Origin of the sequence: Nocardia sp. NPDC049737, from assembly GCF_040674755.1 — a bacterium.
GTDB lineage: Bacteria > Actinomycetota > Actinomycetes > Mycobacteriales > Mycobacteriaceae > Nocardia.
Window position 1 is genome coordinate 1 of record NZ_JBFANH010000029.1, and the last position, 114,336, is coordinate 114,336.

The 114,336-nt window shown below is 64.9% G+C and carries 110 protein-coding genes and 1 pseudogene (1 of these 111 only partly in view); 53 read left to right on the forward strand and 58 right to left on the reverse strand.

Features of this window, described 5'->3' with window-relative positions:
• Positions 1-422 precede the first annotated feature (422 nt).
• Complete coding sequence (locus AB0J47_RS32055; RefSeq protein ID WP_364354605.1) at positions 423-1,469, reverse strand: PPOX class F420-dependent oxidoreductase; 1,047 nt, start codon at positions 1,467-1,469, stop codon at positions 423-425.
• Positions 1,466-2,815, reverse strand: a complete 1,350-nt coding sequence (locus tag AB0J47_RS32060) for a hypothetical protein (RefSeq protein ID WP_364354608.1) — start codon at positions 2,813-2,815, stop codon at positions 1,466-1,468. Before AB0J47_RS32060 ends, AB0J47_RS32055 begins: the two co-directional genes overlap by 4 nt.
• 494 nt (positions 2,816-3,309) lie before the next feature.
• Here AB0J47_RS32060 and AB0J47_RS32065 point away from each other — a divergent pair, with 494 nt between their 5' ends.
• Together AB0J47_RS32065 and AB0J47_RS32070 are read left to right on the forward strand one after the other, a co-directional pair.
• The gene (locus AB0J47_RS32065; RefSeq protein WP_364354611.1) at positions 3,310-3,447 is read left to right on the forward strand and encodes a hypothetical protein; all 138 of its coding nucleotides are present in this window, start codon (positions 3,310-3,312) and stop codon (positions 3,445-3,447) included.
• A 40-nt stretch (positions 3,448-3,487) separates the two neighbouring features.
• Entirely contained in the window at positions 3,488-3,685 is a 198-nt protein-coding gene (locus AB0J47_RS32070; RefSeq protein WP_364354614.1) for a hypothetical protein, read from the forward strand.
• Between the two features lie 138 nt (positions 3,686-3,823).
• Here the strand turns inward: AB0J47_RS32070 and AB0J47_RS32075 are convergent, their stop codons facing one another.
• Both AB0J47_RS32075 and AB0J47_RS32080 read right to left on the reverse strand, forming a co-directional pair.
• Positions 3,824-4,402 carry a GNAT family N-acetyltransferase gene (locus AB0J47_RS32075; protein WP_364354617.1) on the reverse strand — a complete coding sequence of 193 codons (579 nt, stop codon included), beginning with the start codon at positions 4,400-4,402 and terminating at the stop codon, positions 3,824-3,826.
• A gap of 151 nt (positions 4,403-4,553) precedes the next feature.
• Entirely contained in the window at positions 4,554-5,054 is a 501-nt protein-coding gene (locus AB0J47_RS32080; RefSeq protein WP_364354620.1) for a GNAT family N-acetyltransferase, read from the reverse strand.
• 61 nt (positions 5,055-5,115) lie between these two features.
• Between AB0J47_RS32080 and AB0J47_RS32085 the strand changes: the two genes are divergently transcribed.
• Together AB0J47_RS32085 and AB0J47_RS32090 are read left to right on the forward strand one after the other, a co-directional pair.
• Positions 5,116-5,751: a class I SAM-dependent methyltransferase gene (locus AB0J47_RS32085; RefSeq protein ID WP_364354623.1), complete on the forward strand. Its 636-nt coding sequence runs from the start codon at positions 5,116-5,118 to the stop codon at positions 5,749-5,751.
• A 90-nt stretch (positions 5,752-5,841) separates the two neighbouring features.
• Complete coding sequence (locus AB0J47_RS32090) at positions 5,842-6,234, forward strand: hemophore-related protein (protein WP_364354626.1); 393 nt, start codon at positions 5,842-5,844, stop codon at positions 6,232-6,234.
• Positions 6,235-6,251: 17 nt separating this feature from the next.
• Here the strand turns inward: AB0J47_RS32090 and AB0J47_RS32095 are convergent, their stop codons facing one another.
• Both AB0J47_RS32095 and AB0J47_RS32100 read right to left on the reverse strand, forming a co-directional pair.
• The gene (locus tag AB0J47_RS32095; RefSeq protein WP_364354629.1) at positions 6,252-7,436 is read right to left on the reverse strand and encodes an ATP-binding protein; all 1,185 of its coding nucleotides are present in this window, start codon (positions 7,434-7,436) and stop codon (positions 6,252-6,254) included.
• The gene (locus AB0J47_RS32100; RefSeq protein ID WP_364354632.1) at positions 7,433-8,089 is read right to left on the reverse strand and encodes a response regulator transcription factor; all 657 of its coding nucleotides are present in this window, start codon (positions 8,087-8,089) and stop codon (positions 7,433-7,435) included. Before AB0J47_RS32100 ends, AB0J47_RS32095 begins: the two co-directional genes overlap by 4 nt.
• Positions 8,090-8,240: 151 nt before the next feature.
• On the opposite strand from AB0J47_RS32100, the gene cqsA reads away from it, so the two are divergent.
• A complete protein-coding gene (cqsA, locus tag AB0J47_RS32105; RefSeq protein WP_364354634.1) occupies positions 8,241-9,473 on the forward strand; it encodes an alpha-hydroxyketone-type quorum-sensing autoinducer synthase in 1,233 nt (410 codons plus the stop codon).
• 4 nt (positions 9,474-9,477) lie between these two features.
• Here the strand turns inward: cqsA and AB0J47_RS32110 are convergent, their stop codons facing one another.
• Entirely contained in the window at positions 9,478-10,971 is a 1,494-nt protein-coding gene (locus AB0J47_RS32110; RefSeq protein ID WP_364354637.1) for a HAMP domain-containing sensor histidine kinase, read from the reverse strand.
• On the reverse strand, positions 10,968-11,684 hold the full coding sequence (locus AB0J47_RS32115; protein WP_364354640.1) for a response regulator transcription factor: 717 nt from the start codon (positions 11,682-11,684) through the stop codon (positions 10,968-10,970). Before AB0J47_RS32115 ends, AB0J47_RS32110 begins: the two co-directional genes overlap by 4 nt.
• Positions 11,685-11,840: 156 nt before the next feature.
• Here AB0J47_RS32115 and AB0J47_RS32120 point away from each other — a divergent pair, with 156 nt between their 5' ends.
• The 3 genes from AB0J47_RS32120 (at position 11,841) to AB0J47_RS32130 (ending at position 15,813) form a co-directional block, all read left to right on the forward strand.
• Positions 11,841-12,209: a metalloregulator ArsR/SmtB family transcription factor gene (locus AB0J47_RS32120; protein WP_364354643.1), complete on the forward strand. Its 369-nt coding sequence runs from the start codon at positions 11,841-11,843 to the stop codon at positions 12,207-12,209.
• A gap of 92 nt (positions 12,210-12,301) precedes the next feature.
• Positions 12,302-14,137: a phosphoenolpyruvate carboxykinase (GTP) gene (locus AB0J47_RS32125; protein ID WP_364354646.1), complete on the forward strand. Its 1,836-nt coding sequence runs from the start codon at positions 12,302-12,304 to the stop codon at positions 14,135-14,137.
• Positions 14,138-14,139: 2 nt separating this feature from the next.
• Positions 14,140-15,813 carry a SulP family inorganic anion transporter gene (locus tag AB0J47_RS32130; protein ID WP_364354649.1) on the forward strand — a complete coding sequence of 558 codons (1,674 nt, stop codon included), beginning with the start codon at positions 14,140-14,142 and terminating at the stop codon, positions 15,811-15,813.
• Here AB0J47_RS32130 and AB0J47_RS32135 read toward each other — a convergent pair whose 3' ends face one another.
• The 6 genes from AB0J47_RS32135 to AB0J47_RS32160 form a co-directional block, all read right to left on the reverse strand.
• The gene (locus tag AB0J47_RS32135; protein WP_364354652.1) at positions 15,814-17,463 is read right to left on the reverse strand and encodes an NTF2-like N-terminal transpeptidase domain-containing protein; all 1,650 of its coding nucleotides are present in this window, start codon (positions 17,461-17,463) and stop codon (positions 15,814-15,816) included. It lies immediately after the preceding gene.
• 225 nt (positions 17,464-17,688) lie between these two features.
• Positions 17,689-18,066 carry a VOC family protein gene (locus tag AB0J47_RS32140; protein WP_364354655.1) on the reverse strand — a complete coding sequence of 126 codons (378 nt, stop codon included), beginning with the start codon at positions 18,064-18,066 and terminating at the stop codon, positions 17,689-17,691.
• A gap of 97 nt (positions 18,067-18,163) precedes the next feature.
• Positions 18,164-18,862, reverse strand: a complete 699-nt coding sequence (locus tag AB0J47_RS32145) for a WYL domain-containing protein (RefSeq protein WP_364354658.1) — start codon at positions 18,860-18,862, stop codon at positions 18,164-18,166.
• A gap of 149 nt (positions 18,863-19,011) precedes the next feature.
• The gene (locus AB0J47_RS32150) at positions 19,012-19,620 is read right to left on the reverse strand and encodes a hypothetical protein (RefSeq protein ID WP_364354661.1); all 609 of its coding nucleotides are present in this window, start codon (positions 19,618-19,620) and stop codon (positions 19,012-19,014) included.
• 154 nt (positions 19,621-19,774) lie between these two features.
• The gene (locus tag AB0J47_RS32155; RefSeq protein WP_364354664.1) at positions 19,775-20,599 is read right to left on the reverse strand and encodes an alpha/beta fold hydrolase; all 825 of its coding nucleotides are present in this window, start codon (positions 20,597-20,599) and stop codon (positions 19,775-19,777) included.
• An 8-nt stretch (positions 20,600-20,607) separates the two neighbouring features.
• Entirely contained in the window at positions 20,608-22,077 is a 1,470-nt protein-coding gene (locus AB0J47_RS32160; RefSeq protein WP_364354667.1) for a PucR family transcriptional regulator ligand-binding domain-containing protein, read from the reverse strand.
• A gap of 193 nt (positions 22,078-22,270) precedes the next feature.
• Between AB0J47_RS32160 and uraD the strand changes: the two genes are divergently transcribed.
• The 18 genes from uraD (at position 22,271) to AB0J47_RS32250 (ending at position 41,900) form a co-directional block, all read left to right on the forward strand.
• Positions 22,271-22,783, forward strand: a complete 513-nt coding sequence (uraD, locus tag AB0J47_RS32165; RefSeq protein WP_364354670.1) for a 2-oxo-4-hydroxy-4-carboxy-5-ureidoimidazoline decarboxylase — start codon at positions 22,271-22,273, stop codon at positions 22,781-22,783.
• Positions 22,780-23,079: a hydroxyisourate hydrolase gene (gene uraH, locus AB0J47_RS32170; RefSeq protein ID WP_364354673.1), complete on the forward strand. Its 300-nt coding sequence runs from the start codon at positions 22,780-22,782 to the stop codon at positions 23,077-23,079. Before uraD ends, uraH begins: the two co-directional genes overlap by 4 nt.
• A 3-nt stretch (positions 23,080-23,082) precedes the next feature.
• Positions 23,083-23,958 carry a factor-independent urate hydroxylase gene (gene pucL / locus AB0J47_RS32175; protein WP_364354676.1) on the forward strand — a complete coding sequence of 292 codons (876 nt, stop codon included), beginning with the start codon at positions 23,083-23,085 and terminating at the stop codon, positions 23,956-23,958.
• Positions 23,959-23,960: 2 nt separating this feature from the next.
• Complete coding sequence (locus AB0J47_RS32180; RefSeq protein ID WP_364354679.1) at positions 23,961-24,836, forward strand: FAD binding domain-containing protein; 876 nt, start codon at positions 23,961-23,963, stop codon at positions 24,834-24,836.
• Entirely contained in the window at positions 24,836-25,306 is a 471-nt protein-coding gene (locus AB0J47_RS32185; RefSeq protein WP_364354682.1) for a (2Fe-2S)-binding protein, read from the forward strand. The genes AB0J47_RS32180 and AB0J47_RS32185 overlap by 1 nt, the downstream gene beginning before the upstream one ends.
• Complete coding sequence (locus AB0J47_RS32190; RefSeq protein WP_364354685.1) at positions 25,303-26,688, forward strand: 8-oxoguanine deaminase; 1,386 nt, start codon at positions 25,303-25,305, stop codon at positions 26,686-26,688. Before AB0J47_RS32185 ends, AB0J47_RS32190 begins: the two co-directional genes overlap by 4 nt.
• Positions 26,688-29,021: a molybdopterin cofactor-binding domain-containing protein gene (locus tag AB0J47_RS32195; RefSeq protein WP_364354688.1), complete on the forward strand. Its 2,334-nt coding sequence runs from the start codon at positions 26,688-26,690 to the stop codon at positions 29,019-29,021. The genes AB0J47_RS32190 and AB0J47_RS32195 overlap by 1 nt, the downstream gene beginning before the upstream one ends.
• 131 nt (positions 29,022-29,152) lie before the next feature.
• Complete coding sequence (locus AB0J47_RS32200) at positions 29,153-30,595, forward strand: NCS2 family permease (RefSeq protein ID WP_364354691.1); 1,443 nt, start codon at positions 29,153-29,155, stop codon at positions 30,593-30,595.
• Between the two features lie 4 nt (positions 30,596-30,599).
• Positions 30,600-31,667 carry an XdhC family protein gene (locus AB0J47_RS32205; protein ID WP_364354694.1) on the forward strand — a complete coding sequence of 356 codons (1,068 nt, stop codon included), beginning with the start codon at positions 30,600-30,602 and terminating at the stop codon, positions 31,665-31,667.
• A 182-nt stretch (positions 31,668-31,849) separates the two neighbouring features.
• Positions 31,850-32,230, forward strand: coding sequence for a gamma-glutamylcyclotransferase (locus AB0J47_RS32210; RefSeq protein ID WP_364354697.1), 381 nt, complete (start codon positions 31,850-31,852; stop codon positions 32,228-32,230).
• Entirely contained in the window at positions 32,227-33,030 is an 804-nt protein-coding gene (locus tag AB0J47_RS32215; protein WP_364354700.1) for a TIM barrel protein, read from the forward strand. The genes AB0J47_RS32210 and AB0J47_RS32215 overlap by 4 nt, the downstream gene beginning before the upstream one ends.
• A gap of 53 nt (positions 33,031-33,083) precedes the next feature.
• Positions 33,084-33,956: an NAD(P)-binding domain-containing protein gene (locus AB0J47_RS32220; RefSeq protein ID WP_364354988.1), complete on the forward strand. Its 873-nt coding sequence runs from the start codon at positions 33,084-33,086 to the stop codon at positions 33,954-33,956.
• Positions 33,957-33,958: 2 nt separating this feature from the next.
• Positions 33,959-35,734 carry a glyoxylate carboligase gene (gcl, locus tag AB0J47_RS32225; RefSeq protein WP_364354703.1) on the forward strand — a complete coding sequence of 592 codons (1,776 nt, stop codon included), beginning with the start codon at positions 33,959-33,961 and terminating at the stop codon, positions 35,732-35,734.
• Positions 35,735-35,740: 6 nt separating this feature from the next.
• A complete protein-coding gene (locus AB0J47_RS32230; protein ID WP_364354706.1) occupies positions 35,741-37,345 on the forward strand; it encodes a glycerate kinase in 1,605 nt (534 codons plus the stop codon).
• A gap of 19 nt (positions 37,346-37,364) precedes the next feature.
• On the forward strand, positions 37,365-38,744 hold the full coding sequence (allB, locus tag AB0J47_RS32235; protein WP_364354709.1) for an allantoinase AllB: 1,380 nt from the start codon (positions 37,365-37,367) through the stop codon (positions 38,742-38,744).
• Complete coding sequence (alc, locus tag AB0J47_RS32240) at positions 38,741-39,907, forward strand: allantoicase (protein WP_364354712.1); 1,167 nt, start codon at positions 38,741-38,743, stop codon at positions 39,905-39,907. The genes allB and alc overlap by 4 nt, the downstream gene beginning before the upstream one ends.
• A 110-nt stretch (positions 39,908-40,017) precedes the next feature.
• Positions 40,018-40,944: a DMT family transporter gene (locus AB0J47_RS32245; RefSeq protein ID WP_364354715.1), complete on the forward strand. Its 927-nt coding sequence runs from the start codon at positions 40,018-40,020 to the stop codon at positions 40,942-40,944.
• Positions 40,945-41,297: 353 nt separating this feature from the next.
• Complete coding sequence (locus AB0J47_RS32250; protein WP_364354718.1) at positions 41,298-41,900, forward strand: TIGR03086 family metal-binding protein; 603 nt, start codon at positions 41,298-41,300, stop codon at positions 41,898-41,900.
• A gap of 163 nt (positions 41,901-42,063) precedes the next feature.
• Here AB0J47_RS32250 and AB0J47_RS32255 read toward each other — a convergent pair whose 3' ends face one another.
• A complete protein-coding gene (locus AB0J47_RS32255) occupies positions 42,064-43,236 on the reverse strand; it encodes a cytochrome P450 (RefSeq protein WP_364354721.1) in 1,173 nt (390 codons plus the stop codon).
• 109 nt (positions 43,237-43,345) lie between these two features.
• Here AB0J47_RS32255 and AB0J47_RS32260 point away from each other — a divergent pair, with 109 nt between their 5' ends.
• The gene (locus AB0J47_RS32260; protein WP_364354724.1) at positions 43,346-44,881 is read left to right on the forward strand and encodes a DHA2 family efflux MFS transporter permease subunit; all 1,536 of its coding nucleotides are present in this window, start codon (positions 43,346-43,348) and stop codon (positions 44,879-44,881) included.
• 41 nt (positions 44,882-44,922) lie between these two features.
• On the opposite strand, the gene AB0J47_RS32265 is transcribed toward AB0J47_RS32260, so the two are convergent.
• Complete coding sequence (locus tag AB0J47_RS32265) at positions 44,923-45,708, reverse strand: alpha/beta fold hydrolase (protein ID WP_364354727.1); 786 nt, start codon at positions 45,706-45,708, stop codon at positions 44,923-44,925.
• A gap of 10 nt (positions 45,709-45,718) precedes the next feature.
• Positions 45,719-46,150, reverse strand: a complete 432-nt coding sequence (locus AB0J47_RS32270) for an SRPBCC family protein (protein ID WP_364354730.1) — start codon at positions 46,148-46,150, stop codon at positions 45,719-45,721.
• A gap of 354 nt (positions 46,151-46,504) precedes the next feature.
• On the opposite strand from AB0J47_RS32270, the gene AB0J47_RS32275 reads away from it, so the two are divergent.
• The 8 genes from AB0J47_RS32275 to AB0J47_RS32310 all read left to right on the forward strand — a co-directional run bounded on the left by AB0J47_RS32275 (position 46,505) and on the right by AB0J47_RS32310 (position 53,599).
• Positions 46,505-47,935, forward strand: coding sequence for a sensor histidine kinase (locus AB0J47_RS32275; protein WP_364354733.1), 1,431 nt, complete (start codon positions 46,505-46,507; stop codon positions 47,933-47,935).
• Positions 47,935-48,363, forward strand: coding sequence for a roadblock/LC7 domain-containing protein (locus AB0J47_RS32280; protein WP_062987265.1), 429 nt, complete (start codon positions 47,935-47,937; stop codon positions 48,361-48,363). The genes AB0J47_RS32275 and AB0J47_RS32280 overlap by 1 nt, the downstream gene beginning before the upstream one ends.
• The gene (locus tag AB0J47_RS32285; RefSeq protein ID WP_364354738.1) at positions 48,360-48,710 is read left to right on the forward strand and encodes a DUF742 domain-containing protein; all 351 of its coding nucleotides are present in this window, start codon (positions 48,360-48,362) and stop codon (positions 48,708-48,710) included. The genes AB0J47_RS32280 and AB0J47_RS32285 overlap by 4 nt, the downstream gene beginning before the upstream one ends.
• Positions 48,685-49,290: an ATP/GTP-binding protein gene (locus AB0J47_RS32290; RefSeq protein WP_364354741.1), complete on the forward strand. Its 606-nt coding sequence runs from the start codon at positions 48,685-48,687 to the stop codon at positions 49,288-49,290. Before AB0J47_RS32285 ends, AB0J47_RS32290 begins: the two co-directional genes overlap by 26 nt.
• Before the next feature lie 8 nt (positions 49,291-49,298).
• The gene (locus tag AB0J47_RS32295; protein ID WP_364354744.1) at positions 49,299-50,543 is read left to right on the forward strand and encodes a cytochrome P450; all 1,245 of its coding nucleotides are present in this window, start codon (positions 49,299-49,301) and stop codon (positions 50,541-50,543) included.
• An 8-nt stretch (positions 50,544-50,551) separates the two neighbouring features.
• On the forward strand, positions 50,552-51,772 hold the full coding sequence (locus AB0J47_RS32300; RefSeq protein ID WP_364354747.1) for a cytochrome P450: 1,221 nt from the start codon (positions 50,552-50,554) through the stop codon (positions 51,770-51,772).
• Positions 51,773-51,902: 130 nt separating this feature from the next.
• The gene (locus AB0J47_RS32305) at positions 51,903-52,376 is read left to right on the forward strand and encodes a hypothetical protein (protein WP_364354750.1); all 474 of its coding nucleotides are present in this window, start codon (positions 51,903-51,905) and stop codon (positions 52,374-52,376) included.
• A 407-nt stretch (positions 52,377-52,783) separates the two neighbouring features.
• Complete coding sequence (locus AB0J47_RS32310; RefSeq protein ID WP_364354753.1) at positions 52,784-53,599, forward strand: methyltransferase domain-containing protein; 816 nt, start codon at positions 52,784-52,786, stop codon at positions 53,597-53,599.
• Between the two features lie 205 nt (positions 53,600-53,804).
• On the opposite strand, the gene AB0J47_RS32315 is transcribed toward AB0J47_RS32310, so the two are convergent.
• Both AB0J47_RS32315 and AB0J47_RS32320 read right to left on the reverse strand, forming a co-directional pair.
• Positions 53,805-54,980: a DUF3558 family protein gene (locus AB0J47_RS32315; protein WP_364354756.1), complete on the reverse strand. Its 1,176-nt coding sequence runs from the start codon at positions 54,978-54,980 to the stop codon at positions 53,805-53,807.
• A 77-nt stretch (positions 54,981-55,057) separates the two neighbouring features.
• The gene (locus tag AB0J47_RS32320; protein WP_364354759.1) at positions 55,058-55,807 is read right to left on the reverse strand and encodes a TetR family transcriptional regulator; all 750 of its coding nucleotides are present in this window, start codon (positions 55,805-55,807) and stop codon (positions 55,058-55,060) included.
• Between the two features lie 95 nt (positions 55,808-55,902).
• Between AB0J47_RS32320 and AB0J47_RS32325 the strand changes: the two genes are divergently transcribed.
• Positions 55,903-57,114, forward strand: coding sequence for an FAD-dependent monooxygenase (locus AB0J47_RS32325; protein ID WP_364354762.1), 1,212 nt, complete (start codon positions 55,903-55,905; stop codon positions 57,112-57,114).
• Positions 57,115-57,124: 10 nt separating this feature from the next.
• On the forward strand, positions 57,125-57,532 hold the full coding sequence (locus AB0J47_RS32330) for a VOC family protein (protein ID WP_364354765.1): 408 nt from the start codon (positions 57,125-57,127) through the stop codon (positions 57,530-57,532).
• A 2-nt stretch (positions 57,533-57,534) separates the two neighbouring features.
• Here the strand turns inward: AB0J47_RS32330 and AB0J47_RS32335 are convergent, their stop codons facing one another.
• Complete coding sequence (locus AB0J47_RS32335) at positions 57,535-58,386, reverse strand: alpha/beta fold hydrolase (protein WP_364354768.1); 852 nt, start codon at positions 58,384-58,386, stop codon at positions 57,535-57,537.
• A gap of 172 nt (positions 58,387-58,558) precedes the next feature.
• Here AB0J47_RS32335 and AB0J47_RS32340 point away from each other — a divergent pair, with 172 nt between their 5' ends.
• Complete coding sequence (locus tag AB0J47_RS32340; protein WP_364354771.1) at positions 58,559-58,957, forward strand: hypothetical protein; 399 nt, start codon at positions 58,559-58,561, stop codon at positions 58,955-58,957.
• A gap of 46 nt (positions 58,958-59,003) precedes the next feature.
• Here the strand turns inward: AB0J47_RS32340 and AB0J47_RS32345 are convergent, their stop codons facing one another.
• Positions 59,004-59,195 (reverse strand): hypothetical protein, encoded by a 192-nt coding sequence (locus tag AB0J47_RS32345; protein ID WP_364354774.1) that lies wholly within the window; start codon positions 59,193-59,195, stop codon positions 59,004-59,006.
• Positions 59,196-59,458: 263 nt separating this feature from the next.
• Between AB0J47_RS32345 and AB0J47_RS32350 the strand changes: the two genes are divergently transcribed.
• Both AB0J47_RS32350 and AB0J47_RS32355 read left to right on the forward strand, forming a co-directional pair.
• Positions 59,459-60,196, forward strand: coding sequence for a serine/threonine protein phosphatase (locus tag AB0J47_RS32350; protein ID WP_364354777.1), 738 nt, complete (start codon positions 59,459-59,461; stop codon positions 60,194-60,196).
• A gap of 53 nt (positions 60,197-60,249) precedes the next feature.
• Positions 60,250-61,227: a zinc-binding dehydrogenase gene (locus AB0J47_RS32355; protein WP_364354780.1), complete on the forward strand. Its 978-nt coding sequence runs from the start codon at positions 60,250-60,252 to the stop codon at positions 61,225-61,227.
• A gap of 2 nt (positions 61,228-61,229) precedes the next feature.
• Here AB0J47_RS32355 and AB0J47_RS32360 read toward each other — a convergent pair whose 3' ends face one another.
• A complete protein-coding gene (locus AB0J47_RS32360; protein ID WP_364354783.1) occupies positions 61,230-62,531 on the reverse strand; it encodes a carotenoid oxygenase family protein in 1,302 nt (433 codons plus the stop codon).
• A gap of 17 nt (positions 62,532-62,548) precedes the next feature.
• Positions 62,549-63,109: a hypothetical protein gene (locus tag AB0J47_RS32365; RefSeq protein ID WP_364354786.1), complete on the reverse strand. Its 561-nt coding sequence runs from the start codon at positions 63,107-63,109 to the stop codon at positions 62,549-62,551.
• A gap of 90 nt (positions 63,110-63,199) precedes the next feature.
• Here AB0J47_RS32365 and AB0J47_RS32370 point away from each other — a divergent pair, with 90 nt between their 5' ends.
• Together AB0J47_RS32370 and ald are read left to right on the forward strand one after the other, a co-directional pair.
• Complete coding sequence (locus AB0J47_RS32370) at positions 63,200-63,718, forward strand: PadR family transcriptional regulator (protein ID WP_364354789.1); 519 nt, start codon at positions 63,200-63,202, stop codon at positions 63,716-63,718.
• Positions 63,719-63,904: 186 nt separating this feature from the next.
• The gene (ald, locus tag AB0J47_RS32375) at positions 63,905-65,011 is read left to right on the forward strand and encodes an alanine dehydrogenase (protein ID WP_364354792.1); all 1,107 of its coding nucleotides are present in this window, start codon (positions 63,905-63,907) and stop codon (positions 65,009-65,011) included.
• Positions 65,012-65,034: 23 nt separating this feature from the next.
• Here ald and AB0J47_RS32380 read toward each other — a convergent pair whose 3' ends face one another.
• Positions 65,035-65,538, reverse strand: coding sequence for an Lrp/AsnC family transcriptional regulator (locus tag AB0J47_RS32380; RefSeq protein ID WP_364354991.1), 504 nt, complete (start codon positions 65,536-65,538; stop codon positions 65,035-65,037).
• Between the two features lie 245 nt (positions 65,539-65,783).
• On the opposite strand from AB0J47_RS32380, the gene AB0J47_RS32385 reads away from it, so the two are divergent.
• Positions 65,784-66,698 carry an EamA family transporter gene (locus tag AB0J47_RS32385; RefSeq protein ID WP_364354795.1) on the forward strand — a complete coding sequence of 305 codons (915 nt, stop codon included), beginning with the start codon at positions 65,784-65,786 and terminating at the stop codon, positions 66,696-66,698.
• 25 nt (positions 66,699-66,723) lie between these two features.
• On the opposite strand, the gene AB0J47_RS32390 is transcribed toward AB0J47_RS32385, so the two are convergent.
• From AB0J47_RS32390 to AB0J47_RS32425, 8 genes are all read right to left on the reverse strand, one after another.
• Positions 66,724-67,167, reverse strand: coding sequence for an SRPBCC family protein (locus AB0J47_RS32390; RefSeq protein WP_364354798.1), 444 nt, complete (start codon positions 67,165-67,167; stop codon positions 66,724-66,726).
• A 71-nt stretch (positions 67,168-67,238) separates the two neighbouring features.
• Complete coding sequence (locus AB0J47_RS32395) at positions 67,239-67,808, reverse strand: DJ-1/PfpI family protein (protein WP_364354801.1); 570 nt, start codon at positions 67,806-67,808, stop codon at positions 67,239-67,241.
• 61 nt (positions 67,809-67,869) lie between these two features.
• Positions 67,870-69,258: an amidase gene (locus AB0J47_RS32400; protein WP_364354804.1), complete on the reverse strand. Its 1,389-nt coding sequence runs from the start codon at positions 69,256-69,258 to the stop codon at positions 67,870-67,872.
• Between the two features lie 190 nt (positions 69,259-69,448).
• Positions 69,449-69,835: a D-ribose pyranase gene (rbsD, locus tag AB0J47_RS32405; protein ID WP_364354807.1), complete on the reverse strand. Its 387-nt coding sequence runs from the start codon at positions 69,833-69,835 to the stop codon at positions 69,449-69,451.
• Between the two features lie 27 nt (positions 69,836-69,862).
• Positions 69,863-70,807 (reverse strand): ribokinase, encoded by a 945-nt coding sequence (locus tag AB0J47_RS32410; RefSeq protein ID WP_364354810.1) that lies wholly within the window; start codon positions 70,805-70,807, stop codon positions 69,863-69,865.
• Positions 70,804-71,574, reverse strand: a complete 771-nt coding sequence (locus AB0J47_RS32415) for an ATP-binding cassette domain-containing protein (RefSeq protein WP_364354813.1) — start codon at positions 71,572-71,574, stop codon at positions 70,804-70,806. The genes AB0J47_RS32410 and AB0J47_RS32415 overlap by 4 nt, the downstream gene beginning before the upstream one ends.
• 9 nt (positions 71,575-71,583) lie before the next feature.
• On the reverse strand, positions 71,584-72,552 hold the full coding sequence (locus AB0J47_RS32420) for an ABC transporter permease (protein WP_364354816.1): 969 nt from the start codon (positions 72,550-72,552) through the stop codon (positions 71,584-71,586).
• Complete coding sequence (locus AB0J47_RS32425; RefSeq protein ID WP_364354819.1) at positions 72,549-73,544, reverse strand: substrate-binding domain-containing protein; 996 nt, start codon at positions 73,542-73,544, stop codon at positions 72,549-72,551. Before AB0J47_RS32425 ends, AB0J47_RS32420 begins: the two co-directional genes overlap by 4 nt.
• 165 nt (positions 73,545-73,709) lie before the next feature.
• On the opposite strand from AB0J47_RS32425, the gene AB0J47_RS32430 reads away from it, so the two are divergent.
• Positions 73,710-74,714 carry a LacI family DNA-binding transcriptional regulator gene (locus AB0J47_RS32430; protein ID WP_364354822.1) on the forward strand — a complete coding sequence of 335 codons (1,005 nt, stop codon included), beginning with the start codon at positions 73,710-73,712 and terminating at the stop codon, positions 74,712-74,714.
• A 3-nt stretch (positions 74,715-74,717) separates the two neighbouring features.
• On the opposite strand, the gene AB0J47_RS32435 is transcribed toward AB0J47_RS32430, so the two are convergent.
• From AB0J47_RS32435 to AB0J47_RS32470, 8 genes are read right to left on the reverse strand one after another with little or no spacing between them, the layout of a single operon-like run.
• The gene (locus AB0J47_RS32435) at positions 74,718-75,389 is read right to left on the reverse strand and encodes a 4-carboxy-4-hydroxy-2-oxoadipate aldolase/oxaloacetate decarboxylase (RefSeq protein ID WP_364354825.1); all 672 of its coding nucleotides are present in this window, start codon (positions 75,387-75,389) and stop codon (positions 74,718-74,720) included.
• Positions 75,390-75,418: 29 nt separating this feature from the next.
• On the reverse strand, positions 75,419-76,636 hold the full coding sequence (locus tag AB0J47_RS32440; protein ID WP_364354828.1) for an aspartate transaminase: 1,218 nt from the start codon (positions 76,634-76,636) through the stop codon (positions 75,419-75,421).
• Between the two features lie 30 nt (positions 76,637-76,666).
• On the reverse strand, positions 76,667-77,707 hold the full coding sequence (locus AB0J47_RS32445; RefSeq protein ID WP_364354831.1) for an L-idonate 5-dehydrogenase: 1,041 nt from the start codon (positions 77,705-77,707) through the stop codon (positions 76,667-76,669).
• Positions 77,708-77,721: 14 nt separating this feature from the next.
• Complete coding sequence (locus tag AB0J47_RS32450; protein ID WP_364354834.1) at positions 77,722-78,477, reverse strand: SDR family oxidoreductase; 756 nt, start codon at positions 78,475-78,477, stop codon at positions 77,722-77,724.
• Between the two features lie 38 nt (positions 78,478-78,515).
• A complete protein-coding gene (locus AB0J47_RS32455) occupies positions 78,516-79,874 on the reverse strand; it encodes an MFS transporter (protein ID WP_364354837.1) in 1,359 nt (452 codons plus the stop codon).
• On the reverse strand, positions 79,871-80,968 hold the full coding sequence (locus AB0J47_RS32460) for an allophanate hydrolase (RefSeq protein ID WP_364354840.1): 1,098 nt from the start codon (positions 80,966-80,968) through the stop codon (positions 79,871-79,873). Before AB0J47_RS32460 ends, AB0J47_RS32455 begins: the two co-directional genes overlap by 4 nt.
• Positions 80,961-81,671: a carboxyltransferase domain-containing protein gene (locus tag AB0J47_RS32465; protein ID WP_364354843.1), complete on the reverse strand. Its 711-nt coding sequence runs from the start codon at positions 81,669-81,671 to the stop codon at positions 80,961-80,963. The genes AB0J47_RS32460 and AB0J47_RS32465 overlap by 8 nt, the downstream gene beginning before the upstream one ends.
• Positions 81,659-82,465: a 5-oxoprolinase subunit PxpA gene (locus AB0J47_RS32470; protein ID WP_364354846.1), complete on the reverse strand. Its 807-nt coding sequence runs from the start codon at positions 82,463-82,465 to the stop codon at positions 81,659-81,661. Before AB0J47_RS32470 ends, AB0J47_RS32465 begins: the two co-directional genes overlap by 13 nt.
• Before the next feature lie 275 nt (positions 82,466-82,740).
• Between AB0J47_RS32470 and nac the strand changes: the two genes are divergently transcribed.
• Complete coding sequence (nac, locus tag AB0J47_RS32475) at positions 82,741-83,652, forward strand: nitrogen assimilation transcriptional regulator NAC (protein WP_364354849.1); 912 nt, start codon at positions 82,741-82,743, stop codon at positions 83,650-83,652.
• Here nac and AB0J47_RS32480 read toward each other — a convergent pair.
• The 5 genes from AB0J47_RS32480 to AB0J47_RS32500 form a co-directional block, all read right to left on the reverse strand.
• Complete coding sequence (locus AB0J47_RS32480) at positions 83,646-84,572, reverse strand: D-isomer specific 2-hydroxyacid dehydrogenase family protein (RefSeq protein WP_364354852.1); 927 nt, start codon at positions 84,570-84,572, stop codon at positions 83,646-83,648. The two genes, nac and AB0J47_RS32480, sit on opposite strands and share 7 nt — an antisense overlap.
• A gap of 25 nt (positions 84,573-84,597) precedes the next feature.
• The gene (locus AB0J47_RS32485; RefSeq protein ID WP_364354855.1) at positions 84,598-85,371 is read right to left on the reverse strand and encodes a glucose 1-dehydrogenase; all 774 of its coding nucleotides are present in this window, start codon (positions 85,369-85,371) and stop codon (positions 84,598-84,600) included.
• A complete protein-coding gene (locus AB0J47_RS32490; protein WP_364354858.1) occupies positions 85,368-85,883 on the reverse strand; it encodes a gluconokinase in 516 nt (171 codons plus the stop codon). The genes AB0J47_RS32485 and AB0J47_RS32490 overlap by 4 nt, the downstream gene beginning before the upstream one ends.
• A gap of 394 nt (positions 85,884-86,277) precedes the next feature.
• Entirely contained in the window at positions 86,278-86,682 is a 405-nt protein-coding gene (locus AB0J47_RS32495; RefSeq protein WP_364354861.1) for a spore-associated protein A, read from the reverse strand.
• Positions 86,683-86,901: 219 nt separating this feature from the next.
• Positions 86,902-88,347, reverse strand: coding sequence for an MFS transporter (locus AB0J47_RS32500; RefSeq protein WP_364354864.1), 1,446 nt, complete (start codon positions 88,345-88,347; stop codon positions 86,902-86,904).
• Positions 88,348-88,534: 187 nt separating this feature from the next.
• Between AB0J47_RS32500 and AB0J47_RS32505 the strand changes: the two genes are divergently transcribed.
• Positions 88,535-88,981 carry a winged helix-turn-helix transcriptional regulator gene (locus AB0J47_RS32505; protein ID WP_364354867.1) on the forward strand — a complete coding sequence of 149 codons (447 nt, stop codon included), beginning with the start codon at positions 88,535-88,537 and terminating at the stop codon, positions 88,979-88,981.
• A 3-nt stretch (positions 88,982-88,984) separates the two neighbouring features.
• On the opposite strand, the gene AB0J47_RS32510 is transcribed toward AB0J47_RS32505, so the two are convergent.
• Entirely contained in the window at positions 88,985-90,580 is a 1,596-nt protein-coding gene (locus AB0J47_RS32510; RefSeq protein ID WP_364354870.1) for a GMC oxidoreductase, read from the reverse strand.
• A 93-nt stretch (positions 90,581-90,673) separates the two neighbouring features.
• Between AB0J47_RS32510 and AB0J47_RS32515 the strand changes: the two genes are divergently transcribed.
• Positions 90,674-91,231 carry a helix-turn-helix domain-containing protein gene (locus AB0J47_RS32515; RefSeq protein ID WP_364354873.1) on the forward strand — a complete coding sequence of 186 codons (558 nt, stop codon included), beginning with the start codon at positions 90,674-90,676 and terminating at the stop codon, positions 91,229-91,231.
• A 65-nt stretch (positions 91,232-91,296) separates the two neighbouring features.
• Positions 91,297-91,965: a cyclase family protein gene (locus AB0J47_RS32520; RefSeq protein ID WP_364354876.1), complete on the forward strand. Its 669-nt coding sequence runs from the start codon at positions 91,297-91,299 to the stop codon at positions 91,963-91,965.
• Here the strand turns inward: AB0J47_RS32520 and AB0J47_RS32525 are convergent.
• The 9 genes from AB0J47_RS32525 to pruA form a co-directional block, all read right to left on the reverse strand.
• Positions 91,951-93,228, reverse strand: coding sequence for a glucarate dehydratase family protein (locus AB0J47_RS32525; RefSeq protein WP_364354879.1), 1,278 nt, complete (start codon positions 93,226-93,228; stop codon positions 91,951-91,953). The two genes, AB0J47_RS32520 and AB0J47_RS32525, sit on opposite strands and share 15 nt — an antisense overlap.
• Before the next feature lies 1 nt (position 93,229).
• On the reverse strand, positions 93,230-94,672 hold the full coding sequence (locus AB0J47_RS32530) for an aldehyde dehydrogenase (NADP(+)) (protein WP_364354882.1): 1,443 nt from the start codon (positions 94,670-94,672) through the stop codon (positions 93,230-93,232).
• A 32-nt stretch (positions 94,673-94,704) separates the two neighbouring features.
• Positions 94,705-95,613: a LysR family transcriptional regulator gene (locus tag AB0J47_RS32535; protein ID WP_364354885.1), complete on the reverse strand. Its 909-nt coding sequence runs from the start codon at positions 95,611-95,613 to the stop codon at positions 94,705-94,707.
• 124 nt (positions 95,614-95,737) lie between these two features.
• Positions 95,738-96,742 carry a beta-propeller fold lactonase family protein gene (locus AB0J47_RS32540; RefSeq protein ID WP_364354888.1) on the reverse strand — a complete coding sequence of 335 codons (1,005 nt, stop codon included), beginning with the start codon at positions 96,740-96,742 and terminating at the stop codon, positions 95,738-95,740.
• Positions 96,739-98,127: a sugar porter family MFS transporter gene (locus AB0J47_RS32545; RefSeq protein ID WP_364354891.1), complete on the reverse strand. Its 1,389-nt coding sequence runs from the start codon at positions 98,125-98,127 to the stop codon at positions 96,739-96,741. Before AB0J47_RS32545 ends, AB0J47_RS32540 begins: the two co-directional genes overlap by 4 nt.
• Before the next feature lie 116 nt (positions 98,128-98,243).
• The gene (locus AB0J47_RS32550) at positions 98,244-99,044 is read right to left on the reverse strand and encodes an NAD(P)-dependent oxidoreductase (protein WP_364354895.1); all 801 of its coding nucleotides are present in this window, start codon (positions 99,042-99,044) and stop codon (positions 98,244-98,246) included.
• 199 nt (positions 99,045-99,243) lie between these two features.
• On the reverse strand, positions 99,244-100,677 hold the full coding sequence (locus AB0J47_RS32555) for an amino acid permease (RefSeq protein WP_364354898.1): 1,434 nt from the start codon (positions 100,675-100,677) through the stop codon (positions 99,244-99,246).
• 164 nt (positions 100,678-100,841) lie between these two features.
• Positions 100,842-101,801, reverse strand: a complete 960-nt coding sequence (locus AB0J47_RS32560) for a proline dehydrogenase family protein (RefSeq protein ID WP_364354901.1) — start codon at positions 101,799-101,801, stop codon at positions 100,842-100,844.
• Positions 101,801-103,447 carry an L-glutamate gamma-semialdehyde dehydrogenase gene (gene pruA / locus AB0J47_RS32565; RefSeq protein WP_364354904.1) on the reverse strand — a complete coding sequence of 549 codons (1,647 nt, stop codon included), beginning with the start codon at positions 103,445-103,447 and terminating at the stop codon, positions 101,801-101,803. Before pruA ends, AB0J47_RS32560 begins: the two co-directional genes overlap by 1 nt.
• A 168-nt stretch (positions 103,448-103,615) precedes the next feature.
• Here pruA and AB0J47_RS32570 point away from each other — a divergent pair.
• Both AB0J47_RS32570 and AB0J47_RS32575 read left to right on the forward strand, forming a co-directional pair.
• Positions 103,616-104,824, forward strand: a pseudogene (locus tag AB0J47_RS32570) (helix-turn-helix domain-containing protein); the annotation flags it as partial.
• 83 nt (positions 104,825-104,907) lie between these two features.
• Entirely contained in the window at positions 104,908-105,522 is a 615-nt protein-coding gene (locus tag AB0J47_RS32575; RefSeq protein WP_364354907.1) for a dihydrofolate reductase family protein, read from the forward strand.
• 78 nt (positions 105,523-105,600) lie between these two features.
• Here the strand turns inward: AB0J47_RS32575 and AB0J47_RS32580 are convergent, their stop codons facing one another.
• The 3 genes from AB0J47_RS32580 to AB0J47_RS32590 all read right to left on the reverse strand — a co-directional run bounded on the left by AB0J47_RS32580 (position 105,601) and on the right by AB0J47_RS32590 (position 110,813).
• Complete coding sequence (locus tag AB0J47_RS32580) at positions 105,601-106,560, reverse strand: glycoside hydrolase family 19 protein (RefSeq protein WP_364354910.1); 960 nt, start codon at positions 106,558-106,560, stop codon at positions 105,601-105,603.
• A 265-nt stretch (positions 106,561-106,825) separates the two neighbouring features.
• Positions 106,826-109,219, reverse strand: coding sequence for an ATP-binding protein (locus AB0J47_RS32585; protein WP_364354913.1), 2,394 nt, complete (start codon positions 109,217-109,219; stop codon positions 106,826-106,828).
• A 43-nt stretch (positions 109,220-109,262) separates the two neighbouring features.
• Entirely contained in the window at positions 109,263-110,813 is a 1,551-nt protein-coding gene (locus tag AB0J47_RS32590) for an amino acid permease (RefSeq protein WP_364354916.1), read from the reverse strand.
• A 142-nt stretch (positions 110,814-110,955) separates the two neighbouring features.
• On the opposite strand from AB0J47_RS32590, the gene AB0J47_RS32595 reads away from it, so the two are divergent.
• From AB0J47_RS32595 to AB0J47_RS32605, 3 genes are all read left to right on the forward strand, one after another.
• Positions 110,956-112,494 (forward strand): NAD(P)/FAD-dependent oxidoreductase, encoded by a 1,539-nt coding sequence (locus AB0J47_RS32595; protein WP_364354919.1) that lies wholly within the window; start codon positions 110,956-110,958, stop codon positions 112,492-112,494.
• 357 nt (positions 112,495-112,851) lie between these two features.
• The gene (locus AB0J47_RS32600; RefSeq protein WP_364354922.1) at positions 112,852-113,556 is read left to right on the forward strand and encodes a hypothetical protein; all 705 of its coding nucleotides are present in this window, start codon (positions 112,852-112,854) and stop codon (positions 113,554-113,556) included.
• Positions 113,557-113,840: 284 nt separating this feature from the next.
• Positions 113,841-114,336 carry the 5' portion of a LysR family transcriptional regulator gene (locus AB0J47_RS32605; protein WP_364354925.1) on the forward strand. 386 nt of this gene lie beyond the right edge of the window, so the window shows 496 of its 882 coding nt (coding positions 1-496); it begins with the start codon at positions 113,841-113,843; its stop codon lies off the right edge, out of view.

Below are 114,336 nucleotides of genomic sequence, written 5' to 3' on the forward strand. Positions count from 1 at the left end.
GCCGCCTCCCGATGGCGCCGACGCCACCAAACCCGCGTCCGACAAACCAAATACCATCGACAACGACTGTCACACAACGAAATACAACTGTCGTGCTAGCACGACAGTTGTATTTTGTTGTGCTGCAAGAGAGTTGATTTGGGGTAGTTTGTCTCGGGTGCTGGATGATGTTGTGGCCGAGGATCTTTCGGCTTGGCGAGCCGGTTTCGATGGGGTGTTCGCACGGGTAGCGGGGGTGTTCTATCGGGCAGAGCCGCGGCGGTGGGCGCGGCTATCCGACGGGGTTGCTGGCGCCGGCGGAGCGCAAGAATTCCTGGCAGCTGGCCGACGCCGCCAGCGTGGTGGAGCCGGACGGTTTGCAGCATTTCCTGAACCGGTCACGCTGGAGTGCTGTGCCCCCAAGGGGGCACGGTCGTGACCTCTTAGTTGGGCGTGCGACTGGTGAAATCGAAGGAGCCGCTGTCGATGCCCCAGGAGATGATTCGTTCGGGATGGATCCGAATGATCGAGCGTTCCTGGGGAGGGAACGGCGGCTCCTGGTCGTCGAGCGCCTCGGCCGTGCCGCGCACTTCGATGCCGCGAATAACGTACGGGTCCAACGAGACCTGCTGGTCGACGACGAACGAGACCCGACTGCCTGCCTCGACGTTGCGGTACTTACGGCTGTTGCGCATGCGCATACCGCCGATGTCGATGGTGCCGTCGGCGTTCACCCGATAGCTGGTCGGGTTGTTCTGCACGACGCCGTCGGGCGATACCGTGGCCAGCCGCCCGATCCCGGCCTCCGCGAGGAACTGCTGCTCATTCGTAGTGAAAGTCACCGATGAAGCGTAGTTGGAAGCCTCGGCAGCGCCCTCACCTCTTCCCAGAAGTGGTTCATGTCGGGCATTCCCGGTCAGATCGCGGATCAGGACGTCGAATGTGGGTGCGTCTGGCCAACTCGGTTTGGTGATCCCGACGCGGGTCCAACCCCAGCTTCGATACGCTCGGTAGGCGCGGTCGTTCTCCGGTTCGACCAAGAGGGTTGCGCGTTGCTCGGGTCGGTTGTTCAGCAGCTCGTCGTGCAGGGCTCGGGCCAGGCCTTGCCCGGTGTGGTTCGTGCACACCATGATTTCGGATAGTGCGAAGGTGCGGGTGCCGTCTTCGGTGGTGAAGGCGTCGCGGTCGGTGATGGTGCTGTCTGGCCGAAAGTTCTTCCACCATGCCGCATTTGGGCCGAGCGTCCATCCCCATGTTTGTCCGGCTGGTTTCCCGTCCCGGTATGCGATGACCATAGCGAATGCGTGGGCGCGGGTGGGTGAGGTGTAAGTGTCGAAGCGATGCATGAACTGCTCCGGCGAGTCGAACGGGTCGCCGGATGCGATCGCATCCACGTAGGACCGGCTATAGATGTCGGCCACGGTTGCGCGGAGCTCGCGGGCCTGTGCGGCATCGAGGTGCTGGAATACGACTGCGTCGGGCCATTTCATGCGTTGATCGCTGTCTGCGTGAGAGCGTCGAATCGCTGACCGAACTCCGCGCCAATGGACAAAGTGGCTGTTGCGCGCCGGACGGGTACGAGGACCTTGACGGTGCGCGGTGACGAAACCGCATTGCCCAGATGCTGTATCACAGGCATCGCTTCAGCCAGGGCACCCGGGAAGTCCCCGGTCGCAGCCCGCGCCGACGCCAGCCATGCCCGCGCGTTTACTGAATTCCGAACGGACGCTTGGTCACTAACGGCAGCCTCCAGCAAGTCCACCGCCTTTGCGAGGTTGCCAACCCGTCCATATCCGCGCGCTTCGTGGCCGCGTACCTCGGCATGGCCGACGAACCGCAGCCAAGCCGGACATTCTTCGATGGGCTCGTGCTCCACAGCCTGGTCTACCTCACGCCACGCGGTTGCGATGGCACGACCGAACGCGTTGCGATCCCCGAGCAGACCCACAGCCTGCGCCTGCCGGATTGCGATCAAGGCGTGGATCCGTCCAGGAGGTCTGCCCCGCATAAGATCTCGCGCTCGATCGACCAGCTTCAACGCATGGTGTGGGCTTGCCTGTCCCATTTGGGTGAGCGCGATCGATTGATTCGCGGCATATAAGCATGTGTGCGCGGTCAGATCGGGATCATCTGCCTGACTGGCCAGCGCCATCGCATCGGAGAAGCAGCGCCGTGCGAGCGGGTGCATGTCCGCATCGAATGCCAGCCACCCGGTCATTACGGCGAGTTCGCCAGTCGCACTAGCGAATGCGTCGCCCGCCGCCGAATCGAACCCGCATGTTTCCAACTGGTGCTTGGCGCGGGCGAGTCCCTCCACGGCGCAGCTCACCAGCGGTGCCCCACCAGCTCGCTGATCCTCACAGACCAGTTGGTCCACGCGGTCGAGCAGACGCCGCGCATCGGACATGCCGATTCGCTCCCTGTTGAGATCCCACGAGTCCAGGACCATAGCGGCACCGGTTGCCGCAGCTAACTTGCTGAACTCCCGCCGTTTCACGTCACCATCGACTTCCCACGCATAGACACCGAGCGAGCCGCCAGGCCGATCAGACAAGGCGTCGGCCTCATACACGCCAGGATGCACCGAAACTGCCGAACGCGCTTCGGTGACGGCCGCCCAAAATCGTGCGGCCTGGTCGTCGTTCAGTCGCACGAGTTCGCTGTCGAGGTCCTGTGCGGACTTGCCGCGCACTGGACGGTTGTCGAGCGAACGCTCCCATTTCCGCACGGTCACCGGCTGGTAGCCGAGTTGCTCCGCGAACGCTTCCTGCGTGAGTCGCAGAGCGGCAATGCGAAGAGCCTTGACTTCAACACCCGTCCAATTGGTAACGATCATGGCCACCCCTGTTCGCGTCCACAACGCTCGGTATCGAAAGCGTATTACTTGTGTGCGGTTTCGTGGCTGGGATCGAAGTGGCCGGTCGGCGACGCTTTAGGGGCACCCGGGTGTCGGGTGCCTGATCTACAGCTACGGGGAGGGATCACGGTGAATTCGAAACTGCCGCACCGATATCCGTTTGTCGGGCCGCCTGCTGCGTACAGCGGCGCTACGGCCGATGTCGTCGAGCGTTTTGCGGATGCCATCCGCGAGTGGGCTGGGCACAAGGAGCGCCGAGGTACCGAGTCCACGCCAGCCGCACACCGTGAGGGCGCATGATGCGACGAGATCGGTTGCGTACCACGCAGACTCAGGATGGTTGCAAGGTTGCGGTGTGGCGGTTGGTCGAATGTTCGGCTCGGGTCTTGCGTGTCGAGTTCACTTCCGAGTCGTTCGCCGCGTATTGCTTGCCGTCGCGCGCGCCGCTGACGGGGGTGCAACACGGAACGGTCGTGTTCGATCCGTATACCGATTTGGCGGCCGCGCGGGATTTGCTGCCCAAGCACGGTGATCTGTGGGACGCGCTTCGAGACGACTACTGGGCGGCGCTCATGAACTGCAAGGACCTGCCGAATCCATTGGAGGCGTAGGCAGATGTCCGAGAGTTCTCGCGATGAGATCGCTGCGTCGGTGCGCGCGTTGCTGGCTGCTTTTCACGAAGAAACGCATTTCAAGCTCGACCTTGCGCCAGCCGACAGTTTGCCGATCTACGAGCGCGCAGCCGATGGCTGGCTGTGTCGAGTCGGTGAGGACGGCTGGCTCCTGGATGCCGACAAGAGCGACACGATCGGGGACGAGTCGACCAGCGTTCGCAACGCAGAAGCCTGATCGAGCGTTCAACCGTCGTCCGTGCCGCGCCGTGCTGCGTTCGCGATAAACTGGTCTTTTCAACACACGTGACACGGCAGTTGGACACCAGGGAGACCCCAGCCCTGCTCGCTGAACGATGCACGTCAGATCAGACGCTCACAGCTTCCGGTCCTTGATCCAGAACATGCCACGGCCTGATTCCGCAGGCGCGCGCACCTCGCGTGGTTCGATCCGGTCGAGCCGGTATCCGAGTCGGCGGGGTACTGCCGCGCTGCGAATATTGGCTTCGTCACAGTGGATTTCGATATGGCCGATACCAGGTAGGGATGACGCGATTCGCGTCAGTGCGGCGGCGGAGCGCGTGATCACTCCGCGGCCGGTATGCGCGATATGGCACCAGTACCCGATTTCCAGCGTGTGCGGCCCGACGCGGTCGTGGATTCCGATCGCACCGAGTAAGGTCCCCTCGGCGTCGAAGATGCCGTAGTTGCAGCTTCCGTGGGGGCTTGGCCAGCTAGTCGCCATCGTGTCGCCGAAGGCACGATGCTGCTCGAGTGTCATGGGTTCAGCGAGCCAGTCCATCCATGGATGGAGGTGGTCGAAGGAGACGGCGACCGCCTCGAAGCGCAGCATCAGATCCTCGGGCTGCCAACGGCGCAGCAGCAGGTCACCCAGGTCGATCTGCTGAGGCGGCGCAATTCCGGACGCAAGCGCGGCTGGTTGCTCGGTGCCCATCCTGGGATGTTGGCAGCTGATCCGATCTGAGGCAACGCAATAACGGGTTGGTCGGGATTCCCCGGATCGGTAATGCACGCCAGGAGCCTGTTGCGCCGCGACTTACCTGGCGAACCGCAACTCGCCACCTTTCCGCGGAATGGTCAGGCGCCTAGTTCTTCGGCGAGGAACCGACCTGTTTGACGTAGCGGTGAGCAGGAACCGATACGGGCCCATCGGGCCCAGGGGCCTGGTGGCTGAACAGTCCCTCATCGACCCACCCGTTGCGCGTGTAGAAAGCGCGGGCTCGGGTGTTGCCCGGAACTACCGCCAGCCAGGCGCGGGAATGACCGCCAGCACGTATGCGCGCCTCGGCGGCGCCGAGCAAGGAGGCGGCGATTCCGGTTCCGCGGTGGTGGCGGGATAGATAGACCTGGTCGACTTCGTCGTCGAGGGTCATGACGAAACCGGCTACCTGGTCGGCGATGATCGCGACAACGGTGTCGTCGATTCGCTCGGCGGCGCGTACGCCGAACGATTCCTGGGGCCGGACGGCGATGAGTTCGTCGGGGACATTGCCGAGGTGGGCATCGCGCCAGCCTTCGTACCAGATGGCCGCGATGGATTCGGCGTCCTCGGGCCGGGCGAGGCGCAGGTGCGGGGGATCGGTCATCAACGCAATGTAGCCCGGCGAGGGTTGACATGAACCCTGGTTGAGGTTGAAGGCTGGGGGTATGAATCGACCGGCTGAATTCTGGAATGCTGCCTATGACAACGGGTCCGCGCCGTGGGTGATCGGGGAGCCGCAGCCCGCGGTGCTCGAACTGATCGAGCGGGGGTGGATTCGGGGTGCGGTGCTCGATGTTGGGTGTGGTGCCGGTGAGCACACCATTCGGTTGACCGAGCTCGGTTATGACGTGCTCGGACTGGATCTGGCACCGAGTGCGATCGCTTATGCCAGAGAAAATGCACGCGAGCGCGGGGTTGCCGCGCGGTTCGAGGTGGCCGATGCGCTGGATCTCGGGGATGAGCCCCGCTACGACACCATTCTCGACAGTGCGCTCTTCCATGTTTTCGCTCACGACAACGGCGATCCGACCGATTATCTGCGCAGCCTGCACCGGGTCCTGAAGCCCGGCGGGTATCTCCACATCCTCGCGCTCTCCGACGCCGAACCCGGCTTCGGCCCGCGCATCAGCCGCTCCGCGATCACCGACGCGTTCGGTGCGGGCTGGGAGTTGGAGGAACTGGAGGTCGCACGCTATCGGGGACGCGTCAGCGAGGCGGTCGTCGAGGCGGAGGAACTCGGTCTCACGCCGGGCAGCATTGTCGACGAGGCCGCCTGGCTCGCCCGCGTGCGCCATTCCTAGCGCTGTGCAAACACCGACCCTGGTGGACTGTGCATCGGGTCGCGGCACTGCCTGCCGTGATCCGATCGCCAATGGAAAGGGTCATTTGTCATGACATACACCCGTACCGGATTCGTGCGAACAGCTGTTGCGCTCGGCGGTCTGCTGGCGGCGGGGGCGCTACTGGTTCCCGGAACCGCTTCGGCGCAACCGGGCCTCGGCGGCGGACTGATCGAGACGACATGCAGCTTCGCGCAGGTGGATGCGGCCATTCATGCCGAGGCGCCCAAGCTCGCCGAACGCCTGGACAGCCATCCCGATCGCAAGGCGAAGCTGCAGGAATTCCTCGGCCTGCCGGTCGAGCAGCGCAAGCAGCGCGCCCAGCAGTGGCTCGATAACCACCCGAACGCGCGGACCAAGATCGAGGAGAAGCGCAACTCGCCCGAGGGCCAGCAGAAGATCGACAAGCTGCGGCAGATCGCGAACACCTGCCACAACTACTGAGTTGAACGCGGGCGGCGCTATCCGGCGTCGCCCGTTCGGTTCTCGATGGTGACCGTGACAGTGAGTCCGCCTTCGGCCCGCCCGGTCGCCCGGACTTCGCCGCCGTGCGCGTGCGCGACCGATCGCACGATCGACAGCCCCAGCCCCGCGCCCCGGCTGTTCGGTGCATGCGCCGTTTCGGGTTCCCGTTCGCCGGAGGCGAGTCTGCGGAACGGTTCGAAGAGTCCGTCGACTTCGAAGGCAGGCACTACCGGGCCGGTATTCTCCACGACGAGTTGCGCATTGCTGCCTGTGCTAACCGAACTGATTGAAACCCAACCGTTTTCGGCGATGTTATAGCGAATCGCATTGTCCACCAAGTTCTGTGCCAGACGTTCCAGCAGTACCGGATCGCCCGAGACCCGAGCCGACGCTATATCGGTGCGGATCTCGATACCGGCCCGGTCGGCGGCATCGCCCGCGACAGCGACCACCCGACGGACCACCTCGGCCAGATCGACCCGACTGCGCTCGATGAGGCGCTGCTCACTGCTCGCGAGCACCAACAATCCGTCGATGAGTCGCTCGTGCCGGCTATTGACCTCCAAAAGCGTTGCTCCGAGGCGACGCGTCGATTCGGGTGCCTCGGGATCGTCCAGCGCCACCTCGATCAACGTGCGATTGATGGTCAACGGTGTGCGCAGTTCATGTGAGGCATTGGCGACGAAGCGGCGCTGACCGTCGAAGGCGCGATCCAATCGCTCCAGCATGGCGTCGAAAGTGTCTGCGAGATCCTTGATTTCGTCATCGGGTCCGGTCAGCGCGATCCGCTCGTGCAGGCTGCGATCGGCCACCCGTCGCGCGGTCGCGGTTATCTGCTGTAGCGGATGCAGGGCTCGCCCGGCCAGCAGCCAACCCAGTCCGCCCGCGACGATCCCGATCGCACCGAGGGAGACCAGCGACCAAACGAGCATCGCCTCCAAGGTGTCGCGGCGCTCCTTGGCGGCCTGCGCGGTCAGTGCCGCGTACAACTCCTCGGTGACGATCGGCCGGTTCCGCTTGGCCAGGTACTCGCGCACGAGGATCTGGGCACCCATGCCGTGTCGCCGATCCAGCGACCGATCGAGATAGAAATACATCAGCGCAACCAGAATCGCCCCCGCGATGAAGAACGCGCCCGCGTACAGCAGGGTGAGCCGGAGCCGAATGGTGCGGCCCCTCATCGGATGCGATACCCAACGCCCGCCTCGGTCTCGATCACCGGCGGATCGCCCAGCTTCCGCCGCACCATCATGATCGTGTATCGCACCACCCCCGTGAACGGATCGATGTTCTCGTCCCATGCCTTCTCCAATAACTGCTCGGCCGACACCACCCCGCCATCGGCACGCAATAGTTCGTCCAGTACCGCGAACTCCTTGCGCGACAACGAAACCGGCTGCCCGTCGCGGGTGACGGTCAGCCGATGCGGGTCGAGCCGAATCCCGGCCCGCTCCAGCACCAATGGTGTCGCGGGACGCGCGCGCCGCCCCAGCGCCTGAATTCGTGCCACCAATTCGGAGAATGCGAACGGTTTGGTCAGATAGTCGTCGGCACCGAGTCCGAGCCCCGCGACCCGCTCGGCCACCGCGGCGGCAGCCGTCAGCATCAGGATCCTGGCATCGCTGCCCGCCTCGGTGAGCGAGGTGCAGACGGTATCCCCGGATACCTTCGGTAGATCGCGATCCAACACGATCACGTCATAGTCGTTCACCGCGACTCGTTCGAGCGCATCCGCGCCGTCGTGCACCACATCGACCGCCATCGCACGCCGCCGCAGCCCGTGGGCTATCGCATCGGCCAGCAACCGTTCGTCCTCGACCACCAGTACCCGCATTCGACCATCGTGCCTGTTGTCGCTGTTAGGGCGCTGTTAGTGCGACAGAACCCGCGTCGAGTTGGCGATTTCGGCGCATCCGGCGATGCGGAGTGATTCAATCTGCTCGGTGTGCGCTCTGTAGTAGCTGATAGCAGTGAAAGGAGTTCAGATGACAATGTCGGTCGCCGACCGCATATTCTTTCGCGTCAACCGATTCCACAGGGAACGGGTCGCGATCGCATGGGGCGGACGGCATATTCTGCACGGTCGTGAACCGAGGCCGGGTGACGTCGTGCTGACCAGCAACGACTATCTCGCGCTCGCCCACGAGCCGCATATCGTCGGCGCGATGTGCGCGGCATTGCAGTACGCGAGCGGGGGAGCGCCGCCGTCGGGCGTCTTCCTACACGGTTCCGACCATCCGCAGATCGCGCTGGAAAAGACACTTGCCGAACATATGCGGGCGGCGGGCGGAGTTCTGTGTCAGTCGGGCTGGGATGCGAATGCCGGATTGATGCAGTCGATCGCCGATGCGCATACGCCGGTCTATGTCGATCACATTGCGCACATGTCGCTCTGGCATGGCGCGAAAACCGCTGGTGCGCCGGTATATTCGTTCCGACACAATTTTCCGGGCCATCTGCGCGACGAGATCCGCAAAAACGGACCCGGCATCATCGCGGTGGATTCGATCTATGGCACCAACGGGAGCCGCTGTCCGCTCACCCAGATCTGTGATGTCGCCGACGAAACCGGCAGCGTGCTGGTGGTCGATGAATCGCATTCGCTCGGCACCGACGGGCCCTACGGTGCGGGCATGGTGGTCGCGCTCGGCCTCGCCGACCGGGTGCCGTTCCGGATCGCCAGCCTCGCAACGGCTTTCGCGGGCCGTGCGGGATTCGTCGCCGCGAACAATATCGATTTCGTCGACTACTTCAAGATGGAATCCGATCCCGCCGTCTTCTCCGCGACACTGTTGCCGCACGATATCGCCGGTCTGGCCGCGACGCTCGAGGTGATTCGCATCGACGATTGGCGGCGGGTCCGGCTGCGCGAGATATCCGCTGTCGTGCGGCGCGCGCTGTTGGCGTTGGAATTCGATCTGGAGGGTTCGGCCAGCCATATCGTCGCGCTGCAGACCGGTTCGGATGAGCGCACCATCGCGATCCGCGACTTCCTGGAGGCTCGCGGCGTTTTCGGTTCGATCCTGTGCTGGCCCGCCACCGCGCCCGAACACGCGCGCATCCGCTTCTCGCTGCACGCGGGGCTCACCGATATGCAGGTGGAGCGACTGATCCAGGTGTGCGCCGAGGTGCGCAACAACTTCGGCGCGATGGCTCCGGTGCGTCACGAAAGGCCGATGCCCGTACCGCCTGCACCGCAACTCGTGCCGACTCGGTGAGCTATCAGGCGGCCGTCGCACGCGGAAGGATCACCGTGAAGGTCGCGCCGTTGCCCGGCTCGCTGTCCACGCTCACCCGGCCACCGTGCGCCGCCACGAGAGCCTGCACGATCGATAGCCCCAAACCTGTTCCGCCACTGGCCCGGGTGCGCGAGTCGTCGGTGCGATAGAACCGTTCGAAGACTCGGGCGGCGGCATCCGGCGGCAAACCGGGGCCGGTGTCGATGACGTCGATGCGCACATCATCGGCGGATGGGGTGAGCCGCACGGTGATCGCGGCGGTGGCCGGAGTGTGGGCCAGCGCATTGCCGAGCAGATTGGCCAGCACCTGACGCAATCGCGCCTCGTCGCCGGTCACGTCCATGGTGCCGACGCCCGAACGGACCTCCAGGGTGATCGGGCGTTGCGGTTGCTGCCGTGCCGCCATGGCCTGCGCATTGTGCACCCCATCGCCAGCGAGTGTCAGCAGATCGACTTGACTGCGGTCGAGTGGGCGTCTCGCGTCCAAGCGCGCGAGCATGAGCAGGTCCTCGACCAGCAGGCCCATGCGTTCGGCCTCGGCCTCGATGCGGCCGACCACCATGGACGCATCCGTGCTCGCGCCTTGGCGGTAGAGCTCGGCGAAACCGCGAATGGTGGTGAGCGGGGTGCGCAATTCGTGGCTGGCGTCGGCGATGAACTGGCGCATCCGGCGTTCGGAGCGTCGGGCGTCTTCTTCGGAGGCCTCGGTGGCGGCGACGCCGTGCTGAATCTGTGCGAGCATCGCGTTCAATGACCGCGCCAACCGGTCGACCTCGGTATCGACACCACGTACCGGAACGCGCCGGTGTAGGTCGCCGCCCGCGATCGCCGCCGCGGTCTTCTCGACGTTGCGCAGCGGCCGCAGGCTGCGTCGCACGACGAAATATCCGACCACACCCAGCGCGATCAGCGCGGCCGCTCCGGTGCCGAGTTCGAAGTAGATCAATCGCGATACCGTCTCCTGGTTATCGGTGAGCGGCAGCGCGATGGTCGTCGAGCCGTACTGGTTGCTGGTGGTCAGGGCACGCCACCGCACCTCGGAGCCGTCGGTCGAGCCGACGGTCGTGGGGACCGATGCCGATCGCCCATTGGTATCCGGCGTGGTGCCGATGCTGGCGACGGTGACCGAGGTGCCCGGATAGATCTGTCCCTCGGGGCCTTTGTGCAACTCGTAGAAGCGGCGTGGTTGATCGGTGAACAGTCGCGGTGTCGGCGCCTGCGGCAGGTCGGCCGGAACCCATACCGTCGCACCGTCATTCGTGAGGACCTGCTTCATCTCGCGTGGCTGGGCCCACGAGCGTGCGGCATCGTAGAGCTGCTCGTCGGTGCGCGCGGTCAGTGACCGGCTCAAAGCGGAGGTCACCGCGAAACCTGTGGAAACCAGCACCATGGCCGCCAGAAAGACCAGGGCGACAACAAGTCCCACCCGCAGCGGGATGGCCGAGACCCGCCGCGCGAGTGATCGGCGCAGTCTCATATCCGACTCGGCTGCGGTGCGCGCAGCACATAGCCGACGCTGCGCAGGGTGTGGATGAGCTTCGGTTCGGTCGTATCGACCTTGCGCCGAAGATACGACACATACGACTCGACCACCCCCGCATCACCGCCGAAGTCATAGCGCCACACGTGATCCAGGATCTTCGCCTTGCTGAGCACCTTGCCCGAATTCACCATGAAATACCGCAGCAGCGTGAACTCGGTGGGTGACAATGCCACCGGTACACCCGCTTTCCAGACTTCGTGACTGTCTTCGTCGAGTTCGATATCGCCCACCGTGATGCGGGAAGACAGGTCCGCGACGGCATCCCGGCCCGACCGCCGCAGGATCGCACGCAACCGGGCGATCACCTCTTCGAGGCTGAACGGTTTGGTGACGTAATCGTCGGCGCCGAGCGTCAGCCCGGTGAGTTTGTCGTCGACATCGTCGCGAGCGGACAGGAACAGCACCGGCGCATCGACCCCGTCCGCGCGCAGCCGCCGCAACAGCCCGAAACCGTCCATGCCCGGCATCATCACGTCCACGATCAGCGCGTCCGGCCGGAACCGGCGTGCCTTGTCGAGCCCGTCCGTCCCGCTGATCGCGGTGACCACCTCGAACCCCTGGAATCGCAGACTGACCGCAAGGAGCTCGACAATCATCGGCTCATCGTCGACGACGAGAATGCGTGCCTCCGGCTCTGCTCTGCTCATTCCACAAGCGTGACGGGCCGAGCAAGGCCGCAGCTCGAGACAAGCTGGGTGTTGGCTGTGAGCGTGGCGCAGCTGGGCCTACTGTTCCGCTCATATCTCTGTTTGCTAAACTATGAAATCAATGTATTGCTGTCGATACTCGCATCGGACCGGAGGATGGTTCACCAAGTGCCGGGATTGAGCAGGCCGCTCTATCAGATGAAGGCCGACTTCTTCAAAACACTCGGACATCCAGTGCGGATCCGGGTGTTGGAGTTGCTCAGTGAGCGCGAGCATGCGGTGTCGGAGATGCTGCCCGAGGTCGGGGTCGAGGCGGCGAACCTGTCGCAGCAGTTGTCCGTCCTACGCCGCGCCGGGTTGGTGACGGCGCGGCGTGAGGGCCTTTCCGTGACGTACGCGCTGACATCGCCGCGGGTCAAAGAACTGCTGGTCGCGGCTCGTGCCATTCTGACCGGGGTGGTCGCCGGTCAGGCCGAATTACTGGAGAACCCGACTGAGAGCGCGCCGACCGGCGTACACACCTGATCCGAAGTCAGCGCGAACTCGATGGCTAACCCGTGACCGCTGATTGCATATTTTCTAAACTAGATACCTAGATAGTTTCTGAGGAGAGTCACGTGACCGATCGCTCCGCGTCCACCACCCTGGCCCCGCAGGCCCCGACTCGGCATCCGGGCATCATCGCCTGGGTGCAGGAGATCGCCGAGCTGACCGCGCCGGATCGCATCATGTGGTGCGACGGTTCGCGGCAGGAATGGGACCGCCTGACCGCGGAGCTGGTCGACAAGGGCACCTTCGTGCGCCTCGATCGCAAGCCGAATTCGTTCTGGTGCGCGTCGGATCCCGAGGACGTCGCGCGGGTGGAAGACCGCACCTTCATCTGCTCGCAGGAGCAGTCGGATGCGGGCCCGACGAACAATTGGGTGGACCCTGTCGACATGCGCACGGTGATGACCGAACACTACCGCGGCGCGATGTCCGGCCGGACCATGTATGTAATCGCCTACTGCATGGGTCCTTTGGCTGCGGAGGAACCGAAATACGGTGTGCAGATCACGGATTCGGCGTATGTCGCGGCCTCGATGCAGATCATGACCCGCTCCGGCGAGCCGGTGTGGAAATCCCTCTCCGAAGACGCCGAATTCGTCAGATGCCTGCACTCCGTCGGTGCACCGCTGACGCCGGGCCAGCCGGATGTGCCATGGCCGTGCGATAAGACGAAGTACATTGCGCACTTCCCGGAATCGCGCACCGTCTGGAGCTACGGCTCGGGCTACGGCGGCAATGCGCTGCTGGGCAAGAAGTGCTTCGCGCTGCGGATCGCCTCGGTGCTCGGTCGCGATGAGGGGTGGCTCGCTGAGCATATGCTGATCCTGAAACTCACCTCGCCACAAGACAAGACGCACTACATCGCGGCAGCGTTCCCGTCCTCGTGCGGTAAGACCAATCTCGCGATGCTCGAACCGGCGCTGCCCGGCTGGAAGGCCGAAACCGTCGGCGACGATATCGCCTGGATGCGGTTCGGTGCGGACGGTCGCCTGTACGCGGTGAACCCGGAGGCCGGATTCTTCGGCGTCGCACCGGGAACCGGTGTCAAGACCAACCCCAATGCGATCGCCACCATCGATGGTGGCAACTCGATCTTCACCAATACCGCGCTGACCGACGACCGTGACGTGTGGTGGGAGGGCGCGACCGACCAGCCGCCCGCGCACCTCACCGACTGGCGTGGCAAGAGCTGGACACCCGAGTCGGGTACCCCTGCGGCACATCCGAATTCGCGTTATTGCACCCCGATCGAGCAGTGTCCGTCGGTGGCCCCGGAGTGGAACGACCCTATGGGCGTGCCGATTTCGGCGATCTTCTTCGGCGGGCGCCGCGCCAACACGGTGCCGCTGATCGCCGAATCCTTCGACTGGGCCCACGGTGTATTCGTCGCGTCGACGTTGTCGTCGGAGACCACCGCGGCGGCGACGGGCAAGGTCGGTGTGGTCCGACGTGATCCGATGGCGATGCTGCCGTTCCTCGGCTACCACGTCGGGGACTATTTCGCGCACTGGCTGGCGCTCGGCGCTGGCGCGGATGCCACGAAACTGCCGAAGATCTTCCAGGTCAACTGGTTCCGGCGAACCGCCGACGGCAAATTCCTGTGGCCGGGATTCGGTGATAACGCACGGGTGTTGAAGTGGGCGCTGGAACGCATCGAAGGTAGCATCGAGGCGCAATGGACTCCGATCGGTCATGTGCCGACCGCCGACTCGCTCGACCTCACCGGCCTCGACGAGGACTACCGGGGGCTGATCGGTTCGGCGTTGGCGGTCGATACCGAGGAATGGGTGGCCGAGACACGGTTGATCGATGAGTGGTACGCCACCATCGGAGGCAACCGCCTTCCCGAGGTATTACGCGAGCAACTGGCCGCGCTGAAGCTACGCCTACTCGGCAACCGCTGACCGTGCGGGCGCTGCTGCCGACCTGGTCGGAATGGCGACCCGCGTTCCGCGCGCCCGGCGCGGACCTGTTGGCGGGGTTGATCGTGGCGTTGGTGGCTTTGCCGCTGGCACTGGGCTTCGGCATCAGCTCCGGGCTCGGTGCGGCGGCCGGTCTGGCCACGGCCATCGTCGCCGGCGCACTGGCCGCGGTATTCGGCGGTTCGCGCTTCCAAGTGTCGGGACCGACCGGCGCGATGACCGTCGTGCTGGTTCCGATCGTGCATCAGCACGGGGCGAGCGGGGTACTGACCGTGGGGCTGATGGCGGGCCTCGTCCTGGTTGTGCTCGCAGTGGCCGGTGTGGGACGCGCGGTCCGGTATATGCCTGCTCCCGTGCTCGAGGGGTTCACGGCGGGTATCGCGGTTGTTATTGCCCTGCAACAGTTTCCGGCTGCCCTGAGGATTACGCACGCCGAGGGCGACAAGGTGTGGCAGTCGGCCCTCGACGCGGTCTGTCGTTTCATCGAGGACCCGAGTGTGGTGACCCCGGTGACCGCGCTGGTGGTGGCCGCGGTCGTGCTGACCGGCGGTCGCTATCTGCCGAAACTGCCGTTCGCGCTGGTCGCGGTGGCCGCGGCCACCGTGACTGCCGAGCTGTTCGATTTGGATCTCGCGCGGATCGGGACCATTCCGCCCGGATTGCCCGCGCCGTCGGTCGGATTCGTGCACTTCGATCAGCTCGGGTCGTTGCTCGCGCCCGCGTTGGCGGTGGCCGCGCTGGCCGCACTGGAGTCGCTGTTGTCGGCGACTGCGGCCGACTCCATGTGCGTCGGTACCAGGCACAACCCGGATCGCGAACTGTTCGGGCAGGGTCTGGCGAATATCGCGGCGCCACTGTTCGGTGGTGTGCCCGCGACCGGTGCCATTGCCCGCACCGCCGTTAATGTCCGCTCTGGCGGCCGTACTCGGCTGGCCGCGCTGACGCACGCGGCATTGCTCGCCGCGATCATCTACCTTGCCGCGCCACTGGTCGCCGATATCCCGCTGGCCGCGCTTGCCGGTGTGCTGCTGGCGACCACGGTGCGGATGGTGGAGACGGCCTCGCTGCTGGCGATAGCCCGTGCGTCGCGCGGTGACGCGATCATCATGGCGCTCACCTTCGGGGTCACTGTGGCACTCGACCTGGTCACGGCCGTCGCGGTTGGTGTCGCGTTCGCGATCGTGCTCGCCTTGCGTTCGGTTGCGCGCGAGGCGCGGCTCGAGCAGGTGCCGCTCGATGAAAACGACTACTTCGCCGAGGAACACGAGTTGCTGCGCGAGCACATTGTCGCCTATCGCATCGACGGTCCGCTGTTCTTCGCGGCCGCGCATCGCTTTTTGTTGGAGCTGGCCGAGGTCGCCGATGTCAAGGTGGTGATCCTGCGCATGTCGAAGGTGACGGCGCTGGATACGACGGGTGCGTTGGTGCTCAAAGACGCCATCGCCAAACTCGAGCACCGCCATATCAAGGTGCTGCTTTCCGGCCTGCGTGCCGACCACCGGCGGCGACTGACCGCCATCGGTGCGCTCCCTGCCGATAGCGAGCACAGCCTCTTCGCCAACACTCGCGAGGCGATTGATCATGCCCGCCGCTACATGCCGGTTGCCAAAGACTTCAGTGCCGGGCAGTCTGGGGCGAATACCCGCACCCACAGGTGATTACGGGGCAGCGCGGTCCTCGGCAATGTTCGGATGGAAAATGCGTTCGGCCGCGTTGCGCAGGGTGGTGCTGCTGTCCGGATCCTCGACATGCAGCGCGAAGACCAACTCGCCGGTATTCGCGAGCAGCCAGCCCTGCCCGCCAGCGGTGGTGACATATCCGCCGCCGCCGATCAGGGCGCGGAGCTGGTCGACCACCGCGGCGGGCAGCGGGCTCGACTCGGCGGAAGTTGCGGGGCGGCCGATTTCGATCATGGGTGGGGTGATGTGTCCATTGGCGATGGCGGCGGTGAAGATCGCCATACCGTAGGGGCTGGCCTGGATCTCGCTCGCCCGGCCGCCGCGTCGGACCTCTTCGGTGCCCGGAGTCGGGATTCGCGAACTCACCTTGTCCAGACCCGTCAGCTCGAAGTCGACGCCGAGTCCGAGCATGCGGGCGGCCTGGCCGATCTCGTCGAGGGATACGTTCTGTGGCGGTTTGTGCGCGATGGTGGCCGCGGCCGTACGCAGTAGTTCAGTCGTGCCGCCGATCGGGGCGAGCCCGGCGAAGGCCACCGGTTCGTTCGTGCTGGCCGCATTGTTCTCGGCCGCGGCGACAATGGCTCCGGTCGCGGGGCGGATCGCGACGACGGCCGCCGGATTCCCCAGATAATTGACCGCATCCTGGGCGGCGCGTTGCCAGTACGGATCCAGGGTGGCGGGCACATCCGGCGCCGGTGTGCCCTGCTGTCCCGCGATATTGGCGACCGGAAGTCCGTCGGGGCCGGATAGCTGAACCGCCCAGCCCGCAGTTCTGTCCCGATTCTGCTGCCACACCGTGCGCAGCGCGTCGAGCATGGGGGATTGGATGCGGCGGTCGGCGGAGATCAGCCGTGGCTGCGGCTGCACCACCACCCCGGGAATCGGCGTGATGTCCGGTTCGAGAACCGCGAAGTCGTCCTGCCGCAGATTCACAGCGACGACCGGTTGACCTTTGGCAGCGGCGAGTTGCGCGCGCAAGGACTCTCCGGTGATAAGCGGGGCGACCGGTGCGATGGCCTTCGCCAGCGCGTCGGTGGTGGCGATCAGATCGGTGATGCGCGCGGGATCGAGCCGGACCACAGCGATGATCTGCTCGCTCATCAACGTTTGTCCGAGACTGTCCTTCACCACGGGCGGCGGCGTTGGGTAGGCCTTTACCAGGTGGACCTTGCGGGTGTTGTCCAGTTGCGGCATAGCGATCGTGGGTTCCCAGGAGATGCGCCAGCCGGTCGCCAACTTTCGTACCGTGCCCTGCGCGTCATATGTCCAGCTTCGATCGGGTCCGAATGTCCACGCGCCCTGCAGGGCGAAGATGCCCTCCCCGGTATCCAATGCGATGAATTGCGACAGACGGAAGTCCGGAGCACCGGGGCCGAGCCCTTCGAATATCTGTCGCAGCGATGCGGCGGCATTGACTGGTTGGGAGGTCAATTTCGCGGCGTTATCCGCATCCCGCTTGTTCAGCAGCGCGGTGAACTCTTCGACCGCGACCCTCGCGTCATCGGGATACTCCTCGAACGAACAGGCACAGCCGCTCAGTGCCACTGCGAGAATCAGTGCGCCGAGTGCGGCCGACCAACGTGCGCGACTCATGTGCGGCCCGACGCCATGACCCGGGGAAATGCTCATCGGGATCCTCGATTCTCGAGTTCAACCGCGATTGATGGTCGTCAGCATCCGCAGGCGCAGCGCAATGGACTTCGAGGCTAGCCCGCGCATTCGGCAGTCATCCATTCGATAAATCGGATAGCCGCCGAATTGCGATGGACTCGAGATGTGGCCTTATGTTGGCTCCCCGCAACAAAGTTCGAGCCGACCGGGGGACCTCGGCCGATGGTCGAGGTCCCCGTCCGATCACGCCTGCGGCGGTGGGCTGAAGACGCCGAAGTCGTTTCCGGAGGTGTCGCGGATGTGCGCGAAGACGAGACCGTCCTTGCCGGTGACCGGTGGGACCGACACCTTTCCGCCCAGCTTTTCGGCGGCTGTGACCGTGGCCGCCACATCCTGTACGAGTACGAAGAAGGTCGCGTGATTGGCCGAGGCGTCGGGGGTGTGCGAGATCCCGCCGCTGGGTGCCTCGCTCGCGGGGTAGCTGACCAAGTCGTAGCCGTCGGCATTCGGGTCCGCGGCGAAGCTCCAGCCGAACAGTTCGCCGTAGAACTTCTCGACCTCTTGCGGTTTATCGCTGCCGACCTGGAACCAGGCCACCGTATTGAAAGGGGGAGTGCTCACCGTGTCTTCTCCTCGCGATCGGGTATCTGTGCCTTGCCCGATCACGATCACCTGGCGCGGCGACAACCCCCTGTCGGTGTTTACCGCTGATTTCGTATCACAGCGCGACGGTGCGCAGTTCGAGGTCTTTCGGTATATCGGTTGGGGTGAGCGGGCGCGGCGACATCGGTGTATCGGTTATGGTCACCGCGCGGATGCGATCCAGCCGGAAGCACCGCGACTCCGCACGCAACCGGCACCACGCGATGAGATACCAGCCGTGCGATCCATTGAGGAATGCCGTCGGCTCGACCTCCCGCTCGCTGACCGCGCCGAAGCGGTCCGAATAGCTGATGCGCAGCACCCGTCCCGTCTCGATCGACTGGCCGATGACCGACGGAATCGCTGGGACGGGTTGCGCATCAACCGGGTCCAGTAGTCGAACGCGCGCCGCGAGGTCGCGGGCGGCGGCCGCATTGCGCTCCGACATCACTCCCAGAATCTTGCGCAATGCGCTGCGCCCGGCTTGATCGAAGGGTGTCGCCTCGCGGCGTGCCAAGGCCACGGCGAGTGCGACCGCCTCGGCCGCCGTGAAGTTGAGCGGCGGCAGCGACATGCTCTTCTCCAACGCGTACCCACCGCGCCTGCCGACATCCGCGTAGATCGGAATGCTCGCCTGCTGTAATGCCGCGATATCGCGTTCGATCGTCCGAACGCTCACTTCATAACGCTGCGCCAACTCTCGCGCGGTCCGCATCCGCGGCGCCACCGCGCGCAACTCCTCGACGATCGCATACAGCCGATCCGTACGGTTCACGCCGCCACGCTAGCGTCGACCACCGACAGCCACCGCGAACCGAATTGCCCTGGCGGAATTCGGGTATCGGCTGAGGGTGTCGCATAGCCAGTGAACGCCTCGCACGGTGGCCTGTGCGCGGGGGATCACTGGGTATGCGACCGCTCGTGTCAGCGGCCGGGGGAGACCAGCCTCGGTTCGTGTAGGTCGAAGTATTCGACTTCGCCCATGAGTTGGCTTTCCTCCTCGAACAGGGCGCGTAGATCGTCTGGAATCTCCAGCTTTTCGTGGGCGCGGGCCTCGGCTTCGGAGGTGAAGTAGACGGCCTCGACGTAACCGTCGCTGCCATATGTCGCCAAGGTGCCGCCGAGAATTTCGGGGCGCAGTTCGTGGATGCGCTCGGTGCCTTCGGCGAGCAGTTCGCGCATGCGCCGTGGATTGCGGGTGTGGCCCTCCATGACCTGGACGAACCCGGCCTGATCCGAGCCACCGCCCAGCCACTGTGTCACCTCGGGGCAATCCATGAACTGCACCGGTCCGTCGAAGCACTGCTCGGTCTCGGCCCACCACTTGCCCTGCTCCGGACGCTGGTTGTTGCGCCGCGCCGCTTCTTCGGATTCGAACCTCGCCAATGCGATGAACGTCCCGTCATTGCACAACCCGCTCGTCGTCCCGAGATAGCCGACGGCTCCCGGCTGCAAATCCTCGATCCACCGATCCATACACCGACGCAGCCGATCGGCGTCGGCAACCTTTCCTTGAATAACTTGGATGAACATCGAGTCCTCCTAGTGCGGAGGGGATCACTCCGCTCTATAGCGAGGCTGACGCGTCGTGGTCCACCGAGGATGCTCGGACCGCTCGGCCCGCGAACGCGGCCACCGCACAGCTAATGGTTCGCCGTGGTGCAGCCATACGCAAGACCGGTGCGAATCAGCGTGCTCGGGCGCAGTTGGTCAGGAAGGTTTCGACCAACTGATTGACGACCTCCGGGATCTCGGCGGCGGCAAGGTGCGCGGCATCCTCGATAACCGCCAGCTCCGCGCCGGGAATCGACCGAGCCATGGTTTCGAGTTCGGGCACCGGAAAGGTGCGATCTTCGCGGCCGCCGACGACCAGCGTGCGGCAGGTGATCGCGGCGAAGCGGTCGCGTTGATCCGGTCGCTCGATCACTACGGATCGGACGGCGTGCGCAACCGATTTCGGGTCATTGCGGCGGGCGGTTTCCAGGACCCGGCGCACGACATCGGGACGCGTGGCTTCGGTGGTCGGTCCAAGGAAGGCGCGCACTACCGAACGGGTGATCGGCGGGCGGATGCCACGCAGGATTCGGATGAGGACCAGCAGCGCCGCGTACTGCAGTCGCTGGCCGGTCGGGGCCGGTGAGGCCGTGCCGTTCATCAAGATGGCGGATCGGACGCGGTCGGGAAATTCGGCGGCGAAGGTGCCGCCGATCATCGCGCCCCAGGAGTTTCCGATGAAGTGTGTCCGTGGCAGTTCGAGGTGGTCGAGGATGTCGACCACACAGCCCGCGCAGTCGTCGAAGGTGAAGCCGCGGGTGAGTGGAGTGGATTTTCCGTGGCCGGGTGGGTCCACCGCAATGGTCTGGTAGTTCTCGGCGAAGTGGGCGACCTGAGCGTCCCAGAGAGCGGCGTCCATCAGCAGGCTCGGCCACATCATGAGCGGATCGCCGTGCCCGGTTGTGACGACGTGCAGGGTGCCGAGCCGAGTCGGGATGTATAGATCAGTGCTGTCCATGGGTTCCTTCAGCGGAGGGCGAGGGCGAGAAAGAAGTCGACGCGGTCTTCGAGGCGGGACAGATCGCGGCCCGTGAGTTCTTCGATGCGTTGGATACGGTAGCGCAAGGTATTCACGTGAACATGAAGTAGCTCAGCGCATTTGGTCCACGAGCCGGAGACCTGGAGGAAGGTTTCCAAGGTGTGCACGAGATCGGCGCGGTTTTCCTGGTCGTAGCTGCTCAACGGGTCGAGCAGGCGCAGGCGGAACATACGCCGGACTTCGTCGGGAACGCTGGCCAGCAGGAGCATATGGGTGGCCAGTTCGTCGTGGCCGACGACGCTGGTGGGGGCGGGGCGGTCGGCGGCCAGGCGGCGGGCGTAGCGGGCTTCTTCGACAGCACCGCGCAGGCCTTCGCCGTCGACGATGCCGCTGACCCCGATCGATAGGTGAGCGCCGTGTAGTCCGGGCTCCAAAGCGGTTACCGCGCGGTGGATTTCGCTGATTGCCGTGCCGTCCGCGGGAATCAGAGCGATGGCTTCGCCATCAACTACACCTGCGGCAGGCCTTTTGCCGTAGAGGATTTCGCGCAGTAGAACGCGTAATTCCCCGGGGCGCAAGGCATCTGCGCCAGCTGCGACCGCGATATAGGTTTCCGCCGGACCGAGACCGGTCAGTTCCAGGCGGGAAATGATCTCGGCGGGTTTGGCATCGGAGACGATCAGTTCGATGAGTTCTTGGGCGAGCCGGCCCTCGGCGCTCTGGCGATCGTCGAGTCGGGCGCGCTCGAGCGACACCACGGCGGCGAGTTCGCCGGTCAGGGCGCGACGTTCCTCCGGCCAGTCCTTGAAGTCGCCTTCGAAGACCAGCAACCAGTCGGCGGCGCGGGAGGTGCTGTGCTCGTCGACGGCGAACAGCGAGTAGCGCGCCTTGTTCTGGACCAGCACGTGGGGGAGGCGGCGGGCATTCAGGAAGGCGGCCGTGACCTCGACCGGCGGGGGTGCGGCGGGTCCGGCCACCACTCGTCCGGTGGACGCGACGACCCAGCAGCGCATGCCGAGATCGCGTTCGATCAGCTCCAGCACCGAGCCAAGTCCGGTACCCGAGACGAGCTGGCGGTGGCGGTCGAGGATGGCGGTCAGATCGGCGGCGCGTCCGGTGGACAGATTGCGGGTCAATGTCTCGGTGACCTGGGCGAATGCGATGTCCTCCCGGACACGGAACAGCGGTATCCGATGCCGCTGACAGGCCTCGACGACATCGGGCGGCGCGCCACCGTAACGGGCGTCGCCGGCGGCGAGTCCGGCGACGCCGGCCTGGGCCAGCGCCCGCACGAAGGTTTCGCTGTCCGCTGGGGCAAGCCGCCACTGCAGCCCGGTCAGTACCAGTTCGCCGCCGGAGAGGTAACGACTCGGATCGAGCATGTCGGTGGTCACTACCCAGCGCACGAAGCGGTCGAGCTCTTCTTCGCCGGTGACGAGCTCGAGACCGAGATCCATGGTCAGAAGTGATCTAAGTCGCACAGTTGCCGAGGCTAACAGCCCAGCTCGTGCCCACCCGGCGACGCTTTGGATATTCACACAAACGAGCCCGTGTGAACTGTCCCACACTTCGGATTTCTGGTTCCTAGCAGCGCGGATGTGCGGCGGGTGTACTTACTCCCAGCACATAACAAGCTCGATGGGAGATCGGATGTCCGGTGAGATCGGATGGCTCAACTCGCTGCCTCCGGACCAGGCCGAGGCGGAACTGCTGACCTGCTGCGCCTCACACGTCTGGGCACGGAAGGTGGCGGCGCACCGGCCCTATGTGGACAGCACGAGCCTGATGGCCGCCGCGGTCGCCGGGGTAGGTGAGCTGAGTTGGCCCGATATCGAGGAGGCGCTTTCCACGCATCCACGCATCGGCGACCGGGCGAAGGCGGGCACACACGAGCGCGAGGCGAAATGGTCCGCCGGTGAGCAGTCCGGCACGGCGAGCGCCGACCAGCAGACACTCGATGACATCGCCGCCGGCAACCTGGCCTATGAGCAGCGGTTCGGACACGTCTTCCTGATCCGCGCCGCAGGCCGCTGCGCCGAGCAGATCCGCGCCGAACTGCGCAGGCGCTTGGCGAATACCGCCGAAGGTGAACGCATCACGACCCAACGCGAACTCGCCGATATCACCCGGCTGCGACTCCGAAAGCTGTTGGAGGACAGGTGAGTCTGTCCACCCATGTGCTGGATGCGGCGAGCGGTCGTCCGGCGGCGGGGCTGCCGGTGCGGCTCGAGAAGGCGGACGGCACCGTGCTCGCCGAGCGCCGCACCGACGACGACGGGCGCATCAAGGATTTGCCCGCACCCGAATTCGGTATCCACCGTTTGATTTTCGAAACCGGTGACCTCAGTCCGTTCTACCCGACGGTGACCATCGACTTCCGCGTCACCGACCCAGCCGAGCACTACCACGTGCCACTGCTGCTCAGTCCCTATTCCTACTCGACCTACCGAGGTAGCTGAACCATGTCGATCAAGCTCGGGCCGAATAGATACGGCAAAGCGGAAAACCGGGTCGTCCGGGTGCGGAAAACCGGTGGTGTCCACGAGATCCGGGATCTGAACGTCGGTGTGGCGTTATCCGGTGATATGGACGAGGTCCACCTGACCGGTGACAACGCGACGGTCCTGCCGACCGACACCCAGAAAAACACGGTATTCGCCTTCGCCAAGGAATACGGCATCACCTCGCCGGAAGCGTTCGGTCTTTTGCTGGCACGGCATTTCGTAGATTCCCAGCCGCCCATCCACCACGCGCGCGTCTCCCTACAGGAGTACGCCTGGGAGCGCATCGTGGTCGGACCCGGCGACAAGCAGTATTCGTTCGTACGCTCCGGCCAGGAGACGCGCACCTCGCGGGTGCATTACGACGGCGAAAATGCCTGGGTGGTTTCGGGTTTGACGGGTCTGGTGGTACTCAACTCCACCGGTTCGGAATTCCACGGCTACATCAAGGACAAGTACACGACGCTGCAGGAGGCCTACGACCGCGTACTGGCCACCGAGGTCAATGCGCAGTGGCGTTTCGCGACTGAGCCCGGAGACTGGGACAAGGCCTATCGCGAGGTTCGCGGTGCGCTGCTCGAGGCATTCGCCGACACCTACAGCTACTCGCTGCAGCAGACGCTCTATGCCATGGGCGACCGTGTGATCAGCGCGGTCCCGGAGGTCTGCGAGGTCCGGCTGTCGCTGCCCAATAGGCACCACTTCGTCGTGGATCTGTCCGGATTCGGACTGGAGAACGACAACGAGGTGTTCTTCGCCGCCGACCGCCCCTACGGCCTGATCGAGGGCACTGTACTCACCGAGGACGCTCCCGCGCCCGGACCGGCTTGGGAGTGACGATGGATTTCCTACAACCCGATACCTGGGCCGAGGCGCTGGAGCTGAAGGCTGCCAATCCGGAGGCCGAACCCATCCAGGGCGGCACCGATGTCATGGTCGAGATGAACTTCGACCACGGCCGGCCCGCGGCACTGCTCGATCTCAACCGCTGTCGCGATCTGTTCGATTACTCGACCGAGCCCGACGGCTGGATCCGAATCGGCGCGGGTGTCCCGTATGTGCGCATCATCAACCGGCTCAACCAGCAGCTGCCCGGCCTGGCGCAGGCCTCGCGCACGGTCGGTTCGCCGCAGATCCGCAATCGCGGCACCGTCGGCGGCAATCTCGGCGGTGCCTCCCCTGCCGGTGACGCCCACCCCGCACTGCTGGCGGGCAATGCGGTGATCGAGGTGGAGTCGACCGCGCGCGGCACTCGCCTGATCCCGATCGATGACTTCTACGTGTGGGTGAAGCAGAACGCCCTGGAGCCCGACGAGCTGATCCGCGCCATCCGGATCGCGCCCGCGACCGGGCCCCAGTACTTTTCCAAGGTCGGCACGCGCAATGCCATGGTCATCGCGGTCTGCGCATTCTCGATCGCATTGCACCCCGATACCCGCACGGTCGGAACCGGCATCGGATCCGCCGGACCGACGCCGCTGCGCGCGACACCGGCCGAGCAGCTCCTCGCCGATGCGCTGGACTGGGATGACCCGGCCTTGTTGCCATTCGAGCTCGTCCGGGAATTCGGTGAGCTGGTCTCGGCCGCCGCCAAGCCGATTGATGACGTTCGAGGCACCGCGGAATACCGCAAACACGCTCTGACGGTGCTGGCCCGCCGCACCCTGTCCTGGGCGTGGACGGACTACCTAGCAGAAAGAAGGAGGGCAGCCTGATGCGTGTGACCTTCGACGTGAACGGCTCGCAAGAGACCGTCGATGATGTGTGGGAAGGCGAGAGCCTCCTATATATGCTGCGCGAGCGCATGGGCCTGCCCGGCTCCAAGAACGCCTGTGAGCAAGGTGAATGTGGTTCGTGCACAGTCTATTTGGACGGCACTCCGGTGTGTTCCTGCCTGGTTGCCGCAGGCCAGGTGCAGGATCGCTCGGTGCGCACCGTCGAGGGCCTGGCCAACGGCGCGAGACTGGATCCGATGCAGGAGGCTTTCGTCGAGGCCGGTGCGGTTCAATGCGGTTTCTGCACACCGGGTCTCATCGTGCAGGCGCACGATCTCATAGAACGCAATCCCGATCCCTCCGATGTGGAGATCCGCGAGGCGCTCGCCGGAAATCTCTGCCGCTGCACGGGATACGAGAAGATCCTCGACGCGGTGCGCCTGGCCGCGGCACGTAAGGCGGGCCAATGAGTACAGCATCGTGTAGCGATTCCGTGCGGGGTGGCGGTCGGCAGACTGTCATCGAGAACGCCTATATCGCGCCGGTCGTCGGTGTCGAGATCGCGTCCGGATACGTAGTCATCTCCGATGGCCGCATCGAAGCCCTCGGCGCGGGACCGGCACCGATCGTCCCGGGTGCCGAAAAGATCGACGGTACAGGCTGTTTGGTGACACCGGGCCTGGTCAACACCCACCACCATCTCTACCAGTGGGCGAGCCAGGGCCTGTTCCAGGATTCAACGCTGTTCGAATGGCTGACCGGTCTCTATCGCACCTGGGCGCGCATGGACGCCGACGTCGTCTACGGCGCCGCCGCCGCCGGGCTGGGTTGGCTGGCACTGACCGGCTGCACCACCAGCAGCGACCACCACTACATCTTCCCGAAGGGGCGCGGCGATCTCTTCGAGGCCGAGGTACGCGCGGCGAGTGAGATCGGCCTGCGCTTCCACCCGTGCCGCGGTTCCATGGACCGCGGGCAGAAGGACGGTGGTCTGCCGCCGGACGAGGTGGTCGAGAGCCGCGACGAAATCCTATCGCACACTGCGGAAGTCATCGATAAGTACCACGATCCGTCGTTCGACTCGATGCTGCGGGTCGCCGTCGCACCGTGCTCGCCGTTCTCGGTGAGCGAGGGTCTGATGATCGATTCCGCGACGCTGGCGCGCGCCAAAGGTGTTCGGCTGCATACCCATCTCGCCGAAACGCTCGACGAGGAAGAGCACTGCATCGAACAGATGGGCTGCACGCCGGTCGAATACATGGAAAAGCTGGGCTGGCTCGGCGAGGACGTCTGGTTCGCGCACGCGGTGCACCTGCACGACGCCGATATCCGGCGTTTCGCCGAAACCGGTAGCGGCTCGGCACATTGTCCCAGCTCCAACGCCCGACTCGGTGCGGGTATCGCCCGCGTCAGCGATCTGGTGGCCGCCGGTGCGCCGGTCGGTCTCGGCGTCGACGGCGCGGCGTCGAGTGAGCTGACCTCCATGGCGGGCGAAATGCGTCAGGCCATGCTGTTCCAGCGCGCGGTCAACGGCCCGACCGCTTTCACCGCGCGCCAGGCGCTCGAGATCGGCACCTTGGGCGGCGCCCGTAATCTCGGCCGCCACAACGAGATCGGGAGTATCGAACCCGGCAAGCTCGCCGACCTCGCCATCTGGCGGGTCGACGGTTTCCGCTCGGCGATCGAGGATCCGGTCTGCTCCTTGGTTTTCGGACCGACACCGCCACTGGCCCGGCTGCTCGTCGGCGGGCGCACCGTCGTGCAGAACGACGAATTGCGCACCGTCGCACAGGATGTCGTCGGCGGGGCCGGTGTCGCGGCCCGGCAACGGCTAATGCGACAGGAGGCATGATGACTGTCCCACGGATCACTCGCTTTCCGAAAGAGGTTGCCGCACCCGGTAAGGGCGGCATCGGCGAGAGCCCGCTGCGCCCCGATGGCACACTGAAGGTCAAAGGCGAGTTCGCTTATGCCTCCGATCTCTGGATGGACGGCATGCTCTGGGGTGCGACGCTGCGCAGCCCGCATCCGCGCGCGATCATCCGCAGTATCAATATCGCGCCAGCACTGGTCATGACCGGTGTGCACGCCGTACTCACCCATGAGGATGTGCCCGGCCGCAAGATGTACGGCCTCGACCACACCTGGGACCAGCCGGTCCTGGCCATCGGCGAGGTGCGCCACCACGGTGAGCCCATCGCCCTGGTCGCCGCCGACCATCCCGAGATCGCTCGGCGCGCCCTCGACGCCATCGAAATCGATTGGGAGGTACTGGAACCCATTACCGACCCGATGGCGGTGCTCTCGGCCCCGAAGCGGCTCGCGGTGCAGGAGCGCGGCGGTATCGCCCGGCATCAGCCGGTGCGAGTCGGCGATATCACCGTGGGCCGTGCGCTGGCCGCCGTGGTGGTCACCGAGGAATACGAGGTCGGCATTCAGGACCAGGCATTCCTCGGCCCCGAATCCGGCCTGGTGATTCCGGCCGAGGACGGCGGGCTCGACTACTATGTAGCCACCCAGTGGATGCACAACGACCTGTCCCAGATCGGGCCGTGTCTCGGCCTGGCCGAGGATCAGATCCGCATGACCATGGCCGGTGTTGGCGGTGCCTTCGGTGGCCGCGAGGACTTGTCCATGCAGATCCACGCGGGCATGCTGGCCATGCGCACCGGCAAGCCCATCAAAATGATGTACAACCGCGAGGAGTCGTTCTTCGGGCACGTGCACCGGCACCCGGCGAAGATGCTCTACGAATACGGTGCCAATGATGCCGGAAAGCTCACCTACGCAAAGGTTCTCATCGTCCTCGACGGTGGCGCATACACCTCGGCGACGCTGAATGTCACCGGTAACGCGTCCTCGCTCGCGGTGGGGCCGTACGAGATTCCGCACATCGAGATCGACGCCTACGGCGTCTACACCAATAACCCGCCGTGCGGTGCGATGCGCGGATTCGGCGCGGTGCAGGCCTGTTTCGCACACGAGTCGATGATGGACAAGGTCGCCGAGGCGCTGGATCTCGATCCGGTGCACGTGCGCCAGATCAATGCGGTGTCGCAGGGTTCGAAGCTGGCGACCGGTCAGGTGCTGCACGCGCCGACGCCGATGGCCGAAATGCTCGGGCAGCTGCGGGACATGCCGATGCCCCCCGAGCTGGACGCCTCGGATATCCGGAACCTGCCCGGCGGCGCATCGCAGACGACGCACGGCGAAGGTGTGGTGCGTGGTGTCGGTTACGGCGTCGGCATCAAGAACATCTGCTTCTCCGAGGCCTTCGACGACTACTCGACGGCTCGGGTGCGGCTGGAAGTCATTGCCGGAGAACCGGTTGCGCTGGTGCACACCGCGGCCGCCGAGGTCGGTCAGGGACTGGTGACGGTCGAGGCGCAGATCGCGCGCACCGAACTCGGTATCGAGCGGGTCACCATTCACCCGGCTGACAACCAGGTCGGCGACTCGGGTTCGTCGTCCGCCTCCCGGCAGACCTATATGACCGGTGGCGCGGTGAAGGCGGCTTGTGAAGCCGTGCGCCAGCGCGTACTCGCCTTGGCCCAGGCCGAGTTCGGCGCCTCGTCGGGACTGCGACTGGTCGGCGGCAAGGTGGTTTCGCGCACGGGGGAGGTGCTCGCGGCGATCGTCGATGTCCTGGATGAGGGGGTTATCGAAGAGACCCGCGAGTACCACCACCGGCCGACGACGGGCATGGATTCCGTTACGGGACAAGGCAATAGCCACACCCAGCTGGCTCTCTGCGTACACCGCGCGGTGGTGGACGTGGATACAGACCTCGGCCTGGTCAAGGTCGTCTCCCTGGACGCGGTCCAGGACGTTGGCAAGATCATGAACCGCCTGTCCCTGGAGGGCCAGATCCACGGCGGCTCCGTACAGGGGCTCGGGCTGGCGGTCATGGAGGAAATCCAGGTAAAAGACGGTAAGGTGCGCAATCCGTCCTTCACCGACTATCTGATCCCGACGATTCTCGATACGCCGTCACAGCGGCTGGAGATTCTCGAAAATGCCGATCCGCACGCCCCCTACGGGCTGCGCGGCGCCGGAGAGCCGCCCACGCTCTCCTCTACCCCCGCGATCGCCGCGGCGATCCGTGACGCCTGCCGATCGCGGGGTGGAAACGTGCACATCAACCGAGTGCCGGTGCGACCGGAAGACATCATCCGGAGCAGTTGATCAACAGGGGCAGCCGGTTCCAGTGGACCGGACAGACTCCACAACAGCAGTACCCGAACCATGCGGTCCGGCCGGTCCGAAAGGACGGCGGCCGGACCGTAGGTCGGCTACGCCCCGAGGAGGGCACGCCAATGACCCAGATTCAGACCAAGCCCAGCACACCAGAGCCGGTAGCAGGAAGGTCTGCGCTCGACCGGTACTTCCGGCTGAGCGAACGCCGCACCACCGTCTCCCGTGAAATCCGTGGCGGTGTCACCACTTTCGTCGCCATGGCCTACGTCATCCTCTTGGTGCCGTTGATTCTCGGCGGCGTCGCGGATGTCAACGGTGACAAGCTGAGCATCGCCCAACTCACCACGGCCACCGCGTTTTCCGCAGGCCTCAGCACCATCCTGATGGGCGTCGCGGGCAATGTGCCGCTGGCGCTCGCCGCCGGGCTCGGTGTGGTTCCGGTGGTCGCCTTCCAGGCGGCACCGCATATGACTTGGCCGCAGACCATGGGTTTGGTCGTGCTGATGGGCGTGATCATCGTGGTGCTGGCCGCGACCGGACTGCGGACGATGATCATCAATGCCATCCCGCTCGGTCTCAAGAATGCGATCGGCGTCGGGATCGGCATGTTCATCGCGATGATCGGACTGGTCTCGGCCGGGGTCGTCGGGCATGGCGCGCAGACCGGTCCGCCGGTCACCCTCGGCGCCGATGGTCACCTATCCGGTTGGCCCGTAGTGGTTTTCGCGGTCGGGCTGCTGGTGATGCTGGCGCTATTCATCCGCAAGGTGCCCGGTGCGATTCTGATCAGCATCGCCATCTCGACGGTGCTCGCCATTATCGTCAACGCACTGGCGAAGATCGACCCGCAGACCTGGGGGCCGGTGGTGCCGGAGCAGCCGAAGGGATTCTTCGCGGCACCCGATTTCGGGTTGGCGCTGAATATCGACCTCTTCGGCGGTTTCGCTGAGGCGGGCGGGCTGGTCGCGGGAGTCGTGCTGTTCACCCTGGTGCTGACCGGGTTCTTCGATGCCATGGGAACGGTTTTCGGCGTCTGTGACGAGGCCGGACTGCTCGATGAAAAGGGCACCATGCCGGGTATCGGCAAGGTGCTGACCATCGACGGTATCTCCCAGGTCATCGGTGGTGTCAGCGGCGGCGCCGGAAATACCGTGTACGTCGAATCCGCGACGGGTGTCGGTGAGGGCGCCCGCACCGGACTGACCAGCGTGGTAACGGGTGGATTGTTCTGCTTCGCAGTATTTTTCACCCCACTCGCCGCCGTGGTGCCGATCCAGGCCGCCGCACCGGCGCTGGTTATCGTCGGTGCGCTGATGATGACCCAGGCCCGCAAGATCGATTGGAACGATCTCGAGGTGGCGGTGCCCGCCTTCCTGACCATCGTGCTGATGCCGTTCACCTACTCCATCACCAACGGTGTCGGCGCGGGCCTGATCGCGTACGTGGTGATCAAGCTGGCCCGCGGCAAATTCCGTGAAATCCATTGGCTGATCGGGGTGGTGAGCCTGGTGTTCGCCGGTTACTTCGGCATCTCGGCCATCGAACTACTCCTGGGCGGATAGCACCATGCGCGACCTCACGGCAGAACTTCGGAAATGGCATGCGGTGCAGAAGGATTACGCCGTGGCCACCGTCATCGGCGTCACGGGAAGTGCCCCTCGGCCGCCCGGCGCGGCGCTGGCGGTCGACGCCGACGGCAATGTCATCGGAAGCATTTCCGGTGGCTGTGTCGAGGGCGCGATCTACGAACTCTGCCGTGCGGTCCTGCGCACCGGACAACCGGTGCGCGAAATCTTCGGATACAGCGACGATGACGCCTTCGCGGTCGGACTGACCTGCGGCGGCGAACTCGAGGTCTTCGTCCAGCGGATCACCGAGGTCGAACGTGTCGCCATCGAGGCGATCCTGCGCACCGACGAGGCGGTGACACTGGTAAGGGATCTGAAAACCGGTGCGGCCATGGCGATCGGGTCCTGGTGGACCGTCGGCGCCGCCTTCGACGAGGTAGTCGTGGCCGAGGCCATGGCGATGCTCGATACCGGCGCCACCGGTGTGCGTGAGATCGGCTGTGGTACCGGTGAAGTCGCCGTCTTCGTGGAATCGTATGTACCGCCGCCGCGCATGATCGTCTTCGGCGCAATAGATTTCGCGGCCGCCGTAACCAGGATCGGCCGCTTTCTCGGATATCACGTCACCGTCTGCGATGCCCGCCCGGTATTCGCCACGCGCGCGCGTTTTCCGGACGCCGACGAGATCGTCGTGCAGTGGCCGGACCGGTATCTCGCACGCACACAGGTTGATTCGCGCACGGTGCTGTGTGTGCTCACCCATGATGCCAAATTCGATATTCCGTTGTTAGAGGTTGCGCTGCGGCTGCCGGTGGCCTACGTGGGTGCGATGGGGTCCCGTCGCACCCACGGGGACCGCATGGCCGGGCTGCGGGCCGCCGGTATGACGGAATCGCAACTGGCCCGATTGCATTCACCGATCGGGCTGGATCTCGGCGCGCGGACCGCGGAGGAGACGGCGGTATCCATCGCCGCCGAGATCGTCGCGGTGCGCCGCGGCGGCTCGGCCCAACCGCTGACCGCCACCGGCGGACCGATCCACCGGGACCTGCTTCCGGTCTGGTGAGCCGCGCACGCCGCCGTACACCCGGTACGCGGGGCGCGCGCGGTTTCGGCACCGAGTCTGCGGCTGGAGCATCCTACGAAATCGACTTCGGGATATCCGATCGGCTTCGGGCTAATCGCCGCTATTCCGACACTGCGGTCGGCCCACATAATTGACGAAATTGCGAACAAAGGATTCACCGAATGCCGTTGATATTTCTGAATGGCTCCGCCATGCGCGGCGGACCGCTCAATCATCTGCTCGACGGCGCGCCTTTCGCCGGTGCAGCGAAAACGGCGCCGCGCTACCGTTTCTATTCGGTCGGCGATCGGTTCCCGGGCCTGGATCCCGTCGCTGACGGCGGCGATTCGATCTCCGGTGAACTCTTCGACATCTCCATGGAAGTGCTGCGGCGGCGGCTGCTGCCTGCCGAACCACCCGAACTCGAACTCGGCGCGATCGAACTCGCCGACGGCCGTTCGGTGTTGTCGATGCTGCTGCGCCGCGCGCCGACCTCGTATCCGGAGTTGATCGATATCACCGCCATCGGCAGCTGGCAGCAATACCGTCAAGGAGCTGAATGAATAATCAGGCCGGGGGCGTCGCCTTCCCGAAATTCGATGTCAATTGTTCGATCCTGTTCACCGATCTCCCGTTGCTGGAACGCCCCGCCGCGGCAAAGCAGGCCGGATTCGACGCAGTCGAATTCTGGTGGCCGTTCGGCGAGGATCCGACGCCGGGCGATAAGGAGATCGATGTGTTCGTGCGCGCGATCCGCGATGCCGGTGTGGAATTGGTCGGTCTGAACTTCATCGACCTGATCCCGCTGGGCGGGCGTGGTCTGGTCTCGGTTCCGAGTGAGGTCACCCGGTTCCGGGACAATATCGATGTCGCCGTCGGTATCGCCGAGGAGACCGGCTGCCGCGCGCTGAATGCCCTCTACGGCAATCGCGTCGGGGGCGAGAGCCCGCAGAAGCAGGACGAACTCGCACTGGAGAACTTGAGCCTGGCCGCGCAGGCGGCCGATGCGATCGGCGCAACCGTTCTGCTGGAGGCACTGAATGCCTTTGAGTCGCCGCACTATCCGATCGTGAGTGCCGCACACGCCGGGCAGGTCATCGAGCAGACCGGTGAACCCAATGTGCGGTTCCTTTGCGACCTGTACCACCTAGCCCGCATGGGCGAGGGCCTGCACTCCGTGATCCGCACGCACGCGGCGCAGCTGGGCCACGTCCAGATCGCCGACAATCCGGGCCGCGGCCGTCCCGGCACCGGCGAACTCGATTTCGCCGCGCTCTTCGAAACCCTGGCCGAGATCGGCTACGACGGCTGGATCGGCCTCGAATACAAAGACCCCGAGCTGGATTGGAAGTGGATGGCATGAGCGAGCGTAGCGAGCGAATCAAAGACACAGCGCCCCTTGGGCACGGCGAAGCCGTGAACAAGATCGGTTTTGTCGGCCTGGGGATCATGGGCAGCCCGATGGCGGGTCACCTCGTCGCCGCCGGGCACGAGGTGACCGGTTACGACATCGGACCCACCGGACTCGAAAAGCTGAAGGCGGCGGGCGGTTCGGCAGCATCCGGTGTCGCGGAAGCGGTGCGGGAGAAGGACATCGTCATCACGATGCTGCCGCAGGACGAGCATGTCGAGGCGGTCTTCGCCGATGTGCTGGTGCACGCCGCGCCCGGCACGCTGTACATCGACTTCTCCACCATCACGCCCAAGACCGCTCGCTGGACCGCCGAGAAGGGCGCAGAGAAGGGCCTGCGGGTGCTCGACGCTCCGGTCTCCGGCGGTGAGCCGGGCGCGATCAATGCCGCGCTGTCGATCATGGTCGGCGGTAACGAGGCCGACTTCGCCGCGGCCACACCGATTTTCGAGGCGGTCGGCAAGACCTTCGCGCTGGTCGGTCCGAACGGTGCAGGTCAGGTGGTCAAGGCCGCTAACCAGCTCGTCGTTGGTGGCACCTACGCGCTGGTGGCCGAGGCGATCCTGCTGATGGAAAACCTGGGCGCGGATGCCGAGAAGGGCCTCGATGTGCTGGCGGGCGGGCTCGCGGGCAGCAAGATCCTCGACCTCAAGCGCGCCTCCATGCTGAAGCGGGACTTCAAGCCCGGCTTCCGAATCGACCTGCACCACAAGGATATGGGCATCATCCTGCGGGCCGCCCGCGACGCCGAGGTGTCGATCCCGATGGGTGCGCTGACCGCGCAGTTGATCGCCGCAGCCCGCGCGATGGGTCACGGCTCACTGGACCACTCGGGTCTGCTGAAGGTGACCGAGGCGCTCTCGGGCCGGGAGAGCTGACCATGACACGCATGCGCACGGTGGATGCTGCCGTTCTGATTCTCGAAAAGGAAAGTGCGACACAGGCATTCGGTCTGCCAGGTGCCGCGATCAACCCCTTCTACAGCGCGATGCGCGCACACGGCGGTATCAAACATGTGCTTGCCCGTCACGTCGAGGCCGCCTCGCATATGGCCGAGGGGTACACCCGGGCGGCGGCGGGCAATATCGGTGTCTGCATCGGCACCTCGGGGCCTGCGGGCACCGATATGATCACCGGCCTGTATTCCGCCAGCGCGGACTCGATACCGATCCTGTGCATCACCGGTCAGGCGCCGGTGGCCAAGCTGCACAAGGAGGACTTCCAGGCGGTCGATATCGCCGCCATTGCCGCACCGGTGAGCAAGTGGGCGGTGACTGTGCTCGAACCAGCACAGATACCGGGGACCTTCCAGAAAGCCTTCCAGTTGATGCGGGAGGGGCGGCCGGGGCCGGTCCTGATTGATCTGCCGATCGATGTGCAGCTCGCCGAAATCGAGTTCGATATCGAGACCTACCAGCCGCTCGAGGTGCACCGCCCGGCCGCGACGCGGGCACAGGCGGTCAAGGCCATCGAGATGTTGAATGCGGCGCAGCGGCCGCTGATCGTCGCGGGCGGCGGCATCGTGAGTGCCGATGCCGCGGCGGCGCTGATCGAATTCGCCGAACTCACCGGTGTTCCGGTGGTGCCGACGCTGATGGGCTGGGGCACGATTCCCGACGATCACGCGCTGCACGCGGGCATGGTCGGACTGCAGACCTCGCACCGGTACGGCAATGCCACCCTGCTCGAATCCGATTTCGTGCTCGGCATCGGAAACCGTTGGGCCAACCGGCATACCGGCGGTGTGGAGACCTACACCAAGGATCGCACCTTCGTGCACGTCGATATCGAGCCGACCCAGATCGGTCGCGTATTCGCACCGGATTACGGCATCACCTCCGATGCGGGTGCCGCACTGCGCGTCTTCGTCGAGGTCGCGCGCGAACTCGACGCGGCCGGGGAGTTGCCCGATCGCAATGTGTGGGCCGAGCAGTGCCGCAACCGGAAACGGGTGGGCCTGCGCAAGACGCACTTCGACGATAAACCGATCAAGCCGCAGCGCGTATACGAGGAGATGAACAAGGCGTTCGGGCCCGATGCGCGCTACGTCAGCACTATCGGTCTGTCGCAGATCCAGGCGGCGCAGCTGCTGCACGTCTACCGGCCGCGGCACTGGATCAATGCGGGGCAGGCCGGACCGCTGGGCTGGACGGTACCCGCGGCCATCGGTGTCGCGACGGCCGATCCGAATGCCACCGTGGTCGCGCTCTCGGGTGACTACGACTTCCAATTCCTCATCGAGGAATTGGCTGTCGGCGCGCAGTTCAATATCCCGTACATCCATGTGGTGGTGAACAATTCGTATCTGGGCCTGATTCGTCAGGCGCAGCGCGCGTTCGACATGGACTACTACGTGCAGCTCGCTTTCGACAATATCAACAGCCCGGAGCTCGCCGGCTACGGCGTCGACCACGTCAAGGTCGCGGAAGGCCTGGGCTGCAAGGCGATTCGGGTATTCGATCCGGCGTGGATCGGTTCGGCCCTCGATGAGGCGAAGAAGCTGGTGACCGAATTCCGGGTGCCGGTAATCGTCGAGGTCATCCTCGAACGGGTGACGAATGTTTCGATGGGACTCGAGATCGACAATATCGTCGAATTCGAGGAGCTCGCGCAGTCCGCGGCCGACGTCCCGACCGCGACCGCACGGCTGGACTGAGCCGCTATGACTCGAGTCCTGATCGCGTCCGACAAGTTCAAGGGGTCGCTGACCGCGGCGCAGGTCGGTGCCGCTGTCCGCGCCGGTATCCACCGCCTCCGGCCCGGTGCCGAGGTGTCGGTGGTGCCGATCGCGGACGGCGGGGACGGCACCGTCGCCGCCGCATTGGCCGCGGGTTTCGAGGCGGTCCTGGTGACCGCGTCCGGGCCCACCGGCGAACCGGTGTGCACGGCGTATGCCCGCCGCGACAATATCGCCGTCGTGGAACTGGCGGACGTATCCGGGCTCGTGCGACTACCAGGCGGAAAGTTCGCACCGATGACGGCCACCAGCCGCGGCGCCGGCGAGGTCATCGCCGCGGCCATCGATGCGGGCTGCCGTCGGGTGGTGCTGGGCATCGGCGGCAGTGCGGGGACCGACGGTGGTGCCGGGCTGCTCGCGGCACTCGGTGCTCGGCTGCTCGATGCCGACGGAGCCGAAATCGGTGACGGCGGTGCGGCATTGGCCCGGCTGCACACGATCGACCTCGCATCTGTGCGGGAACGGCTGGTCGGGGTCGAGATCACCGTCGCGTGCGATGTCGACAATCCGCTCACCGGTCGGCGCGGTGCAGCCGCCGTCTATGGTCCACAAAAGGGTGCCGACGGTAACCAAGTGGCGGAGCTGGATTCGGCGCTCACCCACTGGGCGGATCGTGTCGCGGTCGCCACCGGCAACGATCTGCGTGAACGCCCGGGTGCCGGTGCGGCGGGCGGGGTCGGATTCGTGGCCGTCGCGGTGCTCGGTGCTCGGCTGCGTCCCGGAATCGAATTGGTTTTGGAGCTGGTCGGTTTCGCCGAGCGCGTGGCCGATGCGGATCTGGTGGTGACCGGGGAGGGCATGCTCGACGAGCAGACCCTGTACGGCAAGGCGCCGGCTGGTGTCGCTACTGCCGCTGGGTTTGCGGGCGTCCCGGTCGTCGCTGTCTGTGGCCGGAACAGGCTGCCCGACGAGCGATTGCATGATGCGGGGTTTTCGGCCGCATACGCCCTGGCCGATATCGAACCCGATATCGCGCGCTGCTTCGCGGAGGGGGAGCTGCTGCTCGAGCGGCTGGGTGTGCAGATTGCCGCCGAGCACCTGCCGCCGGATCCCACGGCGGAGCGGCCGTCTGCCGAACACCTGCCGCCAGATCTCTCGACCGGGCGGCCCTCTGTTGGGCACCAGTCGCCGGAGGTCGCCACGGATCAGGTGTCTCCAGACCACGCCGCCGGGGCGGCCACGGCCGAGTGGCCGTCTGCCGGGCACCTGTCGTCGGAGGCTGCTGTAGCCCAAGAGTCGGCAGGTCACGTCGCTGGGGCGGCCGCCGCGGTGCAGCGATCTGCCAAGCACCAGTCGTCGGAGGCCGCTACGAACCGAGGGTCGGCAAGGCACGCGGCGGGAGCCGCCACGGCCGAGTCGTCGTCTGCCGGGCACCTGTCGTCGGAGTCCGCTACGGGCCGAGGGGCTGCAGGCCACGCCGCTCAGGGTGCCTCTCCGGAGCGGCGTGTAGCGGACCTGGCCGATGACATTGTCGCGGCCACCTACCGAAATAGCGGCGGCGCAAGGACATTCGACGGGAGATTCCGATGATTTCCGATGGAGTTGTGTGATGCGGAAGAGCTCTGAGATTCAGACGATCTCACCGGTTCCCGCGCACCTGGACCTGGTGATCCGTGCGGAGCGGATCATCGGGACGACGGGGGAGACCGGCGGCTCGATCGGCGTGCGCGACGGCCGGATCGTGGCGATCGAGCCGCCGGACTCCACCCTGATCGCTGAAACGGTCGTCGAACTGGCCGCCGACGAGGTGCTGCTGCCCGGCATTGTGGATGCGCACGTGCACGTCAACGATCCCGGCCGTACCGAATGGGAGGGTTTCCCGAGCGCGACGAAGGCGGCCGCGGCGGGCGGTGTCACCACCATTATCGATATGCCGCTCAACAGCATTCCGCCGACCTGCGATCTCGCCGCGCTAGAGGTGAAACGCGAGACCGCGCGGGACCGGGTGTACGTCGATGTCGGATTCTGGGGCGGAGCGATTCCTGGAAATGTGGCAGATCTGCGCCGGCTGCAAGACGCCGGTGTCTTCGGTTTCAAATGCTTTCTGCTGCACTCCGGCGTCGACGAATTCCCGGCACTGGACGCCGGCCAGCTGGAACTGGCCATGCGGGAAATCCGCTCGTTCGACGGCTTGCTCATCGTGCACGCCGAGGACGCGCACGCTGTCGAACACGCGCCGATCCCACAGGGGGACAAGTACTCCGGCTTCCTGCGTTCGCGCCCGCGCGGTGCGGAGAATCTGGCCGTCGCTCGGGTAATCGAACTGGCCAGGTGGACGGGCTGCCGCGTGCACATTCTGCACGTGTCGAGTTCGGATGTACTGCCGATGATCGCGTCGGCCCGCCGCGACGGCGTCCGGATCACCGCCGAGACGTGTCCGCACTACCTGTCGTTCGCGTCGGAGGAGATTCCGGACGGTGCGACACAATTCAAATGCTGTCCGCCGATCCGCGAGAGCGGCAATCGTGAATTGCTCTGGGAAGGGTTGCGCGATGGCACCATCGATATGGTGGTCTCGGACCACTCGCCATCGACCGCCGACCTGAAGTGCTTCGACACCGGTGACTTCGCCAGAGCGTGGGGTGGCATTTCCTCACTGCAGCTCGGACTTTCGGCTGTGTGGACCGAAGCGCGACTGCGCGGATTCACTCTGGTCGATATCGCGCATTGGATGAGCCGAGCGCCCGCCGAACACGCGGGCCTGCGCTGCAAGGGCGCGATCGAGGTGGGCTACGACGCGGATTTCTGTGTCTTTGCCCCCGGTGACGCCTTCGTCGTCGACGTACATCGCCTGCATCACAAGAACGCCGTCACCCCGTACGCGGCCCGCCCCCTCGCTGGCGCGGTCCGCAGTACCTGGTTGCGCGGCAATCGAATCGATATCGATAACGAGCCGCAGGGGCGGCTCCTGGCCCGAGGAGAAGTATGACCGATCAATCCGCCCCCGCCTTCACCCGACTGCCCGATCTCGCCTCCCGCGCGCTGGCGGGCAGTGTGGTCTACGCCAATGACGAGTTGTTCGCCGAGCGGGAGAATCTGATCCGGCCCGGCCGTGCGGTTTTCAGCACCGAGGACTTCGGCCACAAGGGCAAGACCTACGACGGCTGGGAAACGCGTCGGCGTCGTGAGACCGGCAATGACTACGCGGTCGTCCGGCTCGGTGTGCCGGGCCGGGTGCACGGTGTCGTCATCGATACCTCCTGGTTCATCGGCAATTACCCGCCCTTCGCCTCGGTCGAGGCGACGAGTGTGGAGGGGCAGCCGTCCCCGGCCGAACTGCAGCGGGCCGAATGGGTGACATTGGTCGCGAAGTCGGATATCGCGGGCAATACCGACAACTTCTTCGAGGTCACCGACGACCGCCGCTTCACCCACATCCGGCTCTCGATCTACCCCGACGGTGGCGTGGCCCGCTTCCGTGTCCATGGAACGCCGCTGCCCGATCCCCGTTTTCTCAGTGGCACCGTCGATCTCGCCGCCCTGGAACACGGCGGTGACGTGGTCGACTGCTCCAATATGTTCTTTTCCGCCCCGACCAATATCCTGCTGCCCGGCCGGTCGCGGCAGATGGACGAGGGGTGGGAGGGTGCGCGTCGCCGCGATGCGGGCAATGATCACCTCACGGTGCGGCTGGGTGCGCGCGGGGCGATTCGGCGGGTGGAAATCGATACCTCGAATTATGTCGGCAATGCGCCGGGTTGGGCGGTGCTGCGTGGTGCGGATGCCGATTCCGGCGCGGACCTGAATGATCCGTCGTCGTGGACCGAATTGGTGCCGCGCACGCGGTTGCAGCCGGATGCGCGTCATTTCTTCCGGACGGGAGTCGGTGCGCCGGTCACCCACGTCCGGCTCGATGTGTACCCCGACGGCGGTGTGGCCCGGTTGCGGGTCCACGGCGAGATCGATCCCGAGACCTTGGTCGGCAACACCCTCGCCTGGCTCGCGGCTCTGCCCGAAGCACACGCACTTCAGGTACTCATCAGCGATGGGGGGCTGTCGCGTGACCAAGCACGGAAGCTGCTGGCGGAACGTCCCTTTGCCAGCCCCGATGCGGTGCCGTCGGCCGTGATCGACGCGTTGCTCGCGTTGTAGTCGCTGGTCGGGCGGACGATCGGAGCCCCCATCGATTGTCCGCCCGACCGGCTCGGCCCGCGTCCGAAAACCGCTGGCACATATCGACCGACTGATTTAGGTTCGGCCCCATGGTGCGTGCGAATGGGTCGGTCGAGCGGCAAGCCATTGTCGCCGCCGCCGTGACGGTGGTCCTGTGGGCTTCGGCGTTCGTCTTCATCCGCAGTGCGGGACACGATTTTTCACCGGGTGCGCTGGCGCTCGGGCGATTGCTCGCCGCATCGATCACGCTGGTGACAGTGCTGGTCATCCGCGGCGCGGGCCTGCCGCCACGGCCTGCGTGGCCGGGCATAGTGATTTCCGGGGTGCTCTGGTTCGGCGTCTACATGGTGGCGTTGAACTGGGGTGAGCGGAATGTCGATGCGGGGACCGCGGCGATGGTCGTCGGCATCGGTCCGGTGCTGATCGCGGTGCTCGGCGGATTGGTCCTGCGGGAAGGATTTCCGGCCCGGCTGATGGTCGGGCTGGTCGTGTCGTTCGCCGGAACCATCGTCGTCGGGCTATCGACCTCCGATGGCGGCGGCGCGGCGATGCTCGGTGTTGTGCTGTGCCTACTCGCGGCTATCGTCTGGGCCGCATCGACCGTCGCACAGAAGCCGGCACTCGCGAGCGCATCCGCATTGCAGGTGGTCACTTTCGGCTCGGTCATCGGAACCGTCGCGTGCCTGCCGTTCTCCTGGCAATTGGTCACCGAGGCCGCCGATGCACCGCTGTCGTCGACGCTGAGCTTGGTGTACCTGGGCGTTTTCCCCACAGCTTTGGCCTTCACTACCTGGGCCTACGCACTCGCCCGCACGACAGCCGGGAAAATGGGCGTGACGACCTACGCGGTCCCGGCGCTCGTCGTGCTGATGTCGTGGATCGCGCTGGACGAGGTGCCCGGCGCATTTACCATCCTCGGCGGTGTCCTTTGCCTGACTGGTGTCGCCGTTACTCGGTCCCGGTCGCGTGTTACTGCGTCCGTTGATCCGGAGCCCGTCGAACCTGCTCCGCGCTGAGGGCATGTGCTTGGCTGGTGTCGCCGTTACTCGGTCCGAGTTGCGTGTTACTGCGTCCGTTGATCCGGAGCCCGTCGAACCTGCTCCGCGCTGAGGGCATGTGCCTGGCTGGTGTCGCCGTTACTCGGTCCGAGTCGCGTGTTACTGCGTCCGTTGATCCGGAGGCGGCCGAACCCGCTCCGCGCTGAGGGCATGTGCCAGGCCTGTGTCGCCGTCACCCGGTCCCACTCGCGCCTTATCGCGTCCGTTGATTTGGAGGCCGCCGACCCGCTCCTCGCTGAGGGCATCGGTGTAGTCGGCCGAGTTGCGCGTTCCGCGTTGTGCGCGGCGGTCGCGGAGCAGAATCGACAGGCGTGAACACCGTTGACCCAACCGTGGACCTCGTGGACCGCGCACTGACCCAGATGGGTGAGGTCATCGCGGCGATCCGGCCGGAGCAGGCGACGCTGGCGACACCCTGTGTCGGCTGGAATGTACAGGCGCTCGTGCGACATGTCATCGGGCAGAGCCTGCGGAATTTCCTGGATTCGGCGCGTGGCGAGATCGCCGATTGGGCGGCGCCGCCCGCCGAGCTGAGCCCGAACTGGACGGCAGAGTACCGCGCGGCAGCCGCGCCAGTTCTCGATGTCTGGCACCGGGCCGACCTGGAACGCCCGGTTCCGGTACCGGGCGGCGCAGAAGCGCCGCTGCGCAGCCGAGCCGACCAGCAGATCACCGAATTGGCCATGCACACCTGGGATCTCGCCCGCGCGACCAACCAGACCATCGACCTCGACCAGGAAGTCGCCGAGTACGGACTTGCCTGGTCGCACAAGATGCTGCGCCCGGAATTCCGCGGACCGGATAAGGCTTTCGACCTCGAGGTGCCCGTACCGCCCGACGCTCCCGCATACGATCGGCTAGCGGGATGGTTCGGCCGGGATCCGTCTTGGAAGTCACCGGGGCCGCAGGAATGATCGGTAGCCACCCGAAGGTCGGGAGCACGCGCCTGGCGGTCTCGACCGCGCCGGCCGGGGCACACACGGCGAGGTCGTCGACCTGCGACGAATACCGTGTTGCGGGTGGGGCAGATACGCACAGAAGATCCCGGCGACTGAGAAGCGCCGCTCGCGGGTCGAGCTATCGAGGCAACACGACAGGCAAGCCGAGCGGCCCACGGTGCCGAAAACCAGAGCGCCACTGGATATCTCGCGGATCACACGCAAGCGTCGGAGCCCGGCCGTCCAGTAACAGCGTCTCCAACACGGCTCCGGAGATGGTCCGAACCAACGCGGCGCCGAGACATGCATGTCCGCCGTGCCCAAGTCCCAACTGCGGATTATTGCTGCGCGTGAGCTCGAGATCGTCCGGATTGTCGAAGATATCCGGATCGTGGTTTGCCGACGCCAGACACAACAGCACCGTGTCACCAGAGCAGATGGTGTGCCCCGCGATATCGAGTTCGGTGCTGGCGAATCTCGGCCCGGAAACCACCTGCGGCGATAGGTAGCGCAATAGTTCGTCCACCGCCGGTCGGGTATCGGACATGGTGGGCAGCACCGCGAGTTGATCCGGGTGAGTGAGCAGCGCCAGTGCGGATCCGGCGATCAGGTCGACGAGCACTTCGTACCAGACGAACAGCAGATAGAAGATCATCGAGGCCAACTCGTGCCCACTCGGCGAACCGGTCTCGGCACTCGAACGCACCAGCCGCCCGAGCACATTGTCGCCCCGCGCCCCCTCGATGGTCGCGATGACGATGGAGCGCATGGTCGTCAGCGTGTCACGAGCCCGCGGGGGAGTCGCGCTTTGCAGCAAAGTCGAACGCGCCCAACACAGTAACGCCTCGCGCTCCGGCGCTGCCAACCCGAGCAACTCGCCGAGCACGGTCGCGGGCAGCGCAACGGCGAACCGCTCGATGAGATCGATCGCGACGCCCGTCTCCACCCCCGACAGACAAGCCGACACCAATTCCGGTGCCGTGCGCGCCCATTCGGCGAGCCGTCGGGGCGACAACTCGGCGGTGACGGCCCGCCGTAGCCGAGCGTGGTCCTCCGGCTCGCTCTCCAGGAATCCGAGGTCCAACGGCGGCGGTACCACGAACCCGCGATAGTCCGTCTTCCCGGCATAGCGTGGTTGGGTAGAGAGCCGATTGTCGAGCAGTCCGGCTCGAACATCGGCGAATCGGGTTACCAACCAGGCGGGTGGGCCGTCCGGTGTCCGGACCCGATGCACCCCACCGTCCTCGCGCAATCGTCGCAGCGTGGGCCATGGATTCGCGGCGAACTCGGCATCGAAGATCAGCAAAGTCACGCCGCCATCATCCGGTGCTTTCCCCGCACGAGATCACAGCAACCCGCAGGTGTGGCGAAGGTCGCAGAATGTGCTGGTCATTTGGTCGGCGAGGTGCAAGGCTTAAGCGGTGACACATCCTCCGGATACCACGTCAGTCGCTGCGGATCCCGCGACCGACAAGCTCGACATCGCGGTTTTCAAGGTGGCAGGAGTGGTCGTGCTCGGCGCGATCATGTCGATCCTGGACATCACCGTCGTAACCGTCGCGATCCCCAAATTCCAGAACGAGTTCCACACCACCACCGCGATCGCGGCCTGGTCGATGACCGGCTACACCCTCGCGCTGGCCAGCGTCATCCCGTTGACCGGTTGGGCGGCGGACCGGTTCGGCACCAAACGGCTGTACATGCTCGCGCTGACGCTGTTCGTGCTCGGCTCGGTGCTGTGCAGCCAGGCGTGGAGTATGGAGACGCTGATCGCCTTCCGCGTCATCCAGGGTCTGGGCGGCGGCATGCTGATGCCGCTCGGCATGACGATCATGACCCACGCGGCCGGTCCGCAACGAGTCGGGCGGGTCATGGCGGTGCTCGGGGTGCCGATGCTGCTCGGCCCGATCTGCGGTCCGATCCTGGGCGGCTGGCTTATCGACAGCTACGGCTGGAAGTGGATCTTCCTGATCAATGTTCCGGTCGGGGTTGTCGCGCTCATACTCGCCTTCATTGTGTTCCCCGCGGATAACCCGGAGCCGTCGGAATCCTTCGACTTCCTCGGCATGCTGCTGGCCTCGCCGGGTCTGGCGCTGTTCCTGTTCGGCATCTCCTCGATTCCGGGTGAGGGCACGGTTGTCGCGGCCAAGGTGCTCATACCCGCCGCCATCGGCCTGGTGCTTATCGTGCTGTTCGTCTTCCACGCGCTGCGCACCGAACATCCGCTGATCGATCTGCATCTGTTCCGCAACCGGTCGCTGACCTTCGCGGTGTTGACCATGGTGCTGTTCGCGACCGCCTTCTTCGGAGCGGGCCTGCTGCTGCCGACCTACTTGCAGCAGGTGCGCGGCGAAACGGCCATGGCGGCCGGTCTGCTGATGGTGCCGCAGGGTCTGGGCGCGATGTTGACGATGCCGATCGCGGGCCGACTCGTCGACAAGATCGGTCCGGGCAAGATCGTGTTGACCGGTATCTCGCTGATCTCACTCGGCACGGTGTTCTTCGTGCAACTGAAGTCGGATACGTCGTATCCGTTCATGTTGGGCGCGCTGTTCGTGATGGGCCTCGGCATGGGCTGCACCATGATGCCGACCATGACCGCGGCGATCCAGACGCTGACCCACCAGCAGGTCGCGCGCGGTACGACGCTGATGAACATCATCAACCAGTCCGCCGGGTCCATCGGCACCGCGACGATGTCGGTGGTGCTCAGCAGCTTGCTGAACCGGCATCCGTTCGCCAAGCCGGCGATCGCGTCGAACTACGATCCCTCGATCGCGGCGCAGCTGCCGCCCGGTGCGGTCGAGACCGGATTGAGCCAGGCCGCGACGGCGTTCAGCCACACCTACATCGTGGCAGTGGTGCTCATGGTGCTGACCTTGGTGCCCGCGGCATTCCTGCCGCGCACCAAGCCGAAGTTGCCCGAGGTCGCGGACACGCCTGCGCTGGTGCACTAGCGGCAGGATCCGAGTTCGCCTGTGTACCAGGCGAACTCGGATTACGGGCGGTTCGCGTCCAGGAATTCCAGGACGAGCGGGCTCGCGGTGCTTCGGAATTCGTCGAAGTAGGCGTGCCGAGCTCCCGGGATCCACGCCAGCCGCGCATCCGGAATCCGTTCCGCGAGCAGCGGTGCGTTCGCAGCGGGATTGAACCGGTCCTCGCTCCCGTGCACGATCAGCGTCGGAACCGCGATATCGGCGAGCACATCCCATGCGTCGTGCCTATTGCTCGCGTAGAGATGTCTGCGCTTCGCGTAGGCGGGCATGCTCGGATCGCCGAGGGTGTTGAACGGTCCTGCGGCGCTCGCCAGATGCTCCGGGGTATACATCAGTTCCAACAGCGCCCGCCGCGCGGCGACCTGATCGGGCTGGGCCAGTGACTTCCGTACCTCGGCGTCCCGCTCGACCGCGTGGCGTCCACCAGGTGAGGTGCAGCCGAGCACCAACGTACGCACCCGATCCGGGAACCGCGCGACCAGCCACTGCGCGACCCGACCACCCATGGATGTGCCGTACACCGCGGCCTGCTCGATGCCGAGCTCGTCGAGCACCGCGATCGCGTCTTCGGCGAGTCCGAGGGTGCTGTACGGGATATCCGGCTTATCGCTGTCTCCGGTGCCGCGATAGTCCAGTGAGACGGTGCGATACGCGGTCTCGAAGTCGGCGCGAACTCCATCCCACCAATGATGGTTATTGGCCTGCCCGGCGAGCAGCAGCAGCGGCGCACCCGCACCGCCGGTCTGATAGGCGATGCGGACGCCATCCGCGGCCTTGGCATGCGGCACGTCGAACTCCTCAGCTGTAGAGCGCGACGAAACGCTCCAACGAGCGTTCGATATCGCCCTTCAGCGCCCGCGCGACCCCGGAACCGATCGGGCCGAACAGTGGCGCGCCACCCAGATCGATATCGACGGTGACCTCCGAGCCCGCACCCTTCGCGGCAACGAGCAGTTCCAGCTTGAATTTGGTACCGCCCTTGCCCGCGCCGCTCAAGGCGAGTCGGCGCGGCGGTTCAGCGGCCTTGACCGTCCACGTGACCCGATTGCGCAATCCTTTGACCGATGCGACACCGACCAGTTGGGTACCGACGGTCAGCTCGGCGGGCACCTCGTTGCGCCACGCCTCGTGCATGAGCAGCCATTTGTCGAGTTCGGTCAGGTTGGAGGTATGCGACCAGGCCTCCTGCGGGGAAATCGGCACGTCGACGGACACCTTCAGCTTTGCCATTCGCGCATAGTATCCGGTACCCGCGGTTCGCTATTTATGGCATTCGGTCATACCGATCGGGTGGTAAGCGAAATCCATGGGGGCGCTAGCAGTTCGAGGAATCGGAATGTGGTCCTCGGTTCGAGAGAGACTTCCGGGCGATGCTGCTACTGTGGGCGGGTCGTCGGGTGCCGAGCTACTTATCGGCTCGATCCGCGCGGTAGGTGATTCTTCGAATCACTTGCCCTGCGGGCACTCTGGGGTTGGTGCCGCTGTCGATGTGGCCGCATTCGACGAATGTTGATCCTGGTCGGCGTCGCGAGGAAGGCAAGACAACGCGCAGTGACACCGGCTGTCGCAACGACGAGAGAGCTGATGAATCAAGATATCGCCGTGGTGCTTTCATGGATCCTCGCCCCCGCTCTCATTATTGCGGTGGCGGCGGCGTTGTATGTAGCGCAATACGCGAAACAACAGAAGATCCGCGCCGACGCCCTCAATAGAGCTAATCGGGCGCAAGAGGAAACCCTCGAGCACTTCGCCGGCCAGACACTGCCGGCGATGACCGAGGCGGTGCGCCGCTTCGAGGCACCGGTCTCGGCCATCGAGGTGCCGACGGGTCAGGAGAATTCCCGGTTCGTCCAGTGCCTGCAATGGATTTCCGAGCGTTACGCAGATGACCTGCGCCTGGTGCAGTCCGAGGCGCACGAGCAAGCCGCGCGCGAGGCCGAGGAAAAAGCGCAGCAGGCGATCAAGGCGACCGAGGAGGGCACTCGCGCCGAGATCGAATCCGCCTCGCGGGCCGCGACCAGTGCGGCGGTGCGCTCCTTCGGAACCTCCGTGGTCAGCCTCGGCGCGGATGTCAGTCAGGTGGTGAGCGCCGCGCTGCGCGAGCACCGTGACGACGAGGTCTACGCCACCCTGACCCGCATCGACCACACCGTGCAGCAGATGCTGCGGCAGGCGCAGTCGTATGTGATCGTCTGTGGTGGTCTGCCGGGTCGGCGCTGGCCCGCCCAGTCGCTCACCGATGTGGTCGGCGGCGCGATCGGGCGTGTCCGTGACTACCTGCGGGTGCGGGCCAACCAGCTCGACCGCATCGTCATCAGCCGCGCGGTGGAACCGCTCGTGCACACCCTGGCCACCCTGCTCGACAACGCGCTGCGCTACTCCCCGCCGACGTCGTATGTGGATGTGAGCTTCCAGGAGGGCCACCACGGCGTCACCGTCATCATCGATGATGCCGGTGTGCGGATGAACGCGGAGCAGATGGAGGAGGCCAGGCAGGTACTCGCCAACGAGCGCCCGATCGACATCCACCAACTCGGCCCGTCCCCGCGCGTCGGTTTCCCGGGCATCGCGGCACTGGCCCGACGCTACGGGTTCACCGTCTACATCGATGGCCCGAACGTCTACGGCGGTATGCGGGCGATGGTCTACATCCCCGAGGCGCTGCTGGTCACCGCGGTGACGAACGCCGAGCCCGCCTTGCCCGCCGTCAACCCGGCCCCGGAGCCCGTGCCGACCGCTGTCGCCGAGGATAAGCCCTTCGAATTATCCCCGGTTCCGGTCTTGGCAGGGGTGAGCGAACAACCCGCCGAGAACGAGGACTTCGCTGTGCACGAGATCACCAGTGGCGGCCTACCCAAGCGACGCCGTCGGGCGGTGTCTTCGGTGCCGGCTCAGACCGGCACCGAATCCGAAGCGGGACAGGCTCGTCCCGAAATCGCTTCCGCCTGGCAGATGGGTTCCAAGAGCGGCCGCGAGGCTGCTGCCTCCGATAACAGCGAAGGGATGTCATCCTGATGAGCACACCGGTGACCGACAGCAGCAATAGGCTGGGTTGGCTACTCGAGGATCTCAGCAACGTTCCCGGCGTCCGGTTCGCGGTGCTGCTGTCCGACGACGGGCTGCGGATCGCGCATTCCGACGGTGTCAATAAGGATGATGCCGAGCGTTTCGCCGCGGCTGCCTCGGGTCTGCGCTCACTAGGTAAAGCGCTCGGCGAATTCTGCGGTGGCCTAGACAATGGTGTGCGCCAGAACATGACCGAATACGACCAGGGCATGATCCTCATTACCGCGGCGGGTGAGGGTGCGCTGCTCGGTGTTTCGACGACGCCCGAGACCGATATCGGGCTGGTCGCGCACCGCATGAACGAACTCGCCGGGCGGGTCGGGCACGAGTTAGGCGCCCAGCCGCGCGGAAGGGTTGAGGGCGGCTTGACGTCATGACGAGGTCCCGGCGAGATCCCGACTTGGTCCGGGCCTACGTGCGCACTGGCGGGCGAATCCGTCCCAGTCGTGAATTGGACCTGGTCACCCTGGTCGTCGCCGCCAAAGATCCGGCACCTGGTGCGACACCCGATGCGCGCCAGGTGCTGAACCTGTGCAGCCGTCGCAGCGCCCTGTCCATCGCCGAGATCGCCGCCTATCTCGACCTGCCGCCCTCGGTGGTGAAGATCGTCGTAGCCGATCTGCTGGACAGCGATCACCTGGCCACTCCGACCCCGGCCGAAGTCATGCCGGAGATCACCCTGCTCGAGGAGGTACTCAATGGGCTCCGCGCTCTCCCGGCCTGAGCGCACTGTCGACTATGTGCCGGAGACCGTGACCCGGTCGGTAAAGCTCTTGGTGGCAGGCAATTTCGGTGTCGGCAAAACGACATTCGTGAACAGCGTTTCGGAGATCCGGCCGCTGCGCACGGAGGAGACGATCACCGAGGCCAGTGTCGGCGTCGACGATATGGCCGGATTACCCGGCAAATCGCAGACGACCGTGGCGATGGATTTCGGCCGTATCACGCTGAATCCCACGCTCGCGCTCTACCTTTTCGGGACGCCGGGGCAGCGGCGTTTCGTCCCGCTGTGGGAGGAGCTGGCGCGCGGTGCGCTCGGCGCCCTGGTCCTGGTGGACACCCGGCGCATCGAGAAGGCCGACGAGGTGTTGTCCGTGCTCGAGGAGCGCGGGGTGGCGTATTCGGTTGCGGTCAATCAATTCGAAGGCGCAAAGCGCTATCCGCTCGAAGAGATCCGGGACGCACTGGATCTCGCGCCGGATACTCCGCTGACCTCGCTCGACGCGCGCCAGCGCAGCACCTGTCTGCGGTCGCTGATCACGCTCGTCGAGTTCCTATTCCATCGCCAGGAGTCCCGGAAGTAACCGACGCATTGTCTAAAGCTAGAAACCAGCCCGCCTCCGTCGCGTTCGGTTCGCCGATCGATACCGATGGCCCGCGCGTAGCGCTCTACTCCGAGGAGTACGCGGCAGATCCGCACCGCGCGTACCGGGAAATGCGCAGCCAGTACGGATCTCTGGTGCCGATCGACCTTTCGCCCGGTGTACCGGCCACTTTGGTGATCGGCTATCACACCGCCGTACGAATTCTCAACGATCCAGACCACTTTCCGGCGGATCCACGCACCTGGCAGCGAGATATTCCCGGCGAATGCCCGGTGCTACCGATGCTGGAATGGCGGCCGAATGCCTTGCGCAGCGCGGGAAATGAGCATTTGCGCTATCGACAGGCAAATGCGGTAAGCCTCGCCGAAGTCGATCTACACGCGCTGCATGCCGTCGTCGAACATGCCGCCATCCCGCTGATCAATGCCTTCTGCGGTGATGGTGCGGCCGATCTGATCAGCCAATACGCATTTCCGCTTACCTTCCAGGTGCTCAATGACCTGCTCGGCTGCCCGCCGGAGATCGGCCAGCAGGTTGCCACCGGGATGGCGGCCATCTTCGAAGGTGTGAATGCCGATAAGGGCAACGCGATGCTCACCGATGCGCTGTTCGAGCTCGTCACACTGAAGCGCAGCGTCCCCGGCGACGACATCACCTCGCGGCTGATCGCGCATCCGACCGTGCTCTCGGACGAGGAGATGATCCACCAGCTCGTCACCATCTACGGTGCGGGCATCGAACCGCAGCAGAATCTCATCACCAACACACTGCTGCTGATGATGACCGACGACCGATTCGCGGGCAACGTGCACGGCGGAAGTCTTTCCACCCGTGACGCACTCGACGAAGTGCTGTTCACCGACCCGCCGATGGCGAACTACTGCGTCTCCTACCCGAGACAGCCGATCCTGATCGACGGCGTCTGGCTGCCCGCACATCAACCGGTCATCATCAGCATGGCCGGATGCAATAACGATCCCGCCATCGGGGTGAGCGAATTCGGGCCCAACCGTTCGCATCTGGCGTGGAGTGTGGGTCCGCATTCCTGCCCGGCGCGGTCGGTCGCCTATCTCATCGTCCAGGACGCCATCGACCAACTGCTCGACGCACTTCCCGAAATGCGTTTGGCGACAGAGCCCGAACAACTCGGCTGGCGCCCTGGCCCGTTCCACCGGGCCCTGGTATCGCTGCCCGTCACCTTTCCCAAATCCCCTCCGCTGGTAATCCTTTAAGGAGATCTGTGGCGCAACAACCTACTACCCTGGATCTGACGGGAACCGATATCCAGGGCGAATCCGTACGCTTGCGTGAGCGTGGGCCGGTGGCGCTGGTGGAATTGCCCGGCGGTGTGCGGGCCTGGTCGGTGACCGATGCCGGGCTGCTCAAGCAGCTGCTCGTCGACGCGCGGGTGTCCAAGGATGCGAGCCAGCACTGGCCGGCCTTCATCAATGGCGAGATTCCGCAGGACTGGCCACTTTTCCTGTGGGTCGCGGTGAACAATATGTTCACCGCCTACGGTGCGGACCACAAGCGGTTACGCAAGTTGGTCGCGCCCGCATTCACCCATCGGCGCACCGAGGCGATGCGCGGGCAGATCGAGCGGATCACCGAGGAACTGCTCGCCGAACTCGCGAAGACGCCTGCGGGCGAATCGGTCGATCTGCGTGAGGGTTTCGCGTATCCGCTGCCGATCCAGGTCATTTCCGAATTGATGGGTGTGCCCGCAGAACTCAATCCGGGCCTGCGCAAATGCGTCGACGGAATATTCGACACCTCGCTCGGTCCAGCGGAGTCGCAGGCGAACTATATGGAGATGTATCGGATCCTGGGCGAGTTGGTGGCGTATCGACGCGACCATCCCGGCGACGATATGACGAGTCTGCTGATCTCACACCGCGATGAGGACGACGGGTCCCAGCTCACCGAGCAGGAGCTGATCGATACGCTGCTGCTGGTCATCAGCGCCGGGCACGAGACCACGGTCAACCTGCTCGACCAGGCGATCTTCGCGCTGCTGACCAATCCGCAGCAGCGGGCGACGGTTGTCGAGGAACGGGCGACCTGGGCCGATCTGGTCGAGGAGGCGCTGCGGTTCGAGGCGCCGGTCGCACATCTGCCGCTGCGGTTCGCGGTCGACGATATCGAGATCGACGGGGTGCATATCGCCAAGGGAGAGCCGATTCTCGCCTCGTATGCGGCCGCCAACCGTGACCCGAAAGTGCATGGTGACACCGCCGATCAATTCGATGTGTCCCGAGACAGTAAGGACCACTTGGCGTTCGGTTACGGCGTGCACCATTGCTTGGGTGCGCCACTGGCTCGGCTCGAGGCGCTGGTATCGTTGCCCGCGATCTTCGCGCGGTTTCCGAATATGCGGCTGGCAGCGGATCCGTCCGAGTTGGGGACGGTGGCCAGCTTCATCTCCAACGGGCATGCCAGGCTGCCGGTTACGCTGGATTAGTCCACCTGAAAAGCCGGGCCCCCTTCCGATTTCGATCGGGAGGGGGTTCGTGTCTTTCCTGGGTCAGCTCGATGCGGCCCTCTGATTGCTTCAGCTACCCTGCACCAGAGAAATTGACGGCGATCGGGGGATGATATTGACGCAGGGGTCATCGTCGAAACAGGTCGAACTCATCGGTCCGGTTGCGGGTGTGCTGGCGTATTCGATCGCCGGCGGCCTCATACTGACCGGGCCGATCTTCGCGCTGACCGGTGAGTCGTTGGCCAGTGGTCTGTGTCCGGGAATCCTCACACTCCCAATCGGAATCGGTATCGCATTCAGCACCTACGAGTGGCGGCGAACCGAGAAGCGATTCCGGATCGCCGGGGTCGCGGCGACAGCGGAGATCATCGCCGTCCACCGGATAATCCCTGGCGGCGAAAATCAGGACACCGCCGAACTGAGGGTGCGGATCAGCGGCCGAGAAATCGAACCGTTCGACGCGGACTGCGAGGTACCGACCGGCAGTCGGCCACCGCAGGTCGGTGACCGACGCAATGTGGTTGTCGATCCGTCCGACAACACCTTCGCAATCGGCTATGACCACCTGTTCCAGCAGGATTGATCGCCTGAGCAGGTCCATGATTCATTTCACGGGGATCCCAGGTCGGCCAATCACCCGCACGGCCCCCAGCAGTGATCCGATAAGTCTCCGGCCGCTGATCGAGCAGTCCCCGGTCGATTAGTTCGTGCACCCGCCCGACCACGAACCCGATGGCGGCCGGATCGGTGGCCAGGGGGCCATCGATCAGCAGACAGGCCAGGCCGTGGACCGTCGACCAGGCGGCGATTTCGGCACCGGGCCTGCGTTCCGGGTCCAGCAGTCCGGCCGACTGTGCCGATCCAGTGCGCGGCCGAGGGATCGCAAATCAGCGGATATGTTGACAGCGGTCACATGGGGTCACATACTCGAAGATGTGACCAGTGGTTACTTTACGGTCGCTTCGTTGTCGTATACCGAAAAGTGCTGAAATGAACGATATTTCGATCGAAATCCCGTACGCGACCGGCATCTCCCGGCTCGGCATCGAACGCGCACTCATCGCCGCGGGCAGGAATCTCGGCAGTCTCCGGCTCGCGGATCTCGCGCTGGTCGAGGACTTTCACACCATGGGTCGCATCGCCACGTATCAACTGGTGGAGCTGACCGGCCTCACACCGCGCAGCCGGGTGCTCGACGCCGGTAGCGGGATCGGCGGCACCGCCCGTTTCATCGCGGACCGATGCGGTTGCCCGGTGACCGCCGTGGATCTGACCGCCGACTATTGCGACACGGCCGAGTGGCTCAATGAGCTTGTCGGACTGCGGGATCGGATTGCGGTGCACCGAGCCGACGTCACCGCGCTGCCCTTCGCCGACGGCAGTTTCGACGCGGCCTTCAGCCAGCACGTGCAGATGAATGTCGCCGACAAGGAACTGCTCTACCGAGAAGCCCGCCGAGTCCTGGTAGCGGACGGGCTGCTCGCAATCTGGGATATCACCGCAGGTTCGGGTGGTGACCCCGACTACCCGTTGCCCTGGGCCGAACAACCGGAGCAGAGCCATCTGGTGCCTTTCGATGCATTGCGCGGGGCAATCGAGACGGCGGGTTTCGTCATCGAGCAGTGCAATGATCTGACCGAACAAGCGGCCGCCACCATGCGGACGGTACTGGCTTCGCCACCCGATCCCGTTGGGCTGCATGCCTTCGTGCGGAACTTCGCCGAGAAGGCCGAGAATCTGACCCGCGGTCTGACTGGCGGTAGCCTCCGGGCCGTCCAGGTGATCGCTTCAGCAATCGCACCGTAATTGCAGAACCGTCGATCACAACATCTCGGATGCGGTGCCGAGGATGACGTCGGAGTACTCCGGGAAAATGGGTGTCGAGATCGTCGCGGCGCAGACTGTGCATGCGGCAGGCCCCACGCTCCCGCGCCTGCAACGCCCCTGCCTCTCGCAGCACCCGCTGGTGGCTCGCCGAACGTCAGCGCCGCAAAGCCTTCGTGGGAAGAGCTCAGCCCGCCGCGCGCACTGCGGCGGCGCTGAGATTGTCGATGTTGGCGCAGGCGTCGGATGGGAGTGGCGGCCAGCTACCGTCCGACGGGTGATCGGGGTCTCCGTACTGGGCCAGAGGGACCGCGGTCCAATCGACGGCAAGGCGGATGAGATGACCGTTCAGGCGGCCGTCGCTACTCGGCCGGTATGTGAGGCTGACGGCGCACCGCGACGGGACAGGGCCGTAAACGTTTGATCGGAGGATGATCCCGCTCAGGCCCGCTGCCTGGTAGGGGCCGTTGCCGGGTCCGGAGGACGCCTTCTGCTCGGTATCCATGCGGTATTCGAGATCGACCTGCAGCGTGTATTTCGCGCCTGGCTGGGTGAAATTCAGTTGGCAGTGATACGGAGCGATCCAGCTGGTCGAGTTCAAGGTCCAATCGCTGTACTGAGCTTTTACCGCGTCTGTGGCGGTGCAGGGATTCTTGCTGTACAGCACCCTCCCGTCGGCTGGCTTGTCGCGGGGAGTCAGGCTGTCCAGCCGATCGACGATCTTGCTGACATAACTCTTTGCTACATCGCACTTTTCGAGCCATGGCGTCTTGTCCGGTGCGCCGTCGGCTGGAACTTTGCGCAACCGCATCCGGTGTGCGTAGCCGGTGTGCCCGGCAGGTACGTAGTAATAGCAGGTGTCGGCGAAGGTGGGGTCGTCAGCCAGGTGGGAGCGGTAGATTGCGCGGCCGTTTACCGTTTCGGCCTTGTCCTGAGCACGGTCGGCATCGTCGTATACCTCACCGAGTGACAGTTCGAACAGGTAGAGCCCATCCTTCGAAGCGGGTTCGCCAACATGATCGCCTACCCTGAGTTGGCATCCGGCCAGTCCTGGCCCCTCGCGCGTCGCCGACTTCGCTCCAAGATTCATCGACTTCAACGGCTCGGTGTCCAACATTGAGCACGGATCGGTGGCGCGGATCCGTGCCATCAGCGGCTCAGCTTCGGCGCCAGTGACGATGGTGTCGTGCTTGCCTACCGAGTCCACGGGAGTGGATGGCCCGGTGGTGGTGGTGGTTGGCGTGGAAGTTGTTGTTCCGGTTGACTTGGGGCTGCTCGCCGCCACCGGGTGCCCGGTTGCGTTCTTTCCGCAGCCGGTCGCCGCGCTCGCACAGAGGAGTGTCAGCGCGGCGGCTGCGGCCAAGGTACGGAGTGTCATTACATCCCTGTCGAAGTGCTCGCGGAGCAGGATACCTCGAACGCGCCGTCTCGAAAATTATCTCATAATTCGCTCGCCTGCTTGCTCAAGTGTCGGTAGAGCGTGGCACGCGAGACATCGAACTCGGCGGCAATCTCGTCGATCGGACGGCCGGAATCTCGCATGCGGCGAGCGGATTCGATCATGTCCGAGGTCATTGCGCCGGGGCGGCCGCGGCGGTTCGGGCGGGTGGTGGGGACCGCGGCTACCGGCAGGTGGATGGGGCGAGTTTGTGCGGCCGACGCGCCGAGTAACCGCCGGGCACCATCGAGAATCGCCGCACGCAACTCGTCGGCGGGCCGGTCGGCGAAGATGACCACCGGATCGCTCAGTGCCGCATAGACCTGCGCGGCCCGCACTCGAGTGGTGAAATCGGCATGCGGCCCGGCGATCAGTTCCTGTGCCGATAGCGCTATGGTCCGCAACCGCGCGAAGGTTGCGTCGTCGGCGGATAGTGCCTGGTCCTGCATCTGCATCCGCAACAACTGACCATGTGAAAGCCACACCTCCAGTAGCCCGCCCACCACCGCCCAGCGGCGCGCCTGCGCGTCCCGCCCGCGTGCCGCCGCCTCGAGCACCATTTCGCTGTCGACCAGCAGCGGCTCGACGAGCGCGGCGACAATCTCGCTCTTGCTTGGAAAGTGGTAGAGCACAGCGGTTTTCGTCAGCCCGACCTGTTCGGCGATCTCGCGCACGGACACCGTGTGGTATCCGCGCTCCGCGAACAGGTCGAGCGCGGTCCGCAGGATGCGGGCACGCGAATCATCGGCCATGGTGACCGATACTACCGCTTGACTGACCGTTGGTCAGCGTCATACAGTTGCCTCGCTGACCAACGGTCAGATATTTTCGAGACAAGGAGCGGGCAATGCGGATTCTGATCTCCGGTGCGAGCATCGCCGGACAGACATTGGCGTATTGGCTTGTGCGGCACGGCTTCGAGCCGACCATCGTCGAGCGTGCGGCCGGACTGCGCGTCGGTGGCCAGGGGGTGGACGTGCGGGATCAAGCGATCGAGGTCGCCGAGCGCATGGGCATCATGGCGCAGATCCGGTCGGCGGCCGCCGATGTCGCCGGTATGCGGTTCGTGAATGCCACCGGCGATCCCATCGCCCAGGTCGATATGCAGAAGATCAAAGACAAATATGCCAGCGCCGAGGTGGAGATCATGCGTGGCGATCTCGTCCGGATCTTGCACGACAACAACACCGACGTGGAATACCTGTTCGGCGATTCGATTCGGGCCCTCGATGAGGACGACGACGGCATCACCGTCACGTTCGAACACGCCCCGCCACGGCGGTTCGACCTGGTCATCGGCGCGGACGGCCTGCACTCCACCGTGCGGCGCTCGGCCTTCGGCCCCGAATCGAATTTCGTCCGCCACCTGGACCATTACTTCGCATTCGGCAACGCCGATGCCGCGCTCGGGCCCGACCGCTGGGTGAGCGTCTACAACACCCCGGGCGCGATGGCGGGCATCTACCGTTCCGGCAATCACGCACAGGCCAAGGCCTACTTCATGTTCCGCAGCCCACTGCTCGACCTCGATCCGCGGGATATCACCGCGGCCCGTGCGCTGCTGACCGACCGGTTCGGCACCGAATCCGCATGGCACGTGGCACAACTGCTCGACGGCGCCCTCGCCGATCCGGACTTGTATTTCGACTCCCTCGGCCAGGTCCACATGGATACCTGGTCGACCGGCCGCATCGCCCTCGTCGGTGACGCCGCCTATTGCGCCTCACCTGCCTCCGGCGCCGGTGCCGAACTCGCCCTCGTGGGCGCATATCGGCTCGCCGGTGCACTCGCGGCAGCGAATGGCGACTACCGCATCGGTTTTCGCCGCTACGAGCAGAGCCACCGCGCGCTGGTCGAACGCAAACAGCAGATCGGCCCGAATCTGCGGCTGATGGTGCCGAAAACCCGCTCGGGCATGGCAATTCGGAATACCCTCACGCGGCTGCCCGTGCTGGAGTCCATGGCGGGTATGGAACGCATCATGGCGCCGAAGACAAACGAGTCCTTGCCTGAATACCCCGAGAGTCCGGTCACTGCCAAGACGTGTCGCCCGGCGTAGGGTGCCGACCATGGGGTTCTCAGTTGATCGGATCGACCACATCGTCATCAATTGCGTCGATATCGAGGCGACCGCCGCGTGGTACGAAAAAGTCCTCGGCATGCGGGTGGAGAAGTTCGGATCGAAAGGCCGCACCGCACTGTGCTTCGGCAATCAGAAGATCAACCTGCGGCCGATCGGTGCCCTCGCGGTCGACCCTGACTGGGTGACGGCGCGCACCGAGGCCGCAGGTTCGGCGGACTTGTGCTTCGTCACCCAAGCATCGCCCCAGGAAGTGCGAGATCACTTGGCGGCCTGTGGTATCGAGATCACCAATGGTCCGGTCACCAAGTCCGGCGCGATCGGTGACATGATCTCGCACTACTGCCGCGATCTCGATAGCAATCTGGTTGAGATCGCGGTCTATCCGGATCGCTGAGCTCAGCGGCGCAGGAATTCCAGGGCGGCGCGTTCGAAGGCCGCCTTGGCTTCGATCATTACCCAGTGGCCGCTATTCGGGAATACGTGCAGTTCCGCATTGGGAATCTGGCGCATCGGCACCAGTGCCATATCCGGCGGACTGACCCGGTCGTCCAACCCCCAGGTGAGCAGGGTGGGGCACTGCACCTTGTGCAGCATCGACCAATAGGGTGGCGTACTCGAATTCGCCAGGAATTTCTGCTGCATGGTCCAGGCGGCCGAGCTGTACATCATGGCGGCGGTTTTCTGGGTATCCGGATGCTGCGCGGCCGCCCAGCGTTCCTCGATGATCTCATCGGTGATGACCGCGGGGTCGTAGACCATGGCCCGCAACCAGCGCAGCAACTTGTCCCGATCGGGTTTGTCGGCGAATTCCTGCAGCAGCCGAATCCCTTCGCTCGGACTGGAACTGAAGATATTCGGACCGATTCCGCCGATGGTGACCAGCTTGCGCACCCGCTGTGGATGCGCAATCGCCAGATTCGCCCCGACGACACCGCCCATCGAATTGCCGACCATGGCCGCGGACTCGATGCCGAGCCCGTCCATGAATCGCAGCACCGCCGCGCCTGCGGTCAGCACGGGATGTCCGTCGACCGGGTCGCTCACGCCGAAGCCGGGAAATTCGAGGATGTAGCAGTGGAAGTGCTCGGCGAAGACCGCGAGATTCCCGCGATAGTTGCGCCAGCCGTTGACGCCGATTCCGGAGCCGTGCAGCAGTAACAGCGGCAGCCCGTCGCCGGCCTCGTGATAGCGCAGTACACCCTGATCGGTGGCGAGCTCTCGTTTCGTGCCTTCGTATGTCACGTCCATACCGGACACGTTAGAACACGTTCTAGCTTGGATCGTGCACCGCCGCTGATATCGACCCGCAAAGCGAACCGTTGGGTACATAATTGCGAAACGCTGGGCGATTCGGGACGCAGCGGTCTGGGCGACTATCTATGATCTGCGCTGGCAACTCGGCACCGTACGACGAGGAATCATGAGCTACCGAACAATCACAACCGCGACCATGCTGGGCACCGCGATCGCCGCATGGGCGTGCACAGCGCCGACGGCGAATGCTGCGGTGACCCGGGTGGGGGTGATGCCGGATTCGAACTACGGCCTCGCGACCAACTACGGCACCGACTGTCCGGCCACCGCCGAGGCCTACGTCAACAATGCGGCCGAACTCGTCTCCTTCTACGACAACGGCGTTCTACTCGGAGTGGTCCGTCCGCTGGGCGGCATCGCCCTGCTGACCTGGATCCCGAAGACGACGGGCCCGCACACGCTCAGCGCCGTGCAGGCGCCGGACGTCACACCCATCGCAACGGTGGACGTTCGAGTCGGCACCGGCGTACACGTCGACTTCGCCTGCGTCGTCTTCGGCGGTTGATCTCAGCAGGCTCCGCGATTATGTGATGGATTCGGCCTCTGGGGTCTCAGAGCACCCCGATGGCCTTGAGTAGTAACAGGGTCAGACCGGCCGTGCCCGCGAAGGCGACGCCGCCGTCGCGGATCACGATGCCCGCGGGCGAGCCGCTGGCCCTGGAGAGAATTCCGGAAATCACCGCGACGATTATGCCGACGAGCACGGCGACGACAACGAACAAGGCCTGAACGGTAGTGGACACTCGACGCTCCCTCGGTGTGGATCGTCGCAGTGTAAAGAGTGCGTTGGCTATCGGGTAGCAAAGTTGCGGGATAGGCTGCGCCGGAGCAGAATCCGCCGATGACGGTCCAGTGGCGGCCAGGCGGTTCGGCTGGGTGCGCCGACGATTCACAGGAATCCCTCACGTAATTTTGGCACGGTTCACGGAAAACCGAGGTTCACTGGAGTTACAGATTTGTGCGGATCGGCAGTATTGGGGCAGGTCCAGCCCAAGGAGGTCAGACCTTGCAGACAACCGCTTCGATCGCCATCGTCCGCCCCGAGTCGGTAAAGCTCGCCATCACACCCGGTGTGGTGAGCACGCGTGGGCGGCGTTCGCTCAATGCGGACGCCTTCGCCACCTACACCGACCCCACCGTCGGGCGCACCGCATTCGTCGTCGCCGATGGGGTCGGCGACAACCTGCCGGCGGCCAGGGCGGCGCGGACCGCGGCTTCGGTCGCCGCGCGGATCGGCGCGGGCAATGGCGCGCTGGCCGGGGTGGTCGCGGCCCAACAGGAGTTGCTGCGTGAATTCCCGGAGGAGCAGGCCGACAGTGTGCTCGTGATCGCCGTGCTACCCGCCGCCGATCAGCCCGACGGCCCCTGCGATATCGCCTGGGTCGGCGACTGTCGCGCCTACCGCTGGAATGGTCGGGTGCTGCATCAGATCACCACCGACCACACCGTCGCAGAGTTCATGCGCGCCAGGGGGGTTCGCCCGGCGAATCGCATGGACCACCTTGTCACCACCTCCACCCGCACCGCCAGTCCGGACGTCGTCGGTCGCGCAGCCACCGGATCGAGCCGGGGCCGACTGCTGTTGAGCACCGACGGCGTGCACAAGCGGCTCGATATGGTCGCGATCAAGTCGATACTCGTCGCGGGCCGAACCGCGGCTCATACCGCGGAAACCTTGGTGGACAATGCGTTACAGGTCGGTAGCACCGATAATGCGACGGCACTCGTGGTGGACTGCCGCTGACCCCATTTCCTGCTAGAACTATGTGGTCGGTGCGTCTAGTGGAGTGTGGGGTTATGCGGGCGATTCAGATCAGTGAGCTGGGCGGACCCGAGGTGTTGCGGGAGGTGGAGCTCAATGCGCCGGAGCCGGGTTCTGGTGAGGTCGCGATCGATGTCGAATATGTCGGGGTGAACTTCGCCGACTTGCAGGCGCGTTCGGTGGGGTATCGGGTCCGGGATCTGCCGTTCGTTCCGGGGCTCGAACTTTCGGGGCGAGTGCGCTCGATCGGCCCCGATGTCGACGGGTTCGCGGTCGGCCAGCCGGTGGCGGCGATCACCGAGGGCGGCGCTTATGCCGAGGTCGCCGTGGTTACCGCCGCCACGGTGTTCGCGGTGCCCGATGGTGTCGATTTGCGAACGGCCGCAACGCTTCCCACGGTCCTGCCGACCGCTTATGCACTGATCAATACCGTCGGTAGGTTGCAGCCGGGGGAGACCGTGCTGGTGCAGGCCGCTGCGGGTGGGGTGGGCACCGTGGTCGGGCAGGTGGCCAAGTTGGCCGGGGCCGGTGCGGTTTATGGCGTGGTCTCCAGCGAGGCCAAGGCGGAGTACGCGCGCAAACTCGGTTACGACGACGCCTTCCTGGCCGAGACCTTCGAGACCGATGTCCGGAAGGCTACCGGCGGACGCGGTGTCGATGTCGTGCTCGACCCAGTCGGCGGGCAGACGTTGCGGCGCGGTCTCGAATCGCTCGCGCTGTTCGGACGGCTGATCTCCTACGGCAACGCCAGTGGTGAGCCGGGCTGGCAGATCGGCCAGCCCGAGCTCTACCCGCGAGGACTATCGATCTCCGGATTCTCTATCCTCGGACTCACTGCCGATGCGCCGCAGGTTTTGCGGGAGATCGCCGATCGGGCGTTCCGGTTGGTCACCTCGGGGCAGGTGGAGCTGCCGATCACCGCGGAGTTCCCGCTGTCCGAGGTCGCCGAGGCACATCGATTGATGGCGAGTCGCACTTCGACCGGCAAGCTGGTGCTTGCGGTCAACGGTTGAAATCACTTGTCGGCCAGCCAGTTTCCGTGGAATCCGTAGGGCACCCGGGCGGGTAGGTGAATGGTCGCAACCGGTGGCCCGGCCAGCTCGGACGCGTCGAGGATGACGAGATCGCTCCGGTCGGTGTCGGCGTTGTAGACGTAGGTCATGAGATAGCCGTCGCCGCCGGGGCGCTCGTCCGCGGGTGCGAATGCGGCCTCGGCCGGAATGCGGCCCGGACCGAATTCGTGTGCCGTGCTGGTGCCGGTGTGCAGGTCGTAGCGCAGCAATGCGCCGCTGTCCCCGGCGACGGTGGCGTGGCCGAAGCGGGAGTCCAGACCCGCGAGCCGGTCGTCTATGCGCGGGAATTCGGCGTCGCGATCGTCGATCTGCTCCTCGGCGACAGTGCCGGTGACCAGATCGATGGTCCAGCGCCATAGCGAGGCCCGCTCCGAAAGGTGTGAATCCTGTCGCCACAGACTCTGATAGCGGATCACATGCAGCACGATCCGCCCCGGCTCATCGTGGGAATTGAGCGTGTGGAACACGTAGCACGGATCGATCGGGAACCACCGGATGTCGCCGTGCGGGTCGTCACGACGCAGTACCCCGAGCCGGGCCTGGTAATCGTCGCGCCACCGGAACGGCATGCCGCCACCGGATTTGGCGGTTTCGAGATCGAAAACCACTGGCAGATCCATGAATACGATATGGGCGGCGGTGAGGTTGAAGTCGTGGTGCATGGTCGCGGCGGGCACCTCGATCGGGCGGCTGACCAGCAGATTGCCAGCGGCGTCCGCGCGGTGGTAGGTCAGATAGGGCGCGGTGAGGTCGTAGCCGAAGAAATGCAGTTCGCCGGTGGTGGGGCAGGTCTTGGGATGCGCGGTCATGGCGGTGCGCAGCTTGCCGTCGAAATCGTAGGGGCCGACCGTATCCAGCTCACAGGTCAATTCGTACGGGTAGGACGATTCGACGAGTGCCAGGGTGCGTCCGGCATGCCGGATGACGTGGGTATTGGCGAGCCCGGCGGTGAGGTCACGGTTGCCATCGGCATCGCGGACCGCGGTGCCATCGGTGAAGGTGGAGGTGCGGACCCACCGGTTGCGATAGGAGACCGCGTGGCCCTGTTCGAGCCGGACCCCGTGCACCATGCCGTCGCCGAGGAACCAGTGCGGGGAGGCCGCAGCGTGCGGATTCGGGCCGTTGCGCAGGTACCAGCCGGTCAATGCGGCAGGAATCATTCCGGTGACCGGTAATTCGTAGGCGGTGAGCTCTTCGGTGACGGGCGCGTAGTTGCCGGTGAGGTGTGCAATCGAGGTGGACATCACGGATACCAATCTGTTCAGGATGCGGAAGGGTCGAGCGAGTTCGCCTTCGCCCGGATGAGGGCGACGTAGCGGATCGTGAAAACCACCGGAAGGACGAAGGCGAGTATCTGCACCGTGGTGCGCACGCCCGACGCGGAGTGTGCGAGCGCGGCCAGCGCGACGCAGCCGATCACGAAACTCGCGGTCCACACCGAAGTGATGACGTATGCCGTGCGGATGAAGATCGGATGATCCCAAAGTTCCTGCGGTGTCGTCTGTTTGGCGATCGGTAGCGTGAATGGCGTGCGCACGGCCAGCGAGACGCCCGCGACCAGGGCGAGCACGCCGGAGGACAGTGCCGGGGTGTAGGGGTGCAGGGCACTGTTCGGATCGGTGAAGGCGATGACGGTCAGTGCCGCGAAGAAGGCAACCGAGCCGATATCGATGGCCATGGCTTCCATGCGCTGACCGGCACGGATCTGCTGGGCGATGCCGAGCACCGAGACACCCGAGGCAGCCAGCGCGCCCCACTGCCAGTACTGCGACGGAACCACGGCGAAGAGGATCCATGGGGCGAAAGCGCGCAGATAGGACATGTCGGAGAACTCCTCGATATTCCAGTTTTGACATGTCTAAGTTAGAGGCTGATCTTTCGACATGTCAATAGTGGAAGGTAGGGTGATGGCATGAGTCTTCGGTACGCCCTGCTCGGACTGCTGGCCGATCGTCCGGCCAGCGGCTACGACCTGTTGCAACGATTCAAGGTGTCGCTGGCCAATGTCTGGCCCGCCACCCAGAGTCAGATCTATACCGAACTCACCAAACTCGCCGACGCGGGCTCGATCGCGGTTTCGGACGAGGGTCCGCGCGGCCGCAAGGAGTACACGATCACCGAGGCGGGGCTGACGGATTTGCGGGAGTGGCTCACCACGACCAAGCCGAAACGTGTGGCGCGCAACGAAATGCTGCTGCGCGTCTTCTTTCTCGGCGCGGTTCCCCGGGCGTATGCCCGCGACTACCTGTCCGATATCGAAAACGGAGCCAAGAAGGCCGGGGCCGAACTGGCTGCACTCGAGGCGTCGATCGACTGGGACGATGACGACCTGTCCGTCTACGGCCGCATCGCGATGGAGTGGGGGCAGCGCTTCCATGCGATGAGCCAGGAGTGGGCCGAGTGGGCCATCGGGCAGATTCCGGAGCGCTAGTTCGAATATGTTTCGAGTCAGGACTTCGACCGATCCTCAAATGTGAATATCAGGATGACATACTCATGAGTTAGAGAACTATCTTCAACAATATGGACCTGACCTTGAATGATCTTCATACTCACACTGAGGTGATCGAACCGATCACATGTCGCCAATCCGCCGGATCGACGTACAGGAGTGTTGATGAAGATCGGAATTCCCCGCGAGGTCAAGAATCACGAGCACCGGGTCGCGTGCACACCCGCGGGTGTGCACGAGTTGGTTTCGCGCGGACACGAGGTGTACATCGAGGCCGGTGCCGGCCAGGGATCGGCGTTCGAGGATATGGCGTATGCGGCCGTCGGGGCACGGGTGCTGGATACCGCCGACGAGGTCTGGGGCACCGCGGAAATGGTGCTCAAGGTGAAAGAGCCAGTAGCCGAGGAGTATTCGCGCATGCGCGCGGGGCAGCTGCTGTTCACCTACCTGCATCTGGCGGCATCCAAGGAGTGCACCGACGCCCTGCTGAACTCCGGGATCACCTCGATCGCCTATGAGACCGTCGCCGGTAAGGATGGATCGCTGCCGTTGCTCGCGCCGATGAGCGAGGTCGCGGGACGGCTCGCGCCGCAGGCCGGTGCGTATCACCTGATGCGTAGCGGCGGTGGCCGCGGCGTGCTGATGGGCGGTGTGCCGGGGGCGCGTCCGGCCAAGGTGGTCGTGCTCGGTGGCGGCGTTTCAGGGAGCAATGCGATCGCCGTCGCGGTCGGTATGCACGCGGATGTGACGGTACTGGATCTGAACATCGCGCGCCTGCGTGCGCTGGACGAGCAGTATCGCGGTCAGGTGCGGACCATCATCTCCAACAGCTTCGAGGTGGAGAGTCTGGTCCGGGAGGCGGATCTGGTGATCGGCGCGGTGCTGGTACCCGGTGCGAAGGCGCCGACGCTGGTGTCCAATGACCTTGTCGCACAGATGAAGCCGGGTTCAGTGCTGGTCGATATCGCCATCGATCAGGGCGGTTGCTTCGCGGATTCGCGCCCGACCACCCATGCCGAGCCGACCTACCGGGTGCACAACTCGGTCTTCTACTGCGTCGCCAATATGCCCGGCGCGGTGCCGTACACCTCGACCGTCGCCCTCACCAATGCCACACTGCCGTACGCGATTTCGCTCGCCGAGCGCGGCTGGCGCGATGCGGTCGCCGCAGATCCGGGCCTGGCGGCCGGTCTGAGCACGCACCGCGGACACCTGCTGTCCGAATCCGTTGCAGCCGCGCACAACTACGCTACTGAGAGGCTGGCCGCCTAAGCGGGATGGCAGCCGGGGCTGAGCTAAGTCATCGGGCTGGTTCGCGGGCGCACGTGCTCGAAGATGAGGATCGTCTCGGTGGAGGCGACCGCGGGATGTGCGCTCAGATGTTGCAGTACGAAGACCCGAAGTCCCTCGGTGTCGGCCGTGGCGACATGGATCAGATAGTCGTCGGCGCCTGCGATGAAATACACGTTCAGCACTTCGTCGAGTTCGGCCAATTGCTCCCCGAACTCGGCGAGGTGCGGACGTGCATTGCCATGCACCCGAACCGCGATCATGGCCTGTAGATTCCGGCCGAGCGCGGCCGGATCGATGTCGGCGTGGAAGCCGCGAATCACGCCGCGCTCCACCAGCGACCGTACCCGCCCCAGACACGTCGACGGCGCGATGCCCGCGACATCGGCGAGCGCGCTATTGGTCATGCGGCCGTCGCGTGCGAGCTGATCGAGCAGTATCCGGTCGATATCGTCCAATTGCACCGCCGGACCGGGCGCGGTCCGCACGGCACCGACCGCCGGTCCGATCGGCGAATCAATCTTCCTCACCAGGTCAACTGTATCGAAGATCATTCGATCGAGGGCCGGTCACTGCGCTAGGATCGTCGCGTGGGTATCTACTGGCATGCCGTTACGCCGCCGCCGTGCGCCTGATCGGGCGCACCTGCTGAATTCCTGATTCGCGGTCCGGGCTGTTTCTGAGGACAGTCTCGAGGTGATGTCGTGCGCCCGTTTCGAATCCCTGTCGAATTCGATGACGGAAGTGCATGGCCTTGTCTGATATCAAAGATGTTGTTGCGGTTGGGCATTCGAGTGTTCGGGCGTTCAGTGGTCCGGTTCCCATCCTGACCGCGGCGGTGCTGTGGGGGACTACCGGAACCACGAGTTCATTGGCTCCCGCGGGTGCGTCCGCTGCGGCGATCGGATCTGCCGGGTTGGTGCTCGGTGGGCTGTTGTTGTTCTTGTCCGCCGGTGCGCGGTTACGGTGCACTCGCGGCGAGTGGTGGTTGGTTGTGGTCGGGGCGTTGGCGGTGGCAGGGTATCCGGTGACCTTCTATCCGGCTGTGGGGCGGACGGGGGTGGCTGTTGCCACGGTGATCGCGCTCGGTAGCGCGCCGGTTTTCGCCGGTCTGTTGGCCTGGGTGTCCGGACAGGGGAGGACGAGCCGGCGATGGGGCGGCGCCACCGCGGCGGCGGTACTCGGCGGTGCGGTCCTCGTGCTCGGGCCGGAGGTGACGGGCGGGACCGCGCAGGTCGACCTGCTCGGCATCGTGTTCGCCGCATTCGGTGGACTCACCTACGCCGTCTATTCGCTGATCGGCGGCAGGCTCATCGCGCATGGTCATTCGTCGAATGCGGTGATGGGCACGATGTTCGGCATTGCCGGATTGCTCGTGCTGCCGGTTGTGTTGTGTACCGAGACTTCCTGGCTGCATACCGGTCGCGGTATCGCGGTGGCACTGCATTTGGCGGTGTTCACCACCTTCGTTGCCTATCGTCTGTTCGGTTACGGCCTGCGGCATACGACCGCGCAGGTGGCAACGACATTGACGCTCGCCGAACCCGCCGTGGCCGCGGTGCTCGGTGTGGTTGTGGTCGGTGAGCGGTTGCCGATCGTGTCATGGTGCGGGTTGGCTGTGCTGGCACTCGGGCTCGCATTCCTGACGATCGGCGCGCGCGACCGCTGACGGTTCGGTGCTCGACGCCGCAAGGTTACCGATTCGCTTGGGCCAGTGCGGATTCGGCGGCGTCGAGCACCTTGCCGAAGGAGTGGAGAATCACCGGTTTGGCGAGGACGCGGGTGAACCAGGCTGCGGCGAACGGTAGGCGCGCCTCGGCGGTGGTGGTCCAGGTGACCCGCGTGCCGCCGTCGACCTCGGTGAAGATCAGTCGGCCACCCTCGTGGCGCGACGCCGGAACGCTGCGCTCGACGAGGTAGCTGAATTCGTGCGGTGCGTTGTAGCCGGTGATGCGTTCGCGGAACCAGCCGATGCCCCATGTCAGGATTCGGACGGCGCCGAGCCCGTACGGTGCCGTCTCGCCCTGTTGGATCAGGTGCTCGCGCAGCACGATTCGCGCCTTCGTGTAGTTACTTGCGTTGGTCAGCCAGTCGAAGACGTCATCGATCGGCGCCGCAATGACGCGCTCGATTGTCATGGTTTCCATAACACCCCTCCCATTTGTCTACTACATGCGATAGTAGTGTCGTGAGAGGCGGGATGCCAGGGCTACTGCCCTGGAGCTGGCGCCTTGGCGCGCAACACCTCCAAGAACGCGCGCATCCACTGCGGATGGTCCGGCCACGCGCGGCCGGTCACGATATTGCCGTCGACATGGGCCGGACTGTCTTCCCATTGTGCGCCAACGGCATTCAGATCCGGTGCCAACGCCGGATAGGCGCTCGACGAACGACCGTTGAGCGCGCCCACGGCAAGCAGAATCAATGGACCATGGCACAGTGCCGCGATCGGTTTGTCCTCGTCGACGAAATGTTTGACGACCCTGCGACACTCCGCATTGCCGCGCAGATACTCCGGCGCGCGTCCGCCGGGCAGTACCAATGCCGCGTACCGACTCGGATCGACATCGGCCAGCGCGATATCGGCGGGCCAGGTGTGTCCGGGTTTCTCGGTATAGGTATCGAAACCGTCCACGAAATCGTGCACCACGAACTGCAGCTTCTTGGCGGTGGGGGCGGCCACCTGGACCTCGTACCCCTCCTCGAGCAGCCGCTGGTAGGGGTACATGACCTCCAGGTCTTCGGCCGCGTCTCCGGTGATCAGCAACACGCTTGTCACGGGACATCACCTCCGGTGCGAATTTTATCGACAATCGGCAGCGGAGGCAGGGGCTTTCGGGCTACGTAAGGCGGGGATGCGGCCGAATTCGTTCGAGTTGGGCGGCGACGGACAGGATGGTGGTCTCACCATTCGACGGTCCGACCAGTTGGACCGCCAGCGGGAGTCCATCGCTGGCCATGCCCGCGGGTAGTGAGGCGGCGGGATGTCCGGTCACATTCCAGAGTCCAGTAAAGGCAACCATCGGGACCGAGGCGATTTGTGCGCGGACGGTATTCGTATTGTCGAGGACACCGACCCGCGGTGGGCGGTGTGCGATGGTGGGGGTCAGCAACAGATCGCACTTGTCGAAGATGCGATCGGCCTTGCGCGCCAAGGCTTCACCGCGGCGCATGGCCCATTCGACCACCGGCCGACGTGCCCAGAAAGCGAGCGCCAGGGTTTGGCGAGTACGGCGTTCGAGCCGTTCCGGATGGTCGACGAGCGGGATCTCGGCGCGCACACCACCGTAGAACTGCGGATAGAAGGCGAACGTGAAATCGGGATAGTCCGGATCGATCTCGAAGACCGTGTGGCCCAGTTGGGTAAGGAGTTCGGCGGTGTCGTGCACCGCACGCACATGTTCGGGAACCGCTCTCGCGAGAACCGTCTGTGATTTCGTGGTGTAGCCGATGCGCAGGCGCGTCGGTGCGCGCCGCGCGGCCTCCTCGAACGACATCGCCGGATCGGGCGCGTGGAAGCGATCGGCCGGTGTGGCGCCGCGGATGACGTCGTAGATGATCGCCGAATCCAGCACGCTTCGGGTGAGTGGTCCGATAACGCCCAAAGCCCACCACAGATGTGTGTTCGGTGCGGTCGGCACCCGTCCGCGCTGGGTTTTCAGGCCGAAAAGTCCGCAGCAGGCGGACGGAATGCGGATCGAGCCGCCGCCGTCCCCACCGAGCGCTGCGGGCACCAACCCCGCGGCGACCGCCGCGGCGGAGCCGCCGCTGGAGCCGCCGGTGGAGCGAGTCCGATCCCACGGATTGCGGGTCAGCCCGTAGGTGGTGGACTCGGTGTAGGGCCACTGCCCGAATTCCGGCATGGTGGTCTTGCCGACGATGACCGCACCCGCCGCACGCAGCCGCCGCACCACCTCGGCATCGGCGACCGCCGGGGTGAGGTTGGCGCGGGTACCGAAGGTGGTCGGGACGCCCGCCACATCGATCTCGTCCTTCACCGCGATCGGGATGCCGTGCAGCGGTCCACGCGCCGCGACGTCCAGCTGATCCCGTTCGATGGCTTCGGCGATGGCCTGTTCGTGCAGCACGCGAGTGAATGCATTGAGCTCGCCCGCCTCTTCGATCCCGTCGAGGGTCGCCTCGATCAGTTCACGGGCCGTCAGCACCCCTTGGTCCAGCAGTTGCCGCTGCTCCCACACACCCGCGGATACGACCTCGCGAAGATCCATCTCTACCGCTCCCTCCGACCCACACGTCGTGTTGTTTCGATCGAGCTGCGAGCAGTCGTCACCTGGCCTGACCTGTGGAATCAGTCATTGATCCGAGCACCGACAGTAGTTAGTCAACTGACCATTCCGCAATTGATACGGACCGCGCGTGCGCTGGGTTCAATATTGCAGGTAACAATATTTCCGAACGCTACAGCCAGGGCACCCCGGCCCGCAGCAACACATTGGCGTACGGCCGGGCCTCGCCGGTGCGCACCACGAATCGGCAGGCTCCGATGCGCTGTTTGAAGTCGTCGTGGTCGATCAACTCGGCGTTGAGGCCGCTGAGCAAGCCCGCGGCCTCCGGATTAGTGTCCGCGACGTCGCGGCTGCCCCAAGCGGCTTCGACAGTCACCTCTCCCAGGATCAGTTCGAGTACCGGCTCGAACCGCGGAAATCCGTAGCTGATGCCCAGGTCGATGACCGGCACGCCGACAGGTGTCGGCAGACCGGAATCGCTGACGGCGAAGAGGTCGGTATGGCGCAGCGCCGTGAGTGCGGCGAGCAATTCGGCGTGAATGAGTCCGCTGGTGCGCAAAGTTCGATTCCTTGTCGAAGAAGGGGGTCAGACGAGGGGCTGGGCGATGGGGATGGCCGCGAGCGCTGTGACGATCTGAGCCCCGGTGGGGTAGGAGGCGTGGGTTCCCGGTGTCTGGACGGCGAGCGCACCGGCCGCGGTGGCGTAGGCCACGGCGCCACCGAGCGGCATACCATCGGCGAGTGCGGTGGCCAGCGCACCGACGAAGGCGTCGCCCGCACCGGTGGAATCCACCGAATTCACCTGTGGCGCAGCCTGATAGCCACCGGCAACCGGGGCCGGCACATCGCAGCGGTGCGCCCACACCGACCCGGCGGCCCCCAATGTGGCGACGACGGACTGCACCCCGCGCAGGCACAGCGAACGGGCCAAGTGGAATGCCTGCTCGGGAGTCCGCGCGGTGGTTCCCGTCAGTGCCGACAGCTCGGATTCGTTGACGATCAGGGGATGGCAGCGGCGCAGCAGCTCATCCGGCAGCGCCGTCGCCGGAGCGGCATTGAGGACGAACCGGCGCGCTCGGCGCGCGGCCCATTCGACCACGTTCGGCGGCACTTCCAACTGTGCGACGACGACTTCCGCCGACCGCAGCAAGTCGGCCTCGGCCATGGTGTCGAGTTCGGATTCGGGTTCCCAGCCGAAGTTGGCGCCGGGGTCGACCACGATCTGGTTCTCGCCGTCGGCGACGGTGATGTAGGCGGTTCCGGTCCGCGCGTCCTGCACCTCGCGCAGTGCGGTGAGCTCGACACCATACTCGCGCAACGATTTTCGCAGTCCGGGATCGGCATCACGGCCGATTCTGGCAATGAATTCGACCCGGCCGCCCGCTCGTGCCACCGCGACGGCCTGATTGGAACCCTTGCCGCCCAGGTTGGTTCGCGAGCGCAGTGCCAGCACGGTCTCGCCGGGCCGCGGCAGCTGTTGCACCTCACAGACGATGTCCTGGTTGACCGAGCCGAGGACGACAACCGTCACGACTCGGCTCCGTTCGCGGTGAGCTCCAGATTGCCGGGTGCGGCACCGGTGATCAATGCGACCAACCGGTCGCCGTCCACTTCGTTGATCCGATGTGCCGCAACGGATTTGCCGCGTCGCAGCACCACGACATTGTCGCAGATCCGCATGACCTGTGCCAGATCGTGGCTGATGATCAATACGGTGATCCCGCGCTCGCGCAGGCCGCGCACCAACTTCTCGACCGCCGCGGTCTCCCGCACGCCGAGCGCGGCGGTGGGCTCGTCCATGATCACCATGGATTTGCCCCAGGCCACCGCGCGGGCGATGGCGATGCTCTGGCGTTGTCCGCCGCTCATCCGGCGCACGGTGGTACGCACCGAGGGCACATCGACATCCAGATCGCGCAGGATCTCGCTGCTGCGGGCGATCATCGCCCTGCGGTTGACGATGCCGAACGGATATACCAATTCGCGGTTGAGAAACAGGTTCTGCCACACGGCCAGATCGTCGATGAGAGCGAGATCCTGATACACGGTCTCGATACCCATCTTGCGGGCGTGCTCCGGTGAGCGCAGGCGCACCGGTTCACCCTTGAACAGGATCTGCCCGGTATCCGGTGTCTGCACGCCGGTCAGGCAGCGCACCAATGTCGACTTGCCCGCGCCGTTATCGCCGACCAGGGCGGTGACCTCGCCCTCCGGAATCGTCAGCGAGACCCCGGCCAACGCGCGCACCGAGTCGAAGGACTTGGTGAGCTCGCGCGCCTCCAGCAATGGAATCGTCATGTCCTTGGCCTACTTTCGGAAGCGGGCGATGCCGGCGGCAAGCAGTAGCACCGCGCCGACGGCGACCGGCTGGTAGTACTGCGAGATACCGAGAATGGTGAACCCGTTGATCAGCGAGGTGAACAGCACCGCACCGCAGACGGTGCCGAGCACCGACGCCTTGCCGCCGGACAGTGACGAACCGCCGAGCACCACTGCGGCGATCGAGCTCAGCAGGTAGGTGGTCTGCAGCGACGGATCCGCGCCGCCGTTGCGGGCGACCAGCATGACACCGGCTATGCCGCACAGCAATCCGGACATGGCGTAGGCGAACAGCCGGATCCGGTTCACCGAGATACCGGTGTCGCGCGCGGCCTCCAGTCGTCCGCCGGTGGCGAGTAGATGAGTGCCGATCCGGGTGCGGAAGATGATGCCCGCCACGACCAGTGCGGCGAGCAGTGCCAGCAGCCAGAACCAGCGCACCGGACCGATACCGTCGAGTGCGAGCCGTTGTAGGAAGCGGGAACTCACGGCCTCGGTATTGCCATGCGTCAGCAGCAGGGTGATGCCGTTGAGCACGCTCAACATGCCGAGTGTGACCACGAAATCGGTCATATGCAGTCGGCCGACCAGCACACCGTTGACGACGCCGACCGCCAGTCCGGCGAGGATCGCCGCCCCGATGGCGACCGCCATCGGGTAGCCGTGGCTGGCCAGATAGCCGAGAACCGCTGCCGCCCATGGCAGATTGGCGCCGACCGACAGATCGATGCCGCCGACGGTGATCGCGAACTGCTGACCGAGCGCGAGCACGGTGAGGATGGTCGAGGCGACCAGCAGATCGCCGATATTTTCCGCCGTCAGGAAGTTCGGGGTGGCGATGAAGAATGCCACCCACAACACGACCAGGGCCAGCGGTGCCGCGAATTCGGCGACCTTGGCGAGGATCTCCGTGCGCCCCTCACGCGCGCGGAGTTCTTCGGTTGCCTCTGCGGTCACTTGTTCAACAGCCCTTCCACCGGGTTGTCGAAGGCGACGATCGGGCGCGGGAACGCCGCGATCTGCTGGTCGACATTGTCCTTGCCGATGAAGGCGATGGGGGAGACCACGCGCTCGGGCAGCTTCTTGCCCTGGTGCTCGGCCAGGCAGCTCTGCACCGCGAGTTGTCCTTCGGCATACGGGTATTGGGTCACCGTGCCGGTCAGGGTGCCCGCCTTGACGGCATCGAGGGCGGCTTGGATGCCGTCGACGGAGACCACCTTGATCTGGCCGGTCCGGCCCGCGTTCTTGATGGCCTGTGCCGCACCGAGGCCCATGGTGTCATTGGCCGCGAAGATGCCGGTGATATCCGGATGCGCCTTCAGGATCGCCTCGGTGACCTGCAGGCCCTTGTCCTGTTCGTAGTCGGCGGGCGCCTTCTGCGCGATCTCCAGCTTGCCCGCGACGGCATCGGTGAAGCCCTGGTCGCGGTTGATGCCGTTCTGCTCGCCCGCGATCCCCTGCAGGATTGCGACCTTGCCGGTGCCGCCGAGCACCTCGAGCATCTTCTGCCCGGCGATGCGGCCCGCATCGAGATTGTCCGAGCCGATGAAGCTCGCATACGACACCCCGGCCTGAGCGGAGGCCTTCGCATCGATCTGGGTGTCGAGATCGAGGATCGGAATGTTCTTGCGCGCCACCGGCGTCAGCGGCGTGATCACATTCGTGGCATTGACCGGCACCACACCGAAGCAGTCGTAACCCTGCGCGGCCAGGGTGGAGATCTGGGCATTCTCACCGTCGGCGTCGGTCTCGGACTGTCCGGCCTGCACCGTGACCTTCACCCCGAGCTTCTGTCCCTCCGCGAGGGCGCCGTCACGCAATGCCGCCCAGTAGGGGTTGGTGAAGTTCCGGGTGACGATCGCGATCTTGAAATCGCCGTCGCCTCCGTCCTGTCCACCGCGACCGCAGGCAGCGGCGGCAAGCGCGCCGATGAGGACAAGCGGCGCCATTGCACGCCTGAATCGAGCATTCATCGTGAGTTCGACCTATCCGTCTCAAGTATCAACTCGTGTTGATCAACGCGAGTTGATGAGTAGTGTGTGACCCGAGTCACCGGCTGTCAAGTACTTGTGCGGAGTGCTTGGATGGACGGTCGGAGCAAGGAGAGATTTCCGATGGCAGTCACACGAGCCGACGTGGCGCGGCTGGCCGGTACGTCACCGGCGCTGGTGAGCTATGTGCTCAATGGCGGACCGCGGCAGGTCGCGCCCGCGACCAAGGCCCGGATCGAGGCGGCCATCGCCGAACTCGGCTACCGGCCCAATATGTCCGCGCGCAGCCTGCGCATGAACCGCGGACATGCGCTGGGCATGGTGATTCCGGACGGCGCGAACCCGTTCTTCGCCGAACTGTCCGCAGTGATCGAGGCGGCTGCCTTCGCGCGAGGGTATCCGCTGTTCGTCGGCAATGCCGCCGGCGACGCGCAACGCGAACGCGCCTATGTGCGCACCTTCATCGATCGCAGAGTCGAAGGGCTGCTTGCGATTTCGTCGTCCTGGGAGACCGGCATCGCCGATGCCTGCGAGGAGGCGGGCATGATCTTGGTGGCACTGGACCGCGTCATCGATCCGGCGCGTTGCGCGCACGTCATGTGTGATTCGGTCGCGGGCGCGGAGCAGGCCGTCGCCCATCTCATCGGACACGGTCACCGCGAAATCGCCTGCCTGAGCGGTCCGCACGTGTCCACCGCGGAGGACCGCGTGCAGGGCTACCGAAATGCGTTGGCGGCCGCCGGACTTGCCGAAGGACGTATCGTGCGAACGGATTTCGGCGGTGCCGCGGGCTACCGCGCACTGGCCGACCTCATGGCCGATTCACGCCGCCCCACAGCGATTTTCGTAACCAGCGATTTACAGGCGATGGGTATGCTCCGCGCCGCCTACGACGCCGGACTGCGCGTACCCGACGACCTCGCCGTGGTCGCCTTCGACGGAATCGAATACTCCCGCTACACCCGCCCCGGTCTGACCACCATGGTCCAGCCCACCCGTCTCATGGGCGAGACCGCCATCGACCTGCTACTACAACAGCTCGACGACCACACACCCCGCCCCGGAGTGGTGAATCTCGAAGCGGCACTGCACACCAGAGGTTCGTGCGGCTGCCCCGACGAGTTCTGAGGGCTACTGGTCGACGGTGAGGCCTTTGGCTTCCAGGATCGCGGCCAGGTTCGAGACCTGGATGGGGGTCTCACCCGTTTTGTAGCGTTCGATGTAGGTCGCCTCTGCGGAGTCGCGCTCGCGGGAGGCGGCGATTGCGGATCGGATTTCTTCGCGTCGGATGACCACGACACCGTCGCAGTCGCCCTTGACGATATCGCCCGGATAGATGACTTGGCCGCCGAAGACGAGGGGCTGGTTGATGGGGCCGAGGGTTTCCTTGACGGTGCCCTCAATGGAGACATGCTTGGCGAAGGCCGGGAACCCGAGTTCGCGGATTTCTCGGGTATCGCGTACGCCGCCGTCGGTGACGAGGGCGGAAATGCCGCGGGCGGCACACGCATTGGCGAGGACGTCGCCGAATTGCCCGGCGGGCTGGTCGCCGGATGCTACGACGAGCACGTCGCCGGGTTGGGCATAGCTGATCGCGACCTGCAGCATGATGTTGTCGCGGGGGTGGCAGACGACGGTGAATGCGGATCCGCAGAAGGACATGTCGCGGTCGATGGGTTTGATGTCCGAGTCGAGTGCGCCCTTGCGGCCCTGGGCCTCGTGGATGGTGGCCGCCGAGAAGGTGCCGAGTTCGTCGATGAGTGCGCGGTCGGCACGGTCGATCTTGGTGGTGACGTGAACCATGGTTTCTCCGTGATGGGGTCGGGCTGTGGTCAGCTCAGTGCGGCAACGGCTTTCGCGATTTCGGCGGCGGCGGTGCGCAGCACGTCCGCTGAGGTGGCGAAGGAGATGCGCAGGTATGACGGCGCGCCGTAGGCGGAGCCCTGGATCGTCGCGACCGAGGCGGTCTCGAGCAGATACAGCACGACGTCCTGGTCGTCGTGCAGCACTCGGCCGTCCGGCGTCCGCTTGCCGAGGAGTCCGGCGCATCCCATGAACAGGTAGAACGCGCCCTGCGGCCGCACCGGTGCGAGTCCGTCCACGTCGGCGAGCAGGTCGAACATGAGGTCGCGGCGCGCGCGGTAGCGCACGATCGACTCGGCGACGAAGCTCTGGTCGCCGGAAATCGCCGCGGCCGCGGCCGCCTGGCTGATCGAGGACGGGCAGGACGAGCTCTGCGACTGCAGTTTGTTGATCGCCGCTATGAGATGTGGGTGCCCCACTCCGTACCCGAGTCGCCAGCCGGTCATCGCGTAGGACTTGGAAACTCCGTTGACGACGAAGATCTGATCGCGCAGTTGCGGCGCCACGGACAGCAGGCTCGGGGTGCGCTGATCGGTGAAGACGATCTCGTCGTAGATCTCGTCGCACAAGATGTTCACGTGCGGGTGCCGCTCCAGCACGGTGGCGAGTGCCGCGAGTTCCTCCGCGCTATACACCGCGCCGGTCGGGTTGGACGGCCCGTTGAGGATCACCCATTTCGTGGCAGGAGTGATCGCCGCCTCCAATCCCGCTGCGGTGAGCAGGAATCGGTCCGATTCGGGGCAGTCCACGACAATGGGCGTGCCACCGTGCAGGGTGACCATATCCGGATAGGACACCCAGTACGGCGACGGCACGATGACCTGGTCGCCTTCTTCGACCGTCGCCATCAGCGCCATGAAGATGACTTGCTTGGCCCCGCCGCCGACGGTGATCTCGTTGTCGCCGACTGTGCTTCCGGTCCGGTCGAGTATCCGCGCCGCAATAGCCTGCCGCAGCTCCGGAATACCGTTCACCGCAGTGTATTTGGTGAGCCCGGAGTTCATGGCTGTGATCGCTGCGGCCTTCACATGATCGGGGCTGTCGAAATCCGGTTCGCCTACGGTCAGGTCGAGGATCACCCGACCTGACGCGCGTAGCTCACGAACCCGTTGTGCGGCAGCGGAACTCGGCGATTCTCGCATCCGCTCGACGCGGGCGGCGAGGGCAGCGAGGGGAACGGGAGACATGCTTTCCTCCTGGGGAGATCGACATAGGGTTCAGAAAGCCAGCAGCACTTTGGCGGAGGCCGCGGCATCCTTGGCGACGGCGAAGGCCGCCAAGGCATCTCGAAGGGGGAACTCGTGGCTGATGACCGACTCGACGACTAGGCTCCCATCGGCGAGTGCGTCGAGTACCGCGTCGATCTCGTCGTTGAAGCGGAACGATCCGACGACCTCGAGTTCACGTGTGACGACCAGCGACAGCGGCGCGGGCTGCAGTCCGGTGGGCAGTAGCCCGAGCAGGACCACCCGGCCACCTCGGGTGGCGCCACGAATGGCGGATTCGAGTCCGAAGCGGTTGCCGGAGCATTCGATGACGATGTCGGCGTCCACCGCGGCGATCATGTCGGTGTCGTCGGCCTTCAACGTTGTGGTCGCGCCGAGTTCGCGAGCAATAGCCAGTGGATAATCATGGATGTCTACTGCCGTGATCGCGGCGGCACCGGCGCGGCGCAGTACCGACACCACTAGCGCGCCGATCGGACCGCAACCGATCACCAGCGCGTTCTTTCCCGCGACCTCCCCCGCGCGCGAAACCGCATGCCAGGCAACCGAAGCCGGTTCCGCTACGGCCGCCGTTCGCAGCGGAAGACCATCGGGCAGCGGTCGGAGCATCCGGGACGGCAGCACCGCATAACGCGTGAATGCTCCGTGTGTATGAGGGAATTGGGCCGCACTGCCGAGATAGGTGCACCCGGGCGACAGGTTGGGACGATCGGTGGGATAGCGCAGGCTGTTGCCGCCCGGCGTCGCCGGATGTACCGCCACCCGGGTACCCGTTCCGGGCCCGCCACCGTCTGCGGCCTGCTGGACCACCGTGCCGACCACCTCGTGTCCGAGTAGCATCGGTGCCTTCAGGATCGATTCGCCTGCGGCTCCATGGGTCCAGTAGTGCAGGTCGGATCCGCAGATGCCGCCGTATGCGATTTCCACGACCGTATCGGACGGTCCCGGCGGTGTAAGGGCAATGGCTTCGACGCGAAGATCGCCCGCCGTATGTGCCACGACTCCCAATGTGCGAGAAGGCAATTCGGTCATCGGTAGCAGCGACCTCAATCCTGCCGCCGGACGAATTCGAGCCCACCGGGCACCTGGAACGTCGGCGTGATCTCGATCAGACCCAAATTCACATGCCGCGGTGCGTCGATCGCGAACTCGATGGTGTCGGCGATGTCTTTCGTCGTAATGGATTCGTAGCCTTCGTAATAGGTCTGCCATGCCTCCCGCATCGCCTCGGGTGTGCCGCCGAGATTGCGTCCGAAGATTTCGGTCTCCACCCGGCCGGGGCAGATCTCGGTGACCCGGACACGCCTGCCGATGACATCGTTGCGGAGCTGGCGCGAGATCTGGTGGATCGCGGCCTTTGTCGCGTGATAGGCCGTGTGGCCGTAGAAGTTGTAGAGACCCGCGATGGAGCTGATATTGACAACATGACCGAGGTCTCGTTCGACCATGCCCGGCATCAGCAGCCGACACAGATGTAGCACGGCACGGAGATTGACGTCGACCATGGCATCGACCGATTCCGGTGCTGCGTCGAGGATATTCCCGGTGGCCGATACCCCGGCGTTGTTGACCAGGACATCGATTTCGAGCTGGCCGACCGCATTGGTGAGTGCGGCGGTATCGGTGACATCGACAGCGAGCGGGATCATCCCGGTCCGTGCGGCCACCTCGTCGAGCCGTGCGGCGTCGCGGGCGACGCCGTACACGGTGAGGCCACGCTTGGCGAGCGTCTCGGTGATCGCGGCTCCCATCCCGGTATTGGCTCCGGTGACGAGGGCGGTTCGGTAGTCGTCGAAAGGCATGACACTCCTTGTCTCGGGTGAGTCCGTTCTGCTTGTGGTCAGAGCGTGTCGCGCAGGGGCAGGTGGGCACGGTCGGTGACGGTGCTGACCGCCGCGAGCGTGCCGAGTGCGGTGGCGACGGCATAGACGGCCGGGACGTAGATGCCGAAATGCGGGATGAGCCAGGTCATCAGCAGCGGTGCGGTGCCGCCGAACAGCGCCGATGAGATGTTGTAGCCGAGCCCGTAGGCGGAGTACCGGACCCGGGTCGGGAACAGTTCGACGATGAGGATGTGGATGACCGCGGTGTGCCCGGCGAAGATGACGGCCATGATGCAGGCGCCGAGCACCGCGAGTGCGAAACTGCCGGTCGCGATGAGGGCGTAGCAGGGGATAGCGCCGACGGCCATCGCGATCGCGGCACCGGCGATCACCTTCTTACGGCCCAGCTTGTCCGACAGTGCACCCATGAAAGGAATCGCGATGCTGATCGCCACCAGACTGGCGGCGGTGACGATAAGTGCTGTGCCGGTGGAGAATCCGATCTTGTCGCCCTTGAGGAAAGTCGGCATGTAGGAGAACAGGACGTAATAGCCGGAGCCGTTCATCAACGGGATGAACAGGGCGAGCAGCATGGCCCTGCGGTGTTCGGGCGTCGCGAACGCTTCTTTCAGCGGGTTGCGTGACAGGCCGCCGGATTCCTTGAGCTTGCCGAAATTCGGGGTGTCGCTGATGGCGCGGCGGATGTACCAGCCGATCAGGCCCATCGGGATCGCGATGAGGAATGGAATCCGCCAGGCCCAGCTGCCGAATCCGCCGCCGTGGATGGCACTCGCGTTCAACCACGGGGACATCGTGAAGGCGACCAGGGTCCCGGTAAGCAGGGCGAGGAAGGAGGCGATCTGGGCGTAGCTGGTGATCAGTCCGCGTTTGCCCTCGGGCGAATGTTCGGCGAGGAAGGTCATCGCACCGGCGGCCTCACCGCCGACCGAGAATCCCTGTGCCAACCGCAAAGAGATCAACAACGCGGGTGCCGCGACGCCGATGGCCGCATAGGTCGGCAGGACACCGATACCTGCCGTCGCGACGCTGATCAGCATGATGACGAAGACGAGCATCTTCTGGCGGCCGATCTTGTCGCCGAGGATGCCGCAGACCACCGCGCCCAGCGGACGCACGAAGAAGGAAATCGCATATCCGGCGAAGACCAGCAGCAATGCGTCACTCGACTTGGAAACATCGAAGAACACGATGGCAAGGGCGGTTGCCATGAAGGCGAAGATGCCGTTGTCGTATAGCTCGACGAAGATGCCGACGCAGCCGGCCAGTACGACCTTGCGGATCGAGCCGGACGGCGCCGCATGCGTGTGGTCGGTGGGCACGGACCCGGCCGGGGCCGGAGAGATCGTGTCGGTCATGGGTACTCCAGGTGACTGTGGCGGATCTGGTCTGCGCGGGGCCCCTGCGTGGTTACGCAAGCTGCCGCATTCGGGGCCTGACCGTGCAGACCGGGCCGGTGGCAAGTGTTGGTGTGGATGGGAATTCGGAGGCAGTCGTAGGCATTTGCCACACGGGTGCGTAGTCGATCGATCGCGGCCTGCTGCGCGCGGTAGCGGCGCACCGCGTCGGGAATGCCGATGTGCCGGAATCGGACTCGCTGACCGGGCCGGGCCTGTCCCAGTTGCGACAAGCCGGTTGCGGTGACGACTGCGAGCACTGGATAGCCCGCTGTCACGCCGCGGCCACGGTGCAGCACGAGCAGTTCGTTTCCGGCAGGCACTTCGACGGCTCCGATCGGTACGCCCCGGGATAAGACCTCGGTCCGGCTCTCTCGTTGCGGGACGGCACCATCGGGACTGAGCCGGAGTCCGATGTGATTGCTGTTGTCGCCGATGACGAACGAGGTATCGAACAGTCGCGTGGCGGTGCTGCCGAATTCGGCGATATCGGGTCCATCGGTGACATCGATGGTCCAAATTCCGGTGAGCGCGGGGCGTGCAATGCCGAAGTGGAACAACGGAATTCGGAAATGTGGGTGGTCGAGTAGCGGCCCGTCGATCTCGACGTCGACATTTGCCCCCGCAGTCAGTTGTCGACCGAAACCGAGTACCGGATCCGGAGCGCAGCTGTCGAGCAGATAGTTCGCGGAAATCGTCCCGTGCACCGCGACGTAGACCCGAAGTCCGTCGCGGATGCCGCGAACGGTGAGTTCGGTGCCTGCCGCCCAGATGAACGGTTCCCACTGGGAGCGGGTGACACCGTCGACGCATACGTCGGCGGGTGCACCGGTGATCGCGACGAGTAGATCGGTGCTCGCGACGGCACCGAAATCCAGCGCGACCAGTTCGAGCAGCGGTGCCGTGCGCGCACTGCCGACCAGGGCGTTGGCGACTTCGGCGCTGTACTGGTCGAGGGCACCGCCGGTCAGCTGGCCGATCCGTGAGGCTCGGCGGCGACCAAGATCCTGGACGGTGGTGATCCCCGGGGTCGTCACGGTGATGGTCTCAGCCATGCAGCACCCCCTCGAACCGGGACCATTCGTGGGCCGCGATGGCATGGAACCGAAACGTGTCGCCGGGCCGGAAGGCGGACAGCGGCTCGGTCGTCGGGTCGACCATGGTGCGCGGGGTTCGACCTATGACGGGCCATCCGCCGGGCGCTGGCCGTGCCGAAACGACAGCCTGTCGACCGGCCACTGCCACGGCTCCGGCGGGTACATGCGGGCGCGGGACGACGCGTCGGGGTACCGGCCGCGGGAAGGCGGGACCGTCGAGCATCGGCGCGCCGCCTGGGGATCCGAAGCAGCGCATGGTGAGTGGTGAGGATCCGTGCACGCGGATCACCTCGGCCGGGGACAGCCCCAACTGGTCAGCCACGTCGTCGAGATCCGGACCGTACTCGCCGCCGTAGACCACGGGGATATCGAAATGCCGGGCCGGGCGTGGCGTCGGTGCTACCGAATCTCGTACGAGATTCGCGAGCAGCTGTCGAATATCGTCGTGAGTGCTTGCCGCGCAGTCGAATTCGATGAGCACGGCGTCGTAGGTGGGAATGACGCCGGTAATCGCGAAGCGGTCCGCATCGGTGTCGATCGCGGCAGCGATCGCGTGCACAGCTCGCCAGCATTCTTCTCGGTCGGCACCCTGCGCAGTGACGCGTACGGCGGAATCACCGCAGGCCACGACCCGGAAGGCGACTCCCGCTACACCGGACATGGTTCGTTTTCCTTACCGGCACGATCCGCGAGTACCTCGGGCAGCGGAACGATGTGCACACCCACCGCAATGAGCGCGGTCCGGATCGCCCGTGCATTGCGTACTGTGTCTGCGTTGTCGCCGTGCAGAAGCAGTGTGTGCGGACGGACAGAAAGGCTTGTGCCGTCGACGGATTCGATGATCTCCTCGGTCACCATGCGCACCGCTCGGCGGGCGAGGACCTCGGGGTCGTGGATGACCGCACCCGGCTCGGATCGCGGGACGAGGGTGCCGTCTGCGCGATAAGCGCGATCCACGATGCCGACGATTCCGACCCGAATCCCCTGTGCGCGAGCGTGGTCGGCGAGTTCGCCGTCCTGGGCGAGCACGATCAGGTTCGGATCGAACGACCCGACGGCATCGACCACGGCCGCGGCGTAGTCGGCGCGGGTCGCCACCAGGTTGCCCAGGCGGCCGTGCGGCGCCACATGCGACACCGTGGTGCTGTACGCGACGGTGAAGGCGTGCAGCGCGCCGAGTTGGTACAGGACATCGGTGCGCACCTCGTCGGCGGAGAGGTCCATGGCCCGCCTACCGAAGCCGACCAGATCCGGAAAGCTGGGGTGCGCGCCGATACCGATGCCGCGGGCAACGCACTGACCGACCGTCCGGTCCATGGTCTGCGGATCGCCCGCGTGAAAACCGCAGGCGATATTGGCGGAGGTGAGGACGTCGAGCAGCGCGTTGTCATCGCCCATCGTCCACGCCCCGAAACTCTCGCCGATATCGGCGACGAGATCGATCTTCCATGCCATGGATGCCTCCGCGGGGTGGGAAACTGCGAGCACCGTATGAGTGAACGTGCGGTGTAAAAGGACGCTACGCAGGTTCGCCCCGGCGCGGGTAATACCGGTTTCGAGTGAGGCGATAACGAACCTCTATGGTGTCTGAGCAGCGACTATGCGGTGGGCTCACAATGTCGGCCGTGAATTCGGTACCGCCACGTTTCCGCAGAGCAACAATACGGAAATCATCGCGTGCGACGACGTTGCTGCGAGAAAGGTGGATCGACGACGTGGATACTCGACGCTTGTTTTCGTTCGTGCGCATCGTGGATGCCGGCAGCATCACCCGTGCCGCGGATATCCTGCACATCGCGCAGCCCGCGCTGAGCCAGCAGATGACGGCCCTGGAGGCCCAGTTCGGTCAGCAACTGCTGATCCGGCACAAACAAGGCGTTGAACCCACCGACGCGGGCCGGGCGCTGTACCGGCACGCGCAGATCATCCTGCGTCAGGTGCAGAGCGCACAGGCCGAGGTGAGTGTGGTCGGCCGCGAACTGGCGGGCGGTGTTTCCGTCGGGCTGGCGCCCTACAGCACGGTCAACGCGATCGCTCTGCCGTTGCTGACCGCGGTGCGTGAGCGGTATCCGAGCATCCTGCTGCACATCAACGAGAACTTCGGCGGCGTGCTCAGCGAGGCGATGATGACCGGCCGGATGGATATGGCGCTGCTGTATGACACCGGACCGATCAAGGGTGTGACCTTCGAGCCGCTGCTCACCGAGGAACTGATGGTCGTCGCCCCGGCGGGGACCGGGCTGCCGGGTACGACCGGTTCCGCGGTCTCGATCGCGCAGCTGAAGAGCCTGCCGCTGCTGCTGCCCGGCCCGATGCACACCATCCGGAAAGTGGTGGAGCAGGCCTACGATCACGCGCTGGAACATGCGCATGTCGTGGGAGAGGTGGAGTCGGTGGCGCTGATGGCGCAGGCGGTGCGAAATGGCTTGGGCTCCACCGTTTTACCGTTATCGGTGGCCCGCCGGACCATGACCGTCGACAATCTGGAATTGCGCCGCATCGAACCGCCGATCACGGTCCAGGTATCGCTGGGCACCCCGACCAATCAGCCGCTCTCGAAACCGGCGGAGGCCGTGCGCGAAATACTGCGCGCTGTCGTCGCCAACTACGTCAGGAACAGTGCGGGGCGCACGGCTCAATAACCCCGTCGGATGTCGATGGTCGCGAGCAGCGGTTGTCCGGTGGCGAACCGTTCGACGTTCGCCGTGACATGATCGGCGAGCACCGCGGTGAGGCCCGTCGCGGGATTGGCGACATGCGGGGTGACGATGGCGTTGGGCAGCGTCCAGAGGGGATGGCCCGCCGGAAGCGGTTCGGGTTCGGTCACATCCAGGGCGGCGCCGCCGATCGATCCGTCCTCGAGTGCGCGTACCAGCGCATCGGTATCGATAAGCGAGCCACGAGCCACATTCACGATCCAAGCGGTCGACTTCATTCTGGCGAGAGCATCCGCATCCACGAGGTGTGTGGTGTCCGGTGTCGCCGGTGCGGCGAGCACGAAATGATCTGCTCGCGACCAGATTTCGGTTATCCGATCCGCCGCGACCGTCTCGGCGGCGCCGGGCACCGGAGCGCCCGACCGGGTGACTGCCAGTACCTGTGCACCGAATGCGGTGAGCAAGGGGATCATGGCACGGCCGATGCCGCCACAGCCGACGATTGCCACGGTCGAGCCGTGCAGCGTCCCGACCCGTGGGTCGAAATCCGACTTGCGCCAGGATGTCGCGCGTACCTGCTCGGCAAGGACCCGTACACCGGCGAGCAGCAGCAGGACGCCGTGCTCGGCGACGTTGCGCGCGTACGCACCGGCCGCTGAGGTCCAGACGCGAGTCTCATCGATGATCCCGGCGGAGATCCAGGGTTCGACGCCGGCGGCGGGCAACTGCACCCAGCGCACTGCGTCAGGCAGCAGGTCGGGAAAGGTGGCCGGTCCCTGCGTCCACACCACCGCGTCCGCGTCGGTGAGTGGAACGAGAATGCCGCCGCCTTGCTCGATGCCCTTGGCGAGGGCGGAGTCGGAATCGGGACCGAGATGGATTCGCGGACGGCTGATATTCGGCACGGTTGCCTTTCGAGCTGGAAGTGGATCAGACGACGGCGGTCAAACCGCCATCGACATACAGGATCTGGCCGTTGACGAAATCCGATGCGGGCGAGGCGAGAAACAGCAGCGCACCCACCAATTCGTCGGTACGTCCCCACCGTCCGGCCGGTGTGCGCCTGGTGAGCCAGTCACTGAAATCGGCGTCATTCACCAGCGCGGCCGTCAACTCGGTATCGAAGTAGCCGGGCGCGATCGCATTGACCTGCAGTCCCAGTGGAGCCCAATCCGCGCACATGCCGCGGGTGAGCATCTTCAGCCCGCCCTTGCTCGCCGCATACGGCGCGATCCCCGCCCGGCCCAATTCGCTTTGCACCGAACAGATATTGACGATCTTGCCGCGTCCACGTTCGACCATCGCGCGTGCGAATTCGCGCCCCACGCAGAAGGCGCTGAACAGATTGGTATCGAGCACGCGACGGAAATCTGCGTCGGAGAATTCGAGCAGCGGGCTGCGATGCTGGACTCCGGTGTTGTTCACGACGATATCCACCGGGCCGATCTCTTTTTCGACCTGCTGCGCCGCGGCGGTCACCTGCGCGGAGTCCGTCGCATCGAATGCACAAACGTGGACTACCGTGCCGGTCTTGTCTGCGATCTCGTCCCGGCTGCGGGCGAGTGCCGCCGCGTCACGGCCATTGAGGACGACCGTCGCTCCCGCCTCGGCGAGCCCGGTTGCCAGCGCATATCCGATACCGCGGCTCGAGCCGGTGACCAGGGCGATCTTGCCCTCGATATCGAAACTTCGATGCGCACTCACCGCGCCACCGCCCGGTCCCGAGCGAACCCGACCACCGACCGCGCGATATCGTCCGGCCCCGCCCCGACATCCAGTACGATCCCGAACTCATCCGGCCCGAGCGGCTCCAGCAATGCGAGTTGAGAATCGAGCAGGATGGGCCGCATGAAATGCCCGCGTCGTGCCGCCATCCGCGACCGAATCGTGGTGGGCGAGCCATGGAGGTGCACGAAAGCGACTGGTGCAGAGATATTTCGGAGCACATCCCGGTACTGTCGCCGCAACGCGGAACACGCCACCACACCGGCACCTCGTGTGCACATCCAGTCGCGTACGGCCTCGAGCCACGGTGCCCGGTCCGCGTCCGTCAGCGGAATACCTGCGGCCATCTTCGCGACATTCGACGGGGGATGCAGATCATCGGCATCCAGGAACTCGCCGCCCGTCATCTCGGCGACCCGCCGCGCGATCGTCGACTTCCCGCAACCCGTCACGCCCATCACCACAATGTGGGGTCGCCGATCGCCGTCCATGAATATTCCCGTCCGCCGGTGTCCAGATACGCAGATCGACCATGCCCGAACATGTCGCCTCGGGGCAATGATCAGGTGATACGAGTCCTGGAGGACGTCATAACGAAAGACGAGGGATGAACCGCGAGGGCGGCTGAAGATCGGGCGCTTCCAGGTGCCCCACGCACTCCATAGCCGGCAGGGGACCTGAAAATCGCGAGCCAGAGAAATGCGCTGAGCTGCAATGGTTCTCGGTGAATGAACTACCGAGTACATGATCGACTCCTGCCGCGTGGCGATGCGGCGTATCGCCGACGGAGGGCTCTTTTCGGTCTATGGCTGGTAGCACGCCCCACCGACGGCCATTGGTCCGTCGGTGGGGCGGGGCTCGGTTATCCGCAGTGGACCTCCGAAGTTATCCGCAGTGGACTCCGAATTCCTCCCAGAGGTCGTCCTTGATGCGCCCGCCCCAGTCGATGCACTTGCCTTCCGCTTCGACCTTCGCGTACGCGAAGTCGGAGAAGACGCGGTCGTCGTTTATGACCACCTGGGAGTGGTCCTTCGACTGCCGGACGGCGGCGCCCATCGAGATCGGGTCGCCCGGCTTATCGCGCACGGTGACTACGCAGTTGGTCCGGCCGTCGTAGGTGAGAAAGACTGTGCCGCCCTTCAACTCGTGCGAGTCGATCACCTTGAAGCCGCCACCGCACTGGCCGTCGTATGTTGCCGCGGACGCGGTGGCCGGGAGGAATACCGCCATCCCAGCGGTGATCCCGATTGCGGCCGCACATGCGGCGATCAGCTTTTTGGCGTTGCTCAAGGTCGAACCCTTCCCTCTTCCATCCATGTGACATCTAGCGTTCGGCTTTTTACCCCGCGTGCTCGGCCGCCAAACTCGGGCACCATCGTTGCTGCCACGCCGAACCTACGGCAGCAGTTGATAACCGGCTATTTGCGGCCTTCCAGATCTGGGAACTTTCGCACCGGATCAGAGCGCCGGGCGGAAATCTTTTTCCAACGGTCGGTGCAGACCGGCACGTCACACCCGGACTGCGACGGGTTCCGCGGAGATGGTGGGCTCGGAGAAGTCCGGAGTCCGGCGGTTCGGGATGGTCGCCGAGATCGCGGCACCGAGTACGGCAACACCGCAGCCGATCAGCAGTGCGACCCGGAATCCGCTTTCGGTCGGAATCGCGTGCCCGCCCATCGAGACGGTCATCTGGGCGAGCACCGCTCCGATCACGGCAGCAGCGGCAGACGTGCCAACCGAGCGCATCAGGGTGTTGAAGCTGTTGGCGGCAGCGGTTTCCGATACCGGGACCGCACCCATGATCAGCGCGGGCATCGCGCCGTAGGCGAAACCTGTTCCCGCACTGATGATTACGGTGACGGCCAACATCCCCCATGTTGAACCCATCAGCGCCATCGAGGCGGCATAGCCGAACGCGATGATCAGGCATCCGATGACCAGGGTGAACTTGGGACCGCGGGCGGCCGAGAGCTTGGCGCCGACCGGCGAGATCAGCATCATGACGACACCCGCCGGTGCCATCCACAGTCCCATCGCCATCATCGACTGGCCGAGGCCGTAACCGGTGGCGGTGGGCAGTTGCAGCAGTTGCGGCATGACCAGCGACTGGGAGTACATGGCGATACCGACTACGACCGAGGCGGCATTGGTCAGCAGTACCTGCGGCCGTGCGGTCACGCGCAGATCGACCAGCGGCGCATCGACCAGCAGCTCCCACCAACCCCAGACCAACAGCAAGACCACCGCGGTGACGAACAAGCCGAGGATGCTGGCACTGGTCCAGCCCCAAGCGGCGCCCTTGGAGATCGCGAGCAGCAGCGATACGAGTCCGGCACCGAGGCCGATCGCTCCGAGTACGTCGAAACGTCCGGTGCCGCCGCTGTTCGGGGTATCCGGGATGATCGCGAATATCAGCACACCGACCAGCGCGGCAAGTGCGGCGGAGCCCCAGAACAGCCCCCGCCAGTTGCTGTATTCGACAACTGCCGCGGACAGCGGCAGGCCCATGGCGGCGCCGATGCCGAGCGACGAACTGATCAGCGCGATGGCCGCACCCAACCGCTCGGGCGGCAGCAGATCACGCAGCGCGCTGATGCCCAACGGAATGATGCCGACACCCGCACCCTGCAGGCCGCGGCCGATGATCATCGGCACGATCGAGGTCGCGACGGCGCAGACGAGTGATCCGGCGACCAAAGAAACGATCGAGGCGAGCAGGATCCGCCGCTTGCCGTAGAGGTCGCCGAGTCGTCCGGCGACCGGAGTGATCACGGCGCCGACCAGCAGGGTGATCGTGACCACCCAGGTGGCATTGGATGAGGTGGTGTGCAGCAGCTGCGGCAGCTCACCGAGTAGCGGCATGACGAGTGTCGCCATGAGTGAGGCGACGATGCCTGCGATGGCCAGCACGGCGAGGACGCCGCCTGGCCGGGCAACGGGGCTTGGAGTATTCACGCGCGTCTCCATATTGGTGGAAATCAGGAAAAGAATGTTGGACGCATACGATGTGCGTAATGCACACTGTATGGCATATACATGTTGCATGCTAGATGCACGCGATGTGTGTGACGCACATCGCGTGGTATATCTGGTGCTACGGAATCCAGGCGCAGGTCGGCGCGGATCGGCAGAAGGACCCGAAATGGACAAAACCCTCGACAAGATCGAGTTCGAGACCATGCTGTTCGGCCGGTACAGCCTCGCCTCCCGACAGCTCGGCGGGCGTCGACTCGATCGCAACACCTACACATTGCTCAATCGGCTGCGGGTGGCGGGCCCGATGACGATCGGGCAGTTGAGCGAGGCGGTTGGCCAGGACGTGTCGACGCTGAACCGGCGGACCGCGGCCATGGTGCGCGACGGTGTGGTGGAACGCATCCCGGATCCGGATGGCGGCATGGCCCGCAAATTCCGCATTACCGCCGAAGGCGAACGGCAACTCGACCGCGAACGCGACGAATCGATCGAAACCTTGGCGGCGATCCTCGCGGACTGGTCACCGCAGGACGCGGCCGCCTTCGCCGATTACCTGCAGCGTTTCAATATCGATATCGAGCGCTATCTCGGCCGCCCCTGGCCGCGCCCGTAGTCGTCAGATCGCGGTGCCGATGTCCTGGGTGACCAGGTGGTCGAGGGCTCGTTCCGCGACGGCGGCGATCGTCATCGACGGATTGCATGCCGCGGCATTGCCCGGCAGCAGCGCACCGTCGACCACATAGAGCCCGCGCTGACCCAGGACCCGGCCATCGAGATCGCAGACCGATCCCATGCTCGCACCGCCGAGGGCGTGCCAGGTGGACGGGAACAGTGCGTTGGTGTCCACCAAAATGCTTGTCGGACCGGCGATTCGGCGCACGGTCGGATCGATGTGATTGTTCTGGATACTCGCGTCGCCGTTCTTGGGCCACTGCAGGATCGCGTCGTCGTTGGCCGAATCGTAGACGAACCGGCCGCGGTCGGCGCTCACGCCGTATCCGACCAGCATGGTGCTTTTGGCATCCATCTGCATCGGCGGTATGGATGCTTGGATGACAGTGAAGGCGGCCTGGGGATCGTTCCAGTTCTTACTTCCGTAGACCACGGGACCGCCTTGAGCCGCACCGAAATCGGCGATGGGGTCGGTCCAGACATAGATCCGGTCGGCATTGGTGCCCCACTGCTGACCCAGCCCATCGGGCAGGTCCGGAATCTTTCCTTTCGCGCCGGCCCGTACCAGCAGCTTGGTGGTGTTCAGACTGCCCGCCGACAGTACGAGGGCATTGGCCGTGATGATCTTGTTTTCCAAGACATTGCCCGAGGTGTCGAGCCGTTCGACGTACACGACCCAGCGGCCGTCGGCGCCGCGTTCGACATCGGTGACCTGGTGCAGCGTCTGCACCTCCACCCGGCCGGTCGCCTCGGCCGCGGCGATATAGGTGACATCGACCGAATGTTTACCGCCGTTGTTCACGCCCATCGCGCCGTCGCCGTTGGTGTACGACGGTTTCATCTCACCCCGTAGCTCGGCGAGTGCGTAGTTCCAGTCGATGGGCATCGGAATCTTCGACAGTGGCAGCCCGGCCTGGCGCACATGATCACCGAATACGCGTGCGGCCGTGTAGTTCCGGTCCGCGATCAACTCGTCGGGCGCCACCGCGAGGCCGAGCATGTGAGCCACCCTCGGATAGTGCACTCGATCCATGGTCGCCCAGTCGAGTTCCTCGGGCAGATTCGCATCGAATACCGGTTGGGTGGGCTGCAGCGACATGCCCTGGTAGATGAGCGAGCCGCCGCCGAGGCCCGCGGCGCACAGGGCGGTCATATTCGCTCCGGGTACCGCCTCGACGAGGCCGGTGTAGGGCTCGAAAACCAGCGGTGTACCGAATAACGTCGGGCTGGACCGGTACCAGAGCACCCGCTTGTCGAGCGCCGAGGCGCGCGGAAAGGTCTCCGAATTCGGCCCGGTCGGCCAGCGCATCCCGCGTTCGAGCAGTAACACCGGCACCCCGGCCTGGGCCAGGCGCAGCGCGGTGACCCCGCCGCCGAATCCGGATCCGACCACCACGACGCGGCGTTCCTCGCGGGTGAGCGGGACGCTGTTGACCCGTGCGGCGATACCGTGCGTCGGGTTGGTGCTTCGTGAGCCGAGTATGGCGACACCGGCCGCCGCGGTCGCGGTCAACAGGGTCCGGCGGGTGATCACCGACATGCTCTTCCTCACTCACATAACCGGACGGTCTTGTCCGGTTGGGTCGATAGTTTGCTGGAGACTGTGGAAGGAGTCAAGCGGTAGGTTGGGCGAATGACAGCGTCGCGCCGAGCAAATCCCGGACCGAAAGCCGCTGCCGAAAACCGAGCGGCTCTGATTCGAGCGGCTCGAACTGTGTTTGCGGAGAACGGTTTCGACGCACCATTCAGTTTGATAGCGCGCGCGGCAGGTGTCGGGCAGGGCGTGCTGTACCGGCATTTTCCGACCAGGGAGAGCATTGCGCTCGCGGTATTCGAAGAAAATATCGTCGAGATCGAAGTACTTGCCGCCGACCCGGCGACCACGGTCGGGGACGTGCTGGCCCTGATCGTCGATCAGCTGACAGCGTCCGCGGCCTTCCTCGCCATGATCTATCCGTCGAACACCGAGGACGAGCAGTTGCTCGGCGCGGCTTGGCGGCTGCTCGGCCTCATCGGCCAGATGCTCGACGACCCCGGCCGGCGCGGCGATATCCGCGCCGACCTTACGGCGACGGATATCGTCATAGCGGTGGCGATGCTGGCGGCCCTGCTGGCGAAGACCGACCCGGAATCCAGACAGGCCACATCCCGGCAGGCATGGGCAATATTGGAGCGTGGCCTGCGCACGTGATGCCCGTGGCGAGAGTGTGCAGTAGCTCGCCGCGTGGGCGTGGATCGGCGAGTACGGTCATCACCATGAGCAAGGCCATAGTTGAGCTGTCTCATCCGATCTCGGACGGCATGCTCACCTATCCGGGCCTGCCCGCACCGCGAGTCACCATACATACCGCGCGTGACCGGTCGGCACTGGTCGACATGACCCACGAGATCGCGCGCGTGGATACCGTCGGCAATGCGGGGACATATATCGACGCGCCCTTCCATTTCGATGCCGACGGCGCCGATATCGCCGAGCTGCCGCTGGAACGGCTGTTCAACGTGCCGATCGTTATGATCCGCGCGGCGGGAATCCGCGTAGTGGGACCTGATCTGCTCGGCGACCCGGCACGGCTATGGGGCAAGGCGGTGCTCGTGCACACCGGCTGGTCGGCGCGCTGGGGTTCGTCCGAGTATCGAGGCCCCGGGCATCCGTACTTGGTCGGTGAGGTAGCCGATGCGCTGGTCGCCGCCAATGTGGCACTGGTCGGCATCGACTCGCTCGACGTCGATGACACATCCCTGCCGACGCGACCGTGCCACCACACGCTGCTCGGGGCGGGAATCCCGATCATCGAGCAGTTGACGAACCTGGACGCGGTCCCCGACATCGGTGCCAGGCTGGTCGCACTGCCTGCGCCGGTGCGTGGGATGGGCTCGTTTCCGTTACGGGCTGTTGCCTGGACCGATCTGTCAGTATTTGGGTGAGGTCGGCGGTCGGTATGCCGCATCGACCAGGCGCATGCCCGCGATGTCATCCCGATTGTGCCACTGCGGCAAGGCTTTCCAGCGGTGGTGCAGCCGCTCGACTGCGTCTGTATCGAGTTCGACGCCGAGGCCCGGTGCGTCGGGGACGGTGACGGCACCCTCTTCGAAGACAAAGGGTTCGGTGATCACATCTTCGGGCTGCCATGGGTAGTGGGTGTCGCAGGCGTAGGTCAACTCGGCGACGGTGGCGGCCACGTGGGTCATTGCCGCGAGGCTGATTCCTAGGTGGGTGTTCGAATGCATCGAGACGCCCTTGCCGTATGCGTGGCAGACCGCGGCCAGGTCGCGGGTGGCGAACAGTCCGCCCCAGAAGTGATGGTCGGACAGCACGATCTGGACCGCATCGATATCGAAGGCGGGGCGGACTTCCTCGATCGAGGTGACGATCATATTGGTGGCCAGGGGCATTCCGGTGCGGCGATGCACTTCGGCCATATCCTCGCGGCGCGCGGTGGGGTCCTCGAGGTATTCGACGACGCCCGAAAGCTGCTCGGCCACAGTCGTTGCGCTGGCCAGCGACCAGCCGCCATTGGGGTCCAGCCGCAGCGGATGATCCGGAAATGCCTTGGCCAGTGCGTCGATCGCGGCGACTTCCTCCTCCGGCGGGAACACACCGCCCTTGAGTTTGAACGAGCGGAATCCGCCATAGGTGGCGAACTTTTCGGCCAGGCGGACGACGCCATCGGGGTCGATCACCTCGCCCCAGTCGTCGGTCGGTGCGTCGGGGAACGGATGTTCGGCCCACTTGTAGAATAGGTAGCCGGAGTAGTCGACCCGGTCGCGGACCTTGCCGCCGAGCAAGGCGTGCACCGGTAGGCCGAGTTCGCGACCGTGGGCGTCGAGTGCGGCGGATTCGAAGGCCGATATCACGCTGAGGCGGACCTTATCGGTGGTGAGGGTGCCGCGCAGACCACCCGCGATCGGGTTGTCGATCAGCACCTCCCCGGTGGTGTTCGCACCGAGCAGGCGAATGGCGTTGATCGCGGCGACCGGCATGCCGATCAGTTGTTCGGCGAGGTCGGCCGCGCGTTCGAGGTAGACGCGATCGCCATAGGTTTCGCCGAGACCGTGAGCGCCGCTGTCGGTTTCGATCTCGACAATCAGGCGCGGCGTATACGGCTGGTGCACGCCGCCGACATTGAGCAGGGGAGCGTCCGCGATGAGGATCGGGGTCAGTCGAACATCGGTGATAACAGGGGACATGTCAGTCTCGCTTTCCGTCGACCCGGCGCGGCAGCCGCCACGGGTTGGCCTCGCGCAGGGCCGGTGGAAGTAGGTCGTCCGGGAAGCCCTGCCAGGCGACCGGCCGCAGGAAGCGGGCGATGGCGGCGGTGCCCACGGAGGTGGCGGTCGGCGCGGTAGTGGCCGGATACGGGCCGCCGTGCTGTTGGGCCCAGCTGACCGTGACGCCGGTGGGCCAGTCGTTCCACAGCAGTCGGCCCGCGAGTGCGGTGAGGGCCGGCAGCAGGGGACGCACATCGTCGATCTCGGAGGTCTCCGCAACGATCGTGGCGGTGAGACCGGGCTCGAGCTGGCGCAGAACCTGTTCCAGCTCAACGGGATTCGAGTATTCGACGACCAGTGCCGCCGGGCCGAAGCATTCCGCCTGTAGGGCCGCGCCGCCTGACCGGAAATCGGTGGCTTGCACGCTCAGTAAGGTCGGTGCGAGTAGATCCTTCGGTGCCGAAAGGGCTGTGACTGTGGGATTGTCGCGCAGGGTGGTGACGCGCGATCGGAAGCCGTTGGCGATGTGGTCGTTGAGTAGCGGCCGTGGTGGCACGGCTGCGACCGCCGCGGTCAGCGCATCGGTGAGTCCGTGCTCCGAAGGCAGCAGCAGCACACCGGGCTTGGTGCAGAACTGTCCGGAGCCGAGGGTGAACGATCCGACGAAACCCTCGACGATCTGTTGTCCGCGCGCGCGGATCGCTCCGGGCAGGACCACTACCGGATTGACGCTGCCGAGTTCGCCGTAGAACGGGATCGGGCGCGGTCGCGACGATGCGATATCGAACAGTGCCCGGCCACCTGCCAGGGAACCGGTGAACGATGCGGCGGCGATATCCGGATGACGCAGTGCGGTAGTGCCCGCTTCGACACCGTGGATGACCGCGAAGGTGCCTGCCGGGGCGCCGGCCGTCGTCAGTGCCTCGCGTACAATGGCTCCGGTCCGTTCGGAGAGTCGCGGGTGGCCCGGATGTGCTTTGAGGACAACGGGACAGCCTGCGGCCAGTGCCGAGGCGGTATCGCCACCCGCGACGCTGAACGCGAACGGAAAGTTGCTCGCCGCGAAAACGAGTGTGGGGCCGATCGGCACTAGGCTGCGCCGGATATCGGGTCGCGGTCCCATCGGCCAGCTCGGATCGGCGTGATCCACAGTGGCGGCGAGGAATTCGCCATCGGCGAGCACTTGGGCGAAGAGTCGCAACTGGAAGGTAGTGCGGGTCAATTCGCCACGCAGGCGCGGTGTTTCGGGCAGATGGGTTTCGGCCGCGGCGAGCGGGACGAGTTCATCGGCGGCCGCGTCGAGGGCGTCGGCGATACGGGTGAGCCACTGCGCGCGTTCGGTGGGTGTGGTGTCGGCTAGGCGGCCTGCGGCATCGGTTGCCGCGGCGATGATCCGCTCTAGTTCGTCGAGGTCGGTGTCCATGAAATCCTTCCGAAGGTTGGCGGTGGTGCTGTTCAAGCGATCGTGGCGATCAGTGGTGCGGGCGGCAGCGAATCGAGCAGTTCGATGACTCGGTGCAGCGCCGGATTGGCGCACTCGCGTCGCCAGATCGCGTGCAGGACAACGGGATCTTCGACGCCGATGAGCGGCCGGAACCGCACGCCGTCGGGATGCAGATGGGTGGCGGTTTCCGGTACCAGTGCCAGACCGCGTCCGGCGGCCACCAGCGCGAGCATGGTGTGTACCTGGGTGAGTTCGTGGGTGGCGGTGTATGGCACGGCCGCGAGGATGCCGGAAACCAGATCGGCGAAATAGCGGGCCGGGCCCGGCGCGTACACCAGCATCGTCTCGCCGCCCAGTTCCTCGATCGCGATCGGACCGTTCCCGGCCAGTTTGTGCTGTTCCGGCACGGCCAGCATCAAGCCTTCGGAATGCACCAGCCGCGAATCGAATTCGCTGCGATCGAACGGCGGGCGGGCCAGCGCCAGATCGAGGCCACCGCTGCGTAGATTCTCGAACTGGTCGGAACTCACCATCTCACGCAGCACGATCTCGACCTGGTCGAGCCCGGCCTCGATGTGGTTGAGGAACCGGCCGAGGAATCCGAAGCCCGACGCCGCGGTGAAGCCGATCCGCACCGTGCCCGCCCCGCCCGCGGCTACCAAGCGGGCGGTGCCGGGCGCAGCGCCCGCCATGGCCAGGAGACGACGCGCCTCGGTCAGGAAGACCTCGCCAGCCGGGGTCAACTGGACCTGCCGCTGGGAGCGGTCGAAGAGTTCCACCCCGATATCGCGTTCGAGCTTCTGGATCTGGCGGCTCAGCGGTGGTTGCGTCATCTGCAGGCGTTCGGCCGCCCGACGGAAATTGCCCTCCTCGGCCACCGTGACGAAGCCGCGGACGTGCTCCAGCGACAGCATCGACATCGTTCTCCTCCTGCGTTGTGGCGTGCACTCCGCCTCGCCCGCAGATTGCGCTCTCCGCAGGCTATGACTCGCTACTGATACTCGTCCAACGCCAATTCGGCATCAACCGATACCTTGAAGGTATTCATCTGAGGGTGACGATCTCGACCCAGTTGGGGTCGCGACCGACACCGAGTTGTTGGCGCGGGATGAGCGAGCCGGTCGCGGGATCGATGGCGTAGCTGGTGACGGCATCGGATTTCTGCCCCGCGACCACCAGGAACCGCCCGCTGGGATCGATGGCGAATCCGCGCGGCTGGGTCTCGGTGGGCGTGTGTCCGAGCGGATCGAGCAGCCCGGTCGCCGAGTCGATACGGAATCCGGTGATCGTGCTCGAAGTCCGTTCGGTCACATAGAGATAGCGGCCATCGGGTGTGCGGCGCAGCTCTGAAGTCCAGGGTGGCCCATCTGATTCGGGCGGCAGCACCGACGCTGAGGCGATCAGAGTGAGCGTGCCCGTATCGGATTCGAAGCGGTAACTGTTCACCGTACCGTCCAGCTCATTCGCCACATAGGCGAAGGAGCCGGACGGATGGAATACGAGGTGGCGCGGACCAGCGCCAGGTGCGGCCTCGACCCGCGGCGGCTCATTCGGTGTGAGCCGGCCGGTTCGGGCATCGAAGCGGTACTGCAGAATCACATCACCGCCGAGTGATGCCGCGAACAGATACCGGTTCGACGGATCGGTCAGTATCGAATGCGCATGCCGCGGTGTCGATTCCACCGTGACCGGCGGTCCGACGCTGCCATCGGATGCGATCGGATTGACCGCGATCTTGTCGCCCGAATACGAAGCGCTCAGCAGATAACGCCCGCTTCGATCCGTCGCGAGATAGGCCATATTGTCCGGCAACGGCGCGGTCGATAGCGGTGTCAACCGCCCCGTCGCCGGATCTGTGGCGAATACCGCCACCGCGAAGGGGGCCGAGCGCAGCGATGCGTAGAGGTACCGGTGGTCCGGACTCATCGCCATGGGCATCACCGCGCCGTCCACCGGCCACGACTCGACGAGCGTCAGCGCACCGTCGTCGTCGAGTCGCAGCACCGAGATTTCGCGACTGTCGGCATTCGAGACATAGACCACGCTCATGCGGATTTTCGGCTGACCCGGGCTCGCAGTTCCAACTCGATTTGTTCCAGACTGCGACCATTGGTCTCCGGCACGAACCGCTGTACCAGCAGGAACATCACCACGCTGACCGCGGCGAAGATCCAGGCCGAATAGCCGAGTCCGAGGTGATCGTTCATCACCGGGAACAGGAACGTGATGGCGAAGGTCGAACTCCACAGCACGACACTGCCGACGCCCATGCCGACACCGCGCACCCGCAGCGGGAAGATCTCCGCCATCATCACCCACACCACCGCGCCCCAACCCAATTCGTAACCCGCGAGATAGACATTGAGCAGAATCAGCGTGGTGAGGCCGGTAATGGTGTGATTGTGCACACCGAGCACGATGGCGCCGAGCAGGAACAGGGACGAGGCCATACACACATTGCCGAGCAGCAGCAAAGGCTTTCGGCCCCAACGGTCTACCACGAAGATCACCCAGGCCGTGAATGCCACCTTGATCGCACCCAGCACAATGGAAGCCAGCAGTGAGGTCGAATTCCCGAAGCCGAGATCTTTGAACATGGTCGGCGCGTACACATTCACGGCATTGACGCCCGAGAACTGTTGTCCGACAGCCAGAATAAGCGCCACGACCAAGGCGGGCCGCGCCCACGGTGCCAACAGATCGCGCAGCCGCCCCTTCTGCTGCTCATCCAATCGAATGACCGAACGGATACTGTTTATCTCGGATTCGATCTCATCGGCCCGATGGGTTCCCGCCAGCACGGCCCGTGCTTCCTCCTCGCGCCCGGCATGGACCAGCCAGCGCGGCGTCTCCGGCAGCACCGACATACCCGCCAACAGCGCCGCAGCGGGAATCACCGCGACCGCGAACATCATGCGCCAGTTACCGCTGCCGGACAGCGCCCAGTCCACGATGTAGGCGATCAGGATGCCCGAGACGATCATCAGCTGATTCAACGTCGACAATGCGCCGCGGGCCCTGGTCGGGGCCAGTTCCGACAGGTAGGTGGGTACGGTCGCCGACGAACACCCCACCGCGATACCGGTAATGAAGCGGGCAATCACCAGGACCGTCACATTGGGTGCGAGCGCACAGCCGAGCGCCCCGACCGAGAAGACCGCTGCGGCCAGCATGATGGTTCGCCGCCTGCCCAGCCGATCGGTGATCCGTCCGGCGATGGCCGCGCCGATCACGGCACCGGCGGCCAAGCAGCCGCCGATCACGCCCTGTGTCACCGAGGACAGGTGCCATGACTTCTTGATGAACAACAGCACACCGGAGATGACCCCGAGGTCGTAACCGAAGAGAATGCCGCCGAGAGCGCCGAAGAAATAGAGAAATTTGACGTTGGACGCGAGCGCCGATTTCGGCGCGGCCGTTGTATTGAATTGCATTGTGCGGTACTTCTTTCGCGGTGGAGCAAAGTGTCATCAGCGTCACATGCTGATGGCGCGAAGTTCGGAGAAAGACGATTCCGTCTGTGTATCGGGTGATGCGTTTTCGGTGGAGGTCAGAGCGGATTCGGTTTGCCGAGTGGGGTTTCCACGAAGGGGCCGCCGATAAGCCACGGACCGGGATCGTTGACAGTGGGAATATCGGCGGCGAACTGTTCGGCGTCGTCCTGGCTGCGGTAGCCGAGTTCTTCGGCCTCGCGCAGTGATACGACGGCACGGGTATTGGCGGAGACGCCCCAGATCACCCGATAGCCTGGTCGCTCGGCAGCCAAGCAGGCCTCGAACAATTGTGCACAATCGTTGGGGGACAACCACATCGACAGTCCGCGCGCATCATGTGGACGTTCGAAACACGAGCCGATCCGGATGCAGATCACGTCCATGCCGAAGCGGGAGTGATAGAGACTGCCGAGCGCCTCGACGGCGACTTTGCTGACACCGTAATAGGTATCGGGTCGGGGCGAGGCATCGCCGGGAATCGGTTCGTCGCCCACGGCGCGGAATCCCACGGCATGGTTACTCGAAGCGAGCACGACCCGCGGCACACCGGCCTGCCGCGCCGCCTCCAGAACCTTATGCGTGCCGTCGATATTGACGGCGAGAACGTTGTCCCAGCTGTCTTCGCGACTGATTCCGCCGAGATGGATGATCGCATCCACGTCTCGGCAGGCCGCTGCGATGGTGGCCGGATCGGCAAGCGATCCGGTGACGAGCTCGACCCGCTCGCCTGCGGTCGGCGCGGGGAGTTCGGTCAGATCCAGTAGCCGCAGAACGCGATCGGGACGCCGTAGGCGGGGCCGCATGAGCGTGCCGATTCCGCCGCCGGCGCCGGTTATCAGAATTCGGTGATCAGTCATGGGGCATCGGTCTCGCTCATATAGCGGAAAATGCCGACAGAACTGCGGTCCGCGCACATTGGTTTCCTCCTGTGTGCCGGGTGGAAGTGTGGGGTAGGTCACTTCCACCCGAACGTGTCAGAAGGGTATGGCCCCGTACTGATGCCTGTCCAAGACCATTTCTGTATCGACCGATGCCGTTGCGGCATCGGTCGATCGTCTACTTCGCCAGCGAGACGTCCCCGTCGCGCTGCAACTTGGAATGCATCCGCGAGTACCCGAAGTACACGGCCAGCCCGATAACCAGCCACACCAGGAAGCGCACCCAGGTCTCCCACGGCAACGACCAGATCAGGTAGATCGAGAAGCCGATACCGACCAGTGGCACCACCGGCATGAGCGGCAATTTGAATGCGCGCGGCTCATCGGGCCGGGTCCGACGAAGCACCATTACCGCGACCGAGACCACGATGAAGGCCATCAGAATGCCGATATTCGTCAGCTCGGCTACCACGGTGATATCGAGCAGACCGGCCATGGTCGCGGATCCGATGCCGACGATCCAGGTCACCCGGGTCGGCACCTTGCGCACCGGATGCGTCTTGGCGAACCACTCCGGCAGCAGCCCGTCGCGGCTCATCGCGAACCACACCCGGGTCACGCCGAGCATGAAGGTGAGTACCACCGTGATGATGCCGACGATCGCGCCGATCGCGATGATATTCGCGACGCCCGGCATGCCGACCGATTCGAACGCGGTGGAGAAACCGCTGGTCGGGCTGATCTCGGTGTACTTCTGCATCCCGGTCAGCACCAGCGTGGCCAGCACATACAGCACCATCGCGATGGCCAGCGAGTAGATGATGGCCTTGGGCAGATGCTTCTTGCCGTCGATGGATTCCTCGGCGGCGGTGCTCATCGCGTCATAGCCGAAGACGGCGAAGAAGACCGTTGCCGCACCGGTCCATACCGCGCCGGCACCGAACGGGAAGTACGGGGTGTAGTTGGAGCTGTCGATGTGGAAGACGCCGAGCACGATGATCAGCACGACCAAGGCGACCTTGATGCCGACGGCGACCGTCTCGAAGCGACCGACGCTCTTGATGCCGCGCGAGAGCAACCACGCGGTGCCCAAACAGAACAGCACCGCGAAGACGTCGATCACGTGCCCCTCTCCGGTGCCGTGCGCGCCCATCATCCAATCGGGCAGCGTGATATCGACTTGTCCCAGTAGGAATTTGAAGTATCCGGAGACGCCGATCGCGACCACCGCCGCCACCGCGATGTATTCCAGCAGCAGATCCCAGCCGATGAACCAGCCCGCGATTTCGCCGAGGGAGACATAGCCGTAGGTGTAGGCGGATCCGGCCTTCGGCACCATCCCGGCGAATTCCGCGTAGCACAGCGCCGCGCAGGCGCTGGCGACACCGGCGATCAGGAACGAGATGAGCACCGCCGGGCCCGTGACGGAATGCGCGACCGAACCGGCCAGCGCGAAAATGCCCGCGCCGATGATGCCGCCGACGCCGATCGCCGTGAGCTGCCACAGTCCGAGTGACCGCTTCAGTTGCTCGTCCGTGGGCCCGGTCTCCTCCTCGATCTGCTCGAGGGGTTTACGGCGCAACATCTGGCTGCGCAACTCCGCGAGGGACATTGGTCTTCCTTTCATCCTCTGCGCTACCCGACATGCAGTAACGCAGATCACATTCTGAGCAGCACTCAGCTAATCGGACCATAAACGCGCTGTGATCGTTGAGTTGGATAAATAAACCTCGGCGGCCTTGTCCGACTGCACAGACAAGACCGCCGAGCACGGGATCAGCGCTGGCTGCCCGGTCGCAGTGAGCGCAGGAAGAACGCCACATTGGCCGGGCGTTCGGCGAGACGGCGCATGAAGTAGCCGTACCACTGATCGCCATAGGGCACATAGACCCGCACATGCCGGTCTTCGCCGACGAGTCGGCGCTGTTCGGCGTCGCGGATGCCGTAGAGCATCTGGAATTCGAAATCGTCGCAGCTGCGCCGGGTTGCGGTGGCGAACACTCCGGCCGCCTCGATGAGTGCCGGATCGTGGGTCGCGACCATCGGATAGCCGTCACCGTTCATCAGCACCCGCAGACAGTCCAGATAGGACTGGTCGACATCGGCCCGGCTCTGATATGCCACCGACGCCGGTTCGCGATATGCGCCCTTGCACAGGCGAATTCGCGAGCCCGGACCGGAGAAGTCCCGGCAGTCGGCCTCGGTGCGCCGCAGATAGGCCTGCAGAACCGTACCGAGCGACGGGAAGTCGGCACGCAACTCCCGCACGATCGACAGCGTCGAATCGGTGGTGGTGTGATCCTCGGCGTCGATGGTGACCAAAACACCCGCATCCGCTGCGGCGGTGCAGATCTGGTGCGCGTGCTCGCGGGCGATCGCGTGGCCGTCCGCCGGCAGGGATTGGCCGAGCGCCGAAAGCTTGAGCGAAACCTCCAGCGGCCCAGGGCTTCCAGCCTCACGCAGCAAACTGAGCAACGACAGCAGTGACAGATAGTGCGTCACCGTATTGCGCGCCTGTTCGATATCGGTAGTGTCCTCGCCGAGGTAATCGACGGTGATATACCGACCCGATCTCAGCAGATTCTCCACGGCCGCAACAGCATTCGGCTCGGATTCACCAGCGACGAAGCGGTCGACCAGCTTCTTGGTGGTCGACATGCGGGTGACGGTGCGCTCCATGCGCGGCGAGCGCGAGGCGGCCAGCATGGCTGGGCGAAGCAGACCGGAAATGGCCATCAGATCTCCTCGGGTGCCTGGTGCGGATAGGTATGCTCGGTCGGCGGGACGAAGGTTTCCTTGATGGTGCGGGCAGAGGTCCAGCGCAACAGGTTCTGGGGCGAGCCGGCCTTGTCATTGGTGCCCGACGCGCGGGATCCGCCGAAGGGCTGCTGACCGACGACCGCGCCGGTGGGCTTGTCGTTGATGTAGAAGTTGCCGGCGGTGAAGCGCAGGCTTTCGGTCGCCTTGGCCACGGCAGTGCGGTCGTCGGCGATGATCGCGCCGGTCAGGCCGTAGGCCGAACCGCCGTCGACCAGGTCGAGCGCCGCCTCGAAGGATCCGGCGACCGAATCGTCGTAGACGTGGACCGCGAGAATCGGGCCGAAGTATTCGGTGCTGAATGCCTCGTCGGTGGGGTCGTCGCCGAGCAGGATGGTCGGGTCGACGAAATATCCGACGCTGTCGTCGGCATGTCCGCCCACCGCGATGGTCAGACCCGAGGTGGCCTTGGCGCGGGCGATGGCATCGGCATTGCGGTCGAAGGCGCGCTGATCGATGACCGCGCCGCCGAAATGCGCGAAATCGGTGACATCGCCGTAGGTCAGCGCGTCGACCTTGTCGATGAGATCGCGACCCATCTTGGCCCACACCGACTTCGGGATGAAGGCACGCGAGGCGGCAGAGCACTTCTGGCCCTGATAGTCGAATGCGCCGCGGATCAGCGCGGTGGTCAGCACATCCGGATCCGCCGAGCTGTGTGCCAGCACGAAATCCTTGCCGCCGGTCTCACCGACCAGGCGCGGATAGGTGTTGTAGTCGGCGATATTCATCGCGACCGAACGCCACAGATGCTGGAAGGTCGCGGTCGAACCGGTGAAGTGGATGCCCGCCAGCCGCCGATCGGTCAACGCGACATCGGAGATCTTCGGGCCCGCGCCGTGCACCATATTGATGACACCGGGCGGCAGACCCGCGGCCTCGAGCAGTTTCATCGTCCAATACGCGGCCACCGCCTGGGTGGGCGATGGCTTCCACAGGACCGTATTGCCCATCAGGGCGGGTGCGGTCGGTAGATTGCCCGCGATCGCGGTGAAGTTGAACGGGGTGATCGCGTAGACGAAGCCCTCGAGCGGGCGGTATTCGATCTTGTTCCACACACCCGGGGTGGAGATCGGCTGGTCGGCCAGGATCTGCCGGGCGAAATGCACATTGAAGCGCCAGAAGTCGACCAGTTCGCACGGTGCGTCGATCTCGGCCTGGTAAGCGGTCTTGGACTGCCCCAACATGGTTGCGGCGGCGATGGTTTCGCGCCACGGGCCGGACAGCAGATCTGCGGCCCGCAGGAAGATCGCGGCGCGATCCTCGAAGGACAGCGCCCGCCAGCTGGGTGCGGCGGCGCAGGCGCCGGCGATCGCATCCTCGACGTCGCCGGCCTCGGCGGTGGTGAGGGTGCCGAGTACGGCGGCGTGATTGTGCGGCTGCACGACGTCGATGCTCTTACCCGAGCCGCGCCGGTGTTCGCCGCCGATGACGTGGTGGATCTCGGTCGGCGTCGCGGCCAGTTCGGTCAGTTTCGCCCGCAGTCGTGCGCGTTCGGCGCTGCCCGGTGCGAAGGTGCCGACCGGCTCATTGGCCGGGCGTGGCGTGGACACGATGGCGTCCATGAGTCCTCCTGTGTTGTTTCGAGCGACCTGCAAGCAATCGCTAGCGGCGCTGGAATATGACGGTGAGCCGAAGTCAACACGGCAAAACAGCCCGCAGAATCGGACAAGCGGACAAAGATGGGATGACCGGATTGGCGAGTCGTATGAAAGTGGGCAGTGGTCGTGGCTAGCGAGGGCGAGTTGGTGGCCGCGGACCTGGATCTGTTCGGATTGGCGCAGATGGTTGCCCAGAATGCGGGCGGGATGGTGTCCATCGAGGACCCGCAATCGCATGTGCTCGCATATTCGGCCTCGGATCAGGCGGCCGACCAGCTGCGGGTGCTGTCGATCCTCGGCCGGGAGGGGCCGCGCGACTATCTGCAGGTACTGCGCAAGTGGGGTGTGTTCGATCGGCTGCGCGGAACCGACGATGTCATCGATATACCGGCGCACGAAGAGCTGGATATCAAGCGCCGTCTGGTGGTGAGCATTCGCGAACATGCCGAGGGGAGTGCGCCGCGGGTGCTCGGCTCGATCTGGCTGCAGCAGGGCGACCGGCCGTTCAAACCGGATGCCGCGCAGATACTGCGCGGCGCCTCGGCCATTGCCGCCCGGCTGATTTCGCGCAGCCTGGACGCGCCCTCCGCCGAGGCGCTGCTGATTCAACGACTATTCGGGACCGGTGGTGGGACCGCCGACGTGCCCGCCGTGGCGAGTGCGTTGAATCTGCCGCTGACCGGTCCGGCCGCGGTGGTCGGCTTCGCGGCCGCTCCCGGTGTGAAGTCACCCGCCGCCTTCGGCAATATGCTTCGCTTGCGCGCCAGCTCATTTCGCGGTGATTCGGTGACCACCATCCTCGGCGATCGGGTGTATGTGCTATTGCCGCAATACCGATCCGCGCATGCCGTGACCGCGTGGACCCGTCAGCTGGTCGAACAGCTCGAAGCGAAACTCGAATTGCGCGCCGCCATCGCCTGTCCCATACCTGATCTGGCGCATGTCGCGGACGCGCGCTCCGAGGTGGACCGGGTCCTCGACAGCACCGCCGCGACCTATCCGCGCGGTCGGGTGACCACGCTGGCCGAATCGCGCACCGCGGTGCTGCTCGGCGAAATCCTCGATCTCGTCGGCGCACGGTCGGAACTGCACGATCCACGCCTGCGCAAGCTGCTGGACTACGACCGCAAGCACTCCGCGAATCTGTGCGAGAGCGTCGAGACCTACCTGCGCGAACACGGCGATGTGCGCAATGCCGCGACAGCACTACAGGTGCACCCGAACACCCTGCGCTACCGGATCCGCCGGGTCGAGGACATTGTCGGGATGGACCTCACCGATCCCGCCGATCGCCTGCTGCTCGAACTCCAACTCGCCCTGCATCGCCGATCGCCGGAATAGGCGAGCGCACCAGCGATGATTATTCCGGCTCCCGTCCGTCTGATCTGGTGACACGGCATCAATAACCGACCAAGGAGATACCGATGCGGAAAATCACCGCCGGACTGTTCATCGCACTCGACGGCGTTGTCGAGAACCCCCAGGATTGGCATTTCCCGTACTTCAACGACGAGATGGCCACGGCCGTCGACAGCCAGCTCGGCGCGGCCGATACGCTGCTGTTGGGCCGCAAGACCTACGAGGGTTTCGCCGGGGCGTGGCCGGAGCGGGAGGCTGCGGGCGATGTCGATGCCGAAATGGCCAAGAAGCTCGGCGACGCACGCAAGATCGTGGTCACGCATCAGGATCTTACCTTCACCTGGCGCAACTCCGAGGTGCTGAAGGGTGATCTGGTTGAGGCCGTCACGGCGCTGAAGAACGAGCCCGGCGAAGCACCCATCGGCATCAGCGGATCGGTATCCATTGTCCGCCAACTGCTCGAGGTCGGGCTTTTGGACGAACTGCACCTGCTGGTGCACCCGATCGCGGTGCGCAAGGGCCTGCGATTGTTCAAGGAGACCGACTCCGCGCTTGCGCTGCAACTGCTTTCGTCCGACACCTTCAAAACCGGTGTCATACATCTGGTTTACGCGAAGGCGCCGGCGGCCGGCACCGAGGGATACGAATACGCGAAACAGTTCCTGCCCCAAGAGGATTGAGGATTTTCGTGGCACATGGTTTCGCAACCATGTGCCACTCGTGCAGCTACGATCGCGGAGCCATCGGCTTCGATTCGATCATTGCGCGTCGAGGACCTTACGCGCGCGGCTGTAATTCTCGGTGCGCTCTGCGCTCCCGTTGCTTCCGCCATTGATCGAATGTGTGATCGCGTCGATGTCTGATTTATCTGCGTCGTCGTTCAAATCCTTGGAGTCCCAGTACCATCCCGCAGTAGCGAAGGCGTACCTCGGGTCTTCGGCGCGGTCGGGGTTTCCGACGAAATCGACCTCGAGGGCATCGCTTGCCTTGCGGTAGTTGGTGCGCCCGGTCAGTTGCAGAGCGCCTCGACCGTGAAAGTCTGCTCCGTCACTGGGCCGCTGGTTTCCGAGGTCCTTGCGTGCCCCGTAGTTCCGCTCGAAGTAGGCCTTGTCGCCGTACTCTTCGAGGGTTTTCAGATCGTCGGTCTCCACTCCAACCTGTGCAAGGAAAGCGGCCGCACGCTTGGGCGTATCGATCCCGTAGTCACGCATCGCCTGGTCGAGGTAAGGGAGATACTTCTCCAGTTTGCTCTTCGGGGTGTCGGGGAAGATTGCTGCGAGTTGTTCCAAGGTCACCGGACTCATCTGCCCGGCCCGCTCGGAGTTCGTTCCGAGGAGGTCGCGGAAGTCGTTCTCCACATGCAGGACCTTCGTGACGATGACGGTCAACAGCGCCTTTTCATCACTCGCTGTCAACTTGCCCATTACCGCGAAGACAGCCAACGAAGCCGCCTGCAGGATCAACCCCAGCGATTGCGCTTCGTCTCGGATCTCCTTGGCCATCTGCGCGTTATCGCCGGCGACATCCCCGACTTTGCCCGAGAGCTTGGTATCGCGCTCTTTCAAACCGGCGGTCAGCTCTGTCAGTTCGGCCGATTTCGTATTGTAATGCGCGGTGACCACGGATTTATTGGCCACATCGTAGAGGTTCGCCGCATCGAGCAGGGCTGTCAGATCAGGGATATCGGAGGGGTTTCCGGTGCCGAGTTGGTCGACCATCAATCGAAATGCCGTCCGAGCGAGATCGACCGCGTGTTGCATGGCCTGCGAAGAGCCGGGCGGTGCCGCCAGCTTGTCGATCTCCTCGCGCGCCTGTGTTACTACCGGCGATACGGTCTGCCTCGGCGGCGCGAGCGGTCCATATCTGGCACTCCACCAGGGCTCGAGGTCGATCGGGTCGTACGGGGAGCCGCCCATTCTCGGCATTCTCTCACAACGAGTTCGGCGTTTTCGGGCCTCGACTCCCCAGCGATGGGCCTAGGTGTTATTCCGTCAGCATCTGCTCGGTGCGAGGGATCGTCAGTGACCAAGCCGTTTCGGTGGGTGTGGGTGTGGTGACCGTCAGGGTCGCGCCGTAGCCGACAAGGGTTTGCGACAATGGTTCGGACTCGGGCTCCGAACCTGCGAGATCAGTTGGTGCCCACGTGATTTCGTGTATGACGATGGCAAGTTGGCGGTCATCGAGGGTGACGTTGACCCGGATATCCTCGGCGACTGCCCGCTGACGCACTGTGCCGAGTACCCGTGCTACGGCACCGAGCGCTGCGGATTCGGGAGCGGGATCGAGATCGTTGACCGGTCCTTCGAAGCAGATTTGGGACTGTGCGTCGAGTGCCTCGGCCGCCTCGCTGGTGAGTTCCATGATCTGCGTTCGGAACGGGGTCGCGTTCTCGACATCCGCGGCGAGTCCGGTGACGGTATGGCGGATGTGATGGATGACGGCGTCGAGTTCTCGGACCGCGCCGTCGATGCGGGCGGCGATGGCCGGCACGCGGGCCAACGGACGGACCCCGCTCAGTCGCATCCCGATGCCGAACAGTTGATCGATCACCGTGCGATGCAGTTCGTGGGCGATGCGGTCGCGTTCGTTGATGACCCGCAAGGCTCGCAGTCGTGTCTCGGCCAGCCGGAGGTTCACCAGATGGTCCACCCGTGCTTGGAGTTCGTCGAGCTCGAACGGCTTCCGCAGGTAGTCGTTGGCACCGCCACGCAGCAGATCCAGTCGCGACTGCTCGTCCGCGCGTGCGCTGACGATGAGTACCGGAGTGTTCCGCAGCTCGTGGTCGTTGCGTAGCTCGCGCAGAAGTTCGTCGCCGCTCATGCCCGGCATCATGATGTCGCACAGGATCAGATCCGGCCGGTGTGCTCGGGCCAGCCGCAGTCCCGTGCCGCCGTTGTCGGCGGTGATGACCCGATAGGACTCCGATAGCGCTTCCCGAATCAAGGCGTTGAGGTCGGCATTGTCCTCGACGACAATGACCGACGGCTTCGGTTCCGACTCATCCGATCCGGTATCCACCAGGGTGGTGCGGTCGCCGCTTTCGGGCGTCAGCTCCGCGATGATCGCGTCGGCGGCGCTACTTGTCCGAATCGGTGTCGGCTCGGTGGCCGACCGGCGGACCGGAGTGCCGGGCGGGGCGGCTCGCGGTAGTTCGATAATGATCATCGCGCCGCCCTCCGGTGCGTCGCTGATGGTGATGTCACCGCGGTGCAGGCGCACCAGATCATGGACGATGCTCAGACCCAAACCGGTGCCGCCCACCGACCGGGTCGCCCCACCATCGACCTGACGGAACCGCTCGAAGACGGCGGTGCGATGCGACGCCGGTATGCCCGGGCCGCTGTCGGCGATCTCGATGACGACATCGTCCTCGGCAGGGCGCACGGTGCAGCGGATAACGCCTCCTTCGGTGACGAACTTGAAGGCGTTGGACAGCAGGTTCAGCAGGATGCGCTGCAGGTGTTCGGGATCGAGTGCGGCGGGAACGGGCTGCGGCGCGTCGACGGCCAGGCGGATGCCGCGGTCGACAGCCATGGACTCGAAGAAGGCCGAGCCGAGCCGCACTTGCTCGGTGACATCGATCCAGGCGTAATCGGGTCGTATCGCGTCCGTCTCCAGCTTCGAGGCGTCGAGCAGATCGTCGATCTGACGCCGCAGTATGCGCGCATTGCGCAGGATCAGCTCGAGGTCATCGCGGTCGGCGGGCGCGCACCGGTCGAGCGACTTTTGTGTCTGCGCCAAGATCAACATGAGTGGGGTTCGCAGCTCGTGGCTGATATTGGCGACGAACTGGCTCTTCAGTTCGTCCAGTTCCTTCGCGCGAGCGTACAACTGAGCGAGCTCGGCATTGGCCTCCTTGAGCTGTCGGCTGGTTTCGGCGACCTCACGGGCTCGGGCGAACACCTCCTGTTCCATTTCCTGCCTCGAAGCCCGCAACGCGGCCGTTTCGTGTTGTTTGGCCGCGTCGGATGCTTCGAGCTGGATGAAATCGGTGACATCCTCGACGCGGTGTATGACATAGCGCAGCTCGCCGTTGGTACCGAGAACCGGGGAGTTGGTCGGGCTCCAGAATCGCTGTAAGAAGGCGCCGTCGGGCCTGCGGATGTCGTAGCGTTGTATCGGCATCGCATCGGTGACTTGGTCATGCAGCACCCGTTCCAGCGAAACCCGCAGGTTACGGACTCCTTCTGCCGTCGGATCGTCTGGATTGTCCGGAAATACCTCGAAAATGCTCTTGCCGAGGATGTGCCGGCGTTCGGTCATCGTCGCGGCGGCATATGCGTCGGTCACCGCGACGATACACAGGTCGGGATCGAGCACCAGGTACAGACCTGGTGCGGACTCGAACACGGCGCGGAAATCGATTTCCACGGACACATGTCGACTCTATCCCCACCGTGCGACCACCGATATGGGCAGGTCAGGCCTGTACGGGCGCCTCGGACTCGCCGGTCCCGACGACCGTTCGCCTGGGTCCGGTGAACCAGTGTTTGGCTGATGCGAGCCACCAGATGCCGATCGCGCCCACCACGCCGGCCAGGGTGATCGGTGCGTAATTGACGGTGTTCCAAGTGAATTCGCTGTTCCAGGGGTAGCCGCGGTCATCGGTCGGCAGGATGAACAACAGGCTGATCAGCACGATCCAGATCAACGCGATGACGCCGACAGGTCGATACCAGGGACCGAGTTGCCAAGGGCCGGTGTGGAATCGGCTGCCGTGCAGTTGGCGCAACAGGATCGGGATGCCGTAGGCGATGTAGAGACCGATGGTGGCGACGGACGTGGCTGCCGCGTAGGCGGTCGGCGCGTTCTGCGCGGGAACCAGCATCGACGGGATCAGTAGGACGAACGAGAAGAACGAGATGAACAACACCGCGTGCACCGGCACCTTGCGGGCCGAAAGTCGCGACCAATAGGCCGATCCCGGCACCGCACCGTCACGGGAGAAGGCGAACAGCATGCGCGAGGCCGAGGTGACCGAGGCGTAGCCGCAGAACAGTTGCGCAATCGCGGCGATGATCAGCAAGAGACCGGACCAGAACGAATTCAGCGAGTTCTCCAGGATGTAGATCACCGGGTAGCCGCTGTTCTTCGTCGGATCCAGCGCATCGTCGAGATTCGGGATGGCGAAGGTCACTGCCATGATGAGCAGATATCCGGCAACAGCCGAGACGACAATGGTGTTGATGATGCCCTTGGCTGCCGTGCGCGCGGCATCGTGGGTTTCCTCCGACATATGCGCAGATGCGTCGTAGCCAGTGAATGTGTACTGCGCGTGCAGCAATCCGAGCAGGAAGCTGAACGCCACACCACCGAAGCCGACCGCGCTGTTGTCCACAGTTTCGGTGAAGACGAAGCCGACGCTCTGATGGTGGCTCGCGCCGAAACCGAGGACGACAACGAAGATCGCCACACCGCCGACATGCCACCAGGCCGAAATATTGTTGATCACCGCGGACAGATGCGGGCCGAGCGCATTGAGTACGGCGTGCAGGATCAGGATCGCGGTGAAGACCAAAAAGATTGCGGTGCGGTCGGTTCCGATATCGATGCCGATCACATTGAGCACCGCGGTGGTGAAGATGGCCGCGCCGTAGTCGATGGCGGCGGTCACCGCGATCTGGCCGATCAGGTTGAACCACCCGGTGAACCAGCCCCAGACCGGGCCGCCCAATTCGGACGCCCACCAGTAAAGACCGCCGGAAGTCGGGTAGGCCGAGGCCAATTCGGCCATTGCGAGGCCGACGAACAACACCATGACCGAGACCAGCGGCCAACCCCATGCCATGGTGATCGGGCCGCCGTTGGCCAGACCGATGCCATAACTGGCCAATCCGCCGGTGAGGATGGAGACGATGGTGAAGCTGATCGCGAAGTTGGAGAATCCGGACCAGGACCTGGCCAATTCCTGTTTGTAGCCGAGTTCGGCGAGGCGCCGTTCGTCATCGGATGGTGTGGTGGCTTCGGTCATGATCGCTCCCGGGTGAAAACGCCGCCCTCATACTGCGTTTGCCAGAAGCTAAGTGTGAAGTGAGTGCTGGTCAATCGCAGGGAAATATGGAAACCGGGCCGTAATCTCTCGGCAATCGCGCAATCCGTGGTAGGCAGAACGGATGCGACCGATGCGCTCCTCCTATGACGTGGTGGTGGTCGGTGGCGGTCACAATGGGCTGGTGGCCGCCGCATACCTGGCGCGAGCCGGGCGTTCGGTGCTGGTGCTGGAGCGCCGAGAGCACACCGGTGGGGCCGCGGTTTCGGACCGGGTGTTTGCGGGTGTCGACGCGCGGTTGTCACGGTATTCGTATCTGGTGAGTCTGCTGCCGCGCCAGATCGTCGAGGAGCTCGAGCTGCGGTTCGTGACGCGGCGTCGGCGGATCTCGTCGTATACGCCGGTCGGGGACGGCGGACTGCTGGTCGATACCGGCTCCGAGGCCAAGACCAGGGAGAGCTTCGTGCGGCTCACCGGATCGGATCGAGATTTCCGGGCGTGGCAGGAGTTCTACGGCGCAACCGGCCGGCTCGCGCAGCGGGTGTTTCCGACGCTGACGCGACCGTTGCCGACACGTTCGGAGCTCGAGCGGGTCGTCGATGATCCCGCTACCTGGGCGGCGCTGTTCGAGCGGCCGCTGGGGGAGACGGTCGAGTCGACCTTTGCCGACGACACCGTGCGCGGGGTTGTGCTCACCGATGCGCTCATCGGTACCTTCACCCATGCGCACGATCCTGAACTGCGGCAGAACCGGTGCTTCCTCTACCATGTGATCGGTGGCGGCACCGGCGACTGGGATGTGCCGATCGGCGGTATGGGCGCGCTCACCGACGCACTCGCCGATGCCGCCCGTGCCGCCGGTGCGGAGCTGATCACCGGTTGTGCGGTGACCGAGGTCGAATCCGACAATTTCACAGCCGAAGTGCGCTATGAGGGCGGTGTGGTCGGCGCGCGGCATGTGCTCGCGAATGCCGCACCGCATGAGCTCACCCGGCTGCTCGGTATACCGGGGGAGCTGAAACCCGAAGGCTCCCAACTGAAAGTGAATATGGTACTGCGGCGGCTACCTCGCCTGCGCGATGCCTTCACAGATCCGCGCGAGGCATTCTCCGGGACATTCCATATCGCCGAATCGTATTCACAACTGGAGCAGGCATACCGCGAGGCGTCCGGTGGACGGTTCCCGTCGGCCGCGCCGTCGGAGATTTACTGTCACACCCTGACCGATCCCTCGATCCTGGCACCCGACTCCGATCTGCACACTCTCACGTTGTTCGGATTACACACTCCGGCAAGACTTTTCGAGACAGATCCAGAAGCAGCGAAGGCGATGGCCGTGAAAGCCGCACTCGCCCAATTGGATGCGGTGATCGCCGAACCGCTTGTCGACTGCCTCGCCCTCGACGAGGACGGTGCACCCTGTATCGAGGCCAAGTCACCGGTAGACCTGGAACGTGAGGTCGGCCTCCCCGGCGGGCACATATTCCACCGAGACCTGGCCTTCCCCTATCGCTGCGACGACACTGATACCCCGGCATCGCGCTGGGGTGTGGCCACGGACGTGCCCAACGTCTTCATTTGCGGTGCCGGCGCGATTCGCGGCGGCGGCGTCAGCGGTATCCCAGGCCACAATGCCGCCATGGCGGTTCTCGAAACGCGCTGACCACGAGTGGAGAGCCAATGTGGGAGGCATCACACTTTTAACTGTGTCATGCGTATTCCGCATTACTGTCTCGCGTGGGGTAGTCGAAGCTGGATGTGTCATGGCGGTTTTCGCTGGAGGATTTGCGTTTGCCCATGGTGGAATCCGATTGCGGCGTTCCGATTTCCTGTATGAGGTGCCATAGGCTGACATCAACGCCGATTTTGGTGTCAATGTGATGTGGATCACATCATGATCAACTCCCGCATGACCTTGCGGCAATTGGCGGGCAAATAGTAACAATTTGATCACACACCAATGCCTTGCTGCGGCTTTAATGGGCTTGCTTCCGAAGTCCACCCCGTTAGGAACCAAAGCATGTTGATGAGGAAATTCGCCGCGACCTCGGCGCTGGTGATCGCGGCGCTCGGTGTCACGGCCGGGACCGTGAATGCCGCTCCCGAAACCGACAACGGCGTCGTGAACTACACGGCTACCACGACCCCGTCCTCGACCATTATCAAGACCGATGTCGGTTCACTGGTCGACGAGAACGGTGTCTTCAAGATCAAGGCCGGCGACGGAACCACCCTTGCGGGCACCGACCTGTCGTTCCGGGTCGACGATTTCATCTTCCCGATCGCGGCGGATATCCAGGATCACAGTGCGACGCTGACTCCGCAGTTCGATATGGCTCACGCCGTGTACAAGCCGGTCGCGCTGCCGTTCGAGGACAAGGCCCCGTGGAAGTCCGACTACGACCGTGAGCAAGCCGCCTGGAACCGCCTGACCAGCACCATCAGCATGGGCGCCACCGTCGGCACCCTGGTCGGCGGTCTCGGTGGCGGCGCCGTCGGCTGTGTCCTTGGTGGTATCGCGGGCGCGACCGTCGCCGCGGCCACCATTGTCGGCCTCTTCGGCCCGTTCATCCCGGCCGCGGCCATCGGCTGCATCGGCGGCATCATCGCCGTCGGCGCACTAGGTACCCTCGCCGGACAGATTTTCGTCACGGCCCCGGTCGCAATCGCCGCCGCAATCCAGTACTTCACCACCATCAACCAGCCTTTCGCGGCGCCGAAGTAGACCCGGCACATCGATCGGCGGGCGCTCGCATTGAGCGCCCGCCGATTTGTTCTGTCGGTCCCGAAGTTGCCGGTTACCGATCTGGCGCGCAGTGTCGCCTGGTACCGGGACTTGCTCGACTTGCTGACAACCGATCCACCACGGCCGATTCCTCGGCACGGACTCCGGTCGGGACGGGTTGAATCTCTACGAGGAGCCGACGCTGGACGGCGCCTAGCCCGCTCATGCTGGTCGTAGCTGGTTTCATGAATCGACAAGGACCGCTATCCCGAGGAGCCTGCGCCATGGAGCTGCGCCAATTGCGCTATTTCGTCACTGTGGCCGAGGAACTGCACTTCGGGCGAGCGGCCGAGCGCCTGCATATCGCGCAACCGGCGGTGAGTCAGCAGGTGCGGCGCCTCGAGCAGGAGTTGAAGGTTCAGCTGCTGGATCGGTCGCCGCGGCGGGTGCGGCTGACGGAGGCCGGGCAGCGGTTTCTGCCCGCGGCGCGCAGGGTATTGATCGCCGCCGATCAGGCGCGGGCAGTGGTGGCCGATCTGGCTGGTTCGCGTGCCGAGGTGTTCCGGCTCGGCACAGTTACCGGACTCGGTACCCGGCTGGACGCCATCCTCGATGCCTTTGCCGAGCGTCTTCCGCGGGTGCGGATCGAGTTGGTCACGCTGCCGGTACGCGAGCGGTTGGCGCAGGTCGCCGACGGACAGCTGGACGCGGCGTTCGTCCGTGCACCCGCCGCCGAGGAAACTCCCGCCCTCGAATATCTGCGCGCATGGGATGACCCGC

Coding starts and splice junctions, on each gene's coding strand:
- AB0J47_RS32560 (WP_364354901.1), bottom strand. CDS start 101,801: ATGGCCATTTCCGGTCTGCTTCGCCCAGCCATGCTGGCCGCCTCGCGC.
- pucL (WP_364354676.1), top strand. CDS start 23,083: ATGTCGATCAAGCTCGGGCCGAATAGATACGGCAAAGCGGAAAACCGG.
- AB0J47_RS32060 (WP_364354608.1), bottom strand. CDS start 2,815: ATGATCGTTACCAATTGGACGGGTGTTGAAGTCAAGGCTCTTCGCATT.
- AB0J47_RS32515 (WP_364354873.1), top strand. CDS start 90,674: ATGACAGCGTCGCGCCGAGCAAATCCCGGACCGAAAGCCGCTGCCGAA.
- AB0J47_RS32505 (WP_364354867.1), top strand. CDS start 88,535: ATGGACAAAACCCTCGACAAGATCGAGTTCGAGACCATGCTGTTCGGC.
- AB0J47_RS32155 (WP_364354664.1), bottom strand. CDS start 20,599: ATGGACAGCACTGATCTATACATCCCGACTCGGCTCGGCACCCTGCAC.
- AB0J47_RS32245 (WP_364354715.1), top strand. CDS start 40,018: ATGGTGCGTGCGAATGGGTCGGTCGAGCGGCAAGCCATTGTCGCCGCC.
- AB0J47_RS32185 (WP_364354682.1), top strand. CDS start 24,836: ATGCGTGTGACCTTCGACGTGAACGGCTCGCAAGAGACCGTCGATGAT.
- AB0J47_RS32600 (WP_364354922.1), top strand. CDS start 112,852: ATGTTGATGAGGAAATTCGCCGCGACCTCGGCGCTGGTGATCGCGGCG.
- AB0J47_RS32580 (WP_364354910.1), bottom strand. CDS start 106,560: ATGGTCGACCAACTCGGCACCGGAAACCCCTCCGATATCCCTGATCTG.
- AB0J47_RS32290 (WP_364354741.1), top strand. CDS start 48,685: ATGGGCTCCGCGCTCTCCCGGCCTGAGCGCACTGTCGACTATGTGCCG.
- AB0J47_RS32400 (WP_364354804.1), bottom strand. CDS start 69,258: ATGGATCTTCGCGAGGTCGTATCCGCGGGTGTGTGGGAGCAGCGGCAA.
- AB0J47_RS32530 (WP_364354882.1), bottom strand. CDS start 94,672: ATGGACACCGACCTCGACGAACTAGAGCGGATCATCGCCGCGGCAACC.
- AB0J47_RS32115 (WP_364354640.1), bottom strand. CDS start 11,684: ATGAGCAGAGCAGAGCCGGAGGCACGCATTCTCGTCGTCGACGATGAG.
- AB0J47_RS32090 (WP_364354626.1), top strand. CDS start 5,842: ATGACATACACCCGTACCGGATTCGTGCGAACAGCTGTTGCGCTCGGC.
- AB0J47_RS32440 (WP_364354828.1), bottom strand. CDS start 76,636: ATGTCTCCCGTTCCCCTCGCTGCCCTCGCCGCCCGCGTCGAGCGGATG.
- AB0J47_RS32445 (WP_364354831.1), bottom strand. CDS start 77,707: ATGACCGAATTGCCTTCTCGCACATTGGGAGTCGTGGCACATACGGCG.
- AB0J47_RS32195 (WP_364354688.1), top strand. CDS start 26,688: ATGACTGTCCCACGGATCACTCGCTTTCCGAAAGAGGTTGCCGCACCC.
- AB0J47_RS32425 (WP_364354819.1), bottom strand. CDS start 73,544: ATGGCGCCGCTTGTCCTCATCGGCGCGCTTGCCGCCGCTGCCTGCGGT.
- AB0J47_RS32415 (WP_364354813.1), bottom strand. CDS start 71,574: ATGACGATTCCATTGCTGGAGGCGCGCGAGCTCACCAAGTCCTTCGAC.
- AB0J47_RS32075 (WP_364354617.1), bottom strand. CDS start 4,402: ATGGGCACCGAGCAACCAGCCGCGCTTGCGTCCGGAATTGCGCCGCCT.
- AB0J47_RS32370 (WP_364354789.1), top strand. CDS start 63,200: ATGAGTCTTCGGTACGCCCTGCTCGGACTGCTGGCCGATCGTCCGGCC.
- AB0J47_RS32280 (WP_062987265.1), top strand. CDS start 47,935: ATGAGCACACCGGTGACCGACAGCAGCAATAGGCTGGGTTGGCTACTC.
- AB0J47_RS32160 (WP_364354667.1), bottom strand. CDS start 22,077: ATGGATCTCGGTCTCGAGCTCGTCACCGGCGAAGAAGAGCTCGACCGC.
- AB0J47_RS32320 (WP_364354759.1), bottom strand. CDS start 55,807: ATGGCCGATGATTCGCGTGCCCGCATCCTGCGGACCGCGCTCGACCTG.
- AB0J47_RS32190 (WP_364354685.1), top strand. CDS start 25,303: ATGAGTACAGCATCGTGTAGCGATTCCGTGCGGGGTGGCGGTCGGCAG.
- AB0J47_RS32540 (WP_364354888.1), bottom strand. CDS start 96,742: ATGAGCGTGGTCTATGTCTCGAATGCCGACAGTCGCGAAATCTCGGTG.
- AB0J47_RS32355 (WP_364354780.1), top strand. CDS start 60,250: ATGCGGGCGATTCAGATCAGTGAGCTGGGCGGACCCGAGGTGTTGCGG.
- AB0J47_RS32335 (WP_364354768.1), bottom strand. CDS start 58,386: ATGGACGTGACATACGAAGGCACGAAACGAGAGCTCGCCACCGATCAG.
- AB0J47_RS32080 (WP_364354620.1), bottom strand. CDS start 5,054: ATGACCGATCCCCCGCACCTGCGCCTCGCCCGGCCCGAGGACGCCGAA.
- AB0J47_RS32110 (WP_364354637.1), bottom strand. CDS start 10,971: ATGAGACTGCGCCGATCACTCGCGCGGCGGGTCTCGGCCATCCCGCTG.
- AB0J47_RS32180 (WP_364354679.1), top strand. CDS start 23,961: ATGGATTTCCTACAACCCGATACCTGGGCCGAGGCGCTGGAGCTGAAG.
- AB0J47_RS32455 (WP_364354837.1), bottom strand. CDS start 79,874: ATGACCGACACGATCTCTCCGGCCCCGGCCGGGTCCGTGCCCACCGAC.
- AB0J47_RS32150 (WP_364354661.1), bottom strand. CDS start 19,620: ATGTTCATCCAAGTTATTCAAGGAAAGGTTGCCGACGCCGATCGGCTG.
- pruA (WP_364354904.1), bottom strand. CDS start 103,447: ATGGACGCCATCGTGTCCACGCCACGCCCGGCCAATGAGCCGGTCGGC.
- alc (WP_364354712.1), top strand. CDS start 38,741: ATGACCGATCAATCCGCCCCCGCCTTCACCCGACTGCCCGATCTCGCC.
- AB0J47_RS32590 (WP_364354916.1), bottom strand. CDS start 110,813: ATGACCGAAGCCACCACACCATCCGATGACGAACGGCGCCTCGCCGAA.
- AB0J47_RS32095 (WP_364354629.1), bottom strand. CDS start 7,436: ATGAGGGGCCGCACCATTCGGCTCCGGCTCACCCTGCTGTACGCGGGC.
- AB0J47_RS32535 (WP_364354885.1), bottom strand. CDS start 95,613: ATGTCGATGCTGTCGCTGGAGCACGTCCGCGGCTTCGTCACGGTGGCC.
- allB (WP_364354709.1), top strand. CDS start 37,365: ATGCGGAAGAGCTCTGAGATTCAGACGATCTCACCGGTTCCCGCGCAC.
- AB0J47_RS32525 (WP_364354879.1), bottom strand. CDS start 93,228: ATGTCCCCTGTTATCACCGATGTTCGACTGACCCCGATCCTCATCGCG.
- AB0J47_RS32285 (WP_364354738.1), top strand. CDS start 48,360: ATGACGAGGTCCCGGCGAGATCCCGACTTGGTCCGGGCCTACGTGCGC.
- AB0J47_RS32200 (WP_364354691.1), top strand. CDS start 29,153: ATGACCCAGATTCAGACCAAGCCCAGCACACCAGAGCCGGTAGCAGGA.
- AB0J47_RS32465 (WP_364354843.1), bottom strand. CDS start 81,671: ATGTCCGGTGTAGCGGGAGTCGCCTTCCGGGTCGTGGCCTGCGGTGAT.
- AB0J47_RS32325 (WP_364354762.1), top strand. CDS start 55,903: ATGCGGATTCTGATCTCCGGTGCGAGCATCGCCGGACAGACATTGGCG.
- ald (WP_364354792.1), top strand. CDS start 63,905: ATGAAGATCGGAATTCCCCGCGAGGTCAAGAATCACGAGCACCGGGTC.
- AB0J47_RS32230 (WP_364354706.1), top strand. CDS start 35,741: ATGACTCGAGTCCTGATCGCGTCCGACAAGTTCAAGGGGTCGCTGACC.
- AB0J47_RS32470 (WP_364354846.1), bottom strand. CDS start 82,465: ATGGCATGGAAGATCGATCTCGTCGCCGATATCGGCGAGAGTTTCGGG.
- AB0J47_RS32360 (WP_364354783.1), bottom strand. CDS start 62,531: ATGTCCACCTCGATTGCACACCTCACCGGCAACTACGCGCCCGTCACC.
- AB0J47_RS32270 (WP_364354730.1), bottom strand. CDS start 46,150: ATGGCAAAGCTGAAGGTGTCCGTCGACGTGCCGATTTCCCCGCAGGAG.
- AB0J47_RS32305 (WP_364354750.1), top strand. CDS start 51,903: ATGATATTGACGCAGGGGTCATCGTCGAAACAGGTCGAACTCATCGGT.
- AB0J47_RS32450 (WP_364354834.1), bottom strand. CDS start 78,477: ATGCCTTTCGACGACTACCGAACCGCCCTCGTCACCGGAGCCAATACC.
- AB0J47_RS32330 (WP_364354765.1), top strand. CDS start 57,125: ATGGGGTTCTCAGTTGATCGGATCGACCACATCGTCATCAATTGCGTC.
- AB0J47_RS32365 (WP_364354786.1), bottom strand. CDS start 63,109: ATGTCCTATCTGCGCGCTTTCGCCCCATGGATCCTCTTCGCCGTGGTT.
- AB0J47_RS32545 (WP_364354891.1), bottom strand. CDS start 98,127: ATGCAATTCAATACAACGGCCGCGCCGAAATCGGCGCTCGCGTCCAAC.
- AB0J47_RS32575 (WP_364354907.1), top strand. CDS start 104,908: ATGCGGAAAATCACCGCCGGACTGTTCATCGCACTCGACGGCGTTGTC.
- AB0J47_RS32435 (WP_364354825.1), bottom strand. CDS start 75,389: ATGGTTCACGTCACCACCAAGATCGACCGTGCCGACCGCGCACTCATC.
- uraD (WP_364354670.1), top strand. CDS start 22,271: ATGTCCGGTGAGATCGGATGGCTCAACTCGCTGCCTCCGGACCAGGCC.
- AB0J47_RS32510 (WP_364354870.1), bottom strand. CDS start 90,580: ATGTCGGTGATCACCCGCCGGACCCTGTTGACCGCGACCGCGGCGGCC.
- AB0J47_RS32085 (WP_364354623.1), top strand. CDS start 5,116: ATGAATCGACCGGCTGAATTCTGGAATGCTGCCTATGACAACGGGTCC.
- AB0J47_RS32340 (WP_364354771.1), top strand. CDS start 58,559: ATGAGCTACCGAACAATCACAACCGCGACCATGCTGGGCACCGCGATC.
- AB0J47_RS32550 (WP_364354895.1), bottom strand. CDS start 99,044: ATGACTGATCACCGAATTCTGATAACCGGCGCCGGCGGCGGAATCGGC.
- AB0J47_RS32520 (WP_364354876.1), top strand. CDS start 91,297: ATGAGCAAGGCCATAGTTGAGCTGTCTCATCCGATCTCGGACGGCATG.
- AB0J47_RS32390 (WP_364354798.1), bottom strand. CDS start 67,167: ATGACAATCGAGCGCGTCATTGCGGCGCCGATCGATGACGTCTTCGAC.
- AB0J47_RS32210 (WP_364354697.1), top strand. CDS start 31,850: ATGCCGTTGATATTTCTGAATGGCTCCGCCATGCGCGGCGGACCGCTC.
- AB0J47_RS32595 (WP_364354919.1), top strand. CDS start 110,956: ATGCGACCGATGCGCTCCTCCTATGACGTGGTGGTGGTCGGTGGCGGT.
- AB0J47_RS32055 (WP_364354605.1), bottom strand. CDS start 1,469: ATGAAATGGCCCGACGCAGTCGTATTCCAGCACCTCGATGCCGCACAG.
- AB0J47_RS32430 (WP_364354822.1), top strand. CDS start 73,710: ATGGCAGTCACACGAGCCGACGTGGCGCGGCTGGCCGGTACGTCACCG.
- AB0J47_RS32275 (WP_364354733.1), top strand. CDS start 46,505: ATGAATCAAGATATCGCCGTGGTGCTTTCATGGATCCTCGCCCCCGCT.
- AB0J47_RS32120 (WP_364354643.1), top strand. CDS start 11,841: ATGGTTCACCAAGTGCCGGGATTGAGCAGGCCGCTCTATCAGATGAAG.
- AB0J47_RS32555 (WP_364354898.1), bottom strand. CDS start 100,677: ATGTCCCTCGCGGAGTTGCGCAGCCAGATGTTGCGCCGTAAACCCCTC.
- cqsA (WP_364354634.1), top strand. CDS start 8,241: ATGACAATGTCGGTCGCCGACCGCATATTCTTTCGCGTCAACCGATTC.
- AB0J47_RS32460 (WP_364354840.1), bottom strand. CDS start 80,968: ATGGCTGAGACCATCACCGTGACGACCCCGGGGATCACCACCGTCCAG.
- AB0J47_RS32100 (WP_364354632.1), bottom strand. CDS start 8,089: ATGCGGGTACTGGTGGTCGAGGACGAACGGTTGCTGGCCGATGCGATA.
- AB0J47_RS32135 (WP_364354652.1), bottom strand. CDS start 17,463: ATGAGCATTTCCCCGGGTCATGGCGTCGGGCCGCACATGAGTCGCGCA.
- AB0J47_RS32215 (WP_364354700.1), top strand. CDS start 32,227: ATGAATAATCAGGCCGGGGGCGTCGCCTTCCCGAAATTCGATGTCAAT.
- AB0J47_RS32490 (WP_364354858.1), bottom strand. CDS start 85,883: ATGGACGGCGATCGGCGACCCCACATTGTGGTGATGGGCGTGACGGGT.
- AB0J47_RS32205 (WP_364354694.1), top strand. CDS start 30,600: ATGCGCGACCTCACGGCAGAACTTCGGAAATGGCATGCGGTGCAGAAG.
- AB0J47_RS32310 (WP_364354753.1), top strand. CDS start 52,784: ATGAACGATATTTCGATCGAAATCCCGTACGCGACCGGCATCTCCCGG.
- gcl (WP_364354703.1), top strand. CDS start 33,959: ATGACACGCATGCGCACGGTGGATGCTGCCGTTCTGATTCTCGAAAAG.